Here is a 115,343-nt window from a genome sequence, read left to right as displayed (position 1 = left end):
AGACGGCCTTCTGCGCGTTGGAGAACCGACCCACCGCGATGATCGCCCAGGGCCGCATCCATGCCATACCCCGGCTGACGGTGGTGGAGACCGCGAATGGCGCCCCAAGGAGTGGCACTCGATCCGGTGCTCGCGGCCCTGCGCGACCTGACGGGCTATAGCCAGGACCGGACGGCCTCCCTGCGATCGGCGCTGGGCCTGTCGCCGGCCGGGCCGGAGGGCGCCAGGCGGCTCGCCGGCCGGCAAGCCGCCTGGCGGCGGGTGCTGCAGGACATACCGGTGGACGAGCGCTCGTTCGACACCCGTTTCGGGCTCGGCTCACGGACGGCCGTGATCGCCCGTCTGACGGCCTGGTGCGCCGGCTACCGGGAGCAGGGCGAAGCGCTCAGGCAGGACTGCGCCGACGTCTTCGGGTTCACGGGGCTGTTCCTGCTGACGCTGATCGGCCTGGCCGAGTCCGAGGCGCAGCGTTCCCGCCTGCCGGCCGCGGACCCGGCGGGCGGTGCGGACGCGAGTGCCCTCACCCACGACTGCCCGGCGGTCTGCGGTGTGCTCGCCGCGGACGAGGAGGTCGGCCGGGTGGTGTCGGCCGTCTACAGCCCCGAGCCCGCCGCCGGGCGCCGTCCCGCCCCGGAGAGCGAGCAGGCGGTCCGGGAGTGGCGGGCGATGGCCCCGAACCTGCGCTTCCACCGTCACGGCAGCACGTCCGTGATCCTCCGCGGGAGCACCACCGGGGCGGTGCACGGGGCCCGCCCCGACTTCGCGCTGAAGCTGGTCCTCTACCCGTTCACCCGGATCGAGACCCTGGCCAAGGCGACCCGGGAGTACGCGCGGACCTACGGGTCGGCTGCTCAGGGCCTGCGGCACCTGGTGCGGGTGTGGGCCAGCTTCGACACCTGGATCATGATGGAGTTCATCGAGGGCAGCACCCTCGCCGAGACCGTCCGGGCCGAGGCCGCCGGCCGGCCCGCGGGCGAGCTGCGGCTGAGTCTGGACCGGCTCCGCGAGCAGGGGTCGAAGCTGTTCGACGCGCTGGCGGAGCTTCAGCAGGTCGCCGCGGACAACCCGTTGCACGGCGGGCCGGGCGGCGTCCACGCGGACCTCTCGCCGTCCAACATCATCGTCTCGGCCGCCGACGGGACCTTCCGGCTGGTCGACCTCGGCCGGAACTACCTGTACACGCACACCATCACCGGCGCCACCGGCGTGGCGTCCTCGTACATCGCGCCCGAGGTGCGGTCCGGCGACGGCCACATCCTGCGGGCCGACCTCTACTCGCTGGGCCGGCTGCTGATGCTGTTCGGCACCGGGGTGGAGAGCACCGAGCGGGTGGTGCCGGACGTCTTCTACATGCGGGCCCCGCAGCTGGCCCGGTTCCTGGAGGACCTGGTCGACGCCGTCCCGGAGCGGCGGTTGCTGATCTTCTCCGATCCGGAGCGGCGGGACTTCTCCTACGCCAGGCTGAAGGAGGGCTTCCTCGCCGAACTCGAACTGGTCCGGGCCGCCGAGCGCGACAGCGGCGAGCTGCGGGTCGAAACCGGGTGGCGGGCGCTGCGCGAGCTGGCCCGGCCGCTGGCGGGCGACCCCGGCCGGGAGTGGCGGCTGTGGCGCGGCCGCAGGCGAAGCGGTACCCCGTCGGCGACCGGCAGCCGGCCACCGCTGGCCACCTGGCTGCTCGGATGGTCGCTGCTGTCGGCCCTGGTGTGGGCGCTCACCAACTTCGCCGTCCTGACCTGGCTGTTCCGCGACCTGAACCTGTCCTGGGACAACCGGCTGATCGAGCTGGTCCAGCACCTGGGCGGCGACCGTGAAGGCCTGCCGGTCGTCGACTCGTGGCGGCACTCCGACTACACCGTGCCGGACTGGCGGGCCAACCTTCCGGCCCGCATGGTCGGGCTGTCCTACGCCATCGCCGCCCCGAAGTACTACCAGATGCTGTTCTCCGGCCTGACACCGCTCGCCATCGGCCGCAGGGCCGGCTCGTTGAGCAGGCTCGCCCTGGCCACCGAGACCATCATGCGGATCATGGCGGTGGTCCCGTGCGGCCTGGTGCTGGCCATCACCCTGGTCGAACCGCGCTGGTGGCCCGTCAACTCGGCGATCGGACAGATCCTCACCTGGCTCGCCAACCTCCTCACCCTGGCGTACGTCCGCGCCGTCATCGCGCGCTCCCGGCGGCTCGGGCTGACCACGGTGCCCGAGGACGACAGCAAGATCACCGGTCTGGCGGCGTTCACCCAGTGGTCGCCGACCTCGATGTTCTACGCGGTCGCGGTCCTCACCGTCGGCACCCTGCTCTACCTGGGACTCCTGCACGACGTCTACGTGTACGCGCTGGCGGTCACCTCGACCAACCTCATCCTCTTCTACGTCATCAAGTGCGGCCTCGGCGGCCCGCTGGTCCGGGTGGCCATCGTGCGCGCCTGTCTGACCGCCGAACGGATCGGCCGCCTCGGCGGCCGGTGACGCCGCTCGCCGATGACGGGCGGGGCGGGTTCCGCGCGACCTGATCGCCACCGGCCTGACCGACACCCACGAGGAACTCGGCGCGGGCCTCTTCCCGACCTGGCCCCAGGACCACCCCGACTACCGCGTCCCGGCCGTGATCCAGATCGACCACGTCCTGCACGGGCCCGCGCTGACCGCCGTCGACGTCACCGAGCACGCCCTGCCGCGCAGCGACCACCGCGCCGTGGTGGCCGAACTCGCCGTCCTGAGCTGACCGCTGACTCTGACGGCGGGCGGCTGGCAGCGGGCTCAGCCGAGGAGGAGGAAGGCGTCCCAGCCCGCGGCGGCGCCGGGGTGGGCGTGCGCGTGGAGGGCCAGGGCCGCGCCGGCGGTGCCCTCCAGGAGGGTGGCGGGCTCGCCGGCGGCGAGGGCGGCGGCGAGGTCGCGGGCGGTGGCCGCGGCGAGGGCGGGCAGGTGGGCGGCCAGGGCCGCGGAACCGGAGTCCTCGGCCATGCGCTGGACGATCCGCAGCAGGCCGCCGGTGCCGTGGCAGAGCCCGGCGCCGGCCAGGTGCCAGGCGGCGGGCCCGGCCAGGGCGTCCGTGAGCGCGGTGACGGCGGTGGTCCGCCAGTCGTCGCGGCCCAGCGCGGTGCCGGCGAGGAAGAGCGCCCGGGCCGCGCCCGGGGTGCCGTAGCACCAGGCCGCCCGGGTCGGCGCGTCGGCGGGCGGCCGGCCCTCCTCCACGTCCTCGACGCGCACCGTCATCGGCCAGCCGCCGGCGGGCATCCCGCGGGCGGCGAGCCAGAGCGCCAGCGCCTCGATCGCCTCGTCCTGGCCGGGCACCCGTACGTCCCGCAGCCGGGCCAGGGCCAGCAGCGCGAGAGGGCCCGGAATCCCGTGCGCCAGACCGAGGTTGACGTGACCGCGGGGGTGGCCGGAGTCCGCGCCGGGAAGCCCGGGGCCGCCCGCCGTCCACCAGCGCGGCAGCGCCCCGCCGGCCGGTGCGGCCATTTCCACCAGGGCGGCCAGCACTCCGGCCAGCGCGGGCCCGTCCGGTTCCAGGGCCAGCAGCAGCCGGCCCAGACCCGACGCCCCCGAGACCACGTCGAAGGTGTGCGCCCGCAGGCCCGTCCCCGCCGCCAGATCGGCCCGCAGTGCGGCCACCCGCCCGGCGGCGGACTCGCCGACCCGGGGCACCAGCGCGTCCAGCAGCCCCCGGTACTCGCCGGGGGCCCGCGCCATGACGCGGGCGGCGAAGGCCACCGCGGCGGCACCGGAGTAGAGGCCGCCCCCGCGCATCGCGCCGGGCGCCCGCGCCGCGTCCGCGAGCTGTCCGTGCGCGGCCCGGCGCAGCGCCGGGTCCTCCCCGGCCAGCACGGCGAGGGCGAGCGCCGCACCACTGCGGCCGGCCCCGAGCCCGGGGGTGGGGACGGACCCGGGCTCGGCGGGGCCGGTGAGCTGGGCGGTGACCGCCCGCAGGGCTTCGGTGGGGGTCATCGGCCCTCGCTCGGGGTGGTGGGGCGGGTGCGGTGCGCTTCGAGGGTGCCGCGGGCGATGGCGTAGGCGCGGCGTTCGGCTTCGCGGTCGATGCCGACGAGGCGGTTGTGGCCCATGTGGAGGAGGGAGGCGAGCGCCGGTCCGGCGCAGGGCGGGGTGAGGCGGGGGGCGTAGTGGGCGAGTCGGGCGGCGCGCTGCTGCCACGCGGCGGTGAGATCGGGGTCGGCGGGCAGCAGGCCGCCGGCGGGCGTGGTGGGGCCGTCCGGGCCGATGGCGCGCAGGGCCGTGCCCCGGTGGGCGCGGAAGGCCTGGTGGTGGGGCTCGGACTTGGGGTAGGTGGCGGCGATCCAGGTGCCGACGGGTGGCGGGGTGGGGCGGGCCGTGAGGAAGTCCTGGGCGGTGGCGGTGAGGTTGACGGCGGCGAGCAGTTCCCCGGGCGTGGTGCGGGCGGCGCGGGCCAGGCGCAGGGCGGCGAGGGCGACCAGGCTGTCGGCGTGGAAGACGCGCTCGGCGTGGGCCAGGGCGTCGGGGCCGCCGTAGCGGTCGGTCTCGGGGGTGTAGCCGTCCAGACGCAGGTCGGCGGCGAGGCCGGCGCGGCGCAGGTCGTGCGCCCAGTCGTGGAGGATGGGCAGCAGGCCGGCGGCGAGGGCGGGCGGGGTGCCGTGGAAACGCAGGCGCAGGTGGGGGGCCGGGTCCCGGTAGCGGATGAAGAACCAGCGGTCCACGTCGCCGGGCAGGGCGGCGATCAGGCGGGGCAGGTGGTCGGCGAGGATCTCGTCGTGGCGGGCCTCGGCGGCGGCGATGCGGGCGAACAGCCAGGGGCCGCCGGGGAGTTCGGGGGTACGGGGGTGGGGCGCGGGCAGTGGCCGGTGCGCCGCGGGGCGGGCCGGGGCCGACGGGCGGGCGGCGCGGCGCAGCGGGACGACGAGTTCGGCGCTGTGGGCGCCGCCGGGGCCGCGCAGCCAGCCGCCGTCGCCGTCGCCGTCCCCGGTGAGGCCGCCGTCGCCGGTGAGGTCCTCTTGGAGCACGGTGGGCCGGGCGGAGCGGGACTGGCTGTGCAGGAGGCGGCGGTGCCAGGGGTCGTCGAGGTCGAGGCTGATCCGCTGGTCGCCGCTGAGCAGGCGCACGGCGGCCGGGACGCCCCAGCGGCGGCGCCAGCGGGCGAGGCCGTCGGCCCACTGCTCGTACGGGGTGTCGGCGGAGGGGACGGGAGCGGTGAGGCGCCAGGTGGCGGGGGCGAGGACGACCCGGCCGCGGCGGACGCGGGGCAGGGCGGGGGCGCTGGCGGCGGCGCCCCAGTCCCAGGGCTGCCAGGGGCGTTGGCCGGTGAGCGCCACCTCCTGGAGGAAGCGGGCCGCGTTGGGGGCGCCGGTGCGCAGGTTGAGCGCGTGGTGGGCGGTGGCGCGGATCTCGCGGCCGAGGCTGCGGGAGTGGACGGAGAGGCGTTCGGTGTCGGCGAGGACGACGAGGTCGTCCAGCGGGAGGGCGGCGGGGCCGCCGGGGTCGGGGAAGGCGCTGACGGCGACGCGGTGGCCGAGCCAGCGGGGGGTGAGGGCGATGTTGGCGTGGCGGGGGCGGTAGGGGGTGAACTCCAGGTGGGCGTCCAGGACTTCACCGGCGTCAGGAGTACCGGTGGGGGAGGCGCCGCCGGCGGCGGCGAGCAGGGCGCCGCCGTCCGCGCCCGCACCGGCGAGGTGGGCGGCGAAGCGGCCGAAGGTGGCACCGGCGCGGTCGCTGCCGGCCGTCGGGGAGATCACGAGGCGGAACCGCCCGGCGTCCAGGGCGTCGAGGGAGTCGGCGGCGAGTTCGGCGTACAGCTCCAGGGAGGCCGGCGGGGTGTCGGCGGCGCCGCCCGGCTCCTCCTGCGACGGGACCAGCCGGGCGAGCAGGTCGTCGTCGAGGACGACCTCGGGCAGCGGGGCGCCGGGCTCACGGTCGGCGAGGGCGCCGGTGGCGAGTTCGGCCAGCACCCGGTCGCGGGCCGCGTCGGCGTCGGTGCGGGCGTGGGTGGGCCGCGGGTTGGCCGCGCCGCGGGCACCGGCCGGGCGCCGGTAGCCGGCGGGCGGGCCGAGGCCGGTGTCGGGGTCGAGCACTTCGGTGAGCGGGACGGGGCTGTCGGTGCCGTACCGCTCGACGAACTCCGCGTGGTAGGCGCGCAGGTGCTCGGGGGCGGTGGCCGGCGGGGAGAGCCGCCACAGCACGGTGGCGGTGTGCTCCAGTTCGGTACGGACCCGCGCGGGCAGGACCACCCCGGCGTCCAGCGCGAGGTCGGCGTGCAGCGGCCGGTCGGCGGGCGCGAGGCCGGTCATCCGCCGGCGCGCCTCGCGCAGCACGGCGGTGGCCTGCCCGCGCGGCAGCGCGGAGGCCTGCGCCAGCAGGTCTCGTACGGCGGCGAGTTCGGCGCCCACGGGGTGGCCGTCGGGCAGCCGGTCGAGGACGTGACCGAGCAGGTCGGTGCTGTCCGGCGGGGGTGTCAGGTCGGTCAGCAGGAAGCCCTGGGCGACCAGCGTGCGCACGAGCGCGGCGATCGCCTCGGCCGGGGCGGCGGGGAAGTCCGCGGCCAGCGCGGCGAGCAGGTCCGCGTGGCACAGGGGGCGGGCGGCGTGGCGGACGGTGGCGCGGACGACGGCGGTGGCGCGGACGGTCCGCTCGGTGACGGGCTGCGCGCCGGTGTCCGCGGCGCCGGCGGCGGACCTGGCGCCGGCCGCGGCGGTGCGCCGTTCGGGCAGGTACGGCAGGACGAGCCGGTCGCCGCGCAGGGCCACCTGCTGGTCGACGGCCAGCCGCAGGGTGCCCAGCACCTGCGGGTCGGTGCGCAGCCGGTCCAGGAGCGGGAGGAGCCAGCCGAGGTCGGGGCGGAAGGCGCGGCGTTCGGCGCCGTCCCAGCGGACCTCGGCGCGGGTGCCGAAGCGGGCCTGCGCGACGGCGGCCATCAGACCGAAGGGGGTGGGGCGGGTGGCCATCCGCAGCCGGTAGCGGCCGACGGCCTCGGCCCCGCGGCGCAGGGCGGCCGGGCGAGGGGCCTCGGCGGAGCCAGGGGCGTCGGCGGGGCGAGGGGCTTCGGTGGCGGTGGCGGTCTGGTCCAGCAGGTCGGCCAGGGAGGGGCTGGAGACCTCGATCGCCTCGCGCAGGACCGGATCGGCGGCGGCCTCGGCGAGGTGGGCCGCGGGCGTGTCCCCGCCGGGCCCGCCGGGCCCGGCGGCGTGGCGGTGCCGGCGGGCCAGCGCGGGTGCGCGCAGCAGGACGGGGCCGGTCGCGGTGAAGAGCGTGTCCTGGCGTGCTGCGTCCGTCTTCTTCCCCACCGTGCCCCCGTGCCTCGTGCCGCCCGTACCGCTGCTTCGTCGGGTCGTTCTATCCCGATGATCGAAAACTGTCCATGCTTGATCAAAAGCCATCAACAGTTGGCTGAATCCGTCTATTCAGCTGTGCTCGGTCATTGTCGGGCCTCCGCACGAGTGCCTAACGTCCGCTGCAGTCCGCCGCGGCCAGTCGCGGCACCGACGAAGGGAGGCCCTCATGGCCACCGACATGCAGGAGCTGTTCGACCTCGATGTGCAGGACCTCGTCGCCGCCGAGACCGGCGAGCAGGAAGACGCGGCGTTCAGTGTCTCGTGTGAGGGGTCCTGCACCCGCCCGTACTGCATCTGACCAGCGGGACCGGCCCGATCGGGCCGGTCCGTCTGATCCAGCGGTAGTACGGGTACGACCGGGCGCGGTTGCCCGGACCGTCGATACGGTCAGGCAAACCGTAGTAGTTGTTATTGTTGTCTGGCCGGGGGCGGCGGAAGGGAGGGTACGGGGTGTTCCGCCCGTCCCTTCCACCTCCCCCGCCCACCCCGCGCCCGGTCGCGTTCTGCCCGCTCAGCCGCTCAGCCGCTCAGCCGCCCAGCGGCCCCGGGAGCGCCGGGGCGTCCGGCGGCGGCGCGGGGAGCGGTCCCCGTGCGAGGCGCAGCAGTTCCTGCGGGGTCAGTGCGGCCAGGCGGTCGCGGCTGAGGCGCAGCACGTCGGCGGCCGTGGCCAGCAGGTCGGCGGTCGTCCCGGGGCGCTCGGGCAGGTCGTCGCCCCGGGCCCCGGCGTCGCCCGCGGCCCCGGGGGAGACGCCCGCGGCCAGGAACTCGCCGACCGCCGCGTGCAGCCGTCCGGTGCCTGCCTCCCGGACGGTGAACGACAGGTGCACCGACAGCCCCTGACGGCCCGTCGCCGTGTGCGCGGCGCCACGCGGCACGTACAGCACCTCACCCGGCCCGAGCACCGTGTGCAGCGCCACCGGCCCCGGCTCGGGAGCGAGCCCCGGACGCCAGCGCCCGTCCGTGGGCGCCTCGTGGACCGTCCACTCCTTCTGCCCGGCGAGCTGGACGACCAGCACGTCCGCGTCGTCGCGGTGCACGTCCAGGCCGCGCCGGCCGGCGTCCGTCGCGAAGCAGAACGCCTCGGTGCGGCGGCCCAGTTGGAGGGCGATGTCGGTGGCCAGCTCCCGTACCGGGGCGTGCCACTGGTCCAGCTGCGGCAGCAGCAGGGTGGCGCCCTCGGCCAGCAGGGCGGTGATCAGCCCGGCGTCGGCCCAGCCGTCCTCACGGCGCCCGGCCACCGTGCGGGCCGTGCAGAAGCGTTCGGGGGCGACGACCTCGCCGTCCCGCACCATCTCCACGTACGGCACCCGCAGCAGGCCGTCGTGCAGGACGGCGTCCAGCTCGCCCGGCCGGGGCAGCCCGGCGGGCCACCCGGCCGTGCGGAACACCTGTGGCCTGCGGGTTTCCAGTGTCCTGGCGAAGGCGTCGGTGTCGCCCACCAGGTGTGCCAGTACTCGCCCCATCGTTCGTCCCCTCTCGTCCGACGCCCAACGTCAGACGTCTCACTCGGCCTCACACGCGGCGGCTCACCGGCGGCCGACCGTCCCATGACAAACGGATGAACAAGGGGAACCGGTTGAACCACATCCTCCGCCTGGCCGGAAACCGGCCAGCTTGGCATGTCCGGACGGCCACTCGCCCGGTGCCCCGATCCCGCAGGTCGGCGGGGTCCCCGGCGGGCCGTTCCGTCGCGCACCGGGGTCCCGGACAGGACCGCCGCGGGCGGAATCCGGTGGCCAGTGGGATAGATCACACCCGGCCGGAGGCCGAGGGCCGGCCCCGCCGTGGACACCGGCACCGGCACCGGCCCCGGGCCCGGCCGCGGTGCCGAAGCCAGGGCCGCCCGGACACCGAGCCGGAGCCCGCACTCGCGGACCGAACCGTGCAACCCTCACGGCGGCGCGGCGGTGAGTAGGGCAGAACGATGATCCGGCCGGATCGTCGCGCCGACACGAAGAGGAACCGGATGACCGCGAGCGCAATGCCCATCCCGGTGGAGGACAGGCCCCGGCCTGTCCCGGCACCGGCTTCCGCGGGCGGCCCCGGCCCGCAGGAGCTCGACTTCGAGGGGTTCGCCGCCACGCGCTGGCGGCGGCTGGTGCGCACCGCCTACCTGCTCACCGGCGACCACCACGAGGCGGAGGACGTGGTGCAGGCGACCTTCGCGAAGGTCTTCAGGAACTGGCCCCGGATCAGCCGCCTGGACGAGCCGGACGCCTACGTCCACCGGGCCCTGGTGAACAACAACCTGAGCCGCCACCGGCGGCGCCGGGTCAGGCAGCTGCTCACGCCCGTCCTTCCCGACCGGGAGTCCACCGCGGGCGGCGGCCACCGCGACGTCGAGGAGCGCTCGGTGCTGCTCCAGGCACTGGCGGAGCTGCCGCGGCGCCAGCGGGCCGTGGTCGTCCTGCGCTACTGGGAGGACATGAGCGAGCGCCAGGTCGCCGACGTGCTCGGCTGCTCACCGGGCAACGTGAAGAGCCAGGCCAGCCGGGGCCTGGCGAAACTGCGCGGCCACCCGGCGCTGGCCTCGTACGCGGCGGACACCGGCTCGACGATCGACGGCACGAACGGAGGCAACAGGTGATGGACACCGAGGACATGGTGCGCGGCGCCCTGCGGGACGAGGCGGCCCGGGTCGAGGTGGCGGACTGGTCCGCCGGGCCGGTGCGGGACCACGTGCGCCGGCAGCGGCGGGGGCGCCGGGTGGCGATGGGCGCGTCGGCCGTGGTGGCCGCGCTCGCCGTGGTGGCCGGTACGGGGGCGGTGCTGTCCGCGCAGCGCGGGGACCAGGCCGTCGGCCCGGCCTCGCAGGCCCCGAAGGTGCCGGAGGGGCCGGCTCCCGAGGCCGTGGTGGTGGAGGCGGGCCGACAGCTGCCGCTGGGCCGCCAGGACTGGTGGATGCAGCTGAAGGACCAGGAGATCTGCATCCACGACCCTTCCGTGTACAAGAGCGGCCCCGGGTGCGCCGGGTACTCCTGGGCGGAGGGCGCGACCGAGATCACCATGCAGTACTACGGGAACCCCCCGCAGTACCAGGAGGCCCTGTACAACCTCGTCTACCACGGGCCCGGGCAGGTGGCCCGGATGAGCGTCGAGGTGGACGGCCAGGCCCGGTGGGTCACCGTCGCCTCGCTCCCGGGCAGCCCGGGCTACGCCACCGGCTACGCCTGGGGGCCGGGCCGCAACACCCCCGGCGACCCGAAGCCGCACCCGCTCGAAGGCATCAGGATCGCCGCGTACGACGCCCAGGGGACGGTCCTGGCGAGCAGGACGCTGCCGTCCTGAACCGGGCCGGCACCGCGGCCCGGTGCCGGGTCCCGCAGCCACCGGCGGGCGCGGGCGACCCGCCCTCGGTTAACCTCCCCCTTCGTGGACGATCACCCCGAACCCCCGACCCTGCGCGTCTTCGTCGCCCTGGCCCCGCCCGACGAGGCCAAGGACGAACTGGCCCGGGCCCTGCGCCCCGCCTACGCCAGGTACCCGCGGCTGCGGTGGAACCGGATCGAGGACTGGCACATCACCCTGGCCTTCCTCGGCGAGCAGCCGTCCACGGTGGTGCCGCCGCTGCGCTCGGCACTGGCCGGCCGCGCCGCGTCGTGGCCGGCCCCGCACCTGGGCCTGCGGGGCGGCGGCCACTTCGACCAGCGGCTGCTGTGGAGCGGGATCGACGGGGACCAGGAGCAGCTGCACCGGCTCGCCGCCGACGTCCGCGACCTGGTCAGGAGCTGCGGGATCGAGTTCAGGGAGCGGCCGCTGCACCCCCATCTGACGCTGGCGCGGTCCCGCCGTGACGACCACGTCAGCGTGCCGCTCGCCGCGGCCGGACTCACCGGGTTCACCGGCCGGCCGTGGCGGACCGAACGTCTCCACCTCGTGGGCAGCAACATCGGCCGCGGTCCCGGGCCGATCCACTACCGCGACATCGAGGCGTGGCGGCTCGGCGACGCAGTCCGGGCCCCGGGCGGCGCCGCCCTCCCCGAGCCGTAGCCGCGGGCGGGCACCGCGAGGGGCCGTGGTCCGCCGGGGCCGGTCAGGGGTGGCCGGCCCCGGCGGCCTGGGTCGGGTCAGCAGCCGTTGGTGATCTTCTTGACGCCGACGTACAGGGCGCCGCTGGTGGTGATGCTGACGGTCACCACCGACGTACCGGCGGAGTTCGACGACCAGAGCGCGGTGCCCGACTGGGTGTACAGCACGAAGTTGCCGTCCGTCTGGTACGTCGCGTGGTGGGCGGCGGAGCCGCTGGTGTTCGTCGCCCAGCACGCCCTGCGGCTGCCGCCGTCCCAGCGGTACTCGACGAGGTTGCCGTCCGACTGCAGGGTCAGCTGGAACCAGGTGTTGCCGCTGGTGTTGCTGACGACCGAGTCCCCGACGTTGAGGCTCTCCCCGCCCAGCAGCCCCACGGTGCTGTTCGCCGACGCGCTTCCCGCCACGCCGAGGACGGCCGCCGCGGCCGTGACGACGGCGACGGCCGCCTTGGCCGCCGTGCGCATGGTCCTGTTCATGATGACCCCCTCCTCCGATTCGCCCGTCGCGCGAATCGGCGGCGAGCGCGTCAAAGCTAGCCGTCAGGGCGGTTCGGAAGATGACCGCCGGCGGTGATCCGCATCACAATTGCCGATCGGATGGTGTCCCTTCGGCGCATTTTTCCGTCATGTCGCGCGGAATTGACGTGTGCGCATTCCGGAGACCCGTGTTCGGGGCGGCGGACGGCACGGTCCGATGGGGTGCGACGTGCGCGGCGGCGGCCTGCGGCCTCGGCGTGGCGGGCTGTCCGTCCGAACCGGGGAACCCGGTCGAGCCTGCCGGGACTTTCCCTTTCGGGTGGCTGCCGGGGAATTCGGGGACCTCTTCCGGGAATTCCCCGCCGGATGGCCTCGCCGAATTCCCGGGCGCTCCTGCCGGACCGGGGTCTGCGGGTGGCGCGATCGCGTCGGGCGCCCCGGCCGTGAAAGCGGATTGTCAGGCCGTGGCCCGCATACCGGATTCGCGTTCGGCGGTGTCGACCAGGTCGATCACCTGGACCCGGTGGAGCGCCAGCGCGTCGTCGGCGATCCGCCCGACGTCCACGGGGCGCGTCCGCTGCCCGAGGGGGTGGGTGAAACCGGTGACCACCCAGCGCCCCCCGAGTGGTGACGTGTCGTCGAGCAGCCACGCCCAGCGGGCGCCGTGCGTGTTGATCAGGAACTCACCGGTGACCGCCATGAGCAGGGACCGGAACCGGTGCCGGTCGTCCTCGTCCATGGCCGTCGGGTCCCAGTCCTCGGCGATCCCCCGGTCGACCAGGCCGACCGCCCAGTCGGGGTTGGTGCTCAGCCACTGCGGGTCGCCGCCCAGACTGACCACGATCCGCTCGGCGAAGTCCCGGAGCTCGGCGGCCCATTCGTCCACGTCGGGGTTCGGGTGGTCCATCGGCGGTGCCTTCCTCCTACGGTCGTTCCGGCGCCGGAGATACCGGTCCCGCCGGGCCCCGGGTCCGGCGGTCCGCACCCGGGCTCGGGTGCGGACCGCCGGTGGCCGGGAGGTGGCGCGGGGTCAGGGCTGCGGCCAGGCGTCCGTGAAGTAGCCGGACAGGTCGGCGATGATGTCGGTGCTGCCGACGTGGTTGTAGACGTCGACCCTGCCGTCCGCGCCGACCGGCGTGGTGACGTGGTTGGGCACGGTCTGGCCCGCCAGCAGGTTGAGGTTGCTGGTGCCGGGGCGCGGGGCGCCGTGGGCGTGCACGGTGAGGTAGCTGTCCTCGGTGGTGTTGGTGGACGTCACGTTGAGGACGGCCGCCCGGGCACCGGCCGGGATGCCGGCGACGACGGTGGTGCTGTCCGGGCCCGGCTTGGTGAACGGGCCGGTCCGGGTGTCGGCCAGGCGCACGGGCACGGTCGGCGTGAACCTGGCCCTGCCGTTCGGGGAGTAGTACCCGAAGACGTCGAGGATCACGTGGGTGGAACCGTTGTGGTTGTACACGTTGACGGTGCCGTCCGGGCCGACCGGGACGATGACCTGGTTGGACTTGTCCTTGCCGGGCTCCGGGTTCAGGTTGGAGCTGACCGGCTTGGTCCCGCCGCCCGGGTACACCTTCAGGTGGGTGTCGACGGCGGTGTCGGTGCTGGTCAGGTTGAGCACCACGGAGGTGGCGTCCGCCGGGACGCCGCCGACGCCCGCGACCTTCACCGCGCGCGTCTCGCCCGACCCGAGCCGGCCGCTCTCGCGGGTGTCCACCAGCCGGCTCGGCGACAGCGGGGTGAACAGGTCGCCGCCGTTGGGGCGGTAGAAGCCGACGACGTCGACGATCACCTCGGCGCGGCCGGAGTTGAGCAGGGTGCTGATCCGCTTGGCGTCGCCGATCGGCACGGTGACCAGGTTGGACGAGGTGCGGCCGGCCGCCACGTTCACGTTCGAGGTGGTCGGGCGGGCCTGGCCGGTCGGCCAGACGGTGAGGTGGGTGTCCTCGGTGGCGTCGGTGACGGTCACGTTCAGGACGACCGTGGAGACGTTGCCCGGCACGCCGTCCGCCCCGGGCGCGGTGCCGGTCGGCAGCGTGAAGGGCACCTCCAGACCGCCCCTGAGGTCCAGGTTCGGGTCCTGGCGGGTGTCGGTGAGCCGGTACGGCTGCGTGCGCAGGAACCCGGTCGGGGCGTACGCGGCCCGGAAGGGGTACGCGGCGGTGCTGGTGCGGCCGGCGGTGTCGGAGACCGTCACCGTGACCGTGTAGTCGCCCGGCGAGGCGTACCCGTGGACGACCGCGTCCAGGGTGTCGCGGGTGACGGCGGGGGACCCGTCGCCGTAGTCCACCACGACCTTGGAGACCGGCCACGGCGAGGCGGTGCCCGACGGGTCGAGCCGCACGCCCAGCGGCGGGGCGTCGGCCGTGTCGAACCGGTCGGGGACGACCGGCTGAACGGTGGCCAGGGCGGTCAGCGGCCCGGGGGCCGTGCTCTGCACCTGCACGGCGTACCTGCCGGTGAACGGCCGGCCGCCGCCGGTGTCCACGGTGACGTTCGCGGAGAAGGTGCCCGCCTTGGCGTAGGTGTGCCTGACGACCGGGGAGTCCGACGCGACCACCGGGGTGCCGTCGCCGAAGTCGTAGCGGTAGGTCATCACGGAGGTCGGCCAGTGGACCGTCTCCGGGCCGGTGGTCGCCGTCAGCGTGATCTCGGTGCCGTACGGGGCCCGCTGGTGGTCGGCCGCCAACTGGGCCGTCGATATGGGCTCCTGGCGCTCGGTCGCCCCGCGGTCGTGGTACCCGAGACCGGTGCCGAGGTTCGGCCGGGACGGGTCGTCGGCCGGGTGCGCGGCCGGCACGAAGCCCGGCGCGCCCTCGTCGGCGGAGTCGACGACCTCGCTGTTGAACGCGTTGCCGCTCTGCCAGCGGGGTACCACGTGGTCGTGCCGGCCGGCCCGGCCGTCCGTCGCGGCCGCGAGCGACTCGGGCGTCTCGTGCCGGGTGCCGGCCCAGACGTACGGCGTACCGCCGCCGGCGTTCGTCCAGTACGGCGCGACGGTGTTCGAGCCGGCCCGGGTGTCCTTCGCCGAGGGCGCGGAGACCGCGATCTCCGCGCCCGCCGGGTTCGGGCAGGCGTACGGCGCGGACGGCGAGAAGTGGTTGCGCACCACGTTGTTGAAGAGGTTCGAGCCCGAGGAGTCGCCGGCCAGCTCGATGCCGGCCGCGCAGCCGTCGGCCACCGTGTTGTTGGTGAGGGTCGTCCCGGGGGAGTCGGTGACCTTGATGCCGGAGGCCTCGGTGCGCACCACGGTGACCCGGCTGGAGCCGGTCACCGTGACCTCCCGCGCGTTCATCGACTCCACGACGACGTCGTGCACGCCGGACAGCCGCACGTCGCCGCCCACCGCGGTGCCGCCGGCGGCGGCGCCCCGGATGGTGAGGGGCCGGCCGGGCTCGCCCGACTTCGTGACCACGGTGCCGGAGCCGAACGAGGCCCGGGCCACCTCGACGGTCTGCCCCGGCAGCGCCGCCGCGGTGGCCGCGTTGACGGAGCAGAACGGCTGCGCGGCCGTCCCCGTCCCGGCGTCCGAGCACGCCGGGTCCCAGGCGTCGACCCGCAGCACCCCGGGCGCGTCGTCGGTGGAGCCGGTGGTGGCGGCGGAAGCCGTGGTGGCGGCGGGAAGGCCGCCGAGCACGGTGACGAGGCCTGCGGCGAGCACGCCCTTGGCGCGGTTGGAGCGCACGATGTGGTTCTCCGATGGGGGGACAGGACCTGACCCGGCGGGTACCGGCCAGGTCGGGTGGGTCAGCCCGCGTGGGTCGTGGGCAGGACGATTATGACGAGGGCCCCGACGGGGGCGACCACACACCCCCCACCTGCGGTGACGCACGCGCCCCCCGGGGGAGCGGGCCCTCCTTCGCCGGCCGGTTCGGCGCGGGTGGACCCGGGGCCGTTCCGGGGCCGTTCCGGGCGGCGCCGCCGGGCGCGCGGTCTTCCGGTCGGTCTTCCGGTCGGGGTGCCGATCGGCAGGGTGCGGGGCCTGGTACGAGCGCGATTCCCTGCCGATCGGCACATGTGCGTGAGGGGGTGCGGCGAGCAGGATCGGAGGCGTCAGGACGGCGGCCACCGGGGCCGCCGGAGGGAGGGAAAGTCACCGTGTTCCGCACTCGTACTCGTAACCGTGCCACTGTTCGTGCCACCCGTGCCACCCGCGTCGGCCGCGTCGGCCGCGTCGGCCGTGCCGGCCGTGCCGGCCGTGCCGTCAGGGCCTCCGTCGCCGGCGGGCTGGTCCTGGCGGCGCTCACGGGCGTCGCCCCGGCCTCCGCCTCCGCCACCGGCACTGTCACCGCGTCCGCGTCCGCCGACGCCGCCGTGTCCGGCCGGCGGGACGGACGACCCGCGCGTCCGGCGAGCGTCAGCGGCAGCGCCCGGATCTCGTACGCCTTCTCCCCGGACGACGAGATCCGGTTCACCGTCGACGCCCAGGCGGCTCCGTACACCCGCCCCTACCCGGGCACCGGCGCGGCCGGCGGACTGCCCACCGACGCCCGGGGCACGGTCCGTTACTCCCACCGGGTGGCCGCCACCGGGCAGGTCTACCAGGCGGTGGCCGAGGTCGACTGCCTGAGCACCGGAGGCCCGGTCGCCACGCTGACCGCCGTGGTCTCCACGTCGGACACCGGCAACGCCGGGGAGCGGATCGGCCTGAGCATCCACCAGGGCAGCGGCGGTGAGGGCGGTCGCCTCGGGTTCTCCTGGGGCGTGGCCAACCTGGACGTGGGGGCGGACGGGAGGCCCTACCAGCCGGTGGTGGGCACCTGCATGGCCCCGGCCCCGTTCGCTCCGGTCATACGCGGCGGCTTCACCGTCCACCACACCGAGTTGCAGCCCCCGCTGCCGGCCGGCCGGTAGCGGGGCCCGGTACTCGTGCCTCCGACGCGGTGCTGCCGGTGCCGTGCACCCCTCCTCCGGTTCCCGTGCGCCATCCCACCGTCCGCTACCCGAGCGCGAGCATCGCCCCGACGACCTCGCCGGCCGCCGCGTCGGGGATCGCCGTGGCGGCCTCGTCGAGGACGAGCAGCCGTGCCCCGGGGATCTCGCGTGCGAGCGCCTCGCCGTTGCCGACCGGGAAGAACGGGTCGCGGCGGCCGTGGACGACGAGCGTGGGGACCGTGATCCCGGGCAGGCGCTCGCGCCAGCGGGGGGTGCAGTCGAGCCTGGAGAACACCAGGCCCAGTTGGTTGGCCAGCTGGAGCGGTGGCGCGGTGCCGGGGGTGCGGTCCCAGACGCGCGCGGCGGTCGTGCGCGCGGCGACGGGGTCGTCGCCGCGGATCTCCGCGCCGGCGGCGGCGAACTCCGCCACCGCCTCGCGGTCGGTCCAGTCGGGCACCGGACGGGCGAACAGCCGGCTCATCGTCGCCCGGTCGTGGTCGGGGAGGTCGTCGTCGGGCGGGCCGGGGGCGACCGGGCGGGTGCCGGCCAGGGTGAGCGCCGAGAACGCGCCCGGACGGTCGAGCACGGCCACCTGGGCGACCATCCCGCCGACGCCGATCCCCGCGAGGTGCGCGGGCCCCCCGCCGAGCGCGTCGGCCAGGGCCGCCGCGTCGGCGGCGAGGTCGCGCAGGGTGTAGGCGGGCGCCTCGGGATCCGCCGTCGCCGACTCCCCGCTGTCGCGCAGGTCGTAACGCACCGCGCGGCGCCCGCCGGCGGCCAGGCGCGCGCAGAGCGCGTCGGGCCAGGAGAGCATCGTCGGCCCGCCCGCGAGCAGGACCAGCGGTGCGCCGTGGTCACCGAACGACTCGACGCCCAAGGCGATCCCGTCGGCGTTGACGGTGCTCACCGGATCACCGGGAGCCGTCGTGCCCGAGACCGCGGTCGGGCGCGCCCATGTCGCCCGTCCCCGGCGTGCCGTCGGCGAGCCCGTAGCGCAGGTACACGGTGCCCTGCGGACCGGCCACCGGCGGTTCGAGCAGCGTGAGGTTGGTGGGCACCGCGCCGTCGTCGAACACCTTCTTCCCGACGCCGAGCATGATCGGGTGCACCCACAGGTCGATACGGTCGAAGAGCTTCTCCCGCAGGAGGGTCTGCACCAGGTTCAGGCTCCCGACGACCTTCACGTTCCGGTGCCGGTCACGGATCTCGCGCACCGCGACGGCCAGGTCCGGCCCGAGCCGCGTGGATCCGGCCCACGGCAGGTCGGGCGTGCCGCGGGAGACCACGTACTTCGGGACGCGGTTGAAGAGCTCGGCGATCTCGCCGTCCTTCTGGTGCGGCCAGTAGGAGGCGAAGAGGTCGTACGTCCGCCGGCCGAGCAGGAGGGCGTCGGTGCCCTCGTACGCGGCGAGGATCTGCGCCCCGGTGTCCTCGTTCATCAGGGGCGCCTGCCAGCCGCCGAACGGGAACCCCACCGGGTCCTCGTCGGGGCCGCCGGGCGCCTGCCCGACGAGGTCGAGGGTCGCGAACAGTTCGATGTGGATGAGGCCCATGTCTGCACTCCCGGTGAGTTTGGTCGTCCCCGTCGAGATGTAGACCGCCCGCGGTCCGAAAACTCATCGCCGCGCCGGTGACGGGTTCCGGTACCCGCGTCGTGGCGGCACGTCCGAAGGCCGCGGAGGACGCCTGCGCGGCGGCCACCCATGCGGCGGCGGGCACGCCGCTGCCCCACCCGGGCCCGAGGAGGGCGGCCCTGACGAGGAAACAGGTCGATCACGGGGCAGGCGATGTGTCAGGATGCCCGGTCTCTTCGTTCGACCGGGGGTTCTCCTGATCATGCGCCGCTCCGCTGTTCTCGCCGTCGCCGCCGCGGTCTCCCTCGTCGGTCTGGTGGGCTGCACCGACGACGCGGCGCCGTCCGCGTCCGGCAGGTCCAGGCCGCACTGACCTGCCCGCACACCCTCGTCACCCTGACCGAGGCCGAAGGCGCGGGCGAGCACTGCCACATGGGCGCCATGTCCCGCTTCCACCAGACGGTCTTCGACTGGCTGGACACCACCCTGGCCCCGGCGGCCACGCCCGCCGGCTGACGGGTCAACCCGCCGCCCTCCTCCCGGCGCGGCGGGGAACCCCGCCGCGCCGCCTCGGGCCCGCTGCCGCCGCCCGGGACACTCGACGCGCTGACCCGGGCCACCCGCGGGGACGGCGACACCGGCCCGGCCGCGGGACTGTTCGCGACGGCGCTGACGGAGGCGTTCGGGGACCGCCTCGGCTGGCCCCGGGAGTGGCGGGCCCTGCCGCGCGAACTGCGCGGCCACCCTCGGCGGACGTCCGCGAGCGAGCCCTTGCGGCGGTCACCCGCCGGGAGTGACGAAGAGCGCGGGTGCCCCCGGCCGCACGGCCGGGGGCACCCGCGCTCAGGCACGGAACAGGCGCGGAACAGCGGGGCGCGCGGCAGCGGGGCCCGTGCGGCGTCGACTACCCGACCGCGCGCAGGGCGTTGACGATGCCGAAGCCGTAGAAGCCGTTGACGCGCTTGCCGCCCGCACAGACGGCGTCCCCGCTGCCGTTCGGACCGGCCGGGCACCCCGGGTTGTCCGCCTGGGCCTTGAGCAGCGCCAGCAACTGGGCCGGGGTCGCGTGCGGGTGGGCGGACTTCAGCAGCGCGGCCACGCCGGCGACGTGGGGCGTGGCCATGGACGTGCCCTGCTCGTAGCCGTACTGGTTGCCCGGCAGCGTCGACAGGACGCCGCCCGAGCCGGACGGCGTGTCCGAGGCCTGGTACTGGTCGCCGCCCGGCGCCGCGACGTCGATCACGCCCAGGCCGTAGTTGGAGTAGTACGCCCTGGTGTTCCTGGCGCTGGTCGCGCTGACCGTGACGACGCCCGGCAGCTGTGCGGGCAGCTGCCGGCACCGGTGCGGGTCGACCGTCCGGTCCACCCGGGTGGAGTCGTTGGGGCTGGAAGCGTCGGTGAAGGCCCCGGAGGCCAGGTCGTGGTTGGCGTTGCCGGCCCCGGCGACGTTGAGGGTGCCCTTGCGCTGGGCGTAGAGCTGGGCGCGGTCGACCGCGTCGACGATGGCCTTCTGGTCGGGGTCGTCCAGGCAGTTGTACTGCCACGGGTCCACGTAGTAGCTGTTGTTGGTGATCTGCACGCCGTGGTCGGCGGCGAAAACGAAGGCGCAGACGACGCTCTCGGCGTAGATCAGCTGGCGCGGGGTGGGCTGGGAGACCGTGATGCCGGAGACCCTCACCCCGGGTGCCACGCCCGCGACGCCGATGCCGTTGCGGGCCGCGGCTATCGTGCCCGCCACGTGGGTGCCGTGGAAGTAGTCCGGGCCCACCGGCCGCCAGGAGCCGTACGTGGTGTCGGCCTTGCCGCTGGCGCAGTTAGCGGACTGCGAGGGGGAGAAGTTCGCGGCGAGGTCCGGGTGGGTGTCGTCGACGCCGGTGTCGATCACGGCGACCGTGACCTCCCCGCTGCCGGGGTTGATCTTCGCGGCCTCGTCCGCGCCGATCGCCCGCAGGTCCCACTGCTCGGCTTCGAGGGGTTCGGTGCCGTCGCCGGACGCCTTCCCGATGCCCGCGGCCCCGGCCTCGGAGAGGTGCCGCACCGGGCCCTGGTCGGTCGTCCCCGCCGCGCTCAGCGGCGCGGTCCTGGTGGCGCCCGCCGACTGCACTCCGCGCACCGCGCGCAGCCGCCTGCCGAAGTCGGGGTTCGCCGAGTGGGCGACGATGACGCCGATGTCGGCGTAGCTGACGACGACGGTGCCGCCGGCCGCGGCGATGGCCCGCTGGACCTCCGCGATCGTGTGACGATCCGTCCTGGTGTTGACGACGTACGACAGGGAGTGCGCGTCCTCGGCCTGCGCGGCGGACCGGGCCCGGGGCGCTGCCGAGGCCGAGGCGGGGAGGAAGCCGAGCGAGGCGGTCAGTGACAGCACGACCGGTACGGTCAGGCCGAGCCGGAGTACGGAACGTCGTCGAGCCATGTGGTCTCCACATCATCCGGGTGCGGGACCCGCCAGGGGCCGGAGCGCCGGCTGTGCGCCGACCCGCCCGACCCCACGCGACCCCCTGGGAACGTTCCTCAGCCTTGCCCGCCGACGACTGCCGCGACTATCCGGAAAGTGACCCGCACCGGCGCACCGAAACGGCTTGCCGTCCGGCGGCCCGCCGTCCCCACTCCGCCGGGCGGCCGCACCCGGACAACGGAAGGAGGCCGGCCGGCCGTTCACCCGAACCGGCGGTCGACGGGAAATGGGACCGCGGCAGGACGTCAGCGCGTCGCCGTACGCCGCACGTCGGATCTTGAGCCCATCCCCGCGCCGTACGGGGCGCGGGTGCGGCGGAACGGAGACTGGAGGCATTCCGAGGCACTGATTCCGTACAGGGGTACTGACATGGTGGGACGAGACGGGCGAACGATCTCCGTGCTGACGGTGGGAGCGGTGACGGCCGCGCTGGCGGCGCTCACCCCCGCGACGGCGTTCGCGGCGGGCGATCCGCTCCAGCGGTACGCGCAGCAGGAACTCCGGTGGGAGCGCTGCGACGCGGGTCGCCCGGCGGCCTTCGAGTGCGCGAAGGTCAGGGTGCCGCTGGACTACCGCGACCCTACGGGCCGGACGATCGACATCGCGGTATCACGGGTCAAGGCGGGCAGCGCGAAGCAGCGGCACGGCGCGCTGCTGATCAACCCCGGGGGCCCGGGCGGCCCGGGGCTGACCATGCCCGTGGAGATGGAGCCGCTGCTGCCGGCCGAGGTGCGCGAGCGCTTCGACCTGATCGGGTTCGACCCGCGCGGCGTCGGGCAGAGCTCGCCGGTCGGCTGCGACCTGACGGACGACGAGCGGAGCTTCCAACACCCTTACTCGGCAGGGACGTTCGCCCAGGACGTGAACCGGGCCCGGACGGTGGCCGACAAATGCTGGGCCAAGGCGGGGGACGTGCTCCCGCACATCACCACCCGCAACACGGCGCGCGACATGGACGTCGTCCGGGCGGCGCTGGGCGAGCGGCGGATCTCCTACTTCGGGCACTCGTACGGCACCTACCTCGGGGCCGTCTACACGCAGATGTTCCCCCAGCGCTCGGACCGGTTCGTGCTCGACAGCGCGGTCGATCCCGCGCTCGTGTGGCGGGGGATGCTCCGGGAAGGGGCGGCGGGGGCCGAACCCGCCTTCGCCCGGTGGACCGAGTGGGCCGCCGCGCGCCACGCCACGTACGGGCTGGGCGCCACCGCGGCGGAGGTCCGGACGACGTACTGGGACCTGGTCGCCCACGCCGACCGCACGCCCGTGCCGACCGAGGACGGCACGCTCGACGGCGACGCCATCCGCTCCGGGTACGCCGCGTTCGTCCACGTCGAGGCCGTCACCCCCTGGATCGTCGCGCTGAAGACCGCGGCCGAGGGCGGCCCGGCCGCGCCCGCCGTGCCGGAGGTCGTGCCGCCGGACAACACGGTGTCCGCCGTGTGGGCCGTCTGGTGCGGCGACACCCGCGACTGGCCGCGCGACCCCGAGCAGTACCGCCGGGACGCGATCCGCGACCGGGCCAGGTACCCGCTGGCCGGCGACCTGGGGGCCAACATCCTGCCGTGCGCCTTCTGGAAGTCGGCGCCCACCGAGCCGGCCACCGTGGTGAACAACGACGTCAACGCGCTGATCGTGCAGAACCGGTGGGACCCGCGGACGACGCTCGCCATGGGCCAGGGCATGCGGCGGGCACTGCACGGCGCCCGGATGGTCACGGTGGCCGGCGGCGAGGGCCACGGCGTGGTGGTGGCCGGCCCGTCCTGCGCGGACGGCAGCGTCACGCGCTACCTGACCACGGGCCGGCTGCCCGCGAAGGACCTGACCTGCGGCGGCTGACGCGCACGGCTCGCACGGCTCGCACGGCTCTCCGAGCCGAGGGGCGGGGCTCCTTCCTCAGGGCGTCGACGCGGCCCGTTCCGCCGCCGTGGCCTCGATGTCCGTATCGACCACCGCGGACGGCGGGTGTGGGGGATGATGGGCGGGGGCCTGGTGCGCGGGGGTGTGCTGGGGCGTGGGGTACGGGCAGGGGGCGTTGCGTGGAGATCATGGCCGGTACGGGGCTTGCGGGCGGGGCGTGGCCGGAGTTGATGCCGGGCCGGTGCCCGGTGCTGGTGGTGCCCGCCGCGGCGGGACGCCCGGTGGTGCCGGGGGAGGGGTGGGCCCGTGACGCGGGCGTCCTGGAGGAGGAACCGGCGCCGGGCTGGTCGGCCGTCGCGGCCCGGCCGGGTCTGACGGTGTGCCGGCCGGACGGCGGGGTCTGGTTCGACGGGGAGGTCGGGGCCGGGCGCGAGTGGTGGCGGGCGGTGCGCGCGTACGGGGTGCTGCTGGTGGTGACGGGCCCGTTCACCGGTGTCTTCGACTTCCGGTCCGTGGCCGCGGCCGGGCAGTTGGCGCTGCTGGCGGTCCGGGCGCGCTCCACCGCGGGAGACTGACCGCCTGGGCCCTCGGCCGACTCCGCCTCTGACCGCCTCCGCCCCTGGCCGCGCCGGCGCCGAGCCCGGGGCCCGGCCCCCTTGCGGCGGAACCCGGTGAACCCGCCCCGCCCTACGGGTACTTGACCAGTCGCGCCTCGGTGATCGTCGTCCCGTCCTCTTCCTCGTCGAGCCGGGTGGTGCCGTCCGGTACGAACCCGGCCCGTTCGTAGAAGCGGATGGCGGAGGTGTTGGGCGCGTAGGCGTACACGCACAGCGGCCGGCGGGCCCGCGCCTCGAGGTCGGCCACGGCATGGCCGAACAGGCGCGCGCCCAGACCCGTGCCGACGAGGCCCGGCTCGATGTACAGGCCGTAGACCTCCGCCGCGTCGCCGCCGAGGTCCGGGTCCCCGTCGGCGGGCCCGGTACGGCAGAAGCCGGCCACGGCACCGTCCGCTTCCGCGACCCACAGCCGGTGCCGGTCCGGGAGGTCGGCCAGGTATTCGGCCCAGTCCGCGGACTCCTCGACCGGGTCCAGCCCGTCGAGGTACGCGGCGCCCAGGAATCCCGCGTACGCCGCCCGCCACGACCTGACCTTCAGATCGCCGAGCGCCGACGCGTCCTCCACCACTGCGGAACGGATCATGCCGGGAGTGTAGGAGCGGATCCGTCCGTTGTCGCACGGTTTTCCGCCGAGCCCCGGCCCGGCTGCCGTCCCCGAGGGCCGCTCGGAAGCGGCGCGGCCCCGCCGGGGCGGCGGCGAGCCCGGGCGCTACCTCGGCGCCACCGGTGGGGGCGGGGTGCAGGAGGCCCGTTCCCGGAGCAGCTCGGCGCGCAGTTCGGGGTCGGGGCCCGGGTCGGCGGCGAGGGCACGGGTGAAGTCCTCGGCGGCGGCGGCCGGGTCGCCCAGCCGGCGATGGGCGAGCCCCCGGTTGAAGAGGGCGACGGGATCCGGGTCCAGGGCGATGGCACGGTCCAGGTCGGCGACGGCGCCGGGGACGTCGTCGCGTTCGAAGCGGACCGCCGCGCGGTTGGCCCAGGCGGTCGGCAGGTCGGGGGCGCCCTCGACGGCCCGGGTGAGCAGGGCCTCGGCCTCGGCGAGCCGGCCGCGTTCGGACTCGACCAGACCGAGCACGCAGAGCAGGTGAGGCTGGCCGGGGGACAGGTCCAGGCCCGCGTGCGCGTCGCGCTCGGCGAGGTCGGGCTCACCGCCCTCCAGGTACAGGCCGGCCCGGTTGACCAGTGCGTCGAGGTGGTCGGGGGCGATCCGCAGGGCCCGGTCGAGGTCGGCCAGCGCCGCCTGCGGCCGGCCCAGGTCGGTGTGGGTCTCGGCGCGGTTGTAGTACGCCTCGGGCAGGTGCGGGCCGAGGCGGATCGCGGTGCCGTAGTCGGCGATCGCGGCGTCCGGCCGTCCGGTGGCCCGGTGGAGGGCGGCCCGGTCGACGTAGTACTCCGCGTTCTGCGGGTCCTGCGCGATCACCGTGTCGAGGTCGGCGAGCGCGCGGTCCGGATCGCCCAGCGCGAGGCGCAGCTGCGCCCGGTTGTGCAGCAGCCGGGCGCGGTCCTGGGGGCGTTCGCCGGGTGCCAGGGTCTCGCTGAGCGTCGCGATGCCGTCCTCGACCGTCCGCAGCGCCGCCTTGTGGTCGCCGGCACGGCTGTCCAGCAGGGCCAGGCCCTGGCGGTGGAAGACGGTGGTGACGGTGCGCTCGCGCGGGTCGTCGAGCTGCCCGGCGAGTGCGAGGGCGCGCTCCAGCCAGGTGCGGGCGGCGGCGAGGTCCCGGGCGGGCTCCGGCAGGTGGCGGGCGTGGAGCATCGCGGTGGAGTACGCCGCGGACAGCCGGATCCTCGGCTCGTCGGTGACCTGCCGGGCGTGGTCGTAGAGCGCGAGCGCCTCGGCCGGGCGGTCCAGGGCGGTCAGCGCGGTGGCCAGCATGGTGGTGAAGGCCCACCAGTTCCGGGTGTCCCCCGCCGGGTCGACCAGCGGCAGGCCGCGCCCGGCGAGCCGGACGGCGTGCTCGTAGAAGCCGCTGTGCAGGGCCAGAGCCAGCGCGGTGCGCAGCGCGTCGACGCCGTCGGTGGCGGGGCGGGTGCCGCGTTCGCGGTGGTAGGGGATCGCGCCCAGCTGCCAGGACCACTCGCCGGTCGCGGCCAGTTCGTCGGCGCGCTCGTCGTGCCAGGCGGGGCCGTGGACCTCGGCGGCGTCCTCGGCGGCCATATCGGTGGCCTCCCCGGCGGCCGGCCCGGGCGGGACGGCCGCGGCGAGGGGGTGGGCGTACTCGGCGACGGTCGCCGCGAGCGCGACGGGCAGCGAGGCGCCGCCGACGTACAGCCTCAGCCGGGACGGGTCGAGGCGTCGCAGCAGGACGTCGACGAGTTCTACGGTGGTGGCGTCCGCCTCGTCCACCCGGTCGAACACGACGGCGGCCGGCGCCCGTCGCTCCGCCGCCCAGGCCGCGACGAACTCGCCTATCCCGTAGGCGAGATGGCGGGTGCGCCGGGCCGGGTGGAACCTGATCCGGACGTCCGCGGCGTCCAGGGCCGCGACCGCCTCGGTGGCCCACGGCATCGCGGGCCCCAAGTCCCTCACCGCGCAGAGGAGTTCGACCTGGTGCCGGGCCACCAGCGGGGAGTGCCCCTGGTCGAGGACGAGGCCGCGGACGAACTCGCCGACCCCGCCGTACGGTCCGCGCTGCCAGACCCGGCAGTCGAAGGAACCCAGGAGCCCTTCGGCTCCGGCGGCTGCCGCGTGCCGGTCCCGGGGCAGTGGCGCCTCCAGTCAGACGTGCCGCATGCTCGACTCCTCCTCCTCGTGCCGACGGGCCCGCCGCGGGCCGCCGTTCCGGGACTTCGGCTGCCCGGTGGCGCGCCGGGGCCCTCCGAGCCCCGGCGCGCCACCGGTGTCAGTGGTGCGCCGGGACTACCAGCACCACTCGAACCAGAGGCGGCGGGAATTGCCGGTCAGCGCGACGGTGCCGGACTTACGGGTCGTCATCTTCCGCATGTCTGTCTCCTTCGGTGTGGGGGGCGGTCGCCGGTGATCGTGGCGACCACCGCAATGGTGGGGATAATTCGTATGAACTGTCAAGGAATTGATGACTCCGCTAACCGGCGGGCACCGGATGCCGGGGCGCGCTCGCGACGGCCGCCGCCGTCGAGGCGCAGGCCGGCGCGGCCGAGGTCGAGGACTGCCCCGCGGGCGGTGCGGCCCGCCGGCCCGGGCCCGCGATCGATCCGCGAACGCCCGCACGGGGCACGTGAAGTGGCCCGCCGCCCACCGCCGGGCCGGCCGAGAGCCTCACCGGCCGCCGCGTACGTGCAGCCCGAACCCCGTGCGGCCCGCGGGCTCCAGGCCCTCCCTGAGGTGCAGCGAGGGGATCTCGTAGTCCCCGAAGTTCTGCCGCCGGAACGCGATCGGCTCGGTCGTCTCCAGGGTGAGCAGGCGCTGCTCCCAGGCCCTGGCCACGTCCGGGTAGTCCTCGGCGGTCATCCGGTCGGCGCCGTACAGCACGAACGGCGGGAGCACGTCGAGGCCCGGGTAGTAGAGGATGCCGTGCTGGAACGGGAACAGCAGGTCCTCGATGGGGCCGTTGATCCCGCGAGCGCCGTAGTGCGACTCCGGGCCGCCGGCGGTCACCGACAGCAGTGCCCTGCGGCCCGCGAGGGTGCCCTCGCCGAAGCGCTCGCCGTACTTGGTGTCACTGTGCTCGCCGACGCCGTACGCGAAGCGGTAGGTGAACACCCGGTCCACCCAGCCCTTGAGGATCGCGGGCATCGTGTACCACCACAGCGGGAACTGGAAGACGACCGTGTCGGCCCACAGCAGCTTCTCCTGCTCGGCGAGGACGTCCGGGGAGAGCGTCCCGGCCTCGAAGGCCCGGCCCGAGTCCCGCGCGACCCTCAGCGGACTCGACGCCTCGGGGCCGTAGTCCGCGGCGTCCACGACCGCCTTCCAGTTCATCGCGTACAGATCGCTCACCCGTACCTCGTGCCCGGCGTTCTCCAGGGTGGACACCGCGAGGTCCTTCAGCGAGCTGTTGAGCGACGTCGGCTCCGGGTGGGCGTGGACGATCAGCGTCTTCACGGGAACTCCTTCGGATCGGATGCCTCGATCCTGGACGCCCGGGCGCCCGGCGTTCAGGGCCGCCGCTTCCGTCGGACGGGACTTCCTGGTACCGGCAGGGCCACCCTCACGGGCACCGCCGCAGCCATACTGGTGGGCATGGACGATCTCGCGGGCTTCCTGCGGACCCGGCGTTCCCGGGTCGATCCGGCCGCCGTCGGCATCCCCACCGACAGCCGCCGCCGGGTCGCGGGGCTGCGACGCGAAGAGGTCGCGCACCTGTCCGGGGTCAGCGTCGACTACTACGTGCGCCTGGAGCAGGGCCGCGCGACCCAGCCCTCCGAGCAGGTCCTCGACGCGCTCGCCCGCGTCCTCGACCTGGACGCGACCGAACGCGGACACCTCCACCGCCTCGCCCGGCAGCGGCGCCGCGCGAAGACGCCGGGCGGCCGGGTCCGGCCGGAACTGCTGCGCGTCCTCGACCTGGTCGCCGACGCACCGGCGCTGATCATGAACCACCGCCTGGACGTCCTCGCCGGGAACCGCCTCGCCGGGCTCCTCCTCGGCCGCCCGATGCCGGGCCCGAACATCGCCCGGCACCTCTTCCTGGAGGAGGCCGAGCGCGGCCTGTACGCGGACTGGGACAACTGCACCCTGGACGTGGTCGGGCACCTGCGCCTGGCCGCGGGCAAGTTCCCCGACGACCCCCATCTGGCCTCGCTCATCGGCGAGTTGGCGATGGGCAGCGAACGCTTCCGCCGCCTCTGGGCCCGCGCGGACGTGCGCGCCCGCACCCACGGGCGCAAGGTGTACCGGCACCCCCTGATCGGACTGCTGGAACTGCACCAGGAGAACTTCTCGCTGCCGGACGAGTCGGGCATCGAGCTGCTGGTGCTGTCCGCGCCCCCCGGCAGCCCCGCCGAGGACGGACTGCGCCTGCTCGCGGGCCTGGGCGCGGACACCGGCGACGCCCGCCCGCCGGTGGCCGCCCGCACCCGCGAGTAGTCCGGCGACGCCCCTCCGCCGGCCGTCGCGGCCCCGGCCGTCCGCACGAGGTGCCAGGTGCCGGGTGCCGCCGATGTCGGTGCCGTCGTTCATGATCGGCGCATCGGTTCTTCCACGGACACGGACACGGAGACGGGCACCATGACGATCACGAACCAGCGGGTGGCGGAGCAGGCGTTCCTGAAGGGGATGTACAGGGACCCGTACTTCCCCGACCACGTCGTCGACAAGGGCAAGGCGGTCCTGCTGCGGCTGTGCGAGCGGATCGAGGCCGAACGGCCGGCGGACCTGGCGGCCCTGTACGTGCTCTCCCACGCCGCGACGGAGGAGTTCAACCTCCTGGAGGCGGAGTTCGAGGAGGCCGGCAGCGAGATCGAGACGACGGCGCGCGAGGAGATCGCCGAGGCCTTCTGGCTCGTCGCGACGGCCTACGGGTTCACGGACGCGGACGTGGAGGCGCTGATCCAACCCCGGGAGTGGTGACCGGCGGACGGGCCGGCGGACGTCGGGCCGGGAACGGGCCGGGGACCGCCGCCCGGATTCACCGTTGCGCCCCGTCCGCCGGGGGAGGAGAGTTCCACGTGCCATGGAGATCCTCGACACGCACCGGCCCCTGCTCGCCCGGCTGTTGCCCGGCGACGGGCCGGACGGCCTGACCGTCCACCAGGGGCAGTTCCACCACGTGGTCATCGGCGCGGAGCGCGTCGTCTGCCTCGCCCGCACCGGCGCCGCGGCCCGGCGCCTGCCCGACCGGGCGGCGCGCCTGCGCACCCTCGCCGGGCTCGGCCTCGGCGTCCGCATCCCCGAGCCGCTGGAGGAGGGTGCCGCCGAAGGCCCCGACGCGCCGGCGTACCTGGTGCTCACCCGCGTTCCCGGCGCGCCCCTGGCACAGGACGTGCTCGAACGCCCCGAGGCGGCCGAGGCGGTCGCCGCCCAGTACGCCGCCCTGCTGTCGCGGCTGGCCGCGGCCGGCGGCGACGCCAGGGCGCGCACGGCCCTTCCGCACGCCCCCGCAGGGGAGTGGCGGGAGTTCGCCGACGCCGTACGGGCGGAGCTCCTCCCGCTCATGCACGAGGCCGGCCGGGTACGGGCCGAACGCGAACTCGCCGCCCTCGACGGCCTTCCCCACCGCACCCCCGCCGTGGTCCACGGCGACCTCGGCCCGGAGAACGTCCTGTGGGAGACCGTCGACGGCCTGCCGCGGCTCGGCGGCGTCGTCGACTGGGACGCCGCCGCCCTCGGCGACCAGGCCGAGGACCTCGCCGCGATCGGCGCCGGCCACGGTGGTCACCTGCTCGCCCGGGTGCTTGACCTCGCCCTCGGCCGCGGGACGCCGGACGGCGACCTGACCGCCCGGATCGCCGCGATCCGCGGCACCTTCGCCCTCCAACAGGCCCTCCACGTTCGGCGCGACGGCGACGACGGGCAACTGGCCGACGGACTGGCCGGCTACCGCTGAGACACCGCCCGACCCCGGAGCGCCCCGCGGGGGGCTCCCGCGGTCAGAACTTGCGTGCCTGGGTGACCTGGTTCAGGTGGACGAGGACGTCGTAGGCCCGGCCGACCGCCAGCCGCGGCATCGGGTCGTCCGTGTAGACCGACCCCGCGTCGTAGGTGGGGCGGGAGACGTCCAGCCAGTCGCGCGCCGCCCGGGGGGCGGTGCGCAGGTCGACGTAGTAGTCCCGGTGGCGGACCTGGTCGAGGGTGTACTCGTTCATGTCCGGCGTGGCCGCCGGAACGGTGACGGTCTTCCAACCATCCGTCAGGACCGCGTCGTTGGTGAGGAAGGAGCCACGGTCGAAGGTGAAACCGACGGCCACGTAGCCGCCACCGTAGGCGTCGCGCAGCTGGGCGCCCTGCGGCCTGGGGTACAGGAAGGTGTCGGTCGCCAGGTAGCCGACGTGCCCGTTGTGCGCCGACAGCAGCACCTTGCCTCCGGTGCGGCGCTGCCACCACGCGGTGTTGTCCGCCATCGCCCGGTCGCGCAGCTGCTCCGCGGCGGACACGGAGGTCGGGTCGTCGAGGTCCAGGGCGGCGAAGGCGAAGGTCTGGGCGATGTTCCGGGCGTGCTGCACCGCCCACGCGTGGGCCTCCTCGCCGCCGGCGCCCGCACCGCTCGCGGCGACCAGGTCCAGCGCCTGCTGCGCCTTGGCGGCGTCGTCCCGGCGCTCGGCGAGCGGCTTCTTCAGGTACGCGAAGGCGTCGTCGAGCGGCCGCAGACCCGCGTAGAGCCCTTCGAGCTGCGGGAGGACGTCGGGACGGGCCCCGCGCACGTAGGAGGTGACCTGCTCGAAGATCCGGTCGCCGAGCCTCGGCAGACCGAGGTCGTCGCCCAGGAAGTGGACCGGCTTCCGCGGGTGGCTCCCGTTGTAGGAGCGCATCCAGGCGATCAGGTCGGCGAACTCCTCACGGTCCCACGGGCTGCCGCCCAGGGCGTCCTTGACGACCTGCCGCGCGTCGCCCGGGCCGCCCTGGACGTACTCGTCGATCCGCAGACCGCTGGTCCAGCTCGTCTCCAGGGCGAAGGTGGTGAAGCCCTTCTCCTCGACGAGGTAGCGGAACACCCGCTGCTTCATCGCGAAGAACTCGTGCGAGCCGTGGGTGGCCTCGCCCAGGCCGACCACCTCGGCGTCGCCGACCATCCGGCCCAGGGCGCGCAGGTCGGCGGTGCCGCCGCCGGGTTCCGTCGTCCGCAGCGGCTGGGCGACGCTCTCCAGCGCGCGCACCACGGCGGAGCGCTGCGCCGCCGCCGGGTCCGCGGCCGCGCCGGTGGCCCCGGGCCCCGCCGGCGCGGCGACCGCCGCCACCGGGACCAGCACGGCCGCGGCGGCCACCGCCGCCGTCGCCGCCAGCAGTCCGCGCCGCCCGATCCGCTTGCTGCCTGCCATCGTTGTGGTCACTCCTCGACTCGACGGAACGCCGGTGACCCCGGCGTTCGATGAGTTGATCCTCGCCGCGGCCGGGCCCGCGGCGCGCTGGGGAGGACCACCGTCTTCACCGGCGGTACCCCCAGGCCGGATCCGGTGGCAGACCCCCCGGCCGACGACGGCCCGCCGGCCGTTACGGCTCCTGTCGTACCCCCGTGCGAGACTCCCCGTCATGCGGGCCGACCCAGAACTTCTGCGGGACCTGATCGCCACGACACCGGGGATCGTCACCTGGCCGGGCCGTGGCCGCCCGGAGGCCGCGATCCGCTCGGCGGAGTCCGTCACCGGCCCGCTGCCCCGCTCGTACCGCTGGTGGCTGGCCGCGTACGGCGAGGGCTCGCTGCGCGGCCGCCCGATCGCCACGGTGGACCCCGTGCCCGGCCTCGGCGAACCACCTCTCGGCGAACCCGGGCTCACCGAGGAGTGGTCCGGCGGTGACCGGCTCTGGTTCCACGAGGACGACGACCACGAGCGCTACGGATTCGCCCTCGACCGGGCCGCCGACGGGGAGTGGCCCGTTGTCGTGCACAGCCGCTTCACCGACGAGGAGCAGCCGGTCGCCGACTCCTTCGCCGGGTTCCTCACGGTGTGGACGGCCCTCGCCGCCGGGCTGCGGGAGGGGCCGAACCCGGCCGTCGCCCGGCTGTGGCGCGCCACCCCCGGGGTCCGGCTGCCGGACGGCGGCACACTGCTCGGGCCGCACACCTTCCGCGCCCGCAACGACGCCTGGGAGGTGCGCACGTACGCGCCCCACTGGGTCCTGGTCGGCGAGGAGGGCGGGGGAGCGGGCCTGTTCATGCGCCGGCACGGCCGGGACCGCTCGTCCCTCTACCGGCTCGGGCCCGGCCCCCTCCGGGGCGAGGTCGCGGACCACGGGGAGCTGCTCGGCCCGGACCTCTTCGACTGGCTCGACCGGCTTCCCGGCCCGTGAGCAGCTGAGGCACCGCGCCGCGCCGCACGCACCGACCCGACGATCGGCGGCGGCACGACCGCCTCCCGGACCCGGCAGTCCGGCTCCTGAGCAGGTCGAACCGTCCGATGACGGCGCTGAGTTCGTACGGCACCCCCGCAGGGTAGCCACCCGGCCGCCCCGCCGCCGCCACCCGGCTGACCGTCAGCCGGGCGGGCCGGCCTCGTGGGTCACGGGCGCCAGCGCATCAGGAGGGGCTTGCCGTAGTTGGCGTTGCCGCGCAGGATCCTCGCTCCCACGATGAGGCCGCCGTCGGTGATGGCGGACGGCACGCTGTAGGGGAAGCTCGGGTGCCACACGGGGAGCGTGGTGAGGGTGCCGTCGGCGTTCCAGAGCTGCGCGTAGTGCTGGGCGCGGGCGGGCGGCGGATCGCTGGTGTACCCGATGGTGACGCCCTGGTCGTTGATGTCGGTGGCGACGCCTTCGAGTGCGGTGGGTGCGAGCGGTTGCGGGGTGCCGTCGACGGTCCAGCGTGCGGCCTGGCCCGACTGGCCGCCCACCACGGTGCCGGTGCTGTTGACGGCGTTCGCCGTGCTGCCCGGGCCGAGGTCGGCGACCGTGCCGGCGGCGTTCCAGACGAGGGCGTGGCCCGCGACGGGAGGGCCGCCGGGCCGGCCGCGTCCGATCACGATCCCGGAGTCGGTGATGCGGGTGGCGTTGCTGCTCAGGTAGCCCGCGGGTACGGCGAGTGCGGTGACGGTCCCGTCCGGGCTCCAGGCCACGGCCCGCTGGGTGGTGATGCCGCCGGCCCCGTACGAGTAACCGACGGCCGTGCCGGTGCTGTTGACGGCGACGGCCGCGCTCTCGGTGTCGCCCGGCAGCGGTGGCAGGGCGACGGGGGTGCCGCTGGGCGGCCAGGCCACGGCGTGCGTCGAGGTCGCGGTGCCGGAGGTGCCCACCGCGGTGCCGTTGTCGCTGATCGCGGTGGGGGACGCCGCCGTGTCACCGGGCAGCGGAAGCAGTTCGGCCGGCGTGTCGTAGGAGGTCCACCGCACCGCGTGTGCGGGGGAGCCGGACGACGGGACGGAAGTACCCACCACGGTGCGGGAGTTGTTGAGCCCCGCAGGCCTTCCGAAGATGTCCCCGGGCAGCGGCGGGAGCCTGCGCGTGAGGCCGTCCGCCGTCCAGAGCTCGGCGTGGACCCTCACGGGCCCGCCGTGTTCGTAGTCGCCCACGACGAGCTCGGAGACGCTGTCCCCGTTGTCGTTGGCGTCCTTGAACTCGTCGGAGTAGGTGCCCGGCTCGACAGGGGACGGCCACTCGAAGGTGTAGGCGGGGGACGGGCCGTCGGCGACGGCCGGTGTCGAGGCCACGGCCAGGGCCGCGGCGGTGGCAGCCGCGACGACCGCGGCGGCGGTGCGAGAGGTGCGGGAGGTGCGCTGGCTCATGGGAGGTGGGGCTCCTGTCTCTCGGCGACGTCGTACGGGCACCGCGGGGCCGGCGGCACACCGCTCCCTCCGAGCCCGCGCCACGCACCAGTCTCAGCCCGGCCGGGAGGGCGGCGCAGCCCGATCGACGATTTGCCCCCGTTTCGTTCGTCTCCGAGGTGTCGTCAACCATGCGGTGAGGCAAGGGAGTTGTGTCCCGTACGCTGCCGTCCACTCCGTCGACGGTGACCGTGGTCAAGGACAGCGCGGGCCGGTACTTCGCGTCGTTCGTCGTCGGGACCGATCCGAACGTCGACCTCGGGCGCATGCCCGAGACGGACGGTCGGATCGGTCCCGACCTCGGTCTGACGCACTTCGCCGTCCTGTCGGATGGCCGGAGGATCGACAGCCCGCGTTTCCTGCGCCGGGCCGAGAAGCGCCTCAAGAAGGCGCAGCGGTCCCTCTCTCGCAAGGAGAAGGGTTCGAAGAACAGGGACAAGGCCCGTCGCAGGGTCGCCCGTGCTCACGCGCGGGTGGCCGACGCCCGGCGCGAGTTCCACCACCGGCTCTCGACGAAGATCATCCGTGAGAATCAAGCGGTTGCCGTTGAGGACCTGGCGGTCAAGGGGCTCGCCCGGACGAAGGTGGCCAAGTCCGTGCACGACGCCGGATGGTCGGCATTCCTGACGATGCTGGAATACAAGGCCGCCCGATACGGGCGCGTCTTCACCCGCATCGGCCGGTTCGAGCCGACGTCGCAGGTCTGCTCGAACTGCGGCGTCAAGGACGGCCCCAAGCCCCTCGGCATCCGCGTCTGGCAGTGCCGGGCATGCCGGGTGTGGCTGGACCGGGACATCAACGCCGCCGTCAACATAGCCGAGGCCGCCGGACTGGCGGTGACAGCCTGTCGAGCGCAGGTAGGACCGGGACCCGTCCCGGCGCAGCGCGAAGAAGCAGGAACCCACCGAGACGGTCAGCCGACCGTGGTAGGAATCCCCCGGCTCTAGCCGGGGGAGCGGAAGTCAATTCCGCCAGCCGACGGTCTCGGGCAGCGGGCTGTGGAAGATGGCGGCACCGACGTTGGCGAGGCCCTTGCGGATGCCGTAGGTGGAGGGACCGCTGTAGAGCGGCAGCAGCGCGTACTGCTGGAGGGCCTTCTGCTCGATCGTGTTGACGGCCGCGATCTGCCGGCCGATGTCGGCGATCTCCGCGGTGGCGCGGATCTCCTTGTCCAGCTCGGGGGTACCGGATCCGGTGATGTTGGAGTCGCGGTCCGAGCAGTAGAAGTCGCACAGGTACCGCGCGCCGAAGGGGTCCGTCGAGCGGTTGCCGGAGATGAACAGGTCGAAGCGGCGGTCGCTGAGCACCTTGGAGAAGTCGTTCTCGGAGACCTTGTTGACGTTCACCTTCACGCCGACGGCCTTGAGCATCGCGGTGAACGCTCCGGCGGTGGCCTTCTCGATGGGGCCGTCGCCGAGCAGGGTGTAGCCGAGTTCGAGCGCCTTGCCGTCCTTGGTGCGGATGCCGTCGGCCCCGGGGGCCCAGCCGGCCGCGTCCAGGGTCTTGCGCGCCTCTTCCGGGTCGTACTTCAGTACGGCGGCGACGTTGTCCTGGTAGCCCTGCTGGAAGCTGTAGAGCACCGCAGAGCCGGGCAGCGGCTCGGTGTAGTCGAGGCCCTGGAACCGGATCTTCGCTATCTGCGCGCGGTCGATGCTCTCCTGCACCGCCTTGCGGACCTGGACGTCGCCGAGGAGCGGGGACTTGGTGTTGAGGTACAGCGCGTACTCGAAGGGGCTGCCGCCGCTGCGGACTTCGGCGTCCTTGGCCGTCTTGACCTGCTTGAGGTTCTCCGCCGTCCCGATGGGGACGTAGTCGATCTCGCCGTTCTGGAAGGCGTTGACCGAGGCGGCGCTCTCCAGGTTGACGTAGACGCGCTTGTCGAGCCTGCCCTTGCGGCCCCACCAGGTGGGGTTGCGCACGAAGGTGATGCTGCCGGAGTGGTCGTCCCAGGTGCCCACGGTGTACGGCCCGGTGCCCCATTCGGGGTGGGCCGTCTTGACGTAGGCCTTGTTGAAGTTGTCGACGGTGGCGGCCTGGGGGTGCAGGAAGGTGGTGAACAGCGCGGACCAGGAGGCGTTGACGCCCTGGAAGGTGATGACCGCCTGCTTGTCGTCCGCGCCCCGGGTGACGGACGTGATGCGGTCGTAGCCGTCGGTGGAGGAGGCCGCGTAGTCCTTGTCCGAGCCGTTGTTGGCCTTCCAGGTCGCCTCGATGGCCCGCCAGTCGATCGGGGTGCCGTCGTTGAACACGGCCTTGGGGTTGAGGGTGATGACGACCTTCTGGTTTCCGCCCTCGACCGAGACCTGCACGTCGCTGTAGTAGTCCGGGTTGTACCGGACCTCGCCGGTGGGCGAGTAGGTGATGGCGTCGGCGTTGTACCAGGACCAGATCCGCAGCGTGTTCAGGGTGCCGTTGACGTTGAAGGGGTTGCCCTGCTCGTCGAAGGTCCCCGCGGTGGTGTAGGTGCCGCCGTCCTTGATGTTCTCGTACGGCTGGGGGTTGTAGTCGGTGACCGAGGACGCGACCTTGGCGGCGTTCTCGGCGCCCTGCCCAGGGGAGCCGCTCGGGGAGCCGCCCGAGGGAGACGGGGAGGAGCAGGCGGTGGCGGCGACCGAGACGGCCGCGGCGAGTGCGAGGGGCAGGGCGAGCTTCCGGCGCATGGGATGTCCTTGGTGGCGATCGGTGAGTCGGTGGGAGTCGGTGGGTCGGTGCGGGCGGGGCGTCGGTGCGGAGCGGGTGTCAGACCGCGTGGCAGGCGTACTGGTGGTCGGAGCCGTCCGGGGCGCCGACGGTCGCCGGCCGTTCGGTGCGGCAGCGCGTCCGTACGCTCTCGTCGGCCTCCCGGTGGAGCGGGCAGCGGTCGACGAACACGCAGCCCTGGGGCAGCCGGGCGGCGCTGGGCTGCTCGCCCGCGAGGACGATGCGCTCGCGGTGGCGCTCGCGCTGCGGGTCGGGCACCGGGATCGCCGACAGCAGGGCCTTCGTGTACGGGTGCCGGGGCCGTGCGAAGATCTCCTCGGTGGCGCCGGACTCGACGATGTGTCCGAGGTACATCACCGCGATGCGGTCGGAGAAGTAGCGCACCACGGCCAGGTCGTGCGCCACCACGAGGTAGGCCAGGCCCAGTTCGCGCTTCAGCCGGGCGAGCAGGTTGATGATCTCGGCCTGCACGGAGACGTCCAGGGCGGACAGCGGTTCGTCCAGGGCCAGCAGCCTCGGCTCGCGGGCCAGGGCACGGGCGATGCCGACGCGCTGGCGCTGGCCGCCGGACAGGGCGGCGGGGAAGCGGTCGCCCATGGTGCGCTCCAGACCCACCAGGTCCAGGAGCCGGGTGACCCGGGAGCGAGTGGCCGCCCGGTCGGCGCCGGCGGCCCGGAGCGGTTCGGCCAGCAGGTCGAAGACGGTCAGCCGGGGGTCCAGGGCGTCCGCCGGATCCTGGAGGACGATCTGGACGTCGCGCCGCAGCTCGCGCACCTGGGCGGCCGACCGCAGCGTGGCGACGTCGGTGCCGGCCACCTCGATGCGGCCGCCCTCGGGGGCGCGCAGCCGCAGGATCTCGCGCAGCGTGGTGGTCTTGCCGCTGCCGGACTCGCCCACCAGGCCCAGGGTTTCGCCCGCGCGCAGCTCGAAGCTGACGCGGTTGACCGCGTGCAGGGTTCCCACCCGGCGCTTGAGCAGGGCCCCCTTGGTGACGGGGAACGTCTTGACCAGGTCCTCGACGCGCAGGACCACCTCGCCGGCGCCGGGCTTCCCTGCCCTGGGCTCTCCGGTGCTGAGCCCTCCGGCGCCGGGCTCTCCGGCGCCGCGATCCCCGGAGCCGGCCGGTGGCACGGGGTCGGCCTGCCCTGCCGGGTCGAGGCCGCCGTCGGCGATCTCCTGCGCGCGGTGGCAGGCGGCGCGGCCGGGCCGCCCGGCCGGTGCGGTCAGGTCCGGTTCGGTGGTCCGGCACACGTCCAGGACCGCCGCGCAGCGGGGCGCGAAGGGGCAGCCGCCGGGCAGGCCGGCCAGGGACGGCGGCTCTCCGCCGACCGGGACCAGGGGCCGTTCGACGCCGCTGTCCACGGTCGGGACGCTGGCCAGCAGGCGGGCGGTGTAGGGCATCGTGGGACGGCGGAAGAGCTCGTCGACGCCCGCGTGCTCGACGATCCGTCCGGCGTACATGACGGCGACGTCGTCGGCGTGGCCGGCGACCACGCCCAGGTCGTGGGTGATCAGGACGAGACCGGCTCCGGTCTCGCGCTGGGCCAGCCGCAGGACGTCGAGGATCTGGGCCTGGACGGTGACGTCGAGCGCAGTGGTGGGCTCGTCGGCGACGAGCACCGAGGGCTTGTTGGCGATGGCCAGGGCGATGACGACGCGTTGGCGCATGCCGCCGGAGAACTCGTGCGGGAACGACTTGGCGCGTTCGCGCGGGTCGGGGATGCCGACCAGGTCGAGCAGTTCCACCGCCTGCTCCCAGGCGTCGTTCCCGGACAGCTCCCGGTGCACGCGCAGGGCCTCGGAGAGCAGCCGGCCGACGCTGAAGATGGGCGTGAGCGCGGACATCGGGTCCTGGAAGACCATGCCGATGTCCTTGCCGCGGACCCGGGAGAGCTCCTTGTCGTCCAGCCCGGCCAGGTCGCGCCCGCCCAGCAGGATCCGGCCGCCGAGCCGCGCGGTGGGCGGCAGCAGGCCCATGACGGCGAGGGCGGTGGCGGACTTGCCGGAGCCGGACTCGCCGACGATGCCCAGGGTGCGCCCGGGCAGGAGGTCGAAGTCGACGCCGCGCACGGCCTCCACCGGTCCGGCCTCGGAGGGGAAGGAGACGCGCAGGCCGCGTACGGACAGGACGGGTGCGGGTCCGGTGGGCCCGGTTGCCGGTCCGGCCGCGGGCCCGGCCGTGGGTCCGGTGTGGGGGGCGGGTGCGAGGGTCATCGTCGGCCTCCTGCCGCGCCGGTGGTGGACGTGGGGTCGAGGGCGTCGCGCAGCCCGTCGCCGACGAAGGTCATCGAGACGGTGAGCAGCACGGTCAGCCCGGCGGGGAAGGCGAAGAGCCAGGGGGCACTGGTGATGGTGCCCGCGCCGTCGGCGAGCATCGTGCCCAGCGACACGTCGGGGGTCTGGACGCCGAAGCCGAGGAAGGACAGGGCGGTCTCGCTGAGCACGGTGGAGACCACGCCCAGGGTGAGGTTGACGATGAGCAGGGAGCCCAGGTTGGGGATGATGTGGCGCACCACGATGTGCAGGGGGCGCACGCCCATGTACTCCGCGGCGCGCACGTAGTCGCGCTCGCGCAGGGACGTCGACACCGACCAGACCACGCGGGCGGTGGACATCCAGCCGAACACCGTCAGGACGAGGATGAGGACCCGCCAGTCGCCCGCCAGCCGGTGCGAGACCAGGGCGAGGACGAGGAAGGAGGGCACGATCAGCAGGAAGTGGATGAGGGCGAGGGTGGCCTTCTCCACCCGGCCCCCGACGTAGGCGGCGCCCGCGCCCACGACCGCGGCGATGGCGACGGTCAGCAGGGACACGGTCACCGCGATCACCAGCGAGCGCTGGAGGCCGTGTACGGCTGCGGCGTAGACGTCGTTGCCGCCCTGGTTGGTGCCGAACCAGTGCTCGGCGCCGGGGGCCTGGGTCAGGGCCGAGAAGTCGGCGTCGGCGTACCCGTACGGGGTGAACAGGTCTCCGAGCGCGCTGAACAGCACGAGCAGCAGGAAGATCACCACGCCGGCGACGGCGGTCCGGTTGCGCAGGAAGCGGCGCAGGTAGAGGCGGCGCCGGCCCAGGTAGCGCCCGTCGTGCCCGTTGTGTTCGCTGCGCTCGTCGTGCCCGGTGGGCGGCGGATCGGCGGCCGGCCCGGGGGCGGCGGCGAGGACGCCTCCGGAGGTCGGGTCGGGACTCACAGGGGTGCCCATCTCAGCTCACCCGCACTCTCGGGTCGAGAAGAACGGTGGCGATGTCCGCGAGGATCGCGCCGATCGCGGTCAGGGCGGCGGCGAAGGCGGCGGTCGCCACGGTGCCGTGCACGTCGTTCTTGCTGATGGTCTGGATGAAGTACTGGCCCATGCCGTTCCAGCCGAAGATCGTCTCGGTGAGGACCGCGCCGGTGAAGACGGCAGGGATGCCGAAGGCCACGGACTGGGCGGTGGGGATCAGGGCGGTGCGCAGGGCGTGCCGGCGGATCGCCTGGGCGCGGGTGAGCCCGGTGGCCCGGGCGGTGCGCACGAAGTCGGAGCCGATGACGTCCAGCAGCAGGGAGCGCTGGGTGAGGTGGTAGCCCACGTACCCCGTCAGGGTGAGCGTCAGCGTCGGCAGGACCAGGTGCAGCAGCCGGTCGCCGACCGTCGCCCAGAACCCTTCCACGCCGGGCGAGTTCTCTCCCGCGACGTACAGGAAGTGCCAGCCCGCGTGCTCGTTCAGCCGGATGGCCAGCAGCACCAGGGCGAGGGCGGCGATGGACACCGGGACGTTGAAGAGCGCCATGGACAGGGCCTGGGCGGCCCGGTCCCGCCAGCCGTACTGGCGCGAGGCGGTGTGGACCGCGAGCGCGACGCCGACGACGACGGACAGGACCGTCGCGCCGATCACCAGTTCGGCGCTGACCAGGGAGCGGTAGCCGATCTCCCCGTTCACCCGGACCCCGACCGGGGAGCGGCCCCAGTCGAAGCGCAGGACCACCCCGGTCAGCCAGTCCCACCAGCGGTGGAGCAGCGGCTCGTGCGGGTCGAGGTTGTACGGGGCCAGGGCCCGGGAGATCTGCTCCTCGGTGCGGACCGGGCGCAGCTCCTTGAAGTTCGAGCGCGGGTCGAGGAACCAAGCGGCCAGGAAGTACGTGGCGTTGGTGGCCACGGCGATCACCAGGAACCAGCCCGCCGCCCTGCGTGTCACGTACCGGAGCACGGACGCCACCTCCCCGCCGGATGCGTCGGGTTCGGCCGGGGAGCGCCGGGTCTGGGGAATCTGGGCATGCGGGTGGAACTTCCTCGGTCCAAGGGGCGGTTGCACGATCGTGCAGAAGCCAGTCTGTGTGCGAGCGACACCCGGCACCAGGGATCGAGGCAGGTGGACACGAAGACGAAACGCCCCCGCAGCAGGCGGATGCGTCCCCGTCACATTCCGGTCGAACGCGCAGGTGGGAGGGGTCGCGGAGAAGGGCGCCCGCCGGGAAACCGGGCCGACCGGGTTCCCGAGAGGCTCCGCACGGGTGCCCGGAAGTCGCCGTTCGTGACAGCCGCTCATGGTTTCGCCGGCGAAGTGGAAATGTCCGAAGGCACGATCCGTGCACAATCCACGAACGTCGAGGAGTTCCCATGAAGTCGCGAGTCGGACTCGCCGCCGGGGTGGCGGCCCTGGCAGCCGGACTGCTGACGGCGCCGGCGTACGCCGCACCGGCCCCGCGGCCGGTGCGGCCACGGAAAGACGCCGCTCCGCGCCCCGCTCCTGGGCTGGGCCGAGCGAGCAGGTGGAAGCAGGGTGGTAGGAACGTGCGGTGACGTTCTACGAGGACATGAGCCCCTACACCTACTGGCACGGAGAGACCTTCACCGACACGACCACGGGCTGTTGCTTTCTGAGTTTCCAGCCTCAGTACGAGCGCCTGAACATCGGCTGGTTGTCAGGTGATCAGCCATGGGCCAGTGGGGTAGCGCCTGCGGACTTCATCGACAGGCTTGAGGCCGTCCTCGCCGTACAGGCGGTCAACGAGATGCTGGGCCTCCACGACTGCGAGCTCTGCCCGCCCTCGGAGGAGCAGCCACCGGAGTGGTACAAGCCGCGGCCAGGGCACCGGCGAAGCAGCGCGGGCACGGGTGAGATCCGTATCCCGGGCGGGCCGGGCGCAGCGTTCGCGGCTCCGACGCTCATCGGCCACTACGTCATCGATCACGGGTACCTGCCGCCCAGGGCCTTCGTCGACGCGGTGCTCGCATTCGATCCGAGCGGTCACACGAGCGCCGAGTACCCGTGGACGCGTTTCCCCTGGGTGCCCACGGACGCGGTCCTCTATGACGCCTCGGTCGAGTGACCCGGGACCAGGGGCGCCGCGCGGTCGCGCTCACCCCGCGCTGCCGAAGGCGACGACCGGTCGCGGTGGCGAGGGCCTCGGCCGCGACCATGCCGAAGGTCTCGTAGCGGCTGGGCACGCAGACCGGGCGAACCCGCGTGCGAAGCCGGGGCGGGGTCCGGTAGCGTGCACGACGGAGTGCCGGGAAGCCTGGTCGGCGAACAAGGGACAGCTGTGTCCGCGGGCCGGTCCGGGGGTGATGTGCGTGGCACTCGACGCGAGGTCCGCCGGCACGCCACAGGCCCTGCCGCGGCTGCGTACCCGCCGCCCCCCACGCCGGCTCCGGCTCCCTCGGGCCCTCCACACCGTTCACAGAACCTCAGTGAACCCCGGCCAGACTCAGAGAACCGCGACACCGTCCGGCGTTCCGGCCACCCGGTGCCGTCCGACCCCGGAAGGGGCGGGGCGGCACGCCCCGAAGACGGCGGCCCGGGCGCTCCGGCCACACACCGGACCGGGGGGAGAACCGTCATGACCCACCGTCCCTCACCATGGACCCGCACCGGCGGCGCGCTGCTCGCCGCGGCGGCGCTCGTCCCGGCGGCGGCCGCCTGGTACCTGCTCGCCGTCCTGCTGCCGGACGACACCGAGCGGTACCGCTCGTACTCGGCCGCCGCGACCTGCCCGGCCGCAAGCGAGCGCGCGGCGGTCGAGGAGTGCGTGCGCACCGTGCCGTTCACCGTCAGCGGCACGGACCTCCGGAGCAAGAACCTCCGCGCGACGCTGGACGGCGCGCCGTACTGGAGCGGCGAGGTGCCGTTCGGCGACACCGGGCCGCTGCTGGACGACCTGAAGCCCGGCGACCGGGTGGACGGCACGGTGTGGCGCGGCCGGGTGATGCGCCTGGAACGGGCCGGCGTCGCGCAGGCCTCCTCCGACCAGCCCCGCGACGAAATGCAGATCACCGCCGGGCTGGGCACCTTCGCCGCGCTGTTCGCGGTGCTCGCCGCCGCCCTGGGCGCGCTGCGGTTCACCGGCCGCCCCGGCACCGCCGCCCTCGCCCGCTCGCTCCTCCTCTGGACACTGCTCGCCTGCGGCGTGCCCTCGGTGCTCGCGTTCTGGACCGGCCTGCCGTGGTGGACGGTGCCGGCCGTGGCCGTCCCGGCGGCGCTGCTCGCGGCGGAGGCGGTGCGGCGCCGGAACACAGGGGGCACCCCGGGGGGACCGCGGAGGCCAGTGACCGGCCGGCTGCCCGCCTGACCTCCCGGCCGCCGGGGCTCTTCGGGGTTTCCCCGCCGGAGCCGGCCGACGGGTGATGTTGGCCGGCTCCGGCGATGCATCCCAGACCGGGTGTCCTCGGACCGGGCGGTCCGGCCGACCGGGGAATCGTCAGCGGCCTTTCCTGGGCACATCGGACCAAGTGGCGATCCACGCCGGACTGTCGGGGTTTGCCCGCCCACCCGACGGGGTCCGCCGAAGGCGTCGTGCAAGTTCCGGTCGTGCAAGTCCGTTCGACGCCGCGCGGGCAGCGACTTGGCGCAGCGTCGCCGGTTCCTTTGCAGCGCGTCTACTCATCGGTCAGGAGCCGTCGCCCGGAAGGCTCCGCCTTCTAACCTCCTCAGTGAGAGCGGCCGCCTCTGCCAAGGGCGGTCTACTGTCACAACGGGACGGGAATTCCGTGATCAAGATGCGGACCATCGCCGCGGCCGCCGCCATGGCGACGCTCGCGCTCGACGCCACCACCACGCCGGCGTCAGCGGCACCGGTCCCCAGCGGCACGTGGACCAACTGGTACAGCTGCTGAGCAGTCTCCTGACAGCCGGGTGACCACCGGTCCTTGAGCTGACAGGTAGGCGGGCCGCTCCGCCCCCAACTCATGCTCGGTCCGAGCGGGTTGGGGTGCGGCAGGATCGGCCGGGGTGCGCGCCGCACCCCCCACTGCCCGCGGCGCCACCCGTATCCGGCCACGGCACTCCCGCTGCGCCCCACCCAGCGGCGGTGCCGTGGCCGCCCCTGTGCTTCACCCCGCTGCACCCGCCCTGGTGGACGACATCGTCCAGGAGGTCTTCGTGAGTGTGTGGCGCGGTGCCTCCCGGTACCGGCATCAGGACGGCGCGGACGTGGCGGGCTGGCTGTGGCGTATCTGCGGCCGCCGGGCCGGCGGGGGAGCGTCTTCCGTCCGGGCCGCCGACCCCACTAGCCTTCCTGTCATGCACGCGTTCGAATCATGCGTCCGGCCTGTGGCCGCGCCCCGTCAGGCGGGCGCCACGGAAGCCGGGTTCGGCCGGCGGGCATCCCCGGCCGAACCCTGGCGCATGCTCCGGCGCGACTGACATCTCTACGCCAGGGGGGAAAATGAGACTCGTTCGCATGCGCCACCGGATCAGCATGCTGGCAGTCGCGGTGCTGACCGTCGCGGGGTCCGCCGTACTGGTACCGCCGGGGGAGGCGGTGGCCGCGTCCGGGCCCACCGATCACGTCGTCTTCTGGAACAAGGTCCTGCTCGACGCGTACCGGCAGACCCGCAACACCGGTCCCGGGCCTCTGGCACACGCGGGGGCCGTGATGCACACGGCGATCTGGGACGCGGTGGACTCCGTCCTGCCCGCCGCCGACCGCCGGTTCCGTCCGTATCTGACCGTGGTGCCGGCGCCCGGTACCGCCTCGGTCGAGGCGGCGATCGACCAGGCCGCGCACGACACCCTGACCGGGCTCTTCCCCGGCTTCAACCCCGGCCACGACTTCGCCGCCGACTTCCGCCAGGCCCTCACCGCGGCACGGGCCACCATCCCGGCCTCCGTCACCGAGACGGCCCGCAACCAGGGAGCCGCCGTCGGAAGCGAGGTGGCCCGGGTCGCGGTCGAGAGCCGGCCCGGCACCACACCCGCCTGGGACCCGTCCTACACCCCGGACGACGTGCCCGGCGCCTGGCGGCCCACGGACCCGGGGCAGTCGGCCGCGACCGATCCCAACTGGGGCCGGCTCACTCCGTTCGCCATGACCTCCGGCGCGCAGTTCCGCCCCCAGACTCCCGCGCAGGCCACCTCCTACGCGGCGCTGCTGGCCGACCCCGCCTACGCCACGCAGGTCAACGAGGTGAAGTCCCTGGGCTCGGCGACTTCCACCACCCGCACCGCCGATCAGACCAAGCAGGCGTTCTTCTGGGCCAACGACGTCGACGGCACCTACAAGCCGCCCGGCCAGCTGTTCGACATCACCCGGACGGTCGCCCAGCAGAAGGGGCTGACCCAGACGGAGAACGCCAGGCTGTTCGCGCTGGTCGCGGTGGCCCTGGTCGACGCCTCGATCGTCGCCTGGGACTCCAAGTACGCGAGCAGCATCGACCTGTGGCGCCCGCAGAGCGCGATCCGGCTCGCGGACCCGGGCACCAGCCCGGCCATCACCCCGGACCCGGCCTGGCAGCCGCTGTCCGTCAACCGGGCGGGCCAGCACTTCAGCCCGCCCTTCCCCGCCTACATCTCCGGACACGCCACCTTCGCCGCGGCCTGGGCCGGGGTGATGCGCGGCCTCTTCGGCGACCAGGTCACCTTCACCGCCACCACCGACGACCCTCAGGCGGTGGGGGACACCCGCACCTTCACCACGTTCACCGCCGCGGCCCGAGAGAACGCCCTGAGCCGTCTCTACCTCGGCGTGCACTACCGCTGGGACGCCGACGCCGGAGTGGCGGCAGGCAACTCCCTGGGCGCCTACGTCCGCGGCAACGTCCTCACCCCGGCACCTGCCTATGTTCCCGGCACCGGATGGACCTTCGCGGGAGCCGCCGACTACGACGGCGACGGATACTCCGACACCATCGCCCGGGACGACGCGAGCGGCAGCCTCTACCTCTTCCCCGGTGCCGGAGACGGATACAGCAGCCGGGCACGCGTCGAGATCGGAATCGGCTGGCAGAACTTCACGTTCGCCGGTGTCGCGGACTACACGGGTGACGGCAAACCCGACGTCATCGCCCGCAACAACGGCAACGGCAACCTGTACGTCTACCCCGGTACCGGCGGGACGGGCTACCTGGCCGGAGGCGTCGAGATCGGTGGCGGTTGGCAGAACTTCACGTTCGCCGGTGTCGCGGACTACACCGGCGACGGCAAACCCGATGTCGTCACCCGTAACAACGGCAACGGCAACCTGTACGTGTATCCCGGTACCGGGGGCACCGGTCAGGTGAGCGCTGCCGCGGAGATCGGTGGCGGTTGGCAGAACTTCACGTTCGTGGGTGTCGCGGACTACACCGGCGACGGCAAACCCGATGTCGTCACCCGCAACAACGGCAACGGCAACCTGTACGTCTACCCCGGTACCGGGGGCACCGGTCAGGTGAGCGCTGCCGCGGAGATCGGTGGCGGTTGGCAGAACTTCACGTTCGTGGGTGTCGCGGACTACACCGGCGACGGCAAACCCGATGTCGTCACCCGCAACAACGGCAACGGCAACCTGTACGTCTACCCCGGTACCGGCGGCACCGGCCAGGTCGGCGCCGGCCGCGAGATAGGCAGCGGCTGGTGACCCGCTGAGCCGGCCCGGGCGCACGGTGCCGAGCGAAGAGCATCCTGCGCCCGCCGACCCGGCGAACACCGAGAGCGTCCCCGCGCCACAAGATCACCGGACAGCAGACGACTGAACAGCGCTGACCCGCCGCCGAGAGACGGTGGGCTCGCCCAGGCCCAGGCCCAGGCCCAGGCGCGGACGAGGGCGAGGGCGAGGGCGAGGACGACGACAGAGCGGGACCCCGGGCACCGCCGCCCGGGGTCCCGCCCGCACTTCGCTCGACCTACCGGTTCACCGTCCGTCCGGCCGCCGCGGACCCGGTCGAGGTCAGGGGCCGAGGATGACGTGCCGGCGGTGTGGTTCATTCGCCTGCGGTGTCCTCGGCTTCCCAGCGCAGCAGGTCGCCCGGCTGGCACTCGAGCACCTCGCAGAGCGCGGCGAGCGTCGCGAAGCGCACCGCCTTGGCGCGGCCGTTCTTGAGTACCGCCAGGTTGGCGGGCGTGATCCCCACACGGTCCGCGAGTTCGCCGACGGACATCTTCCGCCTGGCCAGCATCACGTCGATGTCGACGGCGATCGCCATCAGATCACCTCGTCCAACTCGGCCTGCATCCGGGCCGCTTCGACGTCGCGGGCGACGGCCTGGGCGAGCAGCTTGCGCAGCACGAGCACGATGAGCGCGACGCCCAGGACGGCCACGCCGATCCCGGCCATGATGCCGGTGACGCCCGGGTCGTCCCGCTGGCCGGGTGCGTTCACGGCGGTCACCGCGAACCACGTGAGCGCGGCCGCGACGATGGCCCCGATGATGCCGTCCACGTAGCGGAAGGAGGCGTGGGAGAACACGGTTCCGTGTCGCACCATCGTCACCAGCCGCCAGACGCAGCCCATGGCGACCTGGGTCGTGCCGATGCCCAGGATCGTGATCACGCGCAGTGCGGTCAGCGGGAGCGAACCGTCCTCCTGGTCCTTCCCGCTGACCAGCGCCCACACCATCAGGACCTGGACGAGCACACTGCCGGTGAGCACCACCACGAGCACGGCGCGCAGCGCACGCACTGTCAGCTTTCCCAAGACCCATCCTCCCATCGAGTTGCGATGGGAATCTATCGAAAATCGATAGATAGAGCAAAGAGTCAGCGGACCGGAGGCGGCTTCGCGCGCAGGCCGGCGGAGCGGGTGCGCGGGACGACCGGGCTGCCCTCCCCTCTGCCCTCCCGGCCCTACCGTCCGGCCGGGCGGCGCGCTAGAAGTGGGTCGCCCACACGCGTCCGGTGAAGGAGTCCGTCATGCGAGCACACGACCCCGACCACCAGGACGCGCGCACCAGGACGCGCGCACCGGCCGCCCGCAGGACCGACAACGTCCCCCGCGAACAGGCCCCCGCGTCGCTCCCCAGCGGGCTGCTCGCCCTGCAGCGCAGTGCCGGCAACGCCGCGGTCGTGCGGATGCTCCGCCGCACCGGACACGTCCCACCGGCCGTGCAACGCCACGAACACGACGCCGGCTGCGGCCACCTCACCCACCAGCGGGCCGGTGCCGGTCCCGGGGCCGCGGTGCGGCGTTCGGCCGTGCCGGACGTCCTGCGCTCCGCGGGCCGCCCCCTCGACGACACCACCCGCACCGACATGGAGAACCGCTTCGGCGCCGACTTCACCGACGTCCGCATCCACGACGGCCCCGCCGCCCGGCGCTCCGCCACCGAAGTCGGCGCCCGCGCCTACACCTCCGGCAGCCATGTGGTGATCGGCGAGGGCGGAGGCGACACGCACACCCTGGCCCACGAGCTCACCCACGTCATCCAGCAGCGCCGGGGCCCGGTCGCCGGCACCGACAACGGTTCCGGCCTGAGGGTGTCCGACCCCTCCGACCGCTTCGAACGCGAAGCCGAGGCGAACGCGCGCCGGGTCATGGCCGGGCCCTCCCTCGCCCCCGAGGCCGCGGGAGCGTCGTACCGAGCCTCGTCCTCTTCGGCCGGGGCCGGGGCCGGGACGACGGCGGTACAGCGCTATGCGACCGTGGACGCGGAGATCGGTGACTTCTCGAAAGCCCGCATATCCGAAAGCGGGAAATACGTCCTGCTCGGCATGGAAGGGGACAACTGGTCCAATGTGATATGGGTCAGGGAGGATGCCACGGAAATCCCGAAGGGCTGCCGTCGGAGCAACGCCCCGTCCATAAGTTACGGCGGAAGCCAGTACCTTGAATACGTGCCGGACGGACTCTTCCTGGCGGACTGCGCCCACACCGCCGAAGAGGTCATGCACGGGAGGTCCCTGAAGTACGCGGAAACCGAACAGGAGGCGGCCGAGGCACCGGTCGTCAGCAAGTTCCGCGGCATCACCGGCGGCGCCGGCGAGGACCTGCTCTTCGGCGAGGGGAACGAGGAGAACATCGGCGCGGCGAAGAAGTACGCCGGCCGGCGGGAAGGGACGGGGCAGGGCCCGAACCACCAGGAGAGCCCGGAAGTCGGCCAGGCGTTCGTCACCGTGGAGACGTCACTGGACGAGGAGGGGAATCCGAACAACGCCTCCGGATGGCCGTTCCACGTGGCGGCGGTGGTGGCCGTGGACGGCGGTGACCGCATCACTCTCGAGCAGACCGCCAGTGAACGCGACGCAAAACCCGGCGACGGCCGCCAGGGAATATTCGACATGTACGGCGTCGGCAACAAGACGACCAGTTTCCATGCCCGCGGCAGAAAGGGCAACAACTTCTCGAACAAGGCGATCACCGCTGTCATCGCCGGACGCGAGGGGATCGATCTTCCTCTTGACGAAAGAATCCGCACGCTCGAGGCGGCGGCGGGGACCGACCACGGCGTGGCGGACGAGCTGATCAAGGAAGCCGAGGAAGAGAAATCCCCGGAGGGCCTGGAGAGCGCCTGGGGAGCCAAGAGGGATGCGTGGGAGTCCACGGAGAGGGTCTGGCAGGAAAGGGCCAAGAACTGGCAGATCCTCGGTGCGAACCTGACGGGCGACCAGAAGAAGGAGGCCGAACAGGAGGCTTCCCGGTGCAAGGACAGAGCCGCGGTGGCCCAGGAGATGGGCGAGCTCATCGGCGCCGCACTCGAAAGGATCGAGAGCGGTGAAAAGTATTCGACATGCGTCAAGGGAGTGAAATCCAAGGACCGCGGCAAGAAGGCCAGGGAAGCCATGGAGGAATCCCTGGTGCCGCAGTCCCGCCGTGACGGGCCGTCCGACATGGAGATCGACGACCAGTGAGCGTGGGCGGGATACGGCTGTTCGGCATCACCGCGAAGACCGCCGTGCGCCACGCCGGCGCCGCCCACCCGGAGTGCGCCGCGACGCTGCCCGAGTAGCCGGCCAGGCCGTCGGCCAGGGGTCAGCGGGGGCCGTCACCTTCGCCGCGGAACCGTTCTCGGGCAGGAGCCGGGCGCGGCCCGCGCGTAGAGCCATGGACCGCCGTGTTCGAGCGGTCGGCCCGCAGGGCGTCCCGCCGGCCCTGCGAAGCCCGCTCCGGTTTCGCCGGACGACTGAACTCGCCCGGGCGCCCCGGCCGTAGAGCCGGATGGCGTGGGCGGCGCTACCCCGGCGCCCGCGTCTCAGGCACGACCGAGTCCTCGAAAAACGACCGACTTGACCACCAGTCGGACCCCGACGCCCGTCAGGACGCCCTCACCGCGCTCTCCGGGCCGTCCGGGACGGTGAATCGGCATCCGAACAATCGGTTCCATTCCATAGGAGTAAAAGAACTTTGTCCTCTCGTCGCATCCATTCATCGCGGCACGGCAGACCACGGCTCTTCCTGGCCTGTGTCGCCCTCGCCACGTCAATGCTCGGGGTCGCAGCCGCACCAGGTGTCGAACCGGTGACGAACTCACTCGGCAGCCCCGTTCCGTTCATGTCCTGGGATCAGGTACTCAACCTCCAGGACCGGATGAACGAGACCGCCTACGCGCTGCAGAAGTCACCGGGCCAGAGTGCCGATCAGGGCGTCGGAGGGGTCGACGCCTCACCGGACAAGCGGCACCTGACCGTCTACTGGCGCGGCCCCGTGACCCCTCAGGCCAGAGCGATCATCGCCACCGGGCGGGTCGCGGTCGAGGTCAAGCCGGCCGCCCACACCGAGGGCCAGCTGGCGGAGGCCGCCGCGCGGGTGAGGAACCTGGCCCAGCAGGCGGGGATCGGGCTCGAGCACGTCAAGCGTGAGACGGACGCCAGTGCGCTGTCCGTGCCGGTGATCGGTACCGACGCGGACGCTCGGCGACTGCGCGAAGCCGTCGCCGGCCTGGGTGTGGCGGTGCACGTGACATCCGACGGACAGTCCTCGATCGCGCTGGCCGACCCCGGGGCCTATCCCGATCGTGAGAACGACCCGAGTGCCGCCGGTGCGCAGATGATCCGTCCGATCTGCAGCACCGGATTCACCGGAAAGATCAACGCGTCGCCGGTCATGTTCACCGCCGACCACTGCTTCGTCCCCGGCGGGAAGCAGGACCGCCGGCCCAGCAGCGATCCCTACGGGCCCGCGTTCGGCGAGCGCGTGACCCCCCGATACTCGGACCCCTACGGTGTGCCCTACGACATCGCGGCAGTGAGGCCGTTCCCCGGGACCGCGTTCGAGCCGAAGATGTGGACCGGCCCGGGGCTCAAGGGCGAGCCGGGAACCACTCAGAAGACCTGGGTCAGCAGTGCGAAACTGCCGCAGAGCGGCAACTACGTCTGCAACGGCGGATCCCGGTCCGGTACGACCTGCAACATCCGTGTCACCGGCTACCTCGACAGCTACTCCGCGACCGTGCCGGCCTCGGAGACCAGCGACGGGGTCATCACCTACAAGAGCGGGACGTACAGCAGCGGTTGGCAGAGCAAGAAGGTCCCGACCCTTCTGGACCGGGATCCGTGGGCGGGCATCACGGGTGACAGCGGCGGGCCGGTCGTGCTCGCCGACCCCAACGACAACGGGTCACCCGGACAGTACGTGACGGCCGTGGGAATCGTCTCCTCGGGAGGAAGCCGCGGTTCCCAACTCTGCACGACGAGTCTGACGGCCCAGTGCACCACCTCGATGACCTTCGTCCGTATGGACACGGTACTGAGGACCCTGGGCGCCACCATCACGGTCGGCACGCCCTGGGGCACTCGCGACATCGGCCCCGGCGACATGGAGCTGCTGCCCGCCACCAAGGTGCCCCAGGAGCTCTACGACAGGGTGACCGTCAGGGCCGAGAACGGCGCCGTCCTGGGCTCCGTCCCGCAGGGGCGGGCCATAGGCACCGATCCAGGCCGGCCGGGCACGGTGTGGAACCTCCAACTGGCCCTGGACACTTCGGGAACCACACACTCCCTGATCGACGAGACGTACCACCGAAGGCTCAAGTTCAACAACGGGGATCACAGCTTCAACTTCGTGCACATCCCCAGCGCCGACCCCAACAAGTCCCCGGTGATCATCAGGAACGGGCCTTTGAACGCCTGTCTCAAGGTCTCGGAAGGCTTCCGCTGGTTCGGCTCCGGCCAGATGCTGGTGAGCGGTGTGGCCACCCAGGAACCCTGCAACCAGGACGATCCCGGCCAGCGGTTCACCCTGATACCGCAGGGAACGGGGCTGTCGGACGAATACGTCGAGGCCACCGGGGACATCTCCCTGCCCGAGGACGTGCCGGGTGCCCCCGACGCGTCGCTGGGCGCGGCGGCGTCGTTCCTGGCCAAGACCCACGACCGGTACGCGGCCTCGGGGCTGGGCGTGCCGCAGAGCTACACCGGCGGGCACTTCGCCCCCGGCGCGGAGTTCGGGCCGGACGGCTACCAGTCGTCCTTCACCTACGACAACTCCGTCATGATCGCCGCACTGCTCCAGCGCAAGAACCGCGACGTCGCCAGGGCGACCCGGCTGGGCGACAGCCTGCTCTACGCCCAGGCGCACGACAAGGTGCCCGACGGCCGCATCCGCGCCTCCTACCTCCCCAACCCCTTCGTCACCGCCGACGGCACCCCTTACGTGGGCGGGTTCTCCGTCTACACCGGCAACATGGCCTGGGCCGGCATGGCGTTCTCCCGCCTGTACAAGGAGACCGGCGAACAGCGCTTCCGCGAGGGCGCGTTGAAGGCCGCGGAGTGGATCCAGACCAACGCCGCCGACAGCCGGGGCCTGGGCGGGTACACCGGGGGCTGGGTGGACACCGGCGGCACGGGGGACGCGATGGTGCGCCGGGAGTGGAAGGCGACCGAACACAACATCGACGTCGGCGCGTTCTTCGCCATGCTCGCGCAGGTCACCGGTGACCAGACCTGGAAGTCCCGCTCGGACAACGCGTTCGCGTTCGTGCGCGGCATGCAGGCCGACGACGGCCGGCTGTGGACCGGCACCGGGACCGACGGCGTCACCCAGAACCGGGACAGCGTCCCCGAGGACGTCCAGACCTGGAGCTACCTCGCCACCCTGGACCCGTCCTTCTCCCGCTCGGTGGACTGGGCAGCCGAGCACCTCGCCGCCACCGACGGGCCCTACCGCGGGGTGAGCTTCGCCAAGGCCGACACCGGCAAGGTCTGGCTGGAGGGCACCGCCCACCTGCTGGCCGCCTACCACGCCCGCGGCGCGGCCGGCGACCGGGACAAGGCCGCCGTCCTCCAGGACACCCTGACCAGGATCCAGGCCGAGGCGCCCAACGGCGACGGGCAGGGCATCGTGGCAGCCTCCAGCGACGGACTCGCCACCGGAGAAGGCGACATCTACTACGCCTCCCTCCACACCGGCGCCACCGCCTGGTACCTGCTGGCCGGCCAGGGCGGGAACCCGTTCCGCCTCTAGCACCTCGCGCGGCCCGTACACGACCGGCGGCCCGCGCCCTCGGCGGTCGGCCCGGGGTAGGAGCCAACCGCCGGGCGGGACCCGGGTCAATGCCCCGGACACCGCCCTGATGAGATCCCGCCAAACCGCCGCCCCCGGTACGAACGGTTCCGCCCGGCGGACCCGGAACGGCCGTTTCCGGCCACGGCGCGGACGGGACGTGAGGGTACCGTGGGGCCGGCGGTGCCGGTGCGGCGGCGGGCGGGACGGCCGGGGCGCGACGCGTCCGGAGGGGCGTCCTCCGGACGCCCGGGGAAGGGCCGGCAACGGCCCGGCCCGCGCCCGCCGCAGGCCTGTGCGGCGCGCCCGGAGCGCCCCTACGATGTGAGCCCCGTCGGGCCTGACCCCCGACCCCGCCCCTGCCGGCCGACACCGGGCGGCACCGGTCCCCTCCCTGACGGACCGGTCGCCCCGCCGGCCGCCGCGTGCCCGGCTCACCCCGGGCACGAGCGCAGCAGCAGGGCGGGCACCACCGCGCAGGCCGCCCGTGACCACCCACACCCGAGGGGTACGCCCATGCACGCCGGCACCGACGTTCCACCGGTCAGACCCGTCCCCGCGGACCGCGCGTTCCGCGCCGTCCGCGCCCTGCCGCTCGTCCTCGCCGTGCTGGCCGCCCTCGTGGGCGTCGGCCTCCCGGCCACCGGCCCGGCGTACGCCGCCGTCCCCGACCGCTGGGGCTTCGCCTACCTCGACAACCCGACGCCGTCGCCGGGATACGTCCCCGACACCACCCGCCAGTGGGGCAGCTGGCCCTCGCCGGCCTCCAACCCGGTGAAGGTCGACAAGGTCGGCACCGGCTCCTACGTCGTGCACTTCCCGCTGATCGCGGGTCCCGGCGGCATCGCGCACGTCACCGCCGTCGCCCGCACCGGCTCCTGGTGCCAGGTCAGGGGCTGGGCCACCGCGGGCTCCGGCCAGGACGTCGCCGTCGGCTGCTACCGCACGGGCGGGGCGCCCGAGGACAACCGCTTCACCGTCCTCTACACCACCAGCAGCGGAGTGCCGTCCCCGGCCGTCGGCGGCTACGGCTACGTCTTCGCCAACCCGACCGGACCGGTGGCCGCCCAGTACAACTCGACCGGTGGCACCAACGCCGTCGGCTCCGGCGGCACCGGCGTCTGGAAGGTCTGGCTGCCGGGCCTGGGCCAGTCCACCCCGGCCGGCAACCTGGAGGTCACCGCCGTCGACGCGGTCAACGGCGCGCGTTGCAAGGTCGCCGACTGGTCGCCGTCCCCGACCGGCCAGACCGTCATCGTCAACTGCTACAACGCGGGCAACGTCCTGTACGACACCCGCTGGACGCTGAGCTACTCGGAGAAGCGGGCCGTGCACGGGCCGGCCCTGCCGCCCAAGTCCTACGGCTACCTGTGGTTCAACGGCGGGGTGCCCGCCGCGACCAGCTTCAACTCCTCCGGCGCGGCCAACACGCTCGCCGGCTCCGTCCCCTACACCGTCAACCTGCCGAACATCGCCGTGCCCCCGGACACCGCGCAGGTGACGGCCTTCGGCCCGGGTCCGGACCACTGCACCCTGGCCGCCCCGTGGAACCGCAGCGCCGGCACGGTGAACCTGTACCCGATCTGCTTCAACGCCTCCGGTTCGCCGCTCCCGTCCCGCTTCTTCACCGCGTACACCTCGGCGTCCTGACCCGCCGGCGGCCGGGCCCGGGGCGCACCACCGCCCCGGGCCCGCGCCCGCCCCGTCCCCGCCGCCGAGGTGGTCCCCGGCTTCGCGGACGAACTCGTCGGCCGCATGGCCGACTCCGAGGAACTCGCGGCCGCCCGCGAGGCCCTGGCGGGAACGCGAGGTCTTCGCGCTGTGCGTCCGGTCCGGGCTCGGCTACGCCGAAGCGGCGACCACCCTCGGCGTGTGCTGCACGCGATCTCCGGTCGTGACGCAAGCGTTATGTCCTGCGGCAGGCCTCCGCTGTGGTCCAGGCCACAGTTGAGGTTGACCCTGGGTCAGGGTGGAGGCTCGGCACATCGGCAGGACGCCGGGACCGACACGGCGACACGAAGGAGCGAGCCACCATGCACACTGCTGTTTCCGGCCAGGAGCAGGACCGTCCGGAGCTGCGGAAGGCGATCGAGGAACTGGTCGAGGCCGGTTTCACCGGGATCCAACTACGGGTGAACGACGAGCGGGGCGAGTGGGTCGGCAGCGCCGGCGCGCGCGAGCTGGGCGGGAGCACCAGGCCGCTGACCGACGCTCACTTCCGCATCGGCAGCACCACCAAGAACTTCGTCGCCACCTCGGTGCTCATGCTGGTGGCCGAGGGCAGGATCGGGCTGGACGCCCCGGTCGCCGACTACCTGCCGGAGTTCGGGCCGGACCGGCGGATCACGGTCCGGATGCTGCTGCAGCACACCAGCGGGATCTTCAACCACACCGGCGAGCTCTACGAGGACGGGACGATCGTGCCCGGGGTGCCCTGGCGGGGCAAGGAGTGGGTGGACGCCCGCTTCAGGACCTACCGGCCCGAAGAGCTGGTGCGGCTGTCGTTGTCCAGGCCGGCGCGGTTCGCGCCGGGTGCGGGCTGGAGCTACGCGAACACCAACTACGTGCTGGCCCGGCTGGTGGTCGAGAAGGTCACCGGTCGTTCGTTCGCCGAGGAGTTGCGGCGGCTGATCCTCGGGCCGCTGGAGATGACCGGCACCGTGGCGCCGGGCACCTCGCCGGAGATCCCCGAGCCGCACAACCACGGCTACTACCGCTACGAGGACGCCGGGCAGCAGCGGACCGTCGACGTCACCCGCCAGAACCCGTCCTGGGTGGGGGCCGGCGGCGACATGATCTCGACCACCAAGGATCTCCACACGTACTTCTCCGCACTGATGGGAGGCAAGCTCCTGCCGGCCGCCCTGCTGACCGAGATGCGCACACCGGAACCGACGGCCGGCTACGGCCTGGGGGTGTTCGCCCAGGAGACGGACGGCGGCACCGTCTTCCACCACCACGGCGCCGTCATGGGCTCGGCGGCGCTGATGTACGGCACGGCCGACGGTGCCAGGACGCTGACCGCCGGGCTGACCTGGGTGGACGACGCCGGCATGGCCGTGGCACCGGCCTTCCGGAGTGCCCAGCAGCGCTTCCTCGACGAGGTGTTCTGCGGCAGGCTGGGCGGATGAGGAACGGGGTCACGATCGGGCAGGCGGCGGCGTTCGTCGGCGTCACGGTGAAGACGGTGCGGCACTATCACAAGCTCGGCCTGGTCGCGGAGCCGGAACGCGACAGCTCCGGCTACCGGCGGTACGGATCCGGCGAGTTGTTGCGGCTGGTACAGGTGCGGACGCTGGCCGCCGCGGGTGTGCCACTGGCCGAGGTCGGCCCCATGCTCGGTGCCGGCGCCGAGCAGTTCGGCGCCGCACTCGCCGACGTCGGGCGGCAACTCACCCGGCGCATCGACGAGTTGACCGCCCGCCGCGACACGCTGCACCGGCTCGCCGACGGCGACCGGGCCCTGCTGCCCGACCGCGCCTGCGCGATCCTGGACCGGATGCCCGGTCTCGGCTTCGGCCCCGACTACGTGGCCGCACAACGCGAGGCACTGGTGCTGGCCAGGGCGCTGGTCCCGGAGGGCTTCGACGGCTTCCTGACCCGACTCGAACACGGACTGGACGACCCCGAGCACGTCGACCTGATCAAGCGCGGCCGGGAGGCGGAGACCTGGGAGCCGGACGACCCGAGAATCGAAGAACTCGCGACCGCCATGGCCGAGCGCTACCTCGCCGACCCCGCGTTGCAGGGAGACCGTGCCGGCCTGCGGGCATGGTCCAGGGCTTCCGCCCAGTACAAGCTGATCAACAACCACCGTGGGGACCAGGCACCGGTCGCGGCCCGGCTGACCGCGCTCACCGAGGCCAAGCTCCGGGCCGCGGGCGTACCGATCCCGCACCGCTGACGGAACGTCCTGCCGTACCGCCCCGCAGGGCCGTCCTGTCCACCGAACGGTGGACCCGAGGTTCAACCGGCCGGGCGTGTCGGGCTCCGCCCCCGGCCGACCAGGATCTCGGGTATGAGCCAACTCCCTGTCCGGATAGCCCGATGGAGCGCCCGGCACGCGTGGCGCGCGATCGCCGGCTGGTTCGCGTTCGTCATCCTGTGCCTCGGTGCCGGCGTCACGGTCGGCTCCCACGAAGCCACGACCGAGGACTACCGGGTCGGTGAGGCGGGGCGGGCCGAGGCGATCGCGACCGCGGGCGGCCTGTAGCAGCGGCCGACCGAGCAGATCATCATCCACGCCAGGTCCGGACCGCTGGACACGGCCGCCGCCGCCTCGGCCGCGCGGGAACTCACCGAGCGGATGCGGAAGCTTCCCGAGGTGGACAGCGTGGAGCCCGCGGTACTCGATCGCGTTCAGCGGCGCCGCCGCCGCGGCCACCGTCGCCGGCATCGTCCGCCATCAGAGCCGGCACGTGGAGGACTTCTCCACCGGCAACATCGTCTTCACCCTCATCGGCTACACGGTGAGCGTGCTGCTCGGACTGGGGGTGGTCCGAATCGTCGAGCAGAGCGACGAGCGCGCCCGCCGCCTGGCCGGCGAGCTGGAGAGCGCCCAACGGCGCCTGGCCGAGGCGCACAGGCTCCAGGGCGCCACGGAGGAGCGCGAGCGGCTCGCACGGGAGATCCACGACACCCTCGCCCAGGGCTTCGCATCCATCATCGTGCTGGCGGAGGCGGCCCGCTCCGGCCTCGACACGGACCCGGGCAGGAGCGCCCGGCAACTGCTCTCGATCGAGAACACCGCACGCGAGAACTTCGCCGAGGCGCGGGTACTCGTCGGCTCCGCCCCGCAGAGCGGTCCCGCCCTCGGCTCGGTCGCGGGGGCCCTGCGCCGGACCCTGGACCGGTTCACCGAGGACACGGGGCTCACCGTCACCGCGGACCTGCCGGACGTCGAGTGCGACCAGCCGGCCCGGATCGCGCTCCTGCGCTGCACCCAGGAGTCCCTGGCCAACGTCCGCAAGCACGCGGCCGCCTCCGCGGTGGAGATCGTCCTCACCGCGTCCGCGTACGGCGTCGAACTGGAGATAACCGACGACGGCAGGGGCTTCGTGGTCGAGGAATCCGCCGGCTTCGGGCTCAACGGCATGCGCAACCGCCTCGCCGAAATCGGCGGCGAACTCACCGTCACCAGTTCCCCCGGCGACGGCACCCGCGTCCTCGCCGTGATTCCCGCGAACAGTCAGGTGTGACGACATGACAGTCCGAACGGAACCGGAAAGCCTGCGCATCATCGTGGTCGACGACCACACGGTCATGCGCGCCGGGGTCGTCGCCCTGCTGGCTTCGGAACCCGCCATCGACATCGTCGGGGAGGGCGGCGACGGCCGCGCGGCCGTCGAACTCGTCGGGCTCCTGAAGCCCGATGTGGCACTGATCGATCTGCGGATGCCGGTCCTCGACGGGGCGAGTGCCACCGCCGAGATCGTCGCCCGCCACCCGGGGACCCGGGTGCTGATCCTCACCACGTACGACACCGACGCGGAGATCGAGCGCGCGGTCGAGGCCGGCGCGATCGGCTACCTGCTCAAGGACACCACGCGTGACCAGCTCGTCGATGCCATCCGGTCCGCGTCCCGCGGCGAGACCGTCCTGGCCCCGAGGGTCGCGGAGCGGCTGGTCGCGCGCATGCGGCAGCCCGCTCCGGTGGCTCTGACCACGCGGGAGGCGGACGTACTGAGCGCGGTCGCCGACGGGTTGTCCAACGCGGAGATCGGCCGGCGGCTGGTCATCGCGGAGGCCACGGTGAAGACCCATCTGCCGCGGGTCTTCGCCAAGCTCGACGTCAGGGACCGCACCCACGCGGTGGTCGTAGCCCTCGAACGCGGGCTGCTGAACAGGCGTCACTGACGTCGGCGCCGGCCGGAGGCGCCGCGTTCGGTGGACCCGCCGGTCTTCCCGAGCCCGGCGCCGAGGCGTTCACCGGGCGTAGTCGACCTCGGGGAAGTCGGGGGAGGGACCGTCGAGCAGCCGCCCCCGGTCGCGGAGGTGGAGGTCGAAGAAGGCCCGCGGGTAGGCGCGTTGGAACGCCTGTGCCCGGTGGCCGGGAATCGTCCCGACCTCGTCCTCCAGATCGGGCGCCGACATGCCCAGGAGAGGGGCGATCAGCGGCAGGATCAGCGCATCGTCGCCGAACGACTCGTGCGCGGCTCCCCGTACGGTCAGATGCAGGCGCCAGCCGCGCAGATGCGACCAGAACGCGCGCAGGGCGGGGTTGCTCTCCATGCCGCCCTTGCCCGGGGTGTCCACGACCAGGAACGGACGGTCGAGCCCGGCGTCCACCACCGGGCCCGCCGCGCCCCCGTCCAGGCTCGCTCCCGCGGTGATCCGCCCGTCGGTGAGCATCGTCGCGGCGGTGGTGGCGCCGCCCAGGGAGTGGCCGAGCATCCCGACACGCCGCAGGTCGAGCGCCCCGCGCAGGCCCGTGGGCAGCGGGGTGCGGCAGACGCCGGGGTGGCCACCCGACTGGAGGACGGCGAGCCGGTCCAGGACGAAGCGGATGTCGGCGGTACGGACCGCGAGGGCCTTGGCGTAGTCGCTGATCCTGCCCAGCGGATTCGTCTCGACGCGTCCACCGGGGAACTCGACGGCGGCGGCGTCGTAGGTGTGGTCGACGGTGACCACCAGGAAGCCGTGACCGGCGAGGTCTTCCACGACGCCGGTGCCGAACGACCGTGACGCGTTGGCGCCGGGGGAGTAGAGCACGACCGGCAGGAGGCCCGGTGGGCCGCCGACGGGAGCGCCCTCGTGGCCGTGGGTGTCTCCCAGTTGTACCCGGCCGGGAGGCAGGCCGAGCAGGCTCAGGTACCGGTCGGCCGCCGCCGCAGGCATCCAGGGAACAGTGGGGCGGGCCGCGCCGCCGCGGGCGGGGTACCAGATGCTGATCATCAGCTCACGGCAGGGGCGGGAGGGCACCCAGGGGTCCGGCCGCGCGGTGTCGGCCAGGTGCAGCGCGACCGTACCCACCGGGTACGGCCCGTTCGGGGCGGGCAACCGGAACCGCACGGGTTCGTCCTGCCCCGGGAGCGCGACGGCCGGCGGCGCGAGCGGACCCAGGGCCGTGGCGGCGGCCAGTGCGGCGCACGAGGACAGCAGTGTTCTCCGATTCATGCGTTCCACTGTTCCGTCCGACGGGCTCGACGGCTTCGCCCCCGGGGAGGAACCCGGTGTCAGCCCAGGAGGGTACGAGGGGCATCAGCCACGCGGATGACTCAGCCCGTGAGATGACGTCCTCGGGGCTGACAGGCTCCGGGCCCCGCTTGGATAGCGTGGCCGGCATGGACGATGGGGAGCCACGGCCGCTGGTGGCCGGACGTCTGCGGGACGGACAGTGGCACGGCGTGGACGCGGTCGCGGCCGTGCTCCTCGCCCTGGCGTTCGGCGCGAGCGAGACGCACAGCGGTGGCTGGCTCGCGGGAGCCGTGGCGGCGGTGGTCTGGCTGCCGGTCGCGGTACGGCGCAGACGGCCCGTCCGGGTTCTGTACACGGTCCTGGCCGGGGCGGTCCTCGCCATGGCGTTCACCGGATGGGAGGAGTCCTGGGTCCCCGTCGGGGCCGCCCTGTACACGGTGGCGGCGCGGGAGCCGCGGCGCCGGTCCGCGACGGCGCTCGGCTGCTCGCTGGGCGCCGTCGCGGCGGCCATGGCCCTCGCGCCGCGAGCGGTCCCGGCCTCCGGGGTCGCGGGGGGTGTCGTCTTCGCGTCGTTGATGATGACCCTGCCCTGGCTGGTGGGCACCGCGCTGAGAGAGCAGCGGTCGTACGCGGAACTCGCCGCCCGACAGGCCGTGACGGACGAGCGCCTGCGGATCGCCCGCGAGCTCCACGACGTGGTGGCCCATCATCTGACGGTCATCGCGGTACGGGCCGAGGTGGCCCGTGCGGTGGCCTCCACCAACCCGCAGGAGGCCGAGCGCACCCTCGCACTGGTCGGGACCGCGGGCCGGACGGCGCTCACCGAGATGCGCCGCATGCTCGGCGTTCTGCGGTCGCCCGGTGACGGAGCCGAGTCGGGGCCCGCCCCCGGTCTGGCGGACCTGCCCGCGCTCGCGGCCGGCGCGGGCCCGCGCGTGGAGCTGTCCGTCGACCCGGAGCCACCGCTGCCCCCGGGCGTGGAACTGGCGGTCTACCGGATCGTTCAGGAAGCCCTCACCAACGTCGTCAGGCACGCGGGATCGGCCAACTGCCGGGTGAACCTGTCCCGGACGGGTCCCGAGGCGGTCGAGATCGAGGTCGTCAACGACGCGCCGTCCCGGCTCCCGTCGCGGCTCCCGTCCCGGCGTCCTGGCGGCGGGCACGGACTCGTCGGGATGCGGGAGCGAGCGGCCATGTGCGGCGGGACCCTCTCCGCCGGCCCGCTGGCGACGGGCGGGTTCCGGGTGCATGCGCGGCTGCCCTGCGGACCGGAGACGGCACGGTGAACCGGCCGGTCCGGGTCCTCATCGCCGACAACCAGGCGCTGTTGCGGGCGGGCTTCCGCCTGCTCATCGAGAGCGTGCCGGACCTCACCGTCGCGGGCGAGGCCGCCGGCGGCGAGCAGGCCGTCGAACTCGCCCTGCGGCTGCGGCCCGACGTCGTGCTGATGGACATCCGGATGCCGGGCATGGACGGTCTGGAGGCCACCCGGCGCATCTGCGCGGATCCGGACGCCGTCGGCACCCGCGTGCTGGTCCTGACCACGTTCGACCTGGACGAGTACGTGTACGCGGCACTGCGCGGCGGAGCCAGCGGATTCCTCCTGAAGGACATCCTCCCCGCCGACCTGCTGACAGCCCTGCGGGTGGTCGCCTCCGGCGACGCCCTGCTCGCGCCCGCGGTCACCCGCCGCCTGATCCGGGAGTTCGCCGGACGCCACGAGCAGAGCCCGCGACTCACCCGGGAGCCGGCGGGCGTGACCCCACGGGAACGGGAAGTCCTCCGCCTGGTGGCCCGGGGACTGCCCAACCACGCGATCGCCGAGCACCTGGGGCTGAGCATCGCGACCGTCAAGACACACGTCCGGCGGCTGCTGGCCAAGCTCCACGCCCACGACCGGGCCCAGATGGTCGTCATCGCCTACGAGACGGGCATGGTCATCCCCGGCGGAAACCTCCCGTCCACAGGCCCACAGCCCACCGGCCGTGACGACAGCCCCGAAGGGGACCCGCCCGGCGGTGCGTAGACCCCGCGCACGGTCTCCGCTCCTCCGACGACCGCGACGTACCGGACGGGGCGGACGGGGCGGACGGGGCGGCATCCGGGTGCGGCTCACCGACCACCAAGCCGGAGCCCGTGTCACCCGACGCGCGGCCCGCACCACCCCCGCACCGCCGGGCTGTGGCCGCCCACCGGAGGTGGCAGCGTCACCACCACCGCTCCTGGCACCGCAGCCACCGGGCAACGGCGGAACCGGAACCCGTCCGCCCCGTCCGCCCGCCCGCGGCCGCCCGCCCCGCCGAGGCCCGGCCGCCTCGTTGCGCACCGGTGCGGTCAGCCGCCGCTCTTGCGGCGGAAGTTGCGCTTACCCCCTGCCGCGGCGTGCGCGCCGTGGATCTTCGAATCGCCGTTCGGACCGCCGGCCGTGCCCCCGCCCTTGGCGCCGTGCTTGCGCTCCAGCGCGGCGAGGAACCGGGCCTTGACGTCGCCCTGAGCGGCCGCCGCGGGAGCCTCGACGGCCGGGCCGGCCTCCGGCCCCTCGGGGTTCTCGGGGTTCTCGGGGTTCTCGGGTGACGCTACGTCGCTGCTCATGCAGGACCTCCTGGTGGGATGGGGCTGATGCCTTCACGGGACACCATGTCATGTCCCAGAACCGGCCCGGCCTACCAGTGCGTCCCGAGAGCTTTCAGCTGCCGACCCCGGTCGCCATCGGCGGCGAACTTCCGGCAGTCGCTGCTCGACATCGCTGAGCGTCGGCGGCCGACGGGGCAGGCCCGCGACGAGCAGCGTGCTGAGTCACAGCAGGTGAGCGGGGTGGGGCAGGCGTCGAGAAGTGGCTTCGGCTGCCGGGTGCACAATTGACGCGGCGTTCGTGATCAAGTGGTGGTTGAGAGCGGTGCCGAGGTGCTTGCTTCGGACGGCTGGGGTGGGAACGTGGAACGGCAGCAGTACGTGGAGAGATGCTCGGAGCTCTTCGCCGTGGGTGGCTATGAGGCTGTGAGAGCCGCGGCACAGGCGGGGCTCAAGGAGTGCGGACCCGACCCGGTCCTCTTCCGCTGGCTCGGACAGGCACATGCCGCGGAAGACGAGGACGACCATGATCGCGAGGCTGAGGCCGCATATCGTGACGGCCTCGCGCTGGCAGCGGACGATCTCGGACTCCTGGTGTCGTACCTGGAGCTGTGCCTTCGCTCGGACTCTTTCGAGTACCCGGGGCGGGCGCGCCGTGTTGTGGCTCTGCGGGAAAGGATCGAAGAGCTGGCCCCGCCCGGGTCGGCCGAGCGCGAGCGGGTCGATGATGCGACGGGCTGGGCCGGACGGGGCTACTGGGACGACCTGAACGTCGCCGCTGTTCAAGGGCGGGCTCAGCAGGCGGCCAAAGCGGAGCAGAGCGTGCTGGTGACCGACGCGCTACGGCGAGCCGCTCGTGGCGAGTCCGGCGAGGACACGGGTGAAGACCTCCGGGCCGCTGAACTCGCCGCGGCGGTCGAGCTGTTGCAGGGGGCCCGGAACGCACCGCTACGCCTGCTTCTCGCGCACCGGGTCGAAGCGTACGTGCTGACGTTCGTGGCGTCGTTCGGCACGAACAAGGCGCTGGTGTGGAGTGGAGTGCTGGACTTCAGCCTGTGGGGCTGGTTGTTCTGGGCTCCCGTGTTCGTCGCCGAAGCCAAGCTCCGCCAAGCAAGGAAGCTGGGACAGGAACGCGTGATCGCTCGCATACAGGCGCGCCATGACGAGATGCACCTGCCCCAGAGCCCGCCCGAGGACAAGCGTCTGTGAGCGCCCGAGTCGGCGGCTGCCGCCGACTCAGGGACTCAGTCGGCCCCTGGGGCCGGGCCGGACCGGCCACCGCCCTGCGCGAGGCCGCGTGCGGGGGCCAGGAGGCGACGGCGGCGGTCGCGGGCAGGGTGCGCAGCAGCAGGGTGTCGCGGGCCTCGCGGCGGGGCCGGTGGAGACGGCGACCTCCCTGCCGGCGAGCTTGTCCTCGACGAGCGGTGCCCGGAGTCCGTAGGTGCTCGGCGGCCTGGAGGGCCGGGCATCTCTCCGGAGGCGGCAGGCACCAGGCCTGTCAGGCCGCGGCGCCACAGACCGGTGCCGGCCATGCCGGGGGGCATGGCCGGCACCGATGAGCCGGGCTGGAGCGAATTCACGCCACGGAAAAATTCGACGGCGACCCAAGTGATGGGACTTGTGGCGATGCGGCCGGGAGAATTCCGAGCGGGGCCCGCTCCGCCGGTTCTTCAGAGGATCCGGATGGAGTCGACCTTCGGCGGGCGGTTCGGGTACGAGATGTCGGTCCAGCGGTTGACCCGCACCGAGTCGCCGTTGGCGTCGGAGTAGACCAGGTCGTTGTTTCCCGTGGAGATCCGGTCGACCCACCACCCGCCGAAGCCGATCGTCCCGCCGTTCGCGTAGCAGTCGACGCTGTCACGGCCGTCGAGGTGCGACCAGATCTTGAGGAAGTCATTGCGGCTTCCGTCACACGGGATGTGGTCGATGGCGAAGGCACTGCCGGACGGCACGGCCACGGTCAGCGTGGCCGCCGCGGCGAAGGCCACGGCCATCGAACCCACGACCTTCTTCGCGTTCGAGAACATGTATCCTCCCCAGTCAGATGAAATTTCGAATCGAATTCAGCTGTGCAACGAATTTCTGTTGCGTCGTGCCCAATCAGTATCCAGGCCGTTTTTATGAGGGTCAATCGAACGCGCCTTGACCCAGCGTGTTCCAGGCCATTTCCGTGCGGGATCTCCGCAAGGCGTGGGGTGCTTTGTTTCTGGTGTGGCCCGAGAGGTTCCGGGGCCGGGGGGCCGGAACGTCGACCGAAGGCCACCTGTCGGCCGTTCTGACATGGGGAGATCGTGGGACCGCCGAACGCGCCGGACCGGTGCTCGGGGGCACGTGGCCAGAAAAGGGACTACCCGGAGGCCGGCTCGGCCACCAGGGCACCGGTGCAGGCCAGTCTTCCCGGCGGCGCGAGGCTGTGCCGCGCCGACACGCGCCACACGGGTTCGCGGCCCGGTACGGCGGCCGCCGCGCCCACCACGCACCGCGCCCCGCCGACCCGTTCCCGTTGGGACTGGGCCGGCGACACCCCCTGACGCGGTGGATCGCCGCTCGGGGCCGGCACCGCCGGGGCCATCATCGCGGCCGGGGCTCCCGGTCGGTCGGGAAGGGGAGCTCCTTCGGGAGGGGACGCTCCTACGGACGTCAGCCGAGGGCGCTGACGACGGTCTTCGTCGCCCGGGCGATCAGGGCGTCGTCGGAGGTGGCGTCCGCCTTGCCGCGGTCGGTCAGGACGACGATCACGATCGGGCTGCGCCCGCCCGACGGCCACGCCACGGCGACGTCGTTGCGGGTGCCGTAGCCCGCGTTGCCGGTCTTGTCACCGATCCTCCAGTCGGCGGGCACCCCCGCGCGGATGTACGGGCCGCCGGTCGTGTTGCCGACCAGCCAGTCCGTCAGCAGCCCGCGCCGGCCTTCCGGGAGGACGTCGCCGAGCACGTAGCGGCTCAGGTCGGCGGCGAGGACGCGCGGCGTGCTGGTGTCGCGGGCGTCGCCCGGGGTCGCCTCGTTGAGGGTGGGTTCGGTGCGGTCGACGCTGGTGGTCGAGTCGCCCAGGTCGCGCAGGGACTGCTGAACGGCCGCCGGGCCGCCGAGTTCGGCGAAGACGAGGTTGGCCGCGGTGTTGTCGCTGTACCGGATGGAGGCGGCGGCCAGGTCACGCAGCTTCATGCCCGTCGCCACGTGCTGCGAGGTGATCGGTGCCCACGCCAGCACGTCCTCCTGGCGGTAGGGGACGACCTTGTCCAGGTCCGCGTCGGACGCCTTGCGCAACAGGGCCCCGGCGGCGAGCGACTTGATCGTGGACGCGAACGCGAACCGCTCGTCGGTCCGGTGGACGACCTCCCGGCCGCTGCCGGTGTCCACCGAGTACACGCCGAGCCGGGCGCCGAACCGATGCTCGAGTTCCGCGAAGGCCGCGTCCGCCGCATCGGCCGAGGCCGCCCCCGCGCCCGCCGTCACCGCAGTCGCGCCGGGGGCCGCCGTGCCGGGGGCCGCCGCCGTCGAGGCGCCGCCCGCCTGGCCGCACCCGCCGACCAGCGCGGCCACGAGCAGGGCCACCGCGGGCAGCGCGGTGCGGGTACGGGCGCCGGTACGGCGGAGGTCGGGCGTCATCGGTGGTCTCCCCAGGAGGTTCGTGCAATCGCGGTCACGGGCGCGCCCCGCAGCGGTGGTCCACACCGCCGCGATCCGCGCGATCAGGCTCAGCCAAACAGGCCACGGGCTCCCCAGTCCAAGACCGCAATCGTGAAATGAACGATAAGAAAACACCTATGATTGCTGCCCATGGACCTGCTGGGGCACCTCCGCCACTTCCGCGCCGTCGCCGAGGAACGGCACTTCGGCCGCGCCGCCGAGCGCCTGCGCATCGCCCAGCCCTCGCTCTCCCAGCGGGTCCAGCGCCTCGAACGCGAACTCGGCGTGACCCTGTTCGACCGCGGCCCGCGCGGCGTCGACCTCACCCCGGCGGGCCGGCTGCTGCTCGTCGAGGCCGAGGAGACCCTGGACAGCGCCGCCCGCCTCCTCGCCACCGCCGCCGACCTGCGCAGCGGACGGGCCGGCACCCTGCGCGCGGCCGTCCCGCCCGAACTCGGGCCTGCCACCCTCGCCGCGCTGCTCACCGGCTTCGAGACCGCCTCCCCGGGCACCCGGCTCGAACTGCGGGAACTGCCCGTCGCGGCCGTGGTGCGCGAACTCGCCCAGCACACCGTCGACGTCGCCGTCGTCCGCCACCCCTGCCCGGCCGACGGACTGGCCTTCGGCCCCGTCCTGCACCAGCCGCTCGGCGCCCTGCTCGCCGCCGGCGGCCCGCACGCCGACCGCCCGGAGCTCGCGGTGGCCGACCTGACCGGCCTGCGCCTGGTCCTCTTCCCACGCGCCACCGCCCCGGCCCTGTACGACGAGGTCCTCACCACGCTGACCAGGCACGGCTGCACCCCCGAGGCCGTCGTCGAACCCCCGGGACCGGACGTCGCGGGCGCGCTCGTGCTCACCGGCAGCGCCATCGCCCTGGTGCCGCGCACCACACCCCCACCGGGTACAGTCTGGCGTCCGCTTACCGGCACCCCGCTGGCCTGGCGGACCTCCACGGCCTGGTCGACCGGGCGGGGCGGGCCCGCCGTCCGGCTGTTCGCCCAGGCCGCCCACGAGGCGCTGACCGGCCCCGGCGGCCTGCTGCCCCAGCCGCCCAACCGCCCCCCGCTCTACCCCCGGCCCGCAATGGAGTTCCCGCTGTGACCAGCGACCGCACCACAGCCGACCGTCCGGCCACTGACCGTCCGGCCACTGACCGTCCGGCCGCCGACCGGACCCCGCACGGCCGCGCCGCGCGCACCCGCATCGCCGCGGCCTTCGCCGACGCCGGCGTCACCGGCCGGCTCCACGCACGCGACCTCGACACCGGCGCCGAGATCGGCCTCGGCGCCGACACCGCCGTCTCCACCGCCAGCGTCCACAAGCTCTGCCTGCTCGTGACGCTGTACCGGGAGGCCGCCGCCGGCCGCATCGACCTCACCCGGCATGTCGACGTCCCCGCCGCCGACCGCACCCCCGGGGCCACCGGCCTCGGCGCCATGCTCGACGACGCCCGCCTCTCCCTGCGCGACCTCGCCTACCTCACCGCCGCCGTCAGCGACAACACCGCCGCCGACATCCTGTGGGACCGGATCGGCCTCGACACCGTCAACCGCACCATGACCGACCTCGGCCTCACCCGCACCGTCGCCGTCCACAAACTCCGCGACCTCATCGCCGCCCTCGCCGAGGACACCGGCCCCGACTCCCCGGTCGACCCCGCCGTCGTCGCCCGCCTCAGAGTCCTCGACCCCGCCTTCACCAACCACAGCACCCCCCGCGACATGACCACCCTGCTCGCCGCCCTCTGGCACGGCGACGCCTGCCCTGGCGACCACGGCGCCGCCCTGCGACGCCTCCTCGGCCTCCAGGTCTGGCCCCACCGCCTGGCCTCCGGCTTCCCCTACGACGACGTCCGCGTCCACGGCAAGACCGGCACCCTCCCCACGCTGCGCCACGAGGTCGGCGTCGTCGAATACCCCGACGGCGGCCGCTACGCCCTCGCCGTCTTCACCCGCGCCGCCGCCACCACCATCACCCTGCCCGCCGCCGACGCCGCCATCGGCACCACCGCCCGCCTCGCCGTCGACGCCCTCCGGGCCCAGTCGGCCGCCGGCCGGGCAGGCTGACCGGGCCCGCCCCGGCCCGGCCGGCCGTTCCTCGCCCAGCCCCCTGCCGGGCGGCCTCCACCCCACCACCCCACCACCCCGGCCCCTGCGCCCCGCCCCAGCCCTGGAAGACCCCCCAGGCCGCCCCGACGCGGGACCCGCCCAGGGCTTGGGGGCGCAGGCGGACAGGGCCGGCCTGGGGCTGCCTGGGGGCGTTTCTCGGCGGGCGTCGGGTCTGGGCTGGGTCAGCGGCAGTCGAGTCCGAGCGTATGGGAAGTGCCATCGCAGTGATCCGGGGCGTAGGCCTCCCGGCGAGGCGCAGCCCCGCCATCTCCGGCGGTTTCGCACGCCCCTTCACCTCTGCCCCGAGAACTGCCCTGCGGGATCTGTGGATAGAGCCCGCTCTCCGGTATCGGTGAACGGCCAGTCGCACAAGGTGTCGAAGGGAACGTCATGCACGCGCGAGAAAAGCGGAACCGGTCGTCGGACGAACGAGACACCGCCTCGCACCGCGTGAGCGGGCCGAACCCGCTGGTTCAGCGCATGCTGGACCTCCAGCGGACGGCGGGGAACGCCGCGGTGGCCCGTATGGTCGAGCAGGAGCGGCACCTGGGTGATCATCCCGGTCTATCTGCCGACGCCGGAGGTCGGCGACGACGGCGCGACCGCTGACCCGGCCGAGGTCCACGACACCGGGGAGGCCGTGAAGGCCGAGGCCGAGGCCGAGATCGAAGCCTCCAGCTTTCGCACGATCTGGCGGGTCCTGTTCGCCCTGGCCGCGCACGACGCCCGGGTGGTCGGCCGGATCACCGAGCTGCGCGCCGGCCGCTCGCAGGGCGCCGCGCACGCCACCGCGGCCGAGCCGGCTGAGGGCGAGGCCGCCGAGCCCGCGGCGAGGGGGAGCAGCAGCCTGCCCCGGTCGAGTCACCGATCGAGTGGCTGCGGATCAACGCCCGCCAGCACGCCGCGAAGACCCTCCAGACCGTCAAACTCCGTGCCTTCAACCCGCGCGCGGTCGAGTGGCAGCGGATGCACGCCGTCGCCGTGTTCCACCTCCGGCACGGCCACCTCGCGATCCCGGCGACCGCCAAGCTGGACGACTACGCGGTCGGCGCCTGGATGCGCCGCCAACGCAAGGCCGCAGGCCTCACCGCGGACCAGGTCACGAAACTGGACGCGCTGGACGAACTGTGGCGTCTGGAGCCGGACTGGAACCGCTCCTACCGCCGCCTGCTCGCCTACCTTGCCGCCGGCGGAACCCTCGACGGCCCGGCGAACCGCACCGGCCTCGGCGACGACCCGTCCTTCCGCCCCGGCACCTGGCTGCGCAAGCAGGACAAGGCCCGCACCGACGGCAAGCCGACCGAGCAGCAGACCGCGCTCCTGGACGCACTCACCCGACACCCCGAGACAGTCACCGGCTGACCCGCCCCGCAAGTTCCCGCCGTCCCGGCCCACCAGGCCGGGACGGCCGTCGCACCTCGTTCCCGACTTCCGGAGGCACCGCGCGATGACCGGCACCACCCGCCCCGACCCGGCTCGCACCGCCGCGCCCGAACGGCTGGAGCCGGCCCTGTACGGCAGCCGGCCCGAGCCCGCCGACCGTGACCTCGGCCGACCGATCCCCGACTCCCCTCCGGTGCGCGGTTCGATGTGGCCGCGCTGGACCCGGCATGACGGCATCCGCACCCTTCACCACGGCGCCGGCCTGGCCCGCGGCCGGGTGCCGGCGAAGTGCCGTTCGTCGTCGGCGATCAGAGCCGGGTCCGCCTTGGCGGCGAGCCGCTCGGGCACCTCGAAGGCACTGGTCGTCTGCTGGGTCATGTGTCCTGCTTCTCCGATCCCCTGCCGGGCAATTGCACGCGGTACACCCGGTATATGCGGTTTGCGCTGGTTTCCCGATTCGGTCAGCGACTGAGCGCCAGGGAGGGGGCCTTGCCGCAAGGCCCCCTGTCCGGTAGGAGTCGGACAATGTCAGGAGAGCTTCGGCTCCCTGCCTTCGCTGTTCTCGGCCGGCTTTTCGGGGCTCCGGTCGGCGACGCCGGCCTCCAGGACGGAGACCACGGCGAAGAGCGAGAAGCAGGCGGCGCCGAGGCCGACCAGGACCCGGGCCGCGACCATCACGTCCGGGTCGGCCGACTCGAACAGGAACGCCGACATGAACAGGCACAGCAGTGTGGTGCCGACCGGGACCAGCGGGGCGCGGCCGGCCGGCGGCGCGGCACGGCGCCAGCCGAGAGCGAGCGGCAGCACCGCGCTCAGCACTGTCCAGCACAGCAGACCCAGCCCGATCTGCACGTACCCGGTGGCCAGTTGACCGGGCCGGGGGTCCAGGGCGACGACGACCAGGCCCCCGGTGATGTCCATGGCGCCGAGCACGGCGGCCGGGACGAGCCACCAGACCCGCTCCCGCCGGGTGTACGTGTTCCGGATCTGCCGCAGCAAGGTGATCACCAGCCCGATCAGGGCGGTGCAGACGATCGCCTGGTCGACCACCACGTGCCCGGCCGTGAAGCGCCCGTCCGAGTCCCCGCCGCCCCCGTTGGCCAGCATGACGATCGCCCACGCCCAGGCGGCGGCGGCCGCAAGGACTGGGACCGCCACCAGCGCCCGGGCCGCGGACCGGCCGAACGGCGCGGGCGAGCGCGGCGGGGAACCCTCCGGCAGGACGGCGTTCTGCCCGAGCAGCGTGAAGCGGGTGGCGACCGCGGCCACCGACGAGACGCACACGCAGACCAGGCCGATGCCGAGGACCACGCTGCCGGCCACGAAGTCGGCCACCGGCCGGTGGCTCTCCGCCAGCAGGCCCAGCCCGTAGCCGACGGCGGCCCCGGCCACCGCGAAGCCGAACGCCGGGTAGCCGATCCGGTCCAACGCGCCGAAACGGCCGATCAGTTGCCGCACGACGGTCGCCGCGACGGCGAACAGGCAGAGACAGACAGCGGCCAGGAAGACCAGTGTCAGGCCCGCGACCCGGGCGCCCGGCCCGGTGGAGTGCGCGAGGACGTAGCCGCCGAGCGCGGCCGACACCGCGCCCATGAGCAGCGGAATCGCCCGGAGGAGCACGCTCATTCCGTGGGTCACCAGGTCTCCTCGTTCCCTCGCGCCCGCCGGTTCCGGGCGGCAGTCAGTGTTCAGCCCGCCGGGTCTCCGGCCGGGACCCCGGCGGCGGGTGTCCACGGATTTCGTCCGATCGGCTCACGGCGACACCCGCCGTGCGGGCCCCCGGCGGTGGCCTGCGATGCTGTGGCGGACACGACGGGCAGCGCGGTCACAGGCGGCCTGGAGCGCCTCCAGCGGGCATGGACGCCGGCCGGGTCAGCGCCAGTCGAGGCCGTGCGCGGTGAGCCGGTCGAGCTGCGCCTCGGTCAGCTTGGCCCGGCGGCGGTGGCCCAAACGGGACCGAGCCCGGTCGACCGCGCCCGACCGGGCTCGAAGCACCACGTGATCACCGACGGCCAGGGTACGCCGCTGGTCATCACCCTGACCGGCGGCAACTGCCACGACGTCACCCAGCTCCTGCCGCTCCTGGACTCGATTCCCCACATCCGCGGGAAGACCGGCCTGCCACGCCACCGACCCCGCCGGCTGTTCGCCGACCTCGGCTACGACTACGACAAGTACCGCCAGCTGCTGTGGAAGCTGGGCGTCAAGCCAGTCATCGCCCGCCGGGGAGTGCCGCACTGCTCCGGGCTCGGAGCCGTGCGGTGGGTCGTAGAGCGAACGAACGCCTGGATCCACGGCTTTCGGCGCCTGCGGATCCGCTGGGACATCCGCGACGACATCCACGAGGCTTTCCTCAAACTGGCCTGCTGCGTAATCACCTACCGACGCGTCCGAGCCTTGTGTCAGCTCCTCTTAGCGGCCAACGGTGTGGAGGATGCGGTCGGTCACCAGGTCCGGCTGGTCGGTGGGCAGCGCGTGGCCGGCGTCGGGTACGACCTCCACCCGGGCCGAGGGCACGAGACTGCCCACGCGGTCGGCGACCTGGCGCGAGTCGTGCATGGCGCTGCGCGCCCCGAGCAGGAACAGGGCGGGAACGTGCAGGCCGCGCAGTTCCTCGTCGGAGAAGACCGGGGGCACGGGGAGTGCGCGGCGGAATCCGATCGATGCGCGCATCAGACTCATCAATTCGCTCTCCAGGATGGTGCTGTTGCCGACCAGGCGGGCCAGACGGGGGCGGAGTGGACGTGGTGCGGCTGCGGCAAGTCCGCCGGCGATGAGCCAGGCGTAGAACCGGGGTCCGAAGCCGGCGAAGCCCGCGGGATCCAGCAGGGTCAGGGAGGCGGTGCGGCCGGGGTGGTGGATCTGGTGGTTCAGCGCGAGCCAGCCGCCGTAGGAGCAGCCGACGACGTGGGCGGTCGGCACTTCCAGTGCGGCCAGGAGTTCGTCCAGCCAGGCAGCGCCGTCCCGGCCGTCGCGGATGGGGGCGGCCTGCACGCTCGCGCCGGGCTCGCCGATCGTGTCGACGGCGATGACCGGACGGTGCCGGGCCAGTGTGTCGATGTACCGGTGCCACATCAGCGCGTTCCCGCCAGAGCCGGGCAGCAGGATGATCGGCTCGCCGCTTGGTGGTCCCGTCCGGTAGGCGCGGGTGGTCCCGAACGCGGTCGGAAGGTCGAGTGCCGTCCGCTGTCCGGGCCACAGTTCGGCAAGTGTCCGCTCGTAGACGATGCGGAATCGGTCTTCGGCCCGCTTGTTCTTGAACTGGCTGATTCGCATGGTACACCCGTATCACAGCATGATACGGGTGTACCACTGGCGATGGGAGGCAGGCCGATGAGCGCGCAGGTCGATCACGAGGAGCGTCGACGACAGATCGCCGAGGCGCTCTTGCGCACCGCCGACACCCAGGGCCTGCAGGCGGCCAGCATGAGGGCGGTCGCGGCCGAAGCCGGCGTCTCCCTGCGGCTGGTGCAGTACTACTTCACGACCAAGGAAGGGCTGCTGCTTGACGCGCTGGCCAGACTCCGTGCCCAACTCCAGGCCCGCATGGAGCAGTGGATCAACGCGGCGGGGTCCCCGCCCGCGCCGCGCGGTACCGTGACCGCGGTCCTGTCGTGCATCCTGCCGACCGATCCGGAAAGCCGCCGGATCACCAGGACCTACGCCGCCTACTACGCGCTGGTGCTCGGCAACCCCGAGGTGCTGGAGAAGCACGGCGCGGCCCAGCCCGAATTGCTGGAGGGCTTCCTCGCCAAGCAGATCCGCGCGGCCCAGCAGGCCGGGGAGATCGACTCCGGCAGGAACCCCGAGATGACCGCCGCCGGACTGCTGGCCATGGTCAACGGCCTCGGATCGAGCGTGCTGGGTGGCCAACGCACCGGCGACGCCGCGTTGGCGATCCTCACCCATCACCTGGACGAGCTGTTCCGATCGCCCTGATGAGGTTTCAGGGGGGTGTAGTTGCGGTGTGGGATGGCGTGTGGACTGGACCGACCCCGCACAAGTCGACCGAGCCCTGGTCGCCTTCGAGGACCTGGTCCTTCACGGCATCCGCGTTCGCTGACGGTCAGGCCGTCCCGCTGGAACGCGACGGCCTGACCGTCAGCGAACGCGGCCGCATCACCTGGATCCGGCCCCCGCTGCGCTCCCAGACCCAGGACCTCATCGGCCTGCGAGACCCCTCAGGCATCCTCGCCGAGCTCCAGCGCATCTCCCGTGACCTGGCCACCGACCCGGCAGGCGCCATCGGGAGCGCCAAGCAGCTCATCGAAGCGACCGCCAAGACCGTCCTGCTGGAACGCGGCCTGACCGTCGACGAGAACGCCAAGATCCCGGCCCTGGTCAAGCAGGCGCAGAAGGCCCTCGCTCTCGACGCCTTCGCCATCACCCCCGGCCTCAGGGAGTGTCATGAATCAGGTGGACACCCTGATCAAGGGAGACACTGATGAGCTCGCTGACGGATCACCAGATCGGGTCGGTTCCTGACGGAACGGTTTCGTCGGAGTCCGTAGACGCCGATGCCTTGGACATGGGTCCGAGGAAGAACACCGGCGGGTCGGATGTGGTGGCGTCGGTCGCCGAGCTGGCGGCCGAGCAGGCCAGGGCCGGCGGGATGCAGCTGCTCGGTGAGGGCGGGCTGCTGCAGCAGCTGACCCGGCACCTGCTCCAGGAAGCCCTGGAAGCCGAGATGGACGAGCACCTGGCCTCGACCGCGGAACCGGGCCGCTCCGCCCGCAAGGGCGGCAGCGCGCGCAACGGCTACCGGATGAAAACCGTGATGACCGAGGCCGGGCCGGTCACGCTCGAAGTGCCCAGGGACCGGGCCGGCACGTTCGAACCGAAGGTCGTGCCCCGGCACGCGCGCCGCACCGAGGGCCTGGACAACCTCGTGGTCTCGTTGACCGCGAAGGGCCTGACCAGCGGGGAGATCGTCGCGCACCTGGCCGAGGTCTACGGCATGACGACCAGCAAGGAGACCGTCTCCACCATCACCGATCGGGTCCTGGAGGGCATGTCCGAGTGGCGCACGCGCCCCCTCGACCCGGTCTACCCGGTGCTGTTCGTGGACGCCGTGAACATCAAGGTCCGCGACGGACAGGTCGCCAACCGGCCCGTCTACGTGGTCCTGGGCGTCACCGCCGACGGCTACCGCGACATCCTGGGCCTGTGGACCTCCAGCGGCGGCGAGGGCGCCAAGTACTGGCAGTCGGTCCTGACCGAGATCAAGAACCGCGGCGTGAAGGACTGCCTGATCCTCATCTGCGACGGCCTGGCCGGGCTGCCCGACGCGGTCGCCCAGGTCTGGCCCCAGACCGTGGTGCAAACGTGCATCGTCCACCTGCTGCGGAACTCCTTCCGCTACACCTCCAAGCGGGACTGGGCGGCGGTCGCCCGGGATCTCAAGCCCGTCTACACCGCGCCGAACGAGCAGGCGGCCCTGGACCGGTTCGCCGAGTTCGCCGCCGCCTGGGAGGCGACCTACCCGGCCGTGGTGCGACTGTGGGAGAAGGCCTGGTCCGAGATGGTCCCCTTCCTCGCCTTCGACGCCGAGATCCGCAAGATCATCTGCACCACCAACGCCATTGAGAGCCTCAACTCCCGCTACCGCAGGGCCGCCGGCGCCTGCGGCCACTTCCCCAACGACCAGGCCGCCCTCAAACGGCTCTACCTGGCCGCCCTCGCGGGTCTGTAAAAAGAACGGTGTAACTCCCGATCAAGGAAGTAGCACCTGATGACAGACGTGATCGTCTCCGCCGAGGCCGTGGAGGCTGTGCGGCCGCTGGAGTTGCAGCCGGATGCCCTTGACGACCAGTTGATCGGGCAGCTGGTCGACCGGGCCCGTGCGAGCGGGCTGCAGCTCACCGGTGCTGGTGGCTTGCTCCAGCAGCTGACAAAGAAGATCCTGGAGTCCGCGCTCGAGGGCGAGATGACGGACCACCTTGGCTACGAGAAGCACGATCCGGTTGGGGCCGGCAGCGGGAACTCGCGCAACGGCACGCGGTCGAAGACCGTGCTGACCGAGGTCGGCCCGGTCGAGATCGACGTTCCCCGGGACCGGGAGGGCTCGTTCGAGCCGCAGCTGGTCCGCAAGCGTCAGCGGCGCCTGTCGGGGGTTGACGAGATGGTGCTCTCACTGTCCGCCCGTGGCCTGACGCACGGGGAGATCTCCGCGCACCTGGCCGAGGTCTACGGCGCCGAGGTCTCCAGGCAGACCGTCTCCACCATCACCGACCAGGTGATCGAGGGTATGTCCGAGTGGCAGAACCGCCCCCTCGACCCGGTCTATCCGGTGGTCTTCATCGACTGCGTCCATGTGAAGCTCCGCGACGGCCAGGTCGCCAACCGGCCGATCTACGTGGCGCTGGCGGTCACGGTCGAAGGCACGAGGGAGATCCTCGGGTTGTGGGCCGGCGACGGCGGCGAGGGCGCCAAGTACTGGCTGCAGGCCGTCACCCAGACCTGCATCGTCCACCTGATCCGGGCCTCGTTCCGCTACGCGGCCCGCCAGGACTGGGACAAGATCTCCAAGGCTCTCAAGCCCGTTTACACGGCTCCGACCGAGGACGCCGCCCTGGAGCGGTTCGTCGAGTTCAGCGAGGCCTGGGGCAGGAAGTATCCGGCGATCGTGCGGCTCTGGGAGAACGCCTGGGCCGAGTTCGTGCCGTTCCTGAGCTTCGACATCGAGGTCCGCCGGGTCATCTGCACCACGAACGCGATCGAGTCCGTGAACGCCAGGATCCGCAAGGCCGTCCGCTCGCGCGGGCACTTCCCGAACGAGCAGGCGGCCCTGAAGTGCGTCTACATGGCGATCATGTCCCTCGACCCGACCGGTGACGGCCGAAAGCGGTGGATGACCCGCTGGAAGGCCGCATTGAACGCCTTCGAGATCGCCTTCGACGGCCGCCTCTCCGCTGGCCGTCGTTAACTCAACCCAACCGAGTTACACCGTTCGCTGGACAGACCCACCCTCGCCCTCGACCCCACCGGCCGCGGCCGACAGCGCTGGAGCAACCGCTGGATGGCCGCCCTCAACGCCTTCGACATCGCCTCGACGGACGCCTGTCAGCCGGACGGGCGTAGGCCACCCGGCCCACACTCGCCAGGAAGATCAACACCTAGTACAAACGGGTGCCGTACACCTAGATCGTGATAGTCCCCGGTCTCATGAGGATTTCGGGGGGTCTTGTTACGGCATGAAGAGGTCTGTGGGCTGGGGTTCTGTGAGTTATGTGCGACAGATCTTCGGGGTGGTGGGTGGTCTGGTCGTGGTGTGTGGGCTGGGGTTGTGGCAGTTCGGGTGATTCCAGTCCCGGGTGTCGTGGGTGTTGTCTCGGTCTAATGGCTGTTTTGGTGTTTTCGCTGGTCAGGGTGGTGCTGGCTGGTGTGGTTGGGAGGTTTCCGGGTCTGTTGTGTGGCGGGTTCGGCGGGGGCCTGGGAGTGGCCAGCGGTGGTGTGGCGGTCTTCTCGGTGAGCATGAGGTGTTCTCGCCCGGGGGCCGATACCCGCAGGTAGCGGATGACCAAAGAGGTGGCGTCTGCCGGGTGCGGGTGGTGGGGCGTGTGGTGTGCGAAGTCTCAGCTGGATGTCCTGAGGCTGTCTCACTGATGTGTCAATGATGTGTTGGCCGAGGGTGCCGGAAGGCGCGGGCATCCTGCTTCAGCTGTATGTCATTGAATGAGATCGGTGCATGACGACTTGTGAGAATTCCCAAGCCACTCTGGCGAGAATTGCAATAGCCGTAGCCCTCTGACCAGCCACTTTGAAGCCATTGCATCTGCATGCGCAGGAAATCGGTTCCGCTGAAGGCGGGGGATCTGGCCCGGCTTGCGGTGTGGTCAGGGTGGGGTCGCTTTGTCGTGCAGTAGGAGTGAGGATCGGAGGAAGGGGAACGCCAGCCCTGCGTGCGCGGGGACGACCGGCGGCGAGACCAGCGTTCGTACGCTCGAGAGTGTCAGCCCTGCGTGCGCAGGGACGAGTTCTACGCCCGCCCGCCGCGGTGGTCTGCGAACGGTGTCAGCCCCGCCTGCGCAGGGACATGCTCCTCGCCATGTGATTCGGGCGGCCCGAGATGCCGTCTTGCAGAAGCCTAGCGGGTTGGTGACTGACGCTGGGAGGAGTCGTTGGTGCTTGCCGAGAGGCGCTGCGACGACTCGTGATCGAGCTCCGCCCTTCGCTCGGGCGGATCGCCGTCTCTGTCCAAGGAGGAGATGGTCTTCTGGCGGATGCAATCCTTGGTCGGTGTCAGCCCTGTGCGCGAGGGGAAGTATGCACACCGATACCACGTCGGGATCCATCAGCGTGTCACCTTGAGATGTGCGGGTAGGTCGGAGGGCTCAGCAGCGAGTGGGCGCGGACGGCGCCTCTCTGCACGTGCGGGGACGGGAGAAGCGATCCGTGAGTTCAGCATCACCTCTTCAGGATCGGCAGACGGGGCTGGAGCCACGATGACTACACAGCGTCTTGCTACCGCAGATGACGCTCTGGAGGATGTGTACGCCTACGTCGTGGCGCAGGCGGTCGACAGGGGACTGGTCGTGGTGCCGTCGGTTCCGGACGGCGGTGGCCACTGTGTCCTCCTGGGCCCCGGCGACCTTTCGGCAGCGGCGTTCACCGAGCTGGCTGTGAAGGCTGGCGCGCGCATGTTCTACGTCGGTCGTGGCTTCCTCGAAGCGGGGGCGGTGGCCCAGGGCGACGTGGTTGCGAAGTCGAGGGACCGGCAGGACCTGCAGGAACGGATCCGTTCTTACGAAGGGCATTTGGCGTCCCTGGAGTTGGCCTTCTGCGTGGATGCGGTTGTTCACGTGTGGGAGCAGCAGAGCTCCTGGTCGCCGCCGCTTCGCCGACGGTTGGACGAGCTGGCCGGGGAGTTGGACGAGGACAGTGAAGCCTCCTTCGGGCAGGACGAACCGGACAGGCTCTCGCAAGATCGGATTGGCCATATGGTGGCCGACCTGGTCGCTCTGCCGGACTTCCGCGAGGCGGGCAGTCAGGCCAGACAGCGCGTCGTCGCTTATCAGGTGTTTCCAGAACTTGCGCTGGCCCGCAACAGTTGGCAGGTTCTCGAGGCTGCAGGGCTGGCCCGTCAGGCAGCTCTCGACCGGGCGTACGCCGGCTGGGAGGACAGGCTGCCCGAGCTTGCGCAGGAGCTGGCGGCCATACCGGAATGGAAGGGCGCTACTACGGTCCGCACGCGGACCTATCGTGCCCAGGACTTCCTGCGCGAGCGCTCCGGCGGGTATCCACCGTCCAAGCGCCTGGTGGACCTGCTCCTCGAGACTCCGGGCCTTTCCAGGCCCCGGCGGGCCTGAGGCCGTCCTCCTCGCTGCGGCGCGGGAGTCCTTGGCGGTGCACTTTGCATATGAAAAGGCATCCCCACGGCGGCAGTTCGGATGCCGGGTTGTCGGCGAGGTGCGGGCGTCCGTGAGCGCGCGGCCGGAAGATTTCAAGTCCAGTGAGACGGTCGTGAGGCTATGAGGTTTGTGGTGCGGGTTCCCCTGCGCTTGGCCGGGTCGTTGATCCATGCCGTCTTCGGGATCTCGGGCGGTCGGGGCGGCGACCGAAGCGTTCGGGGTGCCGGGCGTATGCCTCCGCGAGGGTGAGGGCCCGCTGGTGGCGGACCTGTTCTGCGGTGCCGAAGTGGACGCTGGCGGGCGTGTGAAGTCCGATCCCCGAGTGCCGGTGCTCGTGGTTGTAGTACGAGATGAAGGCGTCGAACCATTCGCGGGCGTGGGCCAGTGAAGCGAACCGCTCGGGATAGTCGGACATGTACTTGGTGGTCTTGAACTGGGCCTCGCTGTAGGGGTTGTCGTTGGAGACCTTGGGTCGCGAATGACTCCTGGTGACGCCGAGATCGATCAGCAACTGGGAGACCTTCTTCGAGGTCATCGAGGTGCCCCGGTCGGCATGCACGGTCTGGGGGACGATACCGTTGCGCGCGATGGTCTCGCGGATCAACTCCTCTGCCCGCTCGGCTGATTCGGCCGCCTCGACGGTGTGGCCGACGATGTAGCGGCTGAAGATGTCGATGATGACGTAGGCGTGGTACCAGATGCCCTTCCTCGGGCCGGCCGCCTTGGTGATGTCCCACGTGAACACCTGGGAGGGGCCGTCGGTGACCAGTTCGGGCACCGTCTTGGCCGGGTGGACGGCCTGGCGGCGACGCTCGCCCGACTGCCCCCTGCTCACGCAGGATCCGGTACGTCGTGGAGACCGAGCAGTGGTAGCGCCCGGTGTCCAGCTCGCGGGCCCAGATCTGTGCGGGTGGCAGCTCGGCATATTCGGGTTGGTTCATCAACTCCAGTACCGCCTCACGCTCTTCGGCCGTCAGAGCCGACGGCTTGACCTGGGGCGCACGTGGCCCGCGCACCGGTGGCGGCTTCAGACGGCGGTAGTGGGTGGCCCGGGAACGGCCGGTCAGCCGGCACGCGGCCGCGATACCCAGCTCGTGTTCGAGACCGATGAACGCCTCGTCCACGACCGGGTCGGCGGCGTGCCGCGCCCTCGGAGATCATTTCCAAGAGCGCCGACGCTTTTCCCAGGACCTCCAGCGCGGCCTTGTTCCGGGCGAGTTCCTTCTCCAGCCGCTCCACCTGCCGGCGCAGCTTCTCGTTCTCGGCCTCGGCGGCGGACTTCTTCGGGCGGACCGGGCTCGTGCGGCGGTCGGCCAGGTTCTCCAGGGCCCCGGCATCGCGCGCGGCCCGCCACTCGGTGACATGCGAGTGGTGCAGGCGCTCTCGGTGCAGGACCGCACCCTTCTTGCCCTCGGGCGCGGCGTCGTACTCGGCCACGATCCGCAGCTTGTACTCGGGGCTGAACGTGCGGCGCTTCGGCCTGGGAGCCGGTCGGCCGCGGACGGGTTGGTGCTGGTCATCAGGGGTGGAACTCCTACTCGGGCCCTCTCAGGCTAACCCGACAAAGCGGGATGTCTCACCCAAGGCTGACAGAGAGGGAGACGGCGGATCATCCTGTCGACCAGATGTCTGCCCTAACTCCGTGCAGCCCCCGCGGCCTCAACCCGAGCCACGCAACGCGACACCTCCGGCCGGCGCACGTCCGCCCGTCGACCGCGGTTCGAACCGGGCTGTCAGGGGACGGTGGCATGCTCAGCTGCCATGGACACCCAGCAGTTCTGGAAGCTGATCGAGGAAGCCCGCTCGCAGGTGCCGGCTCCGGACAACGGTGACGCTGTGGCCGAGCAGGCGACCGCACTGCTCGCGCTTCGCCCGGTCCAGGAGATCGTCGCCGCCCAGCAGATCCTCTGGGGCCTAATGGCCGACTCCTACCGAGCCCCCCTCTGGGGCGCCGCCTACGTGATCAACGGCGGATGCTCCGACGACGGATTCGACTACTTCCGCGGCTGGCTGATCACCCAGGGCCGTGAGACGTTCGAGCGAGCCATCGGCGATCCCGATGCGCTCGCCGATCTTCCCGCAGTCCGTGCTTTTGCCGCAGACGGGATCGACATCGAGTGCGAGGAAGCCCTGGGCATGGCCTGGAACGCCTACCAGATCGCAACCGGCGAGGAGCTCCCCAACGACTCCTTCACCAACCGCTATCCAGAGCTGGACCCGGAATGGGGCTTCGACTTCGAGGACGACGACGAGCTGAGCCGCCAGCTGCCCCGCCTGGCAGAGCTCTACGCGGAATAGGGTCGGATCAACGCGTCGGCCGTGCTCCGAGCACCGTCAACAGTGTGCCCGACGTGCTGGCACCCACCAGGTTCGCCGACTACTCGCCGACCCTGTCGGCGCAGGCACGGAAGCGTTCGAGAAGTTCGCGCCCGGGCCCACTGTCTGGATCGAAGCCCTGGATACGCCGTAGCCCGGCCGGGACGCCGGCCCCCAGGAGAAGGGCACCGTGGCAGCGGAAGCAGAACGCGATCTCGAAGAGGAGATCGGCGGAGCTGTGAGCCCGAATGCCGTAGCTGGGCACGAAGCACCGATGCAACTCGTCGCCCGGCAGTTCGGCCACCAGGTTCAGCACCTCCCGAGCCTGGTCCTCCACCCAGATCTCCAGAACATCGCCAACCAGGGTGCCCGAGTCCGTCGGTGCGGTGATGCGGACCACTTCGATCAGTTCGGTCTGTGCGGCGGTCTCGGGAAGCAGCATCCGTACAGGATCACCGACAGGGCCACGACTCGGGAAGCGATCACCAAGACGATGGGAAGCGATCTTCAACGCGCTCGGATCTTTCCGGATCAAAGCCACTCGTGAACAGCCCAGATGTGCGGGGTGCCCCGTTGTGGCCGAGCCGAGCTACCCCGGGCGTGCAGGGCCAGGACGTCGGTCTGCTGGTGTTAGTTCTCATCCCAGTTGATGGAAGCAGTAGCTTCTGACCTGGGGTTCCTTACCTCTCTTGAGAAGATTTTCAGGATCGTGATCAGGCACCAGTAGTTCTCTGAGCCTGGGTGCCGCATGTTGGATGAGGAAGCATCAGGTTCGTTGAGAATCCATGCGTGTGGCCCGGCTCGCCATCGGTCGGTCGGCCGGGTGCTTCGGGCCGGTGCGGGCCCGGACGCGCGGCTTGGAGAGTCGTCCTGGTAGCCCCTCGTCCGACGGCGGACGAATGTCTGTGGACCTGGATAGGTGGCCTTCCCTGGCATGGGCGCTACACCAGGTGGAAGATTCCAGGAGCTGCCACCCTCTACCACTCGGGCAGCTGAGAGCTGCGGCTGTCCGGGGCGGAGCGGCGGTATTCAGCTCAGGGTCACGGTGCGTTTGAGGTTGTTGCCGTGTGTCCACTCGAGTGCGCCGTCGTGCTGTAGCCGGCCGACGACGATGCCAGGGGAGACACCGGCTTGGCGGGCAAAGGCCTCGATGAGGGTGAACGGCTTGGCTCTGGCTCGCAGTTGTCGGTAGGCGGCGGCGTGCTGTGGGGGGATCAGGGTGTTGGCGGCGAAGTCGTTGGCTTCGTCCTCGGCGGGATCCGCATGGGTCTTGGAGCGGAGGTTCTCGCTGTCGTCCATGAAGGTCAGGCGCTTGCCGTGCAGGAGGACGTGGCCGAGCTCGTGGAAGAAGCTGAACCAGAACTGGTCGTCCCTCTTGAAGCGGTCGCTGAGTGCCACCATGACCTTTTCCGGTGTGAGCCAGCGGGTTGCGCCGGAGACCCGGGTCTTGGGGAGCGCCGGGACGAAGACCACGGCGACGCCGGCCCTGGCGCACAGGCGGGGGAGTTCTTCGAGCCAGCTGTCCTGCCCGGTCAGGGTCAGTGCTCGTAGCGTGGGGAGGAGCGCGGCGAGCTCGTGCTTGTTGTAGGGCAGCAGGTCCAGGTTCTTGGCCAGTTCCCGTGCCTGGAGTTCAGCCTGGCGCAGCCAGACGGCGGTCGCGTACTCGGTTGCCGTGCCTTCGGCGGGTTCCTGCACAGTGGAGCGGCGGAACGCGGTGCGGTAGTTGCGCCAGACGTCCTCGGCGGTGTCGGGGTCGGCGACGCCGAACCAGTCCAGCAGCTTGAGGAGGTTGGCGGGGGTCTTCTCGCGATTGGGGAGGATCTGGAGCTTCACCAGTTCAGCGAGAGGGAAGCGGCTGAGCCAGTCGACTTTTGAGGCCAGGGTTTTGCTCTCTTCCGCGCGGGCCTGCTGGGTGCGGTACGCGGCTTCCATCGAGTTCCACAGGGTAGCGGGCACGCCGGTGGTGCGTTCGAGCAGGAGCGCGGTGTCGGGGCTGAGTGCCGCGGTGCCCTTGATGACCTGGTTGATGTGCTTGGTGGACAGGCCGGTGCGACGGGCAAGGTCGGCCTGGGGGATACCGAGTTCGTTCAGGGTCTCCTGGAGGGTCTCCCCGGGATGGGGGACCGAGATGGGCGCGTAGGCGAGCGGGTCGACACCGGGGGTCATCGAGGTGCCTCTCTTCGGACGACGGGAGGGGGCTCAGGCGGTGGCAGCGAACTGGACATCCGTGACGAGCAGGGAACGGACGGCCCATTCGACGAGGTGACCTTCGGCCATGGGCGGCGGATCGTCGCGAGGGCGCAGGTGTAGGTCGGCAGTGGGGCCCAGAGCGACCAGCAGGCGGCCGTCGGCGTATCCGCGCAGCCGGGCCTGCGGAAGGCGGCGGAACTCAGCCAGGTGGGCGGCGGCGGCGATCTCCGCCAGACGGCGCCGGAGCACCGGTGCGACGGAAGCGCCGAAGCGGTGCATGCGTATGGCGTCGTCGTTGCAGGACCGCGCCAGCTCGCCGTCGAGGAAGTAGATCTCCACCCGCACCCCAAGAATCACTTGCGTTTACCCATCGGGTTCATGGTACCGTCCTTGCCAAGATCGAGGAGTTTCGTGAACCTTTTTGGTAAATGAAACTCTCCGGTCTGGCTGTGCCCGGCACCGCCAACTCCGCGGCCGGTCTGCCGCGACCCTGTCCCGACATCAGCAAGGAGCAACCCTCATGACCGAGCCCACGGCGCTCCCCAGCCCGTCCGCCCGGCGGACCACCGTCTTCATCGACGGCCGCGAGTACGACACCGCGCACCACCGCGCCACCCCGGCGCAGCTGCGCCAGGTTCCCAACCCGGACATCCCGACCGGCAGGGTGATCTGGCTCGACATCCCCGACGCGCCCGACCGCCGGCTCGCGGAGGACGAGCCGGTCGACCTGCGGGACGGCATGCGCTTCTTCTCCGACCCCCAGCCCATCACGATCTTCATCGACCGGCACCCCTACGAGGTCACCCGCAAGCGGATGAGCGGCCAGGAGATCCGCGCCCTGCTGACGCCGCCGGTCCCCGACGACCGCGACCTGTGGCTCGACGTCGTCGACCAGCACGACCGCAAGATCGCCGCCGACGAGGTGGTCCGCCTGCACGACGGCATGCGCTTCTTCACCGCCCCGGGCAGCATCAACCCGGGTGACGACGAGGGGCCGCGATGATGGACCTGCCGGCCGAGGACCACACCGCCCTGCGCGAGGCGGGCCTCACCTACGACGTGTCCGAAGACGGCGGGATGCTCTGCATCCAGATCACCGACTTCCCGCTCCCCGAAGGCCTGAACGCCACGCAGGCGGACATCCTCCTGCGCCTGCAACCGCTCTACCCCGACGTCCCACCGGACATGTGGTGGACCTCGCCCACCCTGACCACGGCCGCGGGCGGCACGATCCCCGCGACCGAAGTCCACGAGACCCACCGGGGCCGGACCTGGCAGCGCTGGTCGCGCCACCTCCCGCTGTCCGCGTGGCAGCCCGGCACCGACAGCCTCAAGAGCTACCTCACGCTGCTGCGCACCGAGCTGGCCGCCGCGGGAGCCGCCGCGTGAACCGCACCACCCTCACCCTCACCACCGAGGTGGCCGACCGCCTCACCGTGATCGCGGCTTGCCCGGTCGAGAGCGCCGCGGTACTCCTCACCCGGCGTGCCGTCCTGCCGGACGGATCCCTGCGCCTGCTCGGCGTCCGTCTCCTCGAAGTTCCCGACGACGCCTACCGCGAGCGCACTGACACCGCCCTCGGCATCTCCTCGGACGGCTACATGCCCGCCCTGCGCGAAGCCGAGCGCGCCGGAGCCACCGCGATCTGGGTCCACACTCACCCCGCGCCCGGCTCGGCCCCGCTCCCGAGCCGCCGCGACGCCGCCGTCGACGCACAGCTCGCCGCCACCTTCCGCACCCGCACCCGCAGCGGGCTCTACGGAACCCTGATCATCGCCCCGCACGAAGGCGGCATGACGTTCACCGGCCGCATCGAGGGCGAGCACCAGGCGGCCATCGACCGGATCTTCATCGCCGGGCCCACCTTCCGCCTCCTGCGATCCTTCGACTCCGACACCCCGAGCCTTCTCGGCCTCCACGACCGCCAGATCCGCGCCTTCGGCACCGAGATCCAGCGCGTCCTTGGAGAACTCCACATCGCCGTCGTCGGCGCCGGAGGAACCGGCTCAGCGGTCGCCGAACAACTCGTCCGCCTCGGAATCCGCCGGCTCACGCTGATCGACCCCGACACCCTCTCGACCAGCAACCTCACCCGCGTCTACGGCTCGACCCCCGCCGACGTCGGCCGCCCCAAGGTCCACGTCCTGGCCGACCACCTCACCCGCATCGCCGACGGCGTCACGGTCGAACCGGTGGTCGGAAGCGTGAGCCGGCGCAAGATCGCCCACCACGTCGTCGGCGCGGACGTCGTCTTCGGATGCACCGACGACGAAGCCGGCCGGATGCGGCTCTCCCGCTTCTCCCACGCCTACCTCACCCCGCTCATCGACTGCGGCGTCAAGATCACCGCAACCCCCCAGGGCCAGATCCAGGACATCATCGGCCGCATCACCGTCCTCCACCCCGGCGCCGCCTGCCTGCTGTGCCGCGAACGGGTCACCCCCGCGCTGGCAGCCGCTCAGGAACGCCCCGCCGCAGAACAGACCCAGCTGGCCAAGGAGGGATACGCCCCGGCGCTGCCCGGCATCGAGCCCGCTGTCGTCGCCTACACCACGGCAACGGCTGCAGCCGCCGTCGGCGAGCTTCTCGAACGGCTCGTCGGCTACGGGCAGACCCTGCGTCCGAGCGAGACTCTGCTGCTTTTCCATGACCGCCGGACCTCGCTCAACCATCAGGAACCCGGACCGGGGCACTACTGCGCCTCCGACGCCGTGGCTGGCTACGGAGACACGGAGCGCTACTGGGGACTGAATTGGGCGGCCTGAGGACGCTCACCCGCTGGATCCGTTCCTGGAGAGTACGACGGCGGTGGCAGGTCGGTGAGGTCGTCATCAGCATTCACGACCTTCCCCGGCGGATCCCTCGCGGGACAGCCGTGCTGGTGGCCAACGGACAGATTATGAAGTGGCTCGCCTTCGACTGCCCGTGCAAGGAAGGACATCGGGTGCTGCTCAACCTGAACCCGAGCATCCTCCCCAACTGGACCGTGAAAGCCTCCGAGCCGCTCACGGTGTCTCCCAGCATCGACGAGCTGCGCGGAGACAAGCGCTGCCACTACTTCATCAGGTACGGGCACATCGACTGGACCTGAGCTCTCCTTTGAGTACCGGTTCGGAGCCGCCAGGCTCCGAACCGGCGGCCGGAGCTCTATCAGGTCCCCACACCCCTGGGACCTCCACCCGCCCGAACTGCTCGGTGACCAGGCTGAGCCGCTTCATCCCATTGCTGACCCACGAAAGGAAACAGACCTGTGCAGCACGTCAACAGCTTCCGCGCCTTCCTGCGGGACACCGTCAACCTCAGCCAGGCAAAGCTGGACCTCCTCGACAGCCGGGTCGAGTCCATCTACCAGGCACTCCGGAACGACCCCGAACTCGGCCCGCTGATCCTGGGCAAGGAGCGCCAGGGCTCGTGGGCGCAGCGCACCATCATCAATCCCGTCGGGGACAAGGAGTTCGACGCCGACTTCATGCTCCGCCTCGCCGAGGTGCACGAGTGGGCCGACAGCCCAAAGACCTACATCGACAAGGTCTACGCGGCCCTCCACCGGAACAGCATCTACAAGGACATGCCCCACACCCGCAAGTGCCGTTGTGTGCAGCTGCGTTACGCCAACTCCATGCACGTCGACATCGTCCCGCACCTGTTCCTGAAGGACGGCCGGGAGGTGATCGTCAACCGGGACGGCAACCACTGGGAGGAAACCAACCCCGACGGCTTCACCGCCTGGATGAAGGAGAAGGACAGCATCGCGGACGGCAACCTCCGCAAGGTCATCCGGCTGATGAAGTTCCTGCGGGACCACAAGAACTCCTTCACCGGAACCCGGTCCATCATCCTCACCACCCTGCTCGGCGAGCGCGTCAGCCAGGCAACAGCACTGGCCCGCCCCGGCTGCTACGGCAACGCGCCCACCGCGCTGCTGACCATCGTCGACGACCTCGACAACTGGCTGCAGGCCCGCCCCTACAAGCCCTCGATCGCCGACCCCTCCGGATCCGGAGCCACCTTCGACCACCGCTGGGACCAGACCACCTACAGCTACTTCCGCGCCCGCATCCACACCCACGCCCAGGAGATCCGCGACGCATACAACGAGCAGGACCACGACAGGAGCGTCCGGCTGTGGCGGAACCTGTTCGGCGACTCCTTCCCCTCCCTGCCGGGCACCTCCTCCTCGTCGCTCACCCCCAAGTTCGCCGCCGCATCGCTACTGACCACGGCCACGCGCCCCGGGCGCGCGGGATGACCAAGCGCAGGCAGCGCCCCGACGGCCCCAACGACTGGCAGCGCCGGCAACTGGCCGAACTCAAGCAACTCGCGGACAAACACCCCGGGGAGGTGCGGGTAGTCGGCAGGCCCCGTGCCGCCCCCGGCGGGCAGGTAACCGTCACCATCCACATCCGCACCGCGGACATGCCGCGCTCGCCGGACGGACTGCGCCTCGACGACACCGAGGAGTTCCTACTCGTCCTTCCCTCCACGCCCCTGGCCCCGCCCGGAGTACGAACCCCGCATCTCCGCTTCGCCGGTACACCACACGTCCTGCTGGGAAACCGCCTGTGCCTCTACCTCGACCCGGCCCGCGAATGGGATCCCCTCGCCGGCATCCCCTCGCTCATGAGCCGCCTGTGGCAATGGCTCACCGACGCAGCCGCCGGAAAGTTCGACGCCACCACCGCGCTCTACCACGCCGTCGGCGGCGTCCTCCACCACACACCGGGCGCTCCCACGGTCGTCGTGCGCGAGCCGGTGGCGCACGCCCGCGCCGCGATCGGCTGGCTCACCCCGCGCACCGCCCAACGCCTCGACCTCACCAGCCAACGCCAGGACGACGACGGCCTCCGGACCCCGATCCTGACGCTGGAGCACTCACTGCTCCTGGGCGCAGGTGAGACCCTGGCGCACTTGATGACGCTCATCGACGCCGGCCCCACCAGCACGCCCCGCCCGACACCCCCGTCCGGCGCCGCCTCCAGGGCCCTGCTGACAGCCCTGGCCGCGAGCGCCGTACGCAACCCCGAAGGCACCGAGCAGCATTTCGTCCTGGCGGTTCCGCACCCCGCAGCGCCTTGCTCGCCCTTGTTCCTCCTCGCCGGACGCCTGCCCTCCGGCCCGAGCGACCTGCTGCGCCGACTCGCCCGCCGCACGACACCTCGCCACCTGAGCGCCCTACCGCCCGAGGTGAGCGACGCGGGCATCGAATGGTGCTACCTCTCCGACGAGCGCCCCGCAGTCACCACCCGCCGTGACGCGCAGCGGCCAGTCCACGCCTTCGACGGCCGTCTCGTCCACATCTGGGGGTGCGGCGGCATCGGCTCGTGGGCAGCCGAACTGATGGTCCGCGCCGGAGCCTCCCGCCTCACGCTCAGCGACTCCGGCCGAATCACCGGCGGACTCCTCATGAGGCAGAACTACACCGAGGGCCACATCGGCATGCCGAAAGCCCACGCCCTGGCCCAACGGCTGGCCAGCATCCGGGACGACGTCTCCATCGACATCGCCCCGCAACCTCCCTCGCCCGAACTCCTGGAGGCAGCCGACCATTCCGACCTCATCCTCGACGCCACCGTCAGCGTGACCGTCGGACACTTCCTCGACCAACTGGCACAACGACCGCAACGCAGAGCCGCACTCGCACAACTGGCCGTGGACACCCGCACCGCGTCCTTGGGAATCCTCACACTCGTCGCCCCCGGCACTCCCCGAGGACCCAGCACTATCGACCAGGCCGCCGGCCGCCATGTCCTGGCCACGCCGGACCTTGAGCCCTACCACGGTCTGTGGACCGAGCCGGCGCCCGGGGACGAGCTACGGCCGGTCCGAGGCTGCTCCGTACCCACGTTCCACGGCTCCGCCGCCGACCTGATGGCGACCACCGCGACCTTGGTCAACCTCCTGGGCACGCAGATGCGCGCCCCGGTCTCCGGGACCCATCTGTGCGCCCAGCCCCACACCGGAGTCCAACCCGCGCACCGGTTCATCGCCCACGGTGACCTGGCGTTGCCAGCACCCTGAAGTTGCCCCGGGGCCACGTACGTCAGCAGGCCGCCCGGCCCACCTCCAGCGTGGCAACGTACCGTCCTGCCAGCCGCTCGTAGATCACCAACTCGGGGTGCACCTGCGGATGGTGCGTGCGGCCCAGTGCCACCGCTGCGGACATGGGGAGGGCCGGCAGGACGTGGAGGCGCCGCAGAGTCTTCGCCTCGGTCTCCAAGCTTGCCAGGAAGCCCCGCATGGCGGCTTCCAGCGACTGCAAGGAAGCCTGTCGCCGCAGGATGTCCGGGTGCGTCGGCGCGCCGACCGGGCTGATCTCGTAACGACGCAGAGCAGCGAGGTCGGCCGGGATCTCACGCCCGGCTATCGTGCCGGAGACGTTCATGACCACCACAGCCTCGTCCTCGGCCGGAACGTCCTGGTCCACGCGCACCGTGAACTTCGTTGCCGGGCCTGTCTCCGCCGGCCAGGTCCACGACTGCCCGATGCGGTGGCGCTGGTACACATCCGTCGGCACGGTGTCGTCCAGCCTGGACCCCAGGTGCACAAGCAGGGGAAGGCGTGCGAACCCGAAGACGCTGATGTGTCGCACGGTGTCGCGGTCGACGCCTGCTTTCAGCTGGTTCGTGATCACTTCGTCGATGGCCCTGGCCGCGTACTGGTAGTAGCTGCGGCTGCTGACGGCGGCGGACTGCGCGCTCTGGGATGGGGTGCAGTCCTCGCCGGGTATGCCCCGCAGGTCGACCTCTACCCCATGGCGGGAGTAGGACTCGAGGAACAACGGGAAACGGGAGCGCGCAGTCACGGCGTCCACGGCAGCATCCCGCGACAGCTCCACGGCCTTCCCGTGGACCGACCCCACCACCCGGACCACCGTGGTGGTGCGGTCCGGCCCCAGCCCTGTTACGTGCCGGATGCGGTCCTCGTGCTCCAGCTTCAACCGGCGCAGCCGCTCGACGGTGAAGACGTTCAGGGCGCCCTGTGCATCGATCTCGGCGTGCTCGTCGGCGCACAGCAGCATCAGGTTGTCCGCGCTGTCCCGCAGATCGGGATTCAGCGGATGCTCGCCCCGTGGCGACCGGGCGTCAGTGCTCTGCCCGACGATGTGTGCCATCTCGCCCAGATTCAGTGTGCGCGATGACAAGGGCCCTTCCAGCAGGTAGGCGTTGCACAGCGCGCACCGCCCCCCGCTGCGAACCCACACTTCCAACCGGTCCCGGGCGGGAAGAGCCTTCCTCCGGTGTGCCGGGCGACCCCCACTCAACTCTGCCGCCTCCGTCGTCCCTGTGCTCGTCAGGCTCGACAATAGGCGATAACTACATTCCTATCGTACGAAGTTGACAGTAGGCGCACCATGATGATCCGGCGAAGGCGAGGACTGCGGCGCGGGACCGTCTCTACAGGGCTTCGCGTTCCGCCGTGAGTAGGTCGAGGTACTGGGCGGCGTCGTGGATGACGTCCAGGGTGATGGCCTCGGTGCGGTCGAGGATGGCCAGTTGGCCGGCCATGCCGAGGAGCGGGGCGAGGTGCTCCATGAGGCCGTCCGTGATGCGGTAGAGCTCCTCCTGGTGCTCCAGCAGGCTGCCCGGCCGGTGGTGCCGCAGTCTCAGCCGCCCGTCGAGGGTGAGAAGGGTGCTGACCCATTCGTCGGGATGTTCCGAGCAGCGGGGCGGCAGTCGGTTGACCCAGAGGGTGGAACGGACCGCTGCCGAAGGGAGGCGGTTTCGGCGGGGCGCCGAAGGGAGCTGAAGCGTGCGGTGCGGGCTTCTCGGAGGATGTCGCTGGAGCCGATGCCGCTCCAGAGGACGGTCAGGCCCAGTTCGTCGGCCAGGCAGTCGAAGTGGTCGAAGGTCGACTGGAGGTCTTCCGCCCGCAGCCGGTCGATTCCGTCGACGAGGCAGATCTCGGTGCGGGCGTGACGCATGACGTGGAGGGCGGGGCCGGTGAAGTCCTTCATGCGCTGGACGGGGCGCTGATCGGTGTCCGGCCGGTAGAGGTCCCAGCCGAGGAAGACCGCCAGGGCCGCGGACCAGTCGGCCGCGGAGCCGGGGTCGGGCGGGGTGTTGATGCACACCACGGGGATCCGGCTGTCGTCGATGCCACGGAGCTTCTCGAGCCGTCCCTGGTGGGCCAGGCCGATCTGGTGGAGCAGGGTGCGTTTGCCGGTGCCGCGGCAGTCGCTGTCGATGGCCACGTGCGGGTAGAGGGGCCGGCCGTCCGGGCCGCGGCGCAGCAGCCGCCGTGCAAGCTTCAGGCCTCTGGCGATGTCGGTGGTCTCCACGAGACCGAGGCGCGCGTGGTAGCGAACGCGCGGGTCGTCCTCGTCGACGGGGGAGTCGACGGGGGAGGGGCTGTCGGCCGGTGGGATCGGGGGAGGAGCGGGCCGGTGACGCACGCGGGCGCGCCATCCCGGCAACGTCGTCGGGGCGGCGGGTGCCAGCAGCGCTTCAGCGGCGGGTCCGCCACCACTTTGGGGTTCGCGTACCGGAGTCTTCAACGGCTGTCTCCTCGGGGTCCGCCGCCGGGCTCGTCGCCGCACCGCCCGTCCGTTGCCGGCCGATCGGTGTCGCTGTCCTCCTGAACGGGGCCGGTGCCGGGGTCGCGGTCGGTGGTCTGCGCGGTGCCGGGATCGGCCGCGGGAGGGTGGAAGCCCGGAAGGGATGCCAGGAACTCGTCCAGGCTCAGGTCGGCCTTGCCCCGGACGCGCTCCGGGGTGTCGAAGAGGTCCTCGGCGGGGCGGTCGAGGGAGCGGAACGGGCGGACGGAGGCCGGGTCCAGGGGCGGCATGTCGTCACTGGAGGGGGTACGGGCAGCGGGCAGCGCAGGACGGGTCGTGGCGGCTGTACGGGCGGCGGGGGTCGCCGCCGGGGCCGGCGAAGGGCCGGCGGCCGCGGTGCGCAGGAGCTGGTCGGCGGCGCGGGCGATGGCGACCTCGTTGCGCCGGTCGCCGCCGGCCGCGAGATGGACACGCAAGCCCTCCTCCCACGTCTCCTCGGTCCACTGGTCGGTCAGCAGCCGCCGGTGGATGAAGGGCACCTCGGTCCACGGGTCGAGGCCCGCCTCGGTCCGGTGGTCGAAGAGCCAGGCGACCTCCGGGTGGTTGGGGGAGTAGCGGACCTCCCAGCGTCCCTGCTGTGCGGTGATCCCGGAGGGCCCGCGGAAGGGGTCCAGCCTTCCCCTGTCCAGGTTGTAGGTGCGGTTGTTGATCTGGAAGCCCTTGCGGCCGACCCGTACCCAGACGGCCGGCAGCAGTTTGCGCTCCTCCTGCGCGGTAAGCGCGACGGCCCGGTAGCCGCGCAGGGAGACCAGAGCCGCATACATCTGATTGGGGGTCAGGCGGAGTCCGGGGGTGAAGGGGCTGCGCAGTGCGCCGTGCGGGGTCTGCTGCCAGCGGAGGACCACCCACTGCTCGAACAGGTCCTGCAACTGGGAGATCGTCCACAACGGCTGCTTGCGGACGCGCTTGCCGCGCAGGTCCAGGCGGTGATGGGTGTAGGAGGCCAGGTACTGGCTGAAGCCGGTCTTCACGGCCCGCATCGCGCGTTCGACGATCGCCTTGTCGACGGCGGTGCGCAGCCGGGCTTCGCGCACCTCGATGCCCAGGCTGTGGCAGGCCCGGGTGAAGTCCGCGGAGATGTAGGGCGAGCCGTGGTCGATGACCAGCGTTTCGGGTTTGATGACGGGCCGTGCCGCGGAGCCGGCGAAGCGGGCATCGGCGGCCAGGAGGTCCTCGAAAGGCAGGTCGGAGCCTTCCATGAACGTCTCGGGAGCCCAGCCCGGCCGGGCGGGCAGCGGGGCGGTGGCCTGGGCGAGGACCTGCATGGTGTCGAAGGAACGGGTGGCCCGTCCGTCGGCCCATCGTCCAGTTCTGCCGGTGGTGCCGATGCGCTTGGGCACGATCAGGCAGCCGATGACGCTGCGGGTGGCCACGTCGATCGCGATGGTCAGCTCCACCGAGATGGCCCGGCCGCTGTCGTCGAGGACGAGGACGTCCAGGCCGGTGGTGTCGATCTGGACCAGTTCCCCCGGCCACCGGGCCAACGTCGCCCGTCGGGAGCCGCGCCGCTCTGCGGCAGTGGCGGATCCCGCCCTGCGGCGGGCCGCGGCCGCGTGCGCGCCCTGCGCGGTGACGCCCAGCCGTTCCATCAGCCGGTAGAGCGTCGCCGGACTGTTCACCAGGCCGCGTGCTGTCTTTGGGTCGGCCAGGAGATCGGCGTAACGGGCCTTGACGGTCCGCTCGACCCGGCCGATGAGCCTCGACAGGGTCCCCGGTGACTGCCCTCTGCCACGTTCCTCGCCCAGGATCTCCCACACGATGTCGACCACGCGTGCATCGACGCGCCCGTGCGGGGTTGCGGTGCGTAGCCCGCGCCTGTCGACCAGGCCCATCAGACCGTCCTTGCGCCAGGCGGCGCACTTGCGTTCGACGGTGGCCGGCGACACCGGTGTCCCGGCCTGGGTGAGCTGTTCGGCCTTGGCCTGGTACCGCTGACGCAGGGTGCGGTGCTGCGGGTCGAAGGCGGGCCGGGGCTCGGTGATGGCGGGGACATGCGGGGCCTGCTCGTGCAGGACCTCCATGACGTGCTTCTCCCACGCGAGGGCCGCTGTGCGCAGCGCCTGCGGCAAGGCGTGGAACTCGCCGGAGCGGGCGGCAAGTGTGCTGCGCGGCGCGGCCCGGTCGAGTACGGCGAAGTCGGCGGCGGCGGTCACCGCCGTCTGCAGGATGACCAGCGGTTCCGCGTGGCCCGCCGCCGTGACGGCGTCCAGGAACAGACGGGGCCCGTGGAAGGCGGTGACTCGCCAGGCGGATCCGCGGAAGCGGATCGTGTCGCCGAGCGCGATGCTGTCGGCGACTGCGGGTGCCGCACCGTCGGAGGACCGCCCCGGCGCGCTCACCCCCTCTCCCCGGAGGCGGTCCAGGCGGTCGAGGCCGGGGTGAGGAGCGCGTCGGTGTCGATGTGCAGCCGGTCGGCCCAGATGAGGTGGTAGGCGAGGTCGATTCCCTGGGCCTGGGGCAGGCCGGCCGCGCGTACCCCGGAGCGGATGGTCCGCGGCGAGGAGAACTGCTCCGCCAGAAGATCGTCCTGTCCCTGCGGCAACCAGCGCGGATTACGGGCGGCGTAGAGCAGGCTGAGGTTGTCCAGTTCCACGCCGGTGGGCGGCTGCATCACCCGCACCTGCCAGCCGGCCGCCTCCGCCGCCGCGGCCAGCACCTCCTGCTCCCACTGCCATCCGTCGCCCGGCTCTTCCGGCTGCACGCGGATCACCTCCCGCCGGCTGGCCCGAACCGCTACGAACGCGGGCCGAAGGGTGTGACCGCGCCCGTCGCAGCTCCACCGCAGTTCCATCGGTCCCGCGCTGCGAAGCCCCACCGACGGATCGCGGTCCAACACCATCCCGCAGTGCTGCTGGCGCAGAGAGCCGCAGGCCAGAGGCTGGTCGGTGGAGCTCGCCCACGCGTTGGTGACGAAGGACTTCCGCCCCGGGTAGGCCACCGGGGGGTGCACCGGCGCCAGCTCCTCGAACGGGACCTCGGCCGCGTCCGCGACCGGGATCGCGCGGCGCCGCCCGAACCGGTCGAGGAAGGCGACGGTGATCTCCGCCGCGCTGACCGGGGCTTCTCGCACGCCCAACTCCCTGCAGGATGCCTCGGCGACCGCCTCGCGCGAGTCCCCCACGCAGCATCCCGCGCCGAGCCTGGCCCCAGCGGCCGTTTCCGGCTTCCAGCACCCGATCGTGGACCTACTGGACGCCAGTACGAGTCGGAGAGCTTCGGGGCGGGCTGCTCAGACGACGCAGGACGGGTCGCTCCACTCCCACGGCAGGCAGCTGCTCGTCGCCTCCCCGTCACCGCGATGGACCAACGCCGTGACCGGCTGCCGGTCGCGCCGACCGGCGCCGACCGTGACGGCCTGCGCCCCGGCGCACCGATGATGCCGATCCAGCCACTCCGCCACCGGGACCCGCCACTCCTGCGCGGGCAGCATCAGCGAGCCCGCCAACTCGGCCAGCTCAACCACCAGGCGGGACTCGGCTGCAGCCCACGGCCCGCCGGGCAGGGCGGCGCGCTGCCGCTCGTAACGCAGCAGCGCCTTTGCCACCTGCACCGCCTCCGGATACACCACCAGCCACGCCGTCTCGGTGTCCCTTCCCGCGAGCCCGGCCCGCTCGGCCCGCTCGACCCACCGCTGCACCTCAGGGGCACGGCGCCAGCACCAGCCGGCAACGGCGAAGGCATCGGCAACGAGGGCCGCCCCCGGGGGCCCGAACCGCCGCTCGAGACGCCCCCGCACACGGTGGGCCCGAACCGATTCCGGAACCCCGGCCAGATCCACCCCGCCCGGCCCGCGCTCGTACACGTAGCTGAAACGGCCGTGCCGCTGGCAGACCCGCCACCGCTCCGGCCAGACCTGCCACACCTCGCCCCAGCCCCCGCCCCGTGCCGCCGCGCACAGTCCACAGGCCGGCACCAGGTAGCGCTCCAGCGGCCGCCACGGCCACTCCCATCGTGCCTGCTCACCGGGCAGGAGATGCACCTCCCGTAGATGAGGAAGAGCCCACCGAAGCCGCGCCGCAGGCATCGCGAGCATCCGGGCGAGCCGGTCCGCCGCCGGCCGGCTCAGGAACACCTCCGCCAGATGCGGCCGCAGAGCCTGCTGCATCACTCCGTCGCCCAGCTCGTTCAGAAGGAACTCGACCCCCACCCCCTGCACACCGGCCACCCGCCACAGAAACGAGCAGTTCGACTCGTCGGCCACGAAACGCAGAGGCAGGCGCGGCAGGCTCCCCACCCACATCCCGATCCCCCTCAACGCCCCTGCAGGACACCCGCGCCGGTGCACCACGGGTCTGCCGGTGAACCCGGTCAACGGCACGGCCACCGCCCGGCAGCAACACACCGTGTCCCCTGCATAGACGGCGTTCCGTCCCGGGCGGAGCCACTTCGGAGAAGGTTCAGCCCACCGGGTGAGCGTTCCTCCGAGACGCTCACACGCGGCGGCCCGGCCAGCATCCTGGCTGCGAAGCCGTTTCCCCGGCCCCGGGAGCCGTTCCGTGCTGTACGACCCACCTGTCCAACGCCTCACCAGCGAACTGTGGACACGCCAGCGTGAAGCGGCGGACTGCGTCCTCAACGCCTTCGCGATGGGCCACAGGCGGCAGCAGGTCCACATGGCGTGCGGCACCGGGAAGACCCACCTGGCCGTCCACATCGCACACGAACTCGCCGCCGGAAGCCGCAGCCTGACCGTCCTGCCCACCCTGGAACTGCTCAACCAGACCGCCCGAGTCTGGTACACCTCCGGCAGGCCGGGCCACTACATCGGCGTCTGCTCCGACGAGCAGACCAGCGAACCCGCCCTGGGCGGTGTGCTCACCATGACGGGCGACGCCGAACACCTGGCCGGCCTCGCGCGCAGCGCGGACGGGCCCGTCAGCGTCTTCGCCACCTACGCCTCACTGCCCAAGATCGCGGAAGCTCACCGGCGCCACATGCTGCCCCGCTGGGACATCGCGGTGATCGACGAAGCCCACCGCACCGCGGGCGCCCGCAACAAGCCCTGGGGTGCCATCCACGACGACGACGCCGTCCCCGCCCGCCACCGGCTCTACCTCACCGCCACCCCGCGCATCTGGGACGTCAGGCGAGGCATCACCGTCGAGCCCGTCGCCTCCATGGACGACATCGCCCTCTTCGGCCCCGTCGCCTACCGCTACTCGCTGGCCCAAGCCATTCAGGAAGGGCGCCTCGCCGACTACCGCATCGTGGCACCCGAGATCCACCATCCCGACCTCCGCGCCTACCTGGCCGGACGCAAGCGCGCCCGAACCCCGCAAGCCGACGCCATGCGCGTCGCCGCCGCCCAACTGGCCCTGCTCAAAGCGCGTGAAGACCACGGCATCCGCCGCGCCGTGGTGTTCAGCCGCAGCATCGCCCAGAGCGAGGCCTTCGCCGAGACCCTGCCCGAGACCGCCGCCAGCGTTCCAGGACACCACGCCGACGACCTCTGGGTCGCCAGCATCCACTCCCGCCACAACCGGCGCGAACGCCGTGAGCGCCTGACCCGATTCGCGCAACCACCACACCCGGGCGCCACCGGCCGACCGGCCGACCTCAGAGTGCTGTGCAACGTCCGCCTGTGCGTCGAAGGAGTCGACTTCCCGCTGGCCGACGCCGTCCTGTTCGCCGACCCCAAACAGAGCACGGTCGAGATCTTCCAGGCCATCGGCCGCGCGCTGCGCCTGGGACCCGATGCGGACAAGGTCGCCACGCTCGTCATCCCCGTGCTCTTCGGCCCCGGCCAACGAGCCGAGGAGGCCACGTTCGGCACCCCGTACCACCTGCTGCACCAGGTCATGATCGCCCTCAAGGCGTACGACGAACACTACTTCTACCGCCTCCCGAAGAGCGGAACACAGCTGTTCCTGCCCGCGTCCGCCGCGGCCTCCGTCGTCCGCCCCGAGCGGGCCGGCGAGATCGCTCCGCACTTGATGCTGCGCGTCATGGATCCCGAACCCGACGTCTGGGAGATCGGGATGGCCAACACCCAGCTCTTCTTCGACACCCACGGCCACGTGAACGTCCCGAGCAACCACATCGCCCCCGACGGCTTCCACCTCGGCTGCTGGCTCGGATACCAGCGCGCCCTCAAGGCCGCGGGCGACCTCTCCGCGACCCGTGCCGCGGCACTGGCCACCTGCAACATGGCCTGGGCGCATCCCAAGGACAGCACCGAGACCTATCTGGAAGCCGCCCAGGCCTACGCCGCACAGCACGGACACCTGCTCCCGGAACCCGGGGAGACCTACCGGGGGCGGCCGCTGGGCCAGTGGCTCGCCGAGCAACGGCGCCAGGACGACGCAGACACCCTCCCGGGGCCCTACCGGCGTGCCCTGAAAGACATCGACCCGTGGTGGAACCCCGCCTGGCCCGAGGCCTGGCAGCGCATGTGCTCCCGCGCGCGTACCCGCAGCACCGGGCTGACCCTCTCACCGGGGCCCCTGCCGCGCCGCGCCAACGCGCTCACCCGATGGCTGGACCAGCAGTTCGACACGTTCCCCGAACTCGCCAAGGAACAGCAGGCGCAACTGGCCGCGCTGCTGCTTCACGACAATCCACTCGCCATAGGGCTGCGCCGCCCGCACGGCAGTCGGAGCACCACTCACGCCCAGGGCCTCCGCGCCGCCCGGCGCTTCTATCGAGAGCACCGACACCTGCGTGTCCCCGCCGGCCACGTCGACGAACACCTCGGCACCCGGTTTCCCCTCGGCCAGTGGGTCAGCGACCTGCGCACGATGGCCACGGCCGGCGGCCTCGGCACTGAGGAGACCGCCTCCGTCGAGGCCCTGGGCATGGAATGGACCATCCCGGCGGAGACGGAGGACGCCCCCGAGAACCTCATCGGGATCCGTGCCGGCAACGAGCAGAACCGGGTACGGCGGGAAGGACCCGACCCCGCCGACCCCCCCACCAGACGCCTGTGGATGACGTGCCACGAGCGCCTACCCGCCGATTTCCCCGACCTCCTGCTCTACGGCGGCGGGCGCCAGCTGATCGACATGCCGGCCGGAGCGGGGAAGACCCTGGTGGCCTCGGTGACGGCCGACCGGACACAGGGCCGAGCCTGCCTGGTACTCGGACCCGACCCCGCTTACCTCCAGGCCGTGGTCAAGACCTGGCGCCTGGTCCGCCACCGATCAGTCGCAGGCATCAACCTCCACCCCACGCGCTCCGGCAGGAAAGACCCCCGGCTCACCAGCGCGACCCAGCTGGCCGACTGGATGGCCCAGCACGCCTCGGAAGTCCTCGTCGTGGCCCGCTACCAGGACGCCGAACTCATCGCCCAGGGCCACCGCGACCACCGACTGGCCCCATGGGACCACCTTGTCGTCGAGGACGCCCACCGCACAGCCGAGGGCAGCATCGGGCCGGACCACCCACACGCCCCGATCCACTACGACGACGGCATCGTCGCCTACAACCGCCTCTACCTGACGGCAACACCCCGCATCCCCCACGAAATCCCGACCGGCGGCAAAGCCGGGTGCTCCTGGACCGTCGACATGCCCGCCCAAGAAATCTTCGGAACTCACCAGCGACGTGTGGAGCGTCGGGAACTCGTCGACCAGAACCTGCTCAGCCCCTACCAGGTGATCCGCACCAGGGTCCCCGAAACGCCGACGGACCCCTGGCGAGCCCAGGTACTCGGCCTCGCCCATGTCATCGAGCAGCACTCGCTGCGCCGTGTGGTGGCCGTACTCGAGAACCCGAAGCAAGCACAGTCATTCGCGTCTCGACTGGCCTGGCGGATGCTCGACGCCAATATCCTCATCCCCTCGCAGGGCACCTCGCGGCGCAGGCACGACCAGCCTGTCATCTGGTGCCAGACCGCGGGGCGTCCCATGCCTTCCGACCTCGACGCCATCGCGCTCCCCTCCGACTCCTACACCACGATGGGCCTGGTTGACACGCTTGCGCCCCTCATGGGCCAACACGCGGAGCGAGCCCCGCAGACGATGATCATCGTGCCCGAACCCTTCGACCTCCCGGCCGGCGCGGGAGCGAGGCGCCCAGCGGTCATGCGCCGTATCGCCGCGGCCCTCTGGGCCCACGACCCCACAGGAGCACTCGCGACACGCCGGGAGCCGGCCGGACTTCGAGCACCATGAACCGGGAGGCAGACACACCCGGCCGCCCGTCGTGCCGCGGAACCCGAGCACCGGCACCAGCCGGGTCTCCGAGTCCGGAAGAGAACTGGAAGCCGGGCCGGAACGAGGAGTGACCCGCCGGGGCGAGATGCCGGACCGAGCGGGCCGGCGCGCGGGCTTCGGGTGGCCAACGTTCGGGAGGCCGATCGTGCTCCGGCCTGCTGCGCCCACCTGCTCACCCGAAAGCCTGAACCCAGGCGAAACGGTCCGAGGAGAGAGATTGCCCGCACAATCCTGGGACCATGACGAATCGCCCCGGGAACATCTGGTCCGGCGTCAGCATCGCCGTCACCCACACCGGTCTGACAGTGCCCGGTGCCCTGGAGGCCAGGCACCACGACAGAACAGCCGTCATCACACGCAATCAGGTGCGCGCTGTCACCCTGGTGTTGTCCGGCCACGATCCGGCCACGACCGCTGCCGTCCAGGAACGCTTCGGCTGGCCGGTGTGGGAGGCACCCGCGGTTCCCGTGCAGGACCAGGACTGGAAGGCCGTCTTCCACTCGGCCGACCGCACCTTCGAAGGCTTCTACAACGAGTCCGCGCAGAGCACAGACCCGAAGACCGTTCGCCTGCCGCGGCCGACCCGCCTCACCGACGAGATGTGGCAGATGCTCGAGAGGACCGGCGGCGCAGTGATGTGCATCGGCCTGGAAGGCGCCCCGACACTGCAGGACATCGCCTCCGCAATCCGACAGTGCCAGTTCCACGCGGCCGTGGTCGAAGCCCTGGTCCGATGAACTGCCACAGGCCGCACCACCTATCAGCGGCCACACCGTCCCCGCGGTCGCAAGAGAACGGTCGGCTGGTCGAAGGTTCGCAGGCCCACCGCGCGACAGGCGGCGCGAGTACCTCGAGGCGGAACAGGCACGCGAGGTCGCCGAGGCCGCCGTTCGCGCCGGGATGCACCTGAACGACGTCGAGCAAGGCCGCAGCGGGACCGCCGGCCGCGCCACGGACCTGTTGACCGGCCACCATGGCGCGGCCGTCGGGGGGAGAAGGCGCCGAATCGTCAAAGCGGCGGTGTGCACAGCAGCCAGCCGGCCGCCTGGAGCTCCGCGAGGGCGGCCGGGCCATGGATCCGAAGCGCCTTGAGCAGACCGGGCGGCAGCGGTGACAGACCCGACGGCCGGACCCGCAGCGTGCAGATCACGGCGAGCAGCCGGGCCTCGGGCCCCACCGAGGGTTCCAGTGAGGCGGAGGTGTAGGTAAGTGCGGCCCGGGCCGCGAGCCGCTGCTGCCCGGGCGATGCCGCCTCACCGCCGCCCCGGCGCTTGGGCCCGGGCCGGTGTTCGTCGTGATGGAGGGGAGACGGGAGGGCGGGGGAGCGGACCGGGACTTCGGCGGCTCCTCGGATCGTGCGGGCCTCCACCTCATCGGCCCGGCCCGCTGTGCGGAGATCATCGCGTCCTGGCAGCTCCACCAGGAGATCCGACAACTGATGGCCCTCCTCCAGAGCGCCGGCATCTCCGCCACCCACGCACCCCGCATCGCCCGCCACTTCCGCGTCGAACGCCAGGAAGTCCACGACGTCGCGGACGTGCTGGAGATCATCCAGGACAACCCCTACCGGCTCACCGAGGTCTACCGCATCGGCTTCAAACTCGCCGACAAACTCGCCCTCTGGCTCGGACTGCCAGAACGCGGCCCCCACCGCCTCCGGGCCGCGCTCCTCCACACCCTCGACGAAGCAGCGCTCAAGGAAGGCCACTGCTTCCTCCACGAGCGCCAGCTCTACACCCGCACCACCACGAACCTCGGCGACGACACCCTCACCGACCTTCTCCCCGCCCAACTCGACGTACTGCGCGCTGAACGCCGCGTCATCGTCCAACCCCTGCCCCACGGCGACCACCACCGCCTGGCCGCCTTCTCCCCGCACCTGCACGCCGCGGAAGCCTCCGTCGCCTCCCGACTCGCCCGGCTGCGCGCCACCGGAACGCGCCTGGAAGGGATGGGGGAGTGGCACACCGCACCGCTCCCACTCGGGGACCGGGAACAGCATCTGGTACCGGCACAGGAGAGCGCGGTCAGGATGGCGCTCGGCGAACCGGTCTCCGTACTGACCGGCGGACCGGGCTGCGGGAAGTCGTTCACCGTGCGGACCATCGTCGACGTCGTGGAAGCGGCCGGCGGCCAGGTCGCCCTGGCCGCGCCCACCGGCCGCGCGGCCAAGCGCCTGGCAGAATTCACGGGCCGCACCGCCACCACCGTCCACCGGCTGATCGGCAAACCCCGCGACGAGGACGACGGGCCGGTCAGTCTCTTCGACGCCCACGACCCCCTGGACGCCGACCTCATCGTCGTCGACGAGGCCTCCATGCTCGACCTCGCCCTGTTCGACCGGCTGCTCGGCAAGCTCACACCCGGTACCCACCTGCTCCTGGTCGGCGACGTCCACCAGCTTCCGAGCGTCGGCGCGGGCCAAGTGCTCCGCGACCTCCTCGCCGTCACCGCGATCCCGCGCACCGAACTGACCGAGGTCTTCCGGCAGGGCGAGGACAGCGCGATCACCCACAACGCCCACCGCATCAAGGCCGGCCAGAACGTCCACAGCACCAAGGACTTCTGGTTCATCAAGGTCCCCGACCCGCGGAACATCCCCGCCACTGTCCTGGACATCGCCACCCGCCGCCTGCCCGCCGCATTCGGCATCGCCCCCGCGGACATCCAGATCCTCGCCCCCATGACCAAAGGCCCGGCCGGGACCCACGAACTCGGCCTCGCCCTCCAGGCCGCGGTCAACCCCCCCCCACACCGACGGCCAGCCCCAGCACTGGGGAGACGGACGCCTCTTCCGGCGAGGCGACCGCGTCATCGCCGTACGCAACGACCCCCACAAAGGCGTCCTCAACGGGTCCACCGGAACGGTCACCGCGATCGACGACAAGGAACGCCGGCTCCACGTCACCCTCGACGGCGACGCCACCGTCCTGTACGGGTTCGACGAACTCGACGAACTCGACGAACTCCTCCACGCCGACGCCATCACCGTCCACCGTGCCCAGGGCAGCGAGTACCCCTTCGTCATCGTGCCTCTCACCACCGCGGGCCCCGCCTACCTCCTCCTGCGACGCAACCTGCTCTACACCGCCGTCGCCCGCGCCCGCCGCATGCTCGTCCTCGTCGGAGACGAAGAGGCACTCGCCAGGGCGATCAAACAACCCACCGCACCCCGCAACACCTCGCCCGCGCCCCGCCTGCACGAGGCCCTCACCGGCACAACGGTCCTCCCCCGCCCGCTGAGAGCCTCGGAACAAGTGGTCCTGTACTGAACGAACGGGGCTATCAGGGGCGTGCAAGTGGTTGTTGTCGTTCCGATCCCGAGGGTGCAGGCCGAACGGAGCCCGGCAGAAGATCCGGCCAAGCCGGCTTCGCGCCGACCCGAGCGTCGGGGCCGCAGCAAGCGCCCCCTCCACCAGTCGCGCGGCAAGCCATCGTTGGCAAGGCCGCGGTTGCGCAAAGTCCCTTCGACGGTGAAGCCGAGTTTCCGGCGACGGCGCGTGACCCGGTGTTCCCGGCCATGGCCCACCACTCGACGTGGTGGACGTCGAGGACGGCCCAGTCCCAGCACCAGCCCGCGCCGGCACGCGGCTGGTACGGAGACGGAGGCGCTCTTCGTCACGCCCTGCCGACATGCCGCCCCGAACGTTGGACACGCGGGCTCGGCGGCAGCCCTGGAGCGGGCCCTGGGGGCGCACGCCGTGGTGCTGCGCGCCGCTTTCCCTAAGTTCACAGATTGGACGGGCGTAGTATTTGGTTAAGTTCTACTGTTTGGGGGTCGAACCGTGAGGATCAGCATCGGCGGCGAGCGGGTCGAGGTGCCCGATGACCTGGGGCGCGCGCTGCTTGCGGCGCTGCGCGGGGAACGCTTGGTGGAGCCGCCGCTGGCCGCCACCTTCGACGACCTGACCTCCCTAGTCGCGCGGATCAGCCGCGTCACCCAGCACCTGACGGTGGTGAGGGAGCTGGCGATGTCCCGGGCGGACGCGACCGGCGGCTACTCCAACCGGCGCGCGCTGGGCATCGCGGCCGCGATGGCGCCGTCCCAGCTCGGCCGGGTGCTGGAGGGCCACGGGCTGCCGCGGGACCGCCGCAGCGGCGGAGTGAACCTCGTGTCCGCGTTCCGCACCACCGACGACGGCGTCCTCCACCTGGCCGCCGAGCCGGACGTGGCCGGCCTGTCGTCGTTCACCCTGCCAGCCACGCCCACGCCGAACGAGGCGATGGGCCTGGCGGAGTTCGCCGGCCGGGAGCTCACCTTCTACTACCGCCCGCAGGTCCCGATCGCGGTGGCCGACCTCGGCCGCACGGCCGGCTACACCCTGCGCGACGCCGACCAGAACGTGATCGGCTGCGTCACCGAGGACGTCTTCGACGCCCTGTTCGGAGACCCCCGCCTCGACCCGACCCGCCCCAACGGACGCTGAGGAGCGCCTGATGTCCGACGAGCTCTTCGACTCGGTCGACGCCCTGCTCTCGGGTGTGCGCACCGGCCTGCCCGCCCCGGCGGAACGGCAGCGGCTGCGTGTGGCGGCCGGGCTGACGGTCACCCAGGTCGCGGTTGCCCTGCGGGTGGACTCCGCCCTGGTGCGCGGCTGGGAGGACGGCAGTGCCGTCCCGGGACCGGACATCATCCCGGCCTACGCCCGCCTCCTCGGCGGCTTGGCCGCGCGCTTCCCCGTGCCCGAGGAGCCTGCTCCCGCGCCCGCCTCGGTGCAGGGTCCTGCGGCGCCCGGGCAGCAGGCAGCGCCGGTGCCGCAGCAGGTGATGCTGGACCAGAACGCGGACGGCTCGCTGGTGATGGGCCCGCCCGAGGCCTGCGTGCAGTGCGGGCAGCCGTCCGTCTACCGTGCCCAGGGCCGTCCGATGCATCTGGGCGGTTTCTGCCGTCCCGCCGCTCCCGCTGTCCCGGCACCCGCGCCCGTCTCCCCCCAGGCCGAGCAGCCGACCCCTGCCCCGGCTCCCGCCACCAGCGCGCCGGCCCCCCCGACCGGGCTGGTGGCTCCCGTGCCCGCGCCCGCTGTTGCGGCGCCGTCCCGGCCCGTGCCCGCCGCACCGGCGGCCCCGGTGGTGCGGGCCGACCGGCGCCCTGCGGCGGCCCGTACGAGCCGTCCCGCCGCGGCGCGCCCGGCCGGTGCGGCCGCCACCGCGAGCGCTGCCCGGTGGTGGCCGGTGGTCGCGCTGGACGCCGCGCCGGACGGAGGCTGGGCGCTGGACGTGCCGCAGGTCCCGGCCCCGGCCGGGCCGAAGCTCACGGACTGGTTCGCATGGCTGGGCACCGGCCTGCCGCTGCGCGTGGAGCGCGCCCACCCCGCCGGACGCGGCGGCGACGGCACGGTTTGCCTGACCGCCGCCGCCCTCAAGCAGCTCGGCCTGCCCGCCGCCCTCCCGGGCACCGAGAAGGCCCTGGCCTCGTTGCAGGCGAAGATGGCGAAGGCCGCTGCCCTGGTGGGCATGGAGCTGAGCGAGCACATCGGCCCGGCCTTCCACGTCTTCCGCCGCGCCGGGTCGGCCGGCGGTCCGAAGACCTCGGTGCGGATCACCGTCGCCCCGTGGCTCGGGCAGGGCGACGCCCGCCAGCAGGCCACCAGCGTCCTCGCCCTGCCGCTGGCCACCGCCCCCGACGGCACCAAAGACGCCCTCACCTTCGCCCGCCGCTTTCGGACCTTCACCACCGACCTCGGCGTCGCCCCGGGCGCGTCGGCCGCCTCCACCGGAATGCTGCTCCTGGACGCGGTGCGCCCGCGCGTGGAGTGGGTCAAGGACCCGGTGACGGGGGAGTGGTCCTCACACCTGCGCGAGGGCGCGCTCCCGACGGGGGACCTGTGCGTGCCGCCGGCCGCCGGTGCCCGGCACCCGCTCACCCGCCAACTGCTCGCCTCCGGCGAGGCGGTGTGCGAGGAGGAGGACTACAAGTGGTGGGCCCGCGAACTCACCGCCGCCGAAGCGGCGCGCCGGTACGCGGTCGCGGTCGACGTCTGCGCCTCCTACCTGTCCGTCACCGACTCCCTGCGCCTGCCCGCCGGCCCGCTGAAGCTGGTGCAGAACCCGGACTGGAACGGTGGGAAGACCGCCGGCCTGTGGTGGTGCGACTTCACCACCACGGCGGTCGACGAGTTGCTGCCGCACCCGGCCACCTTCCACGGCCGCCCGCCGACCGGCCCGGGCTGGTACGCCACCCCGACCGTCGCCTACATGGCCACCACCTACGGCTTCGACCCGGCGACCATCACCGAGGCGTACCTGTCCACCCACACCGTCCCGCTCCTCAAGGAGTGGACCGGGCACGTGCGGGCCGGCTACAAGCGCGCCTACGCCGAGCTGGGCCTGACCGACGGCCAGAGCCCGACAGAGTTCCTCGCCGCCCACGCCGTCCACAAGGACACCGGCACCGACCCGGTCCGCGCGGACGCCCTGGTCCTCGCCGGGCTCTACAAGAACATCTACAAGGGCGGCATCGGCAAGTGGGCCGACTCCGCCCGCAACGCCCGCCCCGACGAGACCGTCTGGCTCGAGAAGGTCGCCGCCGCCTGGTCCTACCGCCCGGAGATCCGCTTCCACATCATCGCCGCCGCACGGATCGCCGCCCACCGCCGCCTGCGCAAGACCTGGCAGCTCACCGGCCGGGCCCCCTTCGCCGTCAACGTCGACAGCTACCTCTACGCCGCCGACGCCCCGTCCCCCCTGGGGTTCCTGCCGGTCAAGGACGACGGCACCCCCGTCCCCGGCGCGCTCCGCCTGGGCATCGCGCCGGGCAGCCACAAGCACGAGGCCTCGATCCCGCTGGAAGCGGTCCTCGAGGTGATGGGCCGCCGCGAGCACCCCTCCCGCCTGGTCCACGACTACACCACCGACGGCACCGCCATCGACCAGAACCAGGACCAGGCCGCCGAAGGCGACGGCACCGAGACCGACGACCAGGAAGGCGGCAACTGATGGCCGGCAGGCTCCGCGGCATGTTCGGACAGGTACGCGAGGCACTGTTCCCCTCCCGCCAGGCCCCCGCGCAGTCCACCACCCAGGCCGGACACGTGCGCGAGCGCAAGTACGGCGGCAGCACCAAGGCCATGGCCGCCGCTTACGGCGTCGCCCCGCGCACCGTGCTGCGCTGGATCGACGGCACCCGCCACCCTAAAGGAACGGACGCAGAGCGGCTGCACCGCGAAGCGCTCGACGTACAGACCACCGAGCGCGGCCGCGAGCGCAAGGCCAGGCAGCTGGCCCAGCTCGGCACGATCTCCGGCATCGGCGCCAGGGTCGGCCGCACCAGTACCTTCGAGATCCGCGGCTCGGACGCGGTCCGGGCCCGCGACGTCCACCTCAGCCTCACCGGCGAACAGGCCGCAGCCCTCGCCCGCGCCGAGGACGAGGACGACGTGCGGCAGGTCATCGGCCAGGCCCTCGCCGACTACTTCAACGGCGGCCCCTACGGCGGCTTCACCGCCGACGACTTCGACTTCGACCCCAACGATTTCGACCTCAACTGACCGAACAGCACCAACAGCCAACTTGCCTACCTAAAAGGCGAGTTAATTCAAGACGAACACGGTCCGATGGTCGCGCCCCGCACCGGGAGCGGCGCGGCCATCGGACCGGCCACGACCGCTTGGACACAGCCGCGGCGGACGAGAATCCGGGGAATCCGGCCTCAGTGGCAGAACAGGACGAAATTCCGAACCGCATTCCCGACGCCCCGATGCCGGTTGCACCCGAAAGCGTTCGACCGCGAAAGCCACAGAACTCCACGGACGGGACAAGTCCTGATGACGACCGACGACCACCAGAACGACCACGGCCACGCTGACGCCGACCAGGAGCTGGCGGACCTCGAGGCGGCGTGGGCGCTGACGCCGGCGCGGTGGCGCTGCGCCCACTGCGGCGACCGGATCGCCGGGGAGGGCATGAACCTGGTTCGGCCCCATCCCGGAGCCGGGTCAGGACCGCGACGCCGGGCCGCGCTTCCACATCTACCGCAACGCCTGCCGCATCGCCGGCGGCCAGCCGCCGATGGCCACCCGGTAGGCGAAGCCGTCCGGCCGTCACCGTCGGGTGGCGGCCGCCGTTGAACCGCACGCACAGCCCGGAGGAGGGGAGGCACCATGCCGGACTCCGTGAAGCCGGTCCCGACCCCGCCGTACGCGGGCGGTTGGAGTTGGCCGCCTCCCGGCCCGCGCTGGCGGACCGGGACCTGAGCCGCCCGCTCCTGGACTCGCCACTGGTGCGCGGCGCGATCTGGCTGCGCTGCACCGCAGACGACGGCATCCGGACCCTGCACCACGGTGGCGCCCTCGCCCAGCACCCCGCCGTCAACGATCACGACGAGCACAAGGACGAGAACGACGGCCAGGAGCACGAACTGCTCGGCGACGTCCGTTGCCGGATCCGCCGCCGGGCGTCCGGGATGACCCTGGAGGCCATCCAGCAGGCCCTGCACGGGCCCGGGACGACGAGCGCGCGACCGGCTGATGAGGCTCGTTGAAAATCCCTACCCCGTGCTCGGGGTACGGGACAGACCTGCTCACTTGATCTCCCCACCCCCAGAGCGTTGACCTGGGACGGAGCGTCAGGGCTCCGGAGTCGCCCGTCAGCCAGCAGCACTTCGGGGCGGACCGGGCTGTCCAGGGTGGGCGAAGCCCATCGCGCAGCGACGCCGCAGGCGCCCTTGACCGACCGGGCCGGCCCGGACCCTACGGAGATGGGCGACTCCGGCCTTCGATGCACGCGCAACCAAGTGGGGAATCGAGAGCGAGCCTGGCCGTTTTCGCAGATCCTCATCACGGCACGCCGACGCCGGAAACGAGAGCGCCTACGCCACCGCTGCCGACGCCCTGGAACGCGCTGGCCCTCCACGCGCTGACCGACAACGACCACCAGGCCGTCCGCGACCTCACCCGCACCCTCGACCCCGCCACGCTGCGCCAGGTCATGGACTGGTTGGAGCGTACCCGCACCGGGGTGCGTCTGACCGACGCTCATGTGGTGGAGCTGATTGCCCAGGCCGCCGCGGCAGGGGTGCCGGGCGCGTCCCCCTGGCCCGGGCAGGGCTCCAGCCCCTGCTGGACCAGAAGCGTTCCCACGTCTGCGGCCCGAGTCCGGTCGTCCCGCCGGTCCGGCCCGCTCCGGAACCTCCCGGTGAGCAGTGCTGGCCGGACGGCCTCGAGAGGTACACCCTCCAGCAGACGTGGAAGCAGGGCCTGCTGCCCTGGAAGGCGAGCACCATCAGGACATACCGTTCCCGCTCGCACCAGCGGGGCATCTCCTTCCCTGCAGGCGTGCACGACAAGACGGGAACGCACCACTACACCAAAGAGGAACTCCGTGCTTGGCTCGCGGCCTGGACCGCGCAGTCCGGATCCGACAACCTGCCTCTGCCCCAGCAACAGTCCACGCCGGAGCCCGTCTCCACCAACTGACCGCGAACGCGCACCCCCCCAACCTCCACGGGCCCGCAGCCTCCCCAAGTGCTGTCGGCTGATGCAACACAGGGCTGCAACGCGAGATTTCGCATTACACCCCTGACCTGGGCCTTCGTCTCTCCGGGCGGCGTCCCGCCCGTCTGGCGGCGGGAGTGTTGCACCCCCGAACTGCCGGGCCTACCCAGCGCATCCCGAGTTCGGTGAGGCTGGCAGCGCGGGATCGGTAGTTTTAGCTGTAGCTCCAAAGGCGAGGAGCTGACGGGAGCCTGGCTGTGTTGTTGTCAGGTCGTCATGTCGAAGGTCGCCGACTCGTCGGCGGTTATCGGCATGCGGTACGGGTTGCCCTGGCCGTCTTGGAGAAGAGTCAGGAGCTTCTGCCCGTTGCAGATCTTCTCGACTGGGTGCCCGAGTAGCCACGCGAGGACCTGAGCGTAGTCGGTAGGAGCGAAGTCGTCGAAGACGGGTTTGGCTGACAGGCCGGCTATCGGCAGGGTCACTACCTCGACGTGGTCTTCGGTTGCGTGGAGGAGGTGTTTGGGGGTGCGGTTGAACAGGCTGGTGGTGTAGGCGGTCAGAGCTGCTACTTCGCGGAACTGTTGGGGGTGCAGGTCGAGGTGCTTGGCAGCTTCCAGACCGGGCAGTTCGACTGCCTCTGCCAGCGCTCCCCAATCCTGCATGGCTGAGACCACGACGGTTCGTCCGATGCGTATCGCGAAGAACGGGATGTTGATGATGTCCACGTAGTCGAAGCGGTTCCGGCGTTCTGTCGGCTCCATCGCGCGGAAGACGAATGTGGAGGCTGGGCGCTGCTTGTTGTTCCATCGGACTACGCCTCGAGCGGCTTGGAGCAACAGGTGGTGCATCCGGAACGATGCCAGAAATTCTGGGTCGATGATGGTCCCGCCAGCGGGGTCTCGTCGATCCCAGAGGAGTGACATCTCGCGGAACATCAGCCCGTAGTAGATCTTGCCCATCCATAGGAACAGGGTTGTCCGGTCGAGTGCGCGACCGCGTCAGGGCCTGCGTCAAAGGCGCGGCCTACTTCCATCTCGATGCGGGACAGGTGTTCGTTGTTGCAGCTGCCGCAGCACGGGATCTTGAGCTGGGAGTAGGGAAGGGTCGTGCCGTTGAGCAGATTGATCTTTGTGTTCCAGAGATCGAAGCGCCGCAGGAGCCACTGCGGGAAGACGTGCTCGTCGGTGCGGCTCGCAGGTGAGAGCGGCACGCCGCATAGGAAGCACTGGTCGTTGGTCAGCGGCTGGTCTTCGCCCAGCCGATATACGAACCGATCCAGCGCCGTTGAAGACTCGTCAGCGGTCATGGGATGAGATTACTGATCGTGTGGCGGCGATCCGAAAGGCCGGTCCACAAGTCGGCCGCCGGTTCCGGGCACCGACATCAACCAGAACCGGTGACGTTCGCGGACACGCTGGTGGGGTGCCAGATACACGCGTACGGAAGTCCTGTTCCCTGTACGGGCCGCCGTGCAGCCAGGGCACGCCGGATCCTGTGCCGAGACCTTCTCCACTCCGTGGTGGAGCAGCCCTGCCTGCCCCGTGTACCAGTGGCCGTGCTCGTACTGGATCTAGGCCGGCAGCGCCCGCAGCAGCCGCGCTCCTGCGGGACGCCGCTCAACGCCGCCAGCCGTGCCCCGCGCGTCGCCGTTGAGACGCACTTCGCTGTCCGGCCGCGCCCTGCCGACCAGGTTCAGGCGACCATCGACCTCGACCAGCGCCGCCAGAACGTCTACGGCGCCTACCCGGTAGCAGTCCGCGATCCTCGAAAGGAACGACGGCGTTATCTCCCCCTGCAGGGGAGCGAACCGGAACACACCGGGGCCCGGTCCAAGACCGTGCACCGGCGACTCTCTCCTACCGCCCATCGAGGAACCGCATCCTCTGTGCTGGCCCCAGTACAGTCACCGCCCCTCCTATTGCCAGCGGATGCCGAGTTCGGTGAGGCGGGCGGCGCGGGCGGTGGGGATGTCGGCGCGGCGGTTGCGGCTGTTGGCGATGAACAGGCCCAAGCTGACCTCGGCGCTGGTGCCGTCGGCCAGCAGCAGCGTCTCCTTGTGCTTGCGCGGGACGTTCAGGTGCCCCTCCCGCTCCCGGAACTGGACGGCGGCCGCGAGGTTGCGCTGCTCCTTGTCCGCGTGGCTCACCTTCGGGGCCGGCTTCTGCTCGGCGGCGAGGGGTTCGAGTCCGAGGACGTGCTCGAGGGCCCACTGCTGGGCGGGGACGAGCTTGTCCCAGCTGGCCTGCTGGGCGCGGGCCCATCCGGTGAGGTCTTCGCCCTGGACGACGATGCTGCCCGGCTCGGCGCCGGTCAGGGTTCCGCCGTTCTGGAGGTGGCGGCGGGCGAGGATGAAGCACCGCCGCCAATCCACCGGCCAGGACGGGCACCACCCCGGGTCGATCTCGTCGAGGGCGGCCTTCCTTTCGGCGGTCAGCGCACCGGTCCGGTCCAGCCCGGTCTCACCGGCCTCCGTACGGCGCTCCAGGGCCTCGGTGCGGCGTTGGGCGGTGCGCAGGTTCTTCATGATGGTCCCGACCGGCCGCCCGCCCCACACCGCGTCCGCGGGCGGGCAGGCGTGGCCGTGCTCGGCGGCGTAGCCAGCGATCGCGACCAGGTTGTCGGTGAAGGCGGAGTCGAACGCCGACCAGACCATGCCGAGGCCGTCCAGCTCCTTGACGCGCTCGGCGTCAAGGACGCCGGCGGCCTTGTAGCGGCGTTGGTCGGCCACCCAGGAGCCGAGCCGGTGCCCGGACGGCGCCTGGTGGGCGTAGGGCACCTTCACGTCCCCGAAGGCCGTCTTGTAGGCGAGTAACTCCTCCAGGCCGCGCCGGAACTCCTCCCGCTCCGGTTCCAGGACCCGGGTGCGGACGAACGCGGCGATGACCGCGGGGTCGCGCTGGGTGGAGAACTGGAGCAGTTGCTCCTCGGCGGGGCCGGAGCGCCGCTCGTCCGGGTCGCCGGCGTGCCTGGGCTCCCTGGGGGGCCGGGTCTCGGACTGCGGCAGGGCCAGGCGCTCGACGGCGGCCGCGTCGTGCGAGCGCAGCGCCATCAGCAGCTTCGCCAGCCCGTCGAACGCCCTCGACGACAGCAGCTGCTCCCCGCTCTCCTCGGGCCCGAGGATGACCGGGACGACGATGGTGGCGATCTTCCCGCTGCCCGGCGCCATGCGCAGGGCCCGGCCGACGGCCTGGACCAGGTCGACCATGGAGCCGCGCACGTCGGCGAAGAACACGCTGTCGCAGTCGAAGGTGTCCACCCCCTCGCTCAAGACCTTGACCGAGGAGAGCACGTAGCGCTGCAGCCGCAGCCCGTCGTCGGCGAGCAGCGAGGAAAACGCGCCCAGCGTGGCCCGGCGCTCGGCGACGGTGTGCTCGGACTCCAGCCAGCTCGTGCCGACAAGCTCCGGCGCAGGGTGCAGCGCCGGGTCCTGCTCCCACAACACCTTCGCCACCTCGGGCAGCCCGGTGCTGAGCGCCCGCGCCTCCGCCACCATGTGGTGGAACGACAGGACCCGCGCGAGGTCCCACTCGGCGGCGGCGGTCAGCACAGCGGTCTGCAGGGCCGCCAGACGGGCGCCCCGGTACTCCACCGACATCTCGTTCGCACCGCGCTGCTCCAGGCCCTGGAGAGTGGGGTCGGAGACGTCGACGCAGACGATCCGGTACGGCGCGATCACCCCGTCCGAGATCGCCTGCCCGAGCGGGTAGTCGTGGGCGATCGGCCCGAAGCCGGACAGGCTCTCGTCGTCCATGCTCGCGATCAGCTCGGCCGACTCCATCCCGGCCGCCGCCCGCTCCTGGTCCCGCTCCTTGACCGCCCACAGTCGCGGGGTGGCCGTCATGAACAACCGCCTGTCACAGGCGATCCTCGTGTTGTCCAGGATCGCCGCCCACGGCTTCCCAGCCTGACCACTGACCCGGTGCGCCTCGTCGACCACCGCGAGCGAGAAGGCAGGCAGCCCGGCCTGGTGCGCCTTCTCCAGGTGCCCCAGGCCCAGGCTCGCGTAGGTGGCGAACACGGTGACCCGTTCGGGGCCGGCCGTCCAGCGGATCAGCTCGGCCGGATCGGTGGTGCACGGGATCCCGGGCTGCTCGCTGCCCTTGAGCGAGCAGAGCCCCACCATCCGACCGCCGTGCCCCTCACGCTTCCAGACCCCCACCGTCTGCTCCAGCAGCGGCAGGGACGGTACCAGCACCAGTGTCCGCTCCGAGCGCAGCCGCCCGGCAACGTGCACGGCCGTGAGCGACTTCCCCGAGCCCGTCGCCGCGCGGATCTGGCACCGCAGCCCCTCCGCTGGCAGCAGACCCGACGCCGGAGGCGTCAGAAGTCGTACTGCCACATCGCATGCCTCTTCCTGATTAGGGCGAAGCTTTTTCATCATGATTCAGATTTCCCTTTCCTGGAATTCAGGCGACGTGTTCGGAGGGTTTACGGCGATTGGCTGCGCCATTTTCACGGCGTGGTTAGTCCTCGCCGGGGTCCTCGTTCTGGAGTGCACCGCTCGCACTCGGCGGTCTCCAGGTCGAGGTCGACGACCAGGCCGTCCAGGTAGAGCCGCTGACCGGACGTCAGGCCCAGGACAGGGTCGTCGGCCAGGCGGTGCAGGGCCGCCGCCACCAGGCCTCGGCGGCTGCGCCCAGGCTGTGGCGCATTGCCTCCTCGGGCTCGTCGGGGTGGTAGTGCTGGGCGATCCCGTAGGACTCGGCCGCCTGCTCCACCAGCCGGTCGAGTGCCTGCGCCCCCAAGCGATCGGCCGGGAGATCGGTCAGGCACAGCGGCAGCCTGGACGGGGCAGCGTCCTGGACCGCCGGGCGCAGGCACCTCACCCGCTCCCGCTGCCGGTCCTCCCGCTCCCGCAGCGCCTCGTGCCAGCGGAGCACCTGGGGGTCAGGCTCGCGGCGGTAGGAGTCCCACCTCTCGCTCTCCATCAGGTCGCAGGTGCGCCGCAGCTCGTTGCGGCGCACCGCGGCCAGCCGCTCCTCCCGGGTGATGGACCCCAGCCGCCCCTCCCCGCCGGCCGGAGCGACGGTGAGCAGAGGCTCGCGGATCCGCCCCCTGTCCAGCCCCTCGATCTCGCGGTGGATCTCCTCCCGCACCCCGAAACGGTCCTCGAAGCTCAGCGAATTCACCGACTGCTCCACAGCATTCATTCTTCCTCCGCCTCACGATTCCGCCGCCGATATTCATCACGCCGCTGATCCCACCCGACACTGCGGCGAGGAGCCTCCCGGAGCTGTGCCGCTAAGCCAGAGTCTAGCGGGCAGCTATCTTTGATGCATGAGAACGGGCGAAGCCCGCCCCTTCACCACCCCAACGAGTGACCCCACCTCATGACGACCCATCACCCAACCACCCACCCAAGGCGCGAAGCACCCCCACCACCCCAGCCAACCCGGGCGAAGCCCGGCACCCACCCCAACCCCACCAAGGGCCGAAGGCCCCACCCTGACACCCACCCAACTCCAGAGCAAAGCAAGGAGTTGACCCACCGCAACCCCAGGGCGCGCAGTGCCCGCCACCCCACCGATCGGGCGCAGCCCGATCCGGCCGGCGCAGCCGGCCCGCTGCCCGCGCGCAGCGCGGGCAGCCTCGGGCGAAGCCCGAGGCCCCCGGCCGAAGGCCGGGGCAGTACCGGCGCCAAAGGCGCCGCGCAGCGCCGAAGGCGCAAGCAACCCGGGCCGAAGGCCCGTGGTTACCCGGCGTAGCCGGG

Annotated in this window: 89 protein-coding genes and 8 pseudogenes (1 of these 97 running past the window's edge); 54 read left to right on the top strand and 43 right to left on the bottom strand. The window is 72.3% G+C overall.

The annotated features are described in order from the left end of the window. Both ACZ7C5_RS31015 and ACZ7C5_RS31010 read left to right on the top strand, forming a co-directional pair. Positions 1 to 161 carry the end of a patatin-like phospholipase family protein gene (locus tag ACZ7C5_RS31015; protein WP_401092279.1) on the top strand. It extends 901 nt beyond the left edge of the window, so only the last 161 of its 1,062 coding nucleotides appear in the window; its start codon lies beyond the left edge, outside the window; its stop codon occupies positions 159 to 161. After that, positions 97 to 2,466 carry a protein kinase family protein gene (locus ACZ7C5_RS31010; RefSeq protein WP_470323939.1) on the top strand — a complete coding sequence of 790 codons (2,370 nt, stop codon included), beginning with the start codon at positions 97 to 99 and terminating at the stop codon, positions 2,464 to 2,466. The genes ACZ7C5_RS31015 and ACZ7C5_RS31010 overlap by 65 nt, the downstream gene beginning before the upstream one ends. Before the next feature lie 291 nt (positions 2,467 to 2,757). Here the strand turns inward: ACZ7C5_RS31010 and ACZ7C5_RS31005 are convergent, their stop codons facing one another. Together ACZ7C5_RS31005 and ACZ7C5_RS31000 are read right to left on the bottom strand one after the other, a co-directional pair. Further along, positions 2,758 to 3,945 (bottom strand): lanthionine synthetase LanC family protein, encoded by a 1,188-nt coding sequence (locus ACZ7C5_RS31005; protein ID WP_401092277.1) that lies wholly within the window; start codon positions 3,943 to 3,945, stop codon positions 2,758 to 2,760. Further along, complete coding sequence (locus ACZ7C5_RS31000) at positions 3,942 to 7,247, bottom strand: lantibiotic dehydratase (RefSeq protein WP_470323938.1); 3,306 nt, start codon at positions 7,245 to 7,247, stop codon at positions 3,942 to 3,944. Before ACZ7C5_RS31000 ends, ACZ7C5_RS31005 begins: the two co-directional genes overlap by 4 nt. 214 nt (positions 7,248 to 7,461) lie before the next feature. Between ACZ7C5_RS31000 and ACZ7C5_RS30995 the strand changes: the two genes are divergently transcribed. Then, positions 7,462 to 7,593 (top strand): hypothetical protein, encoded by a 132-nt coding sequence (locus ACZ7C5_RS30995; protein ID WP_262987117.1) that lies wholly within the window; start codon positions 7,462 to 7,464, stop codon positions 7,591 to 7,593. 229 nt (positions 7,594 to 7,822) lie between these two features. Here ACZ7C5_RS30995 and ACZ7C5_RS30990 read toward each other — a convergent pair whose 3' ends face one another. Then, positions 7,823 to 8,758 carry a JmjC domain-containing protein gene (locus tag ACZ7C5_RS30990; RefSeq protein WP_470323937.1) on the bottom strand — a complete coding sequence of 312 codons (936 nt, stop codon included), beginning with the start codon at positions 8,756 to 8,758 and terminating at the stop codon, positions 7,823 to 7,825. A 503-nt stretch (positions 8,759 to 9,261) separates the two neighbouring features. Between ACZ7C5_RS30990 and ACZ7C5_RS30985 the strand changes: the two genes are divergently transcribed. From ACZ7C5_RS30985 to thpR, 3 genes are all read left to right on the top strand, one after another. Next, complete coding sequence (locus ACZ7C5_RS30985) at positions 9,262 to 9,882, top strand: SigE family RNA polymerase sigma factor (protein ID WP_401092270.1); 621 nt, start codon at positions 9,262 to 9,264, stop codon at positions 9,880 to 9,882. Then, positions 9,879 to 10,583, top strand: a complete 705-nt coding sequence (locus tag ACZ7C5_RS30980) for a hypothetical protein (RefSeq protein ID WP_401092269.1) — start codon at positions 9,879 to 9,881, stop codon at positions 10,581 to 10,583. Before ACZ7C5_RS30985 ends, ACZ7C5_RS30980 begins: the two co-directional genes overlap by 4 nt. A gap of 84 nt (positions 10,584 to 10,667) precedes the next feature. Then, a complete protein-coding gene (gene thpR / locus ACZ7C5_RS30975) occupies positions 10,668 to 11,285 on the top strand; it encodes an RNA 2',3'-cyclic phosphodiesterase (RefSeq protein WP_401092268.1) in 618 nt (205 codons plus the stop codon). A 77-nt stretch (positions 11,286 to 11,362) separates the two neighbouring features. Here thpR and ACZ7C5_RS30970 read toward each other — a convergent pair whose 3' ends face one another. The 3 genes from ACZ7C5_RS30970 to ACZ7C5_RS30960 form a co-directional block, all read right to left on the bottom strand. Continuing rightward, on the bottom strand, positions 11,363 to 11,800 hold the full coding sequence (locus ACZ7C5_RS30970; RefSeq protein ID WP_401092267.1) for a hypothetical protein: 438 nt from the start codon (positions 11,798 to 11,800) through the stop codon (positions 11,363 to 11,365). Positions 11,801 to 12,257: 457 nt separating this feature from the next. Continuing rightward, on the bottom strand, positions 12,258 to 12,707 hold the full coding sequence (locus ACZ7C5_RS30965) for a hypothetical protein (protein WP_470323936.1): 450 nt from the start codon (positions 12,705 to 12,707) through the stop codon (positions 12,258 to 12,260). Positions 12,708 to 12,830: 123 nt separating this feature from the next. After that, positions 12,831 to 15,479 (bottom strand): PKD domain-containing protein, encoded by a 2,649-nt coding sequence (locus ACZ7C5_RS30960; protein WP_470323935.1) that lies wholly within the window; start codon positions 15,477 to 15,479, stop codon positions 12,831 to 12,833. Between the two features lie 413 nt (positions 15,480 to 15,892). On the opposite strand from ACZ7C5_RS30960, the gene ACZ7C5_RS30955 reads away from it, so the two are divergent. Beyond that, positions 15,893 to 16,648, top strand: a complete 756-nt coding sequence (locus ACZ7C5_RS30955; protein WP_470323934.1) for a hypothetical protein — start codon at positions 15,893 to 15,895, stop codon at positions 16,646 to 16,648. An 85-nt stretch (positions 16,649 to 16,733) separates the two neighbouring features. Here ACZ7C5_RS30955 and ACZ7C5_RS30950 read toward each other — a convergent pair whose 3' ends face one another. The 3 genes from ACZ7C5_RS30950 to ACZ7C5_RS30940 all read right to left on the bottom strand — a co-directional run bounded on the left by ACZ7C5_RS30950 (position 16,734) and on the right by ACZ7C5_RS30940 (position 20,659). Then, positions 16,734 to 17,576: an alpha/beta fold hydrolase gene (locus tag ACZ7C5_RS30950; RefSeq protein ID WP_470323933.1), complete on the bottom strand. Its 843-nt coding sequence runs from the start codon at positions 17,574 to 17,576 to the stop codon at positions 16,734 to 16,736. 4 nt (positions 17,577 to 17,580) lie between these two features. Continuing rightward, complete coding sequence (locus ACZ7C5_RS30945) at positions 17,581 to 18,222, bottom strand: dihydrofolate reductase family protein (RefSeq protein ID WP_401092262.1); 642 nt, start codon at positions 18,220 to 18,222, stop codon at positions 17,581 to 17,583. A 925-nt stretch (positions 18,223 to 19,147) separates the two neighbouring features. Beyond that, positions 19,148 to 20,659, bottom strand: a complete 1,512-nt coding sequence (locus tag ACZ7C5_RS30940) for a S8 family serine peptidase (protein ID WP_401092261.1) — start codon at positions 20,657 to 20,659, stop codon at positions 19,148 to 19,150. Positions 20,660 to 21,070: 411 nt separating this feature from the next. Between ACZ7C5_RS30940 and ACZ7C5_RS30935 the strand changes: the two genes are divergently transcribed. Continuing rightward, positions 21,071 to 22,537 (top strand): alpha/beta hydrolase, encoded by a 1,467-nt coding sequence (locus ACZ7C5_RS30935; RefSeq protein ID WP_470323932.1) that lies wholly within the window; start codon positions 21,071 to 21,073, stop codon positions 22,535 to 22,537. 209 nt (positions 22,538 to 22,746) lie between these two features. Beyond that, positions 22,747 to 23,133, top strand: coding sequence for a hypothetical protein (locus tag ACZ7C5_RS30930; RefSeq protein WP_401092259.1), 387 nt, complete (start codon positions 22,747 to 22,749; stop codon positions 23,131 to 23,133). Positions 23,134 to 23,245: 112 nt separating this feature from the next. Here the strand turns inward: ACZ7C5_RS30930 and ACZ7C5_RS30925 are convergent, their stop codons facing one another. From ACZ7C5_RS30925 to ACZ7C5_RS30915, 3 genes are all read right to left on the bottom strand, one after another. Beyond that, entirely contained in the window at positions 23,246 to 23,758 is a 513-nt protein-coding gene (locus ACZ7C5_RS30925) for a GNAT family N-acetyltransferase (protein ID WP_401092258.1), read from the bottom strand. Between the two features lie 126 nt (positions 23,759 to 23,884). After that, positions 23,885 to 25,732 carry a tetratricopeptide repeat protein gene (locus tag ACZ7C5_RS30920; protein ID WP_470323931.1) on the bottom strand — a complete coding sequence of 616 codons (1,848 nt, stop codon included), beginning with the start codon at positions 25,730 to 25,732 and terminating at the stop codon, positions 23,885 to 23,887. Positions 25,733 to 26,407: 675 nt separating this feature from the next. After that, the gene (locus ACZ7C5_RS30915; protein ID WP_401092256.1) at positions 26,408 to 27,193 is read right to left on the bottom strand and encodes an NAD(P)H-dependent oxidoreductase; all 786 of its coding nucleotides are present in this window, start codon (positions 27,191 to 27,193) and stop codon (positions 26,408 to 26,410) included. 138 nt (positions 27,194 to 27,331) lie between these two features. On the opposite strand from ACZ7C5_RS30915, the gene ACZ7C5_RS30910 reads away from it, so the two are divergent. The 3 genes from ACZ7C5_RS30910 to vph all read left to right on the top strand — a co-directional run bounded on the left by ACZ7C5_RS30910 (position 27,332) and on the right by vph (position 29,636). After that, positions 27,332 to 28,177, top strand: coding sequence for a helix-turn-helix transcriptional regulator (locus ACZ7C5_RS30910; RefSeq protein WP_401092255.1), 846 nt, complete (start codon positions 27,332 to 27,334; stop codon positions 28,175 to 28,177). A gap of 141 nt (positions 28,178 to 28,318) precedes the next feature. Then, positions 28,319 to 28,660: a DUF5713 family protein gene (locus tag ACZ7C5_RS30905; protein WP_401092254.1), complete on the top strand. Its 342-nt coding sequence runs from the start codon at positions 28,319 to 28,321 to the stop codon at positions 28,658 to 28,660. 103 nt (positions 28,661 to 28,763) lie between these two features. Beyond that, positions 28,764 to 29,636, top strand: a complete 873-nt coding sequence (vph, locus tag ACZ7C5_RS30900) for a viomycin phosphotransferase (RefSeq protein WP_470323930.1) — start codon at positions 28,764 to 28,766, stop codon at positions 29,634 to 29,636. A gap of 43 nt (positions 29,637 to 29,679) precedes the next feature. Here vph and ACZ7C5_RS30895 read toward each other — a convergent pair whose 3' ends face one another. Beyond that, positions 29,680 to 31,065: an erythromycin esterase family protein gene (locus ACZ7C5_RS30895; protein ID WP_470323929.1), complete on the bottom strand. Its 1,386-nt coding sequence runs from the start codon at positions 31,063 to 31,065 to the stop codon at positions 29,680 to 29,682. Between the two features lie 211 nt (positions 31,066 to 31,276). Between ACZ7C5_RS30895 and ACZ7C5_RS30890 the strand changes: the two genes are divergently transcribed. Next, positions 31,277 to 32,035 (top strand): SMI1/KNR4 family protein, encoded by a 759-nt coding sequence (locus ACZ7C5_RS30890; RefSeq protein WP_401092251.1) that lies wholly within the window; start codon positions 31,277 to 31,279, stop codon positions 32,033 to 32,035. A 209-nt stretch (positions 32,036 to 32,244) separates the two neighbouring features. Here the strand turns inward: ACZ7C5_RS30890 and ACZ7C5_RS30885 are convergent, their stop codons facing one another. Then, entirely contained in the window at positions 32,245 to 33,462 is a 1,218-nt protein-coding gene (locus ACZ7C5_RS30885) for a hypothetical protein (RefSeq protein WP_470323928.1), read from the bottom strand. 194 nt (positions 33,463 to 33,656) lie between these two features. Here ACZ7C5_RS30885 and ACZ7C5_RS30880 point away from each other — a divergent pair. After that, positions 33,657 to 34,448 (top strand): annotated as a pseudogene (locus ACZ7C5_RS30880) (RNA-guided endonuclease InsQ/TnpB family protein); the annotation flags it as partial. Between the two features lie 15 nt (positions 34,449 to 34,463). On the opposite strand, the gene ACZ7C5_RS30875 reads toward ACZ7C5_RS30880, so the two are convergent. The 4 genes from ACZ7C5_RS30875 to ACZ7C5_RS30860 form a co-directional block, all read right to left on the bottom strand. Further along, positions 34,464 to 36,161, bottom strand: coding sequence for an ABC transporter family substrate-binding protein (locus tag ACZ7C5_RS30875; protein ID WP_470323927.1), 1,698 nt, complete (start codon positions 36,159 to 36,161; stop codon positions 34,464 to 34,466). Positions 36,162 to 36,240: 79 nt separating this feature from the next. Then, a complete protein-coding gene (locus ACZ7C5_RS30870; protein WP_470323926.1) occupies positions 36,241 to 38,415 on the bottom strand; it encodes a dipeptide ABC transporter ATP-binding protein in 2,175 nt (724 codons plus the stop codon). Further along, positions 38,412 to 39,401: an ABC transporter permease gene (locus ACZ7C5_RS30865; protein ID WP_470323925.1), complete on the bottom strand. Its 990-nt coding sequence runs from the start codon at positions 39,399 to 39,401 to the stop codon at positions 38,412 to 38,414. The genes ACZ7C5_RS30870 and ACZ7C5_RS30865 overlap by 4 nt, the downstream gene beginning before the upstream one ends. A gap of 1 nt (position 39,402) precedes the next feature. Further along, positions 39,403 to 40,386, bottom strand: a complete 984-nt coding sequence (locus ACZ7C5_RS30860; RefSeq protein ID WP_401092246.1) for an ABC transporter permease — start codon at positions 40,384 to 40,386, stop codon at positions 39,403 to 39,405. 589 nt (positions 40,387 to 40,975) lie between these two features. Between ACZ7C5_RS30860 and ACZ7C5_RS30855 the strand changes: the two genes are divergently transcribed. The 5 genes and pseudogenes from ACZ7C5_RS30855 (at position 40,976) to ACZ7C5_RS30835 (ending at position 46,015) form a co-directional block, all read left to right on the top strand. After that, positions 40,976 to 41,509 (top strand): DUF7919 family protein, encoded by a 534-nt coding sequence (locus ACZ7C5_RS30855; protein ID WP_401092245.1) that lies wholly within the window; start codon positions 40,976 to 40,978, stop codon positions 41,507 to 41,509. Positions 41,510 to 42,019: 510 nt separating this feature from the next. Continuing rightward, on the top strand, positions 42,020 to 42,748 hold the full coding sequence (locus tag ACZ7C5_RS30850) for a hypothetical protein (protein ID WP_470323924.1): 729 nt from the start codon (positions 42,020 to 42,022) through the stop codon (positions 42,746 to 42,748). Positions 42,749 to 43,166: 418 nt separating this feature from the next. After that, on the top strand, positions 43,167 to 43,292 hold the full coding sequence (locus ACZ7C5_RS30845; protein WP_470323923.1) for a hypothetical protein: 126 nt from the start codon (positions 43,167 to 43,169) through the stop codon (positions 43,290 to 43,292). 223 nt (positions 43,293 to 43,515) lie between these two features. Continuing rightward, positions 43,516 to 43,644, top strand: a pseudogene (locus ACZ7C5_RS30840) (sigma factor); the annotation flags it as partial. Between the two features lie 214 nt (positions 43,645 to 43,858). Beyond that, positions 43,859 to 46,015 carry an FG-GAP-like repeat-containing protein gene (locus ACZ7C5_RS30835; protein ID WP_470323922.1) on the top strand — a complete coding sequence of 719 codons (2,157 nt, stop codon included), beginning with the start codon at positions 43,859 to 43,861 and terminating at the stop codon, positions 46,013 to 46,015. Between the two features lie 343 nt (positions 46,016 to 46,358). On the opposite strand, the gene ACZ7C5_RS30830 is transcribed toward ACZ7C5_RS30835, so the two are convergent. Both ACZ7C5_RS30830 and ACZ7C5_RS30825 read right to left on the bottom strand, forming a co-directional pair. Further along, on the bottom strand, positions 46,359 to 46,580 hold the full coding sequence (locus ACZ7C5_RS30830; RefSeq protein ID WP_188297315.1) for a helix-turn-helix domain-containing protein: 222 nt from the start codon (positions 46,578 to 46,580) through the stop codon (positions 46,359 to 46,361). Next, positions 46,580 to 47,071 carry a DUF2975 domain-containing protein gene (locus tag ACZ7C5_RS30825; protein WP_470323921.1) on the bottom strand — a complete coding sequence of 164 codons (492 nt, stop codon included), beginning with the start codon at positions 47,069 to 47,071 and terminating at the stop codon, positions 46,580 to 46,582. The genes ACZ7C5_RS30830 and ACZ7C5_RS30825 overlap by 1 nt, the downstream gene beginning before the upstream one ends. Before the next feature lie 215 nt (positions 47,072 to 47,286). Here ACZ7C5_RS30825 and ACZ7C5_RS30820 point away from each other — a divergent pair, with 215 nt between their 5' ends. From ACZ7C5_RS30820 to ACZ7C5_RS30785, 8 genes and pseudogenes are all read left to right on the top strand, one after another. After that, the gene (locus ACZ7C5_RS30820; protein ID WP_470323920.1) at positions 47,287 to 49,221 is read left to right on the top strand and encodes an eCIS core domain-containing protein; all 1,935 of its coding nucleotides are present in this window, start codon (positions 47,287 to 47,289) and stop codon (positions 49,219 to 49,221) included. A gap of 607 nt (positions 49,222 to 49,828) precedes the next feature. Beyond that, the gene (locus ACZ7C5_RS30815) at positions 49,829 to 52,771 is read left to right on the top strand and encodes a chymotrypsin family serine protease (RefSeq protein WP_470323919.1); all 2,943 of its coding nucleotides are present in this window, start codon (positions 49,829 to 49,831) and stop codon (positions 52,769 to 52,771) included. Between the two features lie 555 nt (positions 52,772 to 53,326). Further along, complete coding sequence (locus ACZ7C5_RS30810; RefSeq protein ID WP_401092239.1) at positions 53,327 to 54,460, top strand: hypothetical protein; 1,134 nt, start codon at positions 53,327 to 53,329, stop codon at positions 54,458 to 54,460. 383 nt (positions 54,461 to 54,843) lie between these two features. Further along, the gene (locus tag ACZ7C5_RS30805; protein ID WP_401092238.1) at positions 54,844 to 55,941 is read left to right on the top strand and encodes a serine hydrolase domain-containing protein; all 1,098 of its coding nucleotides are present in this window, start codon (positions 54,844 to 54,846) and stop codon (positions 55,939 to 55,941) included. Next, positions 55,938 to 56,714 (top strand): MerR family transcriptional regulator, encoded by a 777-nt coding sequence (locus ACZ7C5_RS30800; protein ID WP_401092237.1) that lies wholly within the window; start codon positions 55,938 to 55,940, stop codon positions 56,712 to 56,714. The genes ACZ7C5_RS30805 and ACZ7C5_RS30800 overlap by 4 nt, the downstream gene beginning before the upstream one ends. Before the next feature lie 114 nt (positions 56,715 to 56,828). Further along, positions 56,829 to 57,158: pseudogene (locus ACZ7C5_RS30795) on the top strand (MMPL family transporter); the annotation flags it as partial. After that, positions 57,148 to 58,008, top strand: a pseudogene (locus ACZ7C5_RS30790) (sensor histidine kinase); the annotation flags it as partial. The pseudogenes ACZ7C5_RS30795 and ACZ7C5_RS30790, both read left to right, overlap by 11 nt. Positions 58,009 to 58,012: 4 nt before the next feature. After that, positions 58,013 to 58,666, top strand: coding sequence for a response regulator (locus ACZ7C5_RS30785; RefSeq protein WP_470323918.1), 654 nt, complete (start codon positions 58,013 to 58,015; stop codon positions 58,664 to 58,666). Between the two features lie 69 nt (positions 58,667 to 58,735). On the opposite strand, the gene ACZ7C5_RS30780 is transcribed toward ACZ7C5_RS30785, so the two are convergent. Further along, entirely contained in the window at positions 58,736 to 59,926 is a 1,191-nt protein-coding gene (locus ACZ7C5_RS30780) for an alpha/beta hydrolase family protein (protein WP_470323917.1), read from the bottom strand. A 167-nt stretch (positions 59,927 to 60,093) separates the two neighbouring features. Here ACZ7C5_RS30780 and ACZ7C5_RS30775 point away from each other — a divergent pair, with 167 nt between their 5' ends. Both ACZ7C5_RS30775 and ACZ7C5_RS30770 read left to right on the top strand, forming a co-directional pair. Continuing rightward, positions 60,094 to 61,233: a sensor histidine kinase gene (locus ACZ7C5_RS30775; RefSeq protein WP_470323916.1), complete on the top strand. Its 1,140-nt coding sequence runs from the start codon at positions 60,094 to 60,096 to the stop codon at positions 61,231 to 61,233. Continuing rightward, on the top strand, positions 61,230 to 61,973 hold the full coding sequence (locus ACZ7C5_RS30770) for a response regulator (protein ID WP_401092233.1): 744 nt from the start codon (positions 61,230 to 61,232) through the stop codon (positions 61,971 to 61,973). Before ACZ7C5_RS30775 ends, ACZ7C5_RS30770 begins: the two co-directional genes overlap by 4 nt. Positions 61,974 to 62,281: 308 nt before the next feature. Here ACZ7C5_RS30770 and ACZ7C5_RS30765 read toward each other — a convergent pair whose 3' ends face one another. Beyond that, the gene (locus tag ACZ7C5_RS30765; RefSeq protein WP_470323915.1) at positions 62,282 to 62,539 is read right to left on the bottom strand and encodes a DUF5302 domain-containing protein; all 258 of its coding nucleotides are present in this window, start codon (positions 62,537 to 62,539) and stop codon (positions 62,282 to 62,284) included. Positions 62,540 to 62,881: 342 nt separating this feature from the next. Between ACZ7C5_RS30765 and ACZ7C5_RS30760 the strand changes: the two genes are divergently transcribed. Continuing rightward, a complete protein-coding gene (locus tag ACZ7C5_RS30760) occupies positions 62,882 to 63,727 on the top strand; it encodes a hypothetical protein (protein ID WP_401092231.1) in 846 nt (281 codons plus the stop codon). Positions 63,728 to 64,188: 461 nt separating this feature from the next. Here ACZ7C5_RS30760 and ACZ7C5_RS30755 read toward each other — a convergent pair whose 3' ends face one another. Continuing rightward, positions 64,189 to 64,545, bottom strand: coding sequence for a beta/gamma crystallin domain-containing protein (locus tag ACZ7C5_RS30755; RefSeq protein ID WP_401092230.1), 357 nt, complete (start codon positions 64,543 to 64,545; stop codon positions 64,189 to 64,191). A 613-nt stretch (positions 64,546 to 65,158) separates the two neighbouring features. Next, entirely contained in the window at positions 65,159 to 66,127 is a 969-nt protein-coding gene (bla, locus tag ACZ7C5_RS30750) for a class A beta-lactamase (protein ID WP_470323914.1), read from the bottom strand. A gap of 171 nt (positions 66,128 to 66,298) precedes the next feature. On the opposite strand from bla, the gene ACZ7C5_RS30745 reads away from it, so the two are divergent. The 3 genes from ACZ7C5_RS30745 (at position 66,299) to ACZ7C5_RS30735 (ending at position 69,618) form a co-directional block, all read left to right on the top strand. Next, positions 66,299 to 67,249, top strand: a complete 951-nt coding sequence (locus tag ACZ7C5_RS30745) for a LysR family transcriptional regulator (RefSeq protein WP_470323913.1) — start codon at positions 66,299 to 66,301, stop codon at positions 67,247 to 67,249. A gap of 101 nt (positions 67,250 to 67,350) precedes the next feature. After that, a complete protein-coding gene (locus ACZ7C5_RS30740; protein ID WP_470323968.1) occupies positions 67,351 to 68,214 on the top strand; it encodes a serine hydrolase in 864 nt (287 codons plus the stop codon). Positions 68,215 to 69,222: 1,008 nt separating this feature from the next. Beyond that, on the top strand, positions 69,223 to 69,618 hold the full coding sequence (locus tag ACZ7C5_RS30735; RefSeq protein WP_470323912.1) for a helicase associated domain-containing protein: 396 nt from the start codon (positions 69,223 to 69,225) through the stop codon (positions 69,616 to 69,618). A gap of 267 nt (positions 69,619 to 69,885) precedes the next feature. On the opposite strand, the gene ACZ7C5_RS30730 is transcribed toward ACZ7C5_RS30735, so the two are convergent. Both ACZ7C5_RS30730 and ACZ7C5_RS30725 read right to left on the bottom strand, forming a co-directional pair. After that, positions 69,886 to 70,017 (bottom strand): hypothetical protein, encoded by a 132-nt coding sequence (locus ACZ7C5_RS30730; protein ID WP_401092275.1) that lies wholly within the window; start codon positions 70,015 to 70,017, stop codon positions 69,886 to 69,888. A gap of 150 nt (positions 70,018 to 70,167) precedes the next feature. Continuing rightward, positions 70,168 to 71,277: a DUF2776 family protein gene (locus ACZ7C5_RS30725; protein WP_470323911.1), complete on the bottom strand. Its 1,110-nt coding sequence runs from the start codon at positions 71,275 to 71,277 to the stop codon at positions 70,168 to 70,170. A 309-nt stretch (positions 71,278 to 71,586) separates the two neighbouring features. On the opposite strand from ACZ7C5_RS30725, the pseudogene ACZ7C5_RS30720 reads away from it, so the two are divergent. Next, positions 71,587 to 72,036, top strand: a pseudogene (locus tag ACZ7C5_RS30720) (IS5 family transposase); the annotation flags it as partial. Between the two features lie 15 nt (positions 72,037 to 72,051). Here the strand turns inward: ACZ7C5_RS30720 and ACZ7C5_RS30715 are convergent. Then, positions 72,052 to 72,915, bottom strand: coding sequence for an alpha/beta fold hydrolase (locus ACZ7C5_RS30715; RefSeq protein WP_470323967.1), 864 nt, complete (start codon positions 72,913 to 72,915; stop codon positions 72,052 to 72,054). Between the two features lie 57 nt (positions 72,916 to 72,972). Here ACZ7C5_RS30715 and ACZ7C5_RS30710 point away from each other — a divergent pair, with 57 nt between their 5' ends. The 5 genes and pseudogenes from ACZ7C5_RS30710 to ACZ7C5_RS30690 all read left to right on the top strand — a co-directional run bounded on the left by ACZ7C5_RS30710 (position 72,973) and on the right by ACZ7C5_RS30690 (position 78,947). Next, a complete protein-coding gene (locus ACZ7C5_RS30710; protein WP_401092225.1) occupies positions 72,973 to 73,578 on the top strand; it encodes a TetR/AcrR family transcriptional regulator in 606 nt (201 codons plus the stop codon). 38 nt (positions 73,579 to 73,616) lie between these two features. Then, the gene (locus ACZ7C5_RS30705; protein ID WP_401092224.1) at positions 73,617 to 74,084 is read left to right on the top strand and encodes a hypothetical protein; all 468 of its coding nucleotides are present in this window, start codon (positions 73,617 to 73,619) and stop codon (positions 74,082 to 74,084) included. A gap of 83 nt (positions 74,085 to 74,167) precedes the next feature. Next, a pseudogene (locus tag ACZ7C5_RS30700) lies at positions 74,168 to 75,310 on the top strand (IS256 family transposase); the annotation flags it as partial. A gap of 60 nt (positions 75,311 to 75,370) precedes the next feature. Continuing rightward, complete coding sequence (locus ACZ7C5_RS30695; protein WP_470323910.1) at positions 75,371 to 76,564, top strand: IS256 family transposase; 1,194 nt, start codon at positions 75,371 to 75,373, stop codon at positions 76,562 to 76,564. A 1,519-nt stretch (positions 76,565 to 78,083) separates the two neighbouring features. Beyond that, entirely contained in the window at positions 78,084 to 78,947 is an 864-nt protein-coding gene (locus tag ACZ7C5_RS30690) for a hypothetical protein (RefSeq protein WP_470323909.1), read from the top strand. Positions 78,948 to 79,107: 160 nt separating this feature from the next. On the opposite strand, the gene ACZ7C5_RS30685 is transcribed toward ACZ7C5_RS30690, so the two are convergent. Both ACZ7C5_RS30685 and ACZ7C5_RS30680 read right to left on the bottom strand, forming a co-directional pair. After that, entirely contained in the window at positions 79,108 to 79,824 is a 717-nt protein-coding gene (locus ACZ7C5_RS30685; RefSeq protein ID WP_470323908.1) for a transposase, read from the bottom strand. A 122-nt stretch (positions 79,825 to 79,946) separates the two neighbouring features. Then, positions 79,947 to 80,453, bottom strand: a pseudogene (locus ACZ7C5_RS30680) (transposase); the annotation flags it as partial. 297 nt (positions 80,454 to 80,750) lie between these two features. Between ACZ7C5_RS30680 and ACZ7C5_RS30675 the strand changes: the two are divergent. Beyond that, a complete protein-coding gene (locus ACZ7C5_RS30675) occupies positions 80,751 to 81,287 on the top strand; it encodes a DUF4240 domain-containing protein (RefSeq protein WP_470323907.1) in 537 nt (178 codons plus the stop codon). Between the two features lie 79 nt (positions 81,288 to 81,366). Here ACZ7C5_RS30675 and ACZ7C5_RS30670 read toward each other — a convergent pair whose 3' ends face one another. The 3 genes from ACZ7C5_RS30670 to ACZ7C5_RS30660 all read right to left on the bottom strand — a co-directional run bounded on the left by ACZ7C5_RS30670 (position 81,367) and on the right by ACZ7C5_RS30660 (position 83,834). Further along, entirely contained in the window at positions 81,367 to 81,747 is a 381-nt protein-coding gene (locus ACZ7C5_RS30670) for a hypothetical protein (protein ID WP_470323906.1), read from the bottom strand. A 587-nt stretch (positions 81,748 to 82,334) separates the two neighbouring features. Then, entirely contained in the window at positions 82,335 to 83,471 is a 1,137-nt protein-coding gene (locus tag ACZ7C5_RS30665) for a HigA family addiction module antitoxin (RefSeq protein ID WP_470323905.1), read from the bottom strand. Between the two features lie 33 nt (positions 83,472 to 83,504). Next, positions 83,505 to 83,834, bottom strand: coding sequence for a hypothetical protein (locus ACZ7C5_RS30660; RefSeq protein WP_470323904.1), 330 nt, complete (start codon positions 83,832 to 83,834; stop codon positions 83,505 to 83,507). A 181-nt stretch (positions 83,835 to 84,015) separates the two neighbouring features. Between ACZ7C5_RS30660 and ACZ7C5_RS30655 the strand changes: the two genes are divergently transcribed. The 6 genes from ACZ7C5_RS30655 (at position 84,016) to ACZ7C5_RS30630 (ending at position 89,513) form a co-directional block, all read left to right on the top strand. Beyond that, the gene (locus ACZ7C5_RS30655) at positions 84,016 to 84,498 is read left to right on the top strand and encodes a multiubiquitin domain-containing protein (RefSeq protein WP_470323903.1); all 483 of its coding nucleotides are present in this window, start codon (positions 84,016 to 84,018) and stop codon (positions 84,496 to 84,498) included. Further along, on the top strand, positions 84,495 to 84,884 hold the full coding sequence (locus ACZ7C5_RS30650; protein WP_470323902.1) for an E2/UBC family protein: 390 nt from the start codon (positions 84,495 to 84,497) through the stop codon (positions 84,882 to 84,884). The genes ACZ7C5_RS30655 and ACZ7C5_RS30650 overlap by 4 nt, the downstream gene beginning before the upstream one ends. Further along, positions 84,881 to 86,260: a ThiF family adenylyltransferase gene (locus ACZ7C5_RS30645; protein ID WP_470323901.1), complete on the top strand. Its 1,380-nt coding sequence runs from the start codon at positions 84,881 to 84,883 to the stop codon at positions 86,258 to 86,260. The genes ACZ7C5_RS30650 and ACZ7C5_RS30645 overlap by 4 nt, the downstream gene beginning before the upstream one ends. Further along, entirely contained in the window at positions 86,248 to 86,586 is a 339-nt protein-coding gene (locus ACZ7C5_RS30640; RefSeq protein ID WP_470323900.1) for a ubiquitination-like system serine protease family protein, read from the top strand. Before ACZ7C5_RS30645 ends, ACZ7C5_RS30640 begins: the two co-directional genes overlap by 13 nt. 159 nt (positions 86,587 to 86,745) lie before the next feature. Next, on the top strand, positions 86,746 to 87,744 hold the full coding sequence (locus ACZ7C5_RS30635; RefSeq protein ID WP_470323899.1) for an SMODS domain-containing nucleotidyltransferase: 999 nt from the start codon (positions 86,746 to 86,748) through the stop codon (positions 87,742 to 87,744). Beyond that, the gene (locus tag ACZ7C5_RS30630) at positions 87,741 to 89,513 is read left to right on the top strand and encodes a ThiF family adenylyltransferase (RefSeq protein ID WP_470323898.1); all 1,773 of its coding nucleotides are present in this window, start codon (positions 87,741 to 87,743) and stop codon (positions 89,511 to 89,513) included. The genes ACZ7C5_RS30635 and ACZ7C5_RS30630 overlap by 4 nt, the downstream gene beginning before the upstream one ends. 22 nt (positions 89,514 to 89,535) lie before the next feature. Here the strand turns inward: ACZ7C5_RS30630 and ACZ7C5_RS30625 are convergent, their stop codons facing one another. From ACZ7C5_RS30625 to ACZ7C5_RS30600, 6 genes are all read right to left on the bottom strand, one after another. Then, entirely contained in the window at positions 89,536 to 90,606 is a 1,071-nt protein-coding gene (locus ACZ7C5_RS30625) for an SAVED domain-containing protein (RefSeq protein WP_470323897.1), read from the bottom strand. 283 nt (positions 90,607 to 90,889) lie between these two features. Beyond that, entirely contained in the window at positions 90,890 to 91,027 is a 138-nt protein-coding gene (locus tag ACZ7C5_RS30620; protein ID WP_470323896.1) for a hypothetical protein, read from the bottom strand. A gap of 71 nt (positions 91,028 to 91,098) precedes the next feature. Further along, entirely contained in the window at positions 91,099 to 91,773 is a 675-nt protein-coding gene (locus tag ACZ7C5_RS30615; protein ID WP_470323895.1) for a P-loop NTPase family protein, read from the bottom strand. Between the two features lie 212 nt (positions 91,774 to 91,985). Further along, positions 91,986 to 94,388, bottom strand: a complete 2,403-nt coding sequence (locus tag ACZ7C5_RS30610; protein WP_470323894.1) for a transposase family protein — start codon at positions 94,386 to 94,388, stop codon at positions 91,986 to 91,988. Beyond that, complete coding sequence (locus ACZ7C5_RS30605) at positions 94,385 to 95,119, bottom strand: TnsA-like heteromeric transposase endonuclease subunit (RefSeq protein ID WP_470323893.1); 735 nt, start codon at positions 95,117 to 95,119, stop codon at positions 94,385 to 94,387. The genes ACZ7C5_RS30610 and ACZ7C5_RS30605 overlap by 4 nt, the downstream gene beginning before the upstream one ends. A 159-nt stretch (positions 95,120 to 95,278) precedes the next feature. Next, entirely contained in the window at positions 95,279 to 96,250 is a 972-nt protein-coding gene (locus ACZ7C5_RS30600; protein WP_470323892.1) for a hypothetical protein, read from the bottom strand. A gap of 295 nt (positions 96,251 to 96,545) precedes the next feature. On the opposite strand from ACZ7C5_RS30600, the gene ACZ7C5_RS30595 reads away from it, so the two are divergent. Both ACZ7C5_RS30595 and ACZ7C5_RS30590 read left to right on the top strand, forming a co-directional pair. Beyond that, positions 96,546 to 100,160, top strand: a complete 3,615-nt coding sequence (locus ACZ7C5_RS30595; RefSeq protein WP_470323891.1) for a helicase associated domain-containing protein — start codon at positions 96,546 to 96,548, stop codon at positions 100,158 to 100,160. A 281-nt stretch (positions 100,161 to 100,441) separates the two neighbouring features. Beyond that, positions 100,442 to 100,939 carry a hypothetical protein gene (locus ACZ7C5_RS30590; RefSeq protein ID WP_352297425.1) on the top strand — a complete coding sequence of 166 codons (498 nt, stop codon included), beginning with the start codon at positions 100,442 to 100,444 and terminating at the stop codon, positions 100,937 to 100,939. A 272-nt stretch (positions 100,940 to 101,211) separates the two neighbouring features. Here ACZ7C5_RS30590 and ACZ7C5_RS30585 read toward each other — a convergent pair whose 3' ends face one another. Beyond that, positions 101,212 to 101,379, bottom strand: a complete 168-nt coding sequence (locus ACZ7C5_RS30585) for a hypothetical protein (protein ID WP_470323890.1) — start codon at positions 101,377 to 101,379, stop codon at positions 101,212 to 101,214. 120 nt (positions 101,380 to 101,499) lie between these two features. Between ACZ7C5_RS30585 and ACZ7C5_RS30580 the strand changes: the two are divergent. The 6 genes and pseudogenes from ACZ7C5_RS30580 to ACZ7C5_RS30555 form a co-directional block, all read left to right on the top strand. Next, positions 101,500 to 102,687, top strand: a pseudogene (locus ACZ7C5_RS30580) (AAA family ATPase); the annotation flags it as partial. Between the two features lie 391 nt (positions 102,688 to 103,078). Beyond that, positions 103,079 to 103,474 carry an ATP-binding domain-containing protein gene (locus tag ACZ7C5_RS30575; RefSeq protein ID WP_470323966.1) on the top strand — a complete coding sequence of 132 codons (396 nt, stop codon included), beginning with the start codon at positions 103,079 to 103,081 and terminating at the stop codon, positions 103,472 to 103,474. A gap of 513 nt (positions 103,475 to 103,987) precedes the next feature. Next, entirely contained in the window at positions 103,988 to 104,629 is a 642-nt protein-coding gene (locus ACZ7C5_RS30570; protein WP_470323889.1) for a hypothetical protein, read from the top strand. Between the two features lie 10 nt (positions 104,630 to 104,639). Continuing rightward, positions 104,640 to 107,138: a helix-turn-helix domain-containing protein gene (locus ACZ7C5_RS30565; RefSeq protein WP_470323888.1), complete on the top strand. Its 2,499-nt coding sequence runs from the start codon at positions 104,640 to 104,642 to the stop codon at positions 107,136 to 107,138. A gap of 20 nt (positions 107,139 to 107,158) precedes the next feature. Further along, on the top strand, positions 107,159 to 107,689 hold the full coding sequence (locus ACZ7C5_RS30560) for a hypothetical protein (protein WP_470323887.1): 531 nt from the start codon (positions 107,159 to 107,161) through the stop codon (positions 107,687 to 107,689). A gap of 665 nt (positions 107,690 to 108,354) precedes the next feature. Further along, positions 108,355 to 108,681: a hypothetical protein gene (locus tag ACZ7C5_RS30555; protein ID WP_470323886.1), complete on the top strand. Its 327-nt coding sequence runs from the start codon at positions 108,355 to 108,357 to the stop codon at positions 108,679 to 108,681. 1,218 nt (positions 108,682 to 109,899) lie between these two features. On the opposite strand, the gene ACZ7C5_RS30550 is transcribed toward ACZ7C5_RS30555, so the two are convergent. From ACZ7C5_RS30550 to ACZ7C5_RS30535, 4 genes are all read right to left on the bottom strand, one after another. Further along, positions 109,900 to 110,592, bottom strand: coding sequence for a hypothetical protein (locus tag ACZ7C5_RS30550; protein WP_470323885.1), 693 nt, complete (start codon positions 110,590 to 110,592; stop codon positions 109,900 to 109,902). After that, positions 110,568 to 110,939, bottom strand: coding sequence for a hypothetical protein (locus ACZ7C5_RS30545; RefSeq protein ID WP_470323884.1), 372 nt, complete (start codon positions 110,937 to 110,939; stop codon positions 110,568 to 110,570). The genes ACZ7C5_RS30550 and ACZ7C5_RS30545 overlap by 25 nt, the downstream gene beginning before the upstream one ends. Before the next feature lie 609 nt (positions 110,940 to 111,548). Next, positions 111,549 to 114,011, bottom strand: coding sequence for a helicase associated domain-containing protein (locus ACZ7C5_RS30540; protein WP_470323965.1), 2,463 nt, complete (start codon positions 114,009 to 114,011; stop codon positions 111,549 to 111,551). A gap of 190 nt (positions 114,012 to 114,201) precedes the next feature. Beyond that, positions 114,202 to 114,774 (bottom strand): hypothetical protein, encoded by a 573-nt coding sequence (locus ACZ7C5_RS30535; RefSeq protein WP_470323883.1) that lies wholly within the window; start codon positions 114,772 to 114,774, stop codon positions 114,202 to 114,204. Between the last annotated feature and the right edge of the window lie 569 nt (positions 114,775 to 115,343).

This window comes from Kitasatospora sp. NPDC036993 (assembly GCF_055607525.1).
Note: the sequence above shows the minus strand (reverse complement) of the source record. Positions and strands in the feature narration are given on the sequence as shown.

Bases quoted from the DNA above. Each gene is read 5' to 3' on its own strand.
- ACZ7C5_RS31010 (WP_470323939.1), top strand. From the start codon at position 97: ATGGCGCCCCAAGGAGTGGCACTCGATCCGGTGCTCGCGGCCCTGCGC.
- ACZ7C5_RS31005 (WP_401092277.1), bottom strand. From the start codon at position 3,945: ATGACCCCCACCGAAGCCCTGCGGGCGGTCACCGCCCAGCTCACCGGC.
- ACZ7C5_RS30995 (WP_262987117.1), top strand. From the start codon at position 7,462: ATGGCCACCGACATGCAGGAGCTGTTCGACCTCGATGTGCAGGACCTC.
- ACZ7C5_RS30990 (WP_470323937.1), bottom strand. From the start codon at position 8,758: ATGGGGCGAGTACTGGCACACCTGGTGGGCGACACCGACGCCTTCGCC.
- ACZ7C5_RS30985 (WP_401092270.1), top strand. From the start codon at position 9,262: ATGACCGCGAGCGCAATGCCCATCCCGGTGGAGGACAGGCCCCGGCCT.
- ACZ7C5_RS30970 (WP_401092267.1), bottom strand. From the start codon at position 11,800: ATGAACAGGACCATGCGCACGGCGGCCAAGGCGGCCGTCGCCGTCGTC.
- ACZ7C5_RS30965 (WP_470323936.1), bottom strand. From the start codon at position 12,707: ATGGACCACCCGAACCCCGACGTGGACGAATGGGCCGCCGAGCTCCGG.
- ACZ7C5_RS30945 (WP_401092262.1), bottom strand. From the start codon at position 18,222: ATGGGCCTCATCCACATCGAACTGTTCGCGACCCTCGACCTCGTCGGG.
- ACZ7C5_RS30940 (WP_401092261.1), bottom strand. From the start codon at position 20,659: ATGGCTCGACGACGTTCCGTACTCCGGCTCGGCCTGACCGTACCGGTC.
- ACZ7C5_RS30935 (WP_470323932.1), top strand. From the start codon at position 21,071: ATGGTGGGACGAGACGGGCGAACGATCTCCGTGCTGACGGTGGGAGCG.
- ACZ7C5_RS30930 (WP_401092259.1), top strand. From the start codon at position 22,747: ATGGCCGGTACGGGGCTTGCGGGCGGGGCGTGGCCGGAGTTGATGCCG.
- ACZ7C5_RS30925 (WP_401092258.1), bottom strand. From the start codon at position 23,758: ATGATCCGTTCCGCAGTGGTGGAGGACGCGTCGGCGCTCGGCGATCTG.
- ACZ7C5_RS30910 (WP_401092255.1), top strand. From the start codon at position 27,332: ATGGACGATCTCGCGGGCTTCCTGCGGACCCGGCGTTCCCGGGTCGAT.
- ACZ7C5_RS30905 (WP_401092254.1), top strand. From the start codon at position 28,319: ATGACGATCACGAACCAGCGGGTGGCGGAGCAGGCGTTCCTGAAGGGG.
- vph (WP_470323930.1), top strand. From the start codon at position 28,764: ATGGAGATCCTCGACACGCACCGGCCCCTGCTCGCCCGGCTGTTGCCC.
- ACZ7C5_RS30895 (WP_470323929.1), bottom strand. From the start codon at position 31,065: ATGGCAGGCAGCAAGCGGATCGGGCGGCGCGGACTGCTGGCGGCGACG.
- ACZ7C5_RS30890 (WP_401092251.1), top strand. From the start codon at position 31,277: ATGCGGGCCGACCCAGAACTTCTGCGGGACCTGATCGCCACGACACCG.
- ACZ7C5_RS30885 (WP_470323928.1), bottom strand. From the start codon at position 33,462: ATGAGCCAGCGCACCTCCCGCACCTCTCGCACCGCCGCCGCGGTCGTC.
- ACZ7C5_RS30875 (WP_470323927.1), bottom strand. From the start codon at position 36,161: ATGCGCCGGAAGCTCGCCCTGCCCCTCGCACTCGCCGCGGCCGTCTCG.
- ACZ7C5_RS30870 (WP_470323926.1), bottom strand. From the start codon at position 38,415: ATGACCCTCGCACCCGCCCCCCACACCGGACCCACGGCCGGGCCCGCG.
- ACZ7C5_RS30865 (WP_470323925.1), bottom strand. From the start codon at position 39,401: ATGGGCACCCCTGTGAGTCCCGACCCGACCTCCGGAGGCGTCCTCGCC.
- ACZ7C5_RS30850 (WP_470323924.1), top strand. From the start codon at position 42,020: ATGACCCACCGTCCCTCACCATGGACCCGCACCGGCGGCGCGCTGCTC.
- ACZ7C5_RS30835 (WP_470323922.1), top strand. From the start codon at position 43,859: ATGCGCCACCGGATCAGCATGCTGGCAGTCGCGGTGCTGACCGTCGCG.
- ACZ7C5_RS30830 (WP_188297315.1), bottom strand. From the start codon at position 46,580: ATGGCGATCGCCGTCGACATCGACGTGATGCTGGCCAGGCGGAAGATG.
- ACZ7C5_RS30820 (WP_470323920.1), top strand. From the start codon at position 47,287: ATGCGAGCACACGACCCCGACCACCAGGACGCGCGCACCAGGACGCGC.
- ACZ7C5_RS30810 (WP_401092239.1), top strand. From the start codon at position 53,327: ATGCACGCCGGCACCGACGTTCCACCGGTCAGACCCGTCCCCGCGGAC.
- ACZ7C5_RS30805 (WP_401092238.1), top strand. From the start codon at position 54,844: ATGCACACTGCTGTTTCCGGCCAGGAGCAGGACCGTCCGGAGCTGCGG.
- ACZ7C5_RS30800 (WP_401092237.1), top strand. From the start codon at position 55,938: ATGAGGAACGGGGTCACGATCGGGCAGGCGGCGGCGTTCGTCGGCGTC.
- ACZ7C5_RS30785 (WP_470323918.1), top strand. From the start codon at position 58,013: ATGACAGTCCGAACGGAACCGGAAAGCCTGCGCATCATCGTGGTCGAC.
- ACZ7C5_RS30780 (WP_470323917.1), bottom strand. From the start codon at position 59,926: ATGAATCGGAGAACACTGCTGTCCTCGTGCGCCGCACTGGCCGCCGCC.
- ACZ7C5_RS30775 (WP_470323916.1), top strand. From the start codon at position 60,094: ATGGACGATGGGGAGCCACGGCCGCTGGTGGCCGGACGTCTGCGGGAC.
- ACZ7C5_RS30765 (WP_470323915.1), bottom strand. From the start codon at position 62,539: ATGAGCAGCGACGTAGCGTCACCCGAGAACCCCGAGAACCCCGAGAAC.
- ACZ7C5_RS30755 (WP_401092230.1), bottom strand. From the start codon at position 64,545: ATGTTCTCGAACGCGAAGAAGGTCGTGGGTTCGATGGCCGTGGCCTTC.
- bla (WP_470323914.1), bottom strand. From the start codon at position 66,127: ATGACGCCCGACCTCCGCCGTACCGGCGCCCGTACCCGCACCGCGCTG.
- ACZ7C5_RS30745 (WP_470323913.1), top strand. From the start codon at position 66,299: ATGGACCTGCTGGGGCACCTCCGCCACTTCCGCGCCGTCGCCGAGGAA.
- ACZ7C5_RS30735 (WP_470323912.1), top strand. From the start codon at position 69,223: ATGCACGCCGTCGCCGTGTTCCACCTCCGGCACGGCCACCTCGCGATC.
- ACZ7C5_RS30730 (WP_401092275.1), bottom strand. From the start codon at position 70,017: ATGACCCAGCAGACGACCAGTGCCTTCGAGGTGCCCGAGCGGCTCGCC.
- ACZ7C5_RS30715 (WP_470323967.1), bottom strand. From the start codon at position 72,915: ATGCGAATCAGCCAGTTCAAGAACAAGCGGGCCGAAGACCGATTCCGC.
- ACZ7C5_RS30710 (WP_401092225.1), top strand. From the start codon at position 72,973: ATGAGCGCGCAGGTCGATCACGAGGAGCGTCGACGACAGATCGCCGAG.
- ACZ7C5_RS30695 (WP_470323910.1), top strand. From the start codon at position 75,371: ATGACAGACGTGATCGTCTCCGCCGAGGCCGTGGAGGCTGTGCGGCCG.
- ACZ7C5_RS30690 (WP_470323909.1), top strand. From the start codon at position 78,084: ATGACTACACAGCGTCTTGCTACCGCAGATGACGCTCTGGAGGATGTG.
- ACZ7C5_RS30675 (WP_470323907.1), top strand. From the start codon at position 80,751: ATGGACACCCAGCAGTTCTGGAAGCTGATCGAGGAAGCCCGCTCGCAG.
- ACZ7C5_RS30670 (WP_470323906.1), bottom strand. From the start codon at position 81,747: ATGCTGCTTCCCGAGACCGCCGCACAGACCGAACTGATCGAAGTGGTC.
- ACZ7C5_RS30665 (WP_470323905.1), bottom strand. From the start codon at position 83,471: ATGACCCCCGGTGTCGACCCGCTCGCCTACGCGCCCATCTCGGTCCCC.
- ACZ7C5_RS30655 (WP_470323903.1), top strand. From the start codon at position 84,016: ATGACCGAGCCCACGGCGCTCCCCAGCCCGTCCGCCCGGCGGACCACC.
- ACZ7C5_RS30650 (WP_470323902.1), top strand. From the start codon at position 84,495: ATGATGGACCTGCCGGCCGAGGACCACACCGCCCTGCGCGAGGCGGGC.
- ACZ7C5_RS30630 (WP_470323898.1), top strand. From the start codon at position 87,741: ATGACCAAGCGCAGGCAGCGCCCCGACGGCCCCAACGACTGGCAGCGC.
- ACZ7C5_RS30625 (WP_470323897.1), bottom strand. From the start codon at position 90,606: ATGGCACACATCGTCGGGCAGAGCACTGACGCCCGGTCGCCACGGGGC.
- ACZ7C5_RS30620 (WP_470323896.1), bottom strand. From the start codon at position 91,027: ATGGAGCACCTCGCCCCGCTCCTCGGCATGGCCGGCCAACTGGCCATC.
- ACZ7C5_RS30590 (WP_352297425.1), top strand. From the start codon at position 100,442: ATGACGAATCGCCCCGGGAACATCTGGTCCGGCGTCAGCATCGCCGTC.
- ACZ7C5_RS30565 (WP_470323888.1), top strand. From the start codon at position 104,640: ATGTCCGACGAGCTCTTCGACTCGGTCGACGCCCTGCTCTCGGGTGTG.
- ACZ7C5_RS30560 (WP_470323887.1), top strand. From the start codon at position 107,159: ATGTTCGGACAGGTACGCGAGGCACTGTTCCCCTCCCGCCAGGCCCCC.
- ACZ7C5_RS30550 (WP_470323885.1), bottom strand. From the start codon at position 110,592: ATGGGCAAGATCTACTACGGGCTGATGTTCCGCGAGATGTCACTCCTC.
- ACZ7C5_RS30545 (WP_470323884.1), bottom strand. From the start codon at position 110,939: ATGACCGCTGACGAGTCTTCAACGGCGCTGGATCGGTTCGTATATCGG.
- ACZ7C5_RS30540 (WP_470323965.1), bottom strand. From the start codon at position 114,011: ATGAAAAAGCTTCGCCCTAATCAGGAAGAGGCATGCGATGTGGCAGTA.